Annotated in this window: 101 protein-coding genes and 2 tRNA genes (1 of these 103 running past the window's edge); 56 read left to right on the top strand and 47 right to left on the bottom strand. The window is 67.8% G+C overall.

Annotated elements, in window-relative coordinates:
* Positions 1-51 precede the first annotated feature (51 nt).
* Entirely contained in the window at positions 52-1,200 is a 1,149-nt protein-coding gene (locus tag BMX37_RS10020) for a hypothetical protein (RefSeq protein ID WP_093665581.1), read from the bottom strand.
* Positions 1,197-2,336: a hypothetical protein gene (locus BMX37_RS10015; RefSeq protein WP_093665580.1), complete on the bottom strand. Its 1,140-nt coding sequence runs from the start codon at positions 2,334-2,336 to the stop codon at positions 1,197-1,199. Before BMX37_RS10015 ends, BMX37_RS10020 begins: the two co-directional genes overlap by 4 nt.
* A 42-nt stretch (positions 2,337-2,378) precedes the next feature.
* On the opposite strand from BMX37_RS10015, the gene BMX37_RS10010 reads away from it, so the two are divergent.
* On the top strand, positions 2,379-3,710 hold the full coding sequence (locus BMX37_RS10010) for a lipopolysaccharide biosynthesis protein (protein WP_093665579.1): 1,332 nt from the start codon (positions 2,379-2,381) through the stop codon (positions 3,708-3,710).
* Positions 3,711-3,725: 15 nt separating this feature from the next.
* Here BMX37_RS10010 and BMX37_RS10005 read toward each other — a convergent pair whose 3' ends face one another.
* Positions 3,726-4,964 carry a multidrug effflux MFS transporter gene (locus BMX37_RS10005; protein WP_093665578.1) on the bottom strand — a complete coding sequence of 413 codons (1,239 nt, stop codon included), beginning with the start codon at positions 4,962-4,964 and terminating at the stop codon, positions 3,726-3,728.
* Between the two features lie 97 nt (positions 4,965-5,061).
* Here BMX37_RS10005 and BMX37_RS10000 point away from each other — a divergent pair, with 97 nt between their 5' ends.
* From BMX37_RS10000 to BMX37_RS09990, 3 genes are read left to right on the top strand one after another with little or no spacing between them, the layout of a single operon-like run.
* Entirely contained in the window at positions 5,062-5,637 is a 576-nt protein-coding gene (locus tag BMX37_RS10000; RefSeq protein WP_093665577.1) for an alpha-ketoglutarate-dependent dioxygenase AlkB, read from the top strand.
* A complete protein-coding gene (locus BMX37_RS09995; RefSeq protein WP_093665576.1) occupies positions 5,634-6,116 on the top strand; it encodes a metallophosphoesterase family protein in 483 nt (160 codons plus the stop codon). The genes BMX37_RS10000 and BMX37_RS09995 overlap by 4 nt, the downstream gene beginning before the upstream one ends.
* A 9-nt stretch (positions 6,117-6,125) precedes the next feature.
* Positions 6,126-7,103, top strand: coding sequence for an MBL fold metallo-hydrolase (locus BMX37_RS09990; RefSeq protein WP_093665575.1), 978 nt, complete (start codon positions 6,126-6,128; stop codon positions 7,101-7,103).
* A gap of 15 nt (positions 7,104-7,118) precedes the next feature.
* Here BMX37_RS09990 and BMX37_RS09985 read toward each other — a convergent pair whose 3' ends face one another.
* Positions 7,119-9,350 (bottom strand): beta-glucosidase, encoded by a 2,232-nt coding sequence (locus BMX37_RS09985; protein ID WP_093665574.1) that lies wholly within the window; start codon positions 9,348-9,350, stop codon positions 7,119-7,121.
* Positions 9,351-9,474: 124 nt separating this feature from the next.
* Positions 9,475-10,497, bottom strand: a complete 1,023-nt coding sequence (locus BMX37_RS09980) for an SMP-30/gluconolactonase/LRE family protein (RefSeq protein WP_093665573.1) — start codon at positions 10,495-10,497, stop codon at positions 9,475-9,477.
* Between the two features lie 164 nt (positions 10,498-10,661).
* On the opposite strand from BMX37_RS09980, the gene BMX37_RS09975 reads away from it, so the two are divergent.
* A complete protein-coding gene (locus BMX37_RS09975) occupies positions 10,662-12,062 on the top strand; it encodes a sugar porter family MFS transporter (protein WP_093665572.1) in 1,401 nt (466 codons plus the stop codon).
* A gap of 624 nt (positions 12,063-12,686) precedes the next feature.
* Here BMX37_RS09975 and BMX37_RS09970 read toward each other — a convergent pair.
* Complete coding sequence (locus BMX37_RS09970) at positions 12,687-14,993, bottom strand: EAL domain-containing protein (RefSeq protein WP_093665571.1); 2,307 nt, start codon at positions 14,991-14,993, stop codon at positions 12,687-12,689.
* Between the two features lie 178 nt (positions 14,994-15,171).
* On the opposite strand from BMX37_RS09970, the gene BMX37_RS09965 reads away from it, so the two are divergent.
* Positions 15,172-17,037, top strand: a complete 1,866-nt coding sequence (locus tag BMX37_RS09965) for an ABC-F family ATP-binding cassette domain-containing protein (protein WP_093665570.1) — start codon at positions 15,172-15,174, stop codon at positions 17,035-17,037.
* A gap of 44 nt (positions 17,038-17,081) precedes the next feature.
* Here the strand turns inward: BMX37_RS09965 and BMX37_RS09960 are convergent, their stop codons facing one another.
* The 4 genes from BMX37_RS09960 to BMX37_RS09945 all read right to left on the bottom strand — a co-directional run bounded on the left by BMX37_RS09960 (position 17,082) and on the right by BMX37_RS09945 (position 20,152).
* Positions 17,082-17,459, bottom strand: coding sequence for a hypothetical protein (locus BMX37_RS09960; protein ID WP_093665678.1), 378 nt, complete (start codon positions 17,457-17,459; stop codon positions 17,082-17,084).
* 86 nt (positions 17,460-17,545) lie between these two features.
* On the bottom strand, positions 17,546-18,163 hold the full coding sequence (locus BMX37_RS09955) for a TetR/AcrR family transcriptional regulator (RefSeq protein ID WP_093665569.1): 618 nt from the start codon (positions 18,161-18,163) through the stop codon (positions 17,546-17,548).
* A gap of 243 nt (positions 18,164-18,406) precedes the next feature.
* Positions 18,407-18,694: a hypothetical protein gene (locus BMX37_RS09950; RefSeq protein WP_093665568.1), complete on the bottom strand. Its 288-nt coding sequence runs from the start codon at positions 18,692-18,694 to the stop codon at positions 18,407-18,409.
* 84 nt (positions 18,695-18,778) lie between these two features.
* A complete protein-coding gene (locus BMX37_RS09945) occupies positions 18,779-20,152 on the bottom strand; it encodes a cation:proton antiporter (RefSeq protein WP_093665567.1) in 1,374 nt (457 codons plus the stop codon).
* Positions 20,153-20,429: 277 nt separating this feature from the next.
* Between BMX37_RS09945 and BMX37_RS09940 the strand changes: the two genes are divergently transcribed.
* From BMX37_RS09940 to BMX37_RS09915, 6 genes are all read left to right on the top strand, one after another.
* Positions 20,430-21,959, top strand: coding sequence for a PAS domain-containing sensor histidine kinase (locus BMX37_RS09940; RefSeq protein ID WP_093665566.1), 1,530 nt, complete (start codon positions 20,430-20,432; stop codon positions 21,957-21,959).
* Positions 21,952-22,632, top strand: a complete 681-nt coding sequence (locus tag BMX37_RS09935) for a response regulator transcription factor (RefSeq protein WP_093665565.1) — start codon at positions 21,952-21,954, stop codon at positions 22,630-22,632. Before BMX37_RS09940 ends, BMX37_RS09935 begins: the two co-directional genes overlap by 8 nt.
* 70 nt (positions 22,633-22,702) lie before the next feature.
* Positions 22,703-23,080 carry a response regulator gene (locus BMX37_RS09930; protein ID WP_244501515.1) on the top strand — a complete coding sequence of 126 codons (378 nt, stop codon included), beginning with the start codon at positions 22,703-22,705 and terminating at the stop codon, positions 23,078-23,080.
* A 168-nt stretch (positions 23,081-23,248) separates the two neighbouring features.
* Positions 23,249-25,447 carry a TonB-dependent receptor gene (locus tag BMX37_RS09925; RefSeq protein WP_244501514.1) on the top strand — a complete coding sequence of 733 codons (2,199 nt, stop codon included), beginning with the start codon at positions 23,249-23,251 and terminating at the stop codon, positions 25,445-25,447.
* 85 nt (positions 25,448-25,532) lie between these two features.
* Positions 25,533-26,000: a hypothetical protein gene (locus tag BMX37_RS09920; protein ID WP_093665676.1), complete on the top strand. Its 468-nt coding sequence runs from the start codon at positions 25,533-25,535 to the stop codon at positions 25,998-26,000.
* A gap of 94 nt (positions 26,001-26,094) precedes the next feature.
* Positions 26,095-28,155: a TonB-dependent receptor gene (locus BMX37_RS09915; protein ID WP_170841916.1), complete on the top strand. Its 2,061-nt coding sequence runs from the start codon at positions 26,095-26,097 to the stop codon at positions 28,153-28,155.
* Between the two features lie 20 nt (positions 28,156-28,175).
* Here the strand turns inward: BMX37_RS09915 and BMX37_RS09910 are convergent, their stop codons facing one another.
* Positions 28,176-28,412: a hypothetical protein gene (locus BMX37_RS09910; RefSeq protein ID WP_093665563.1), complete on the bottom strand. Its 237-nt coding sequence runs from the start codon at positions 28,410-28,412 to the stop codon at positions 28,176-28,178.
* 143 nt (positions 28,413-28,555) lie between these two features.
* Between BMX37_RS09910 and BMX37_RS09905 the strand changes: the two genes are divergently transcribed.
* The 21 genes from BMX37_RS09905 (at position 28,556) to glgX (ending at position 55,648) form a co-directional block, all read left to right on the top strand.
* On the top strand, positions 28,556-29,785 hold the full coding sequence (locus tag BMX37_RS09905) for an alginate export family protein (protein ID WP_425288452.1): 1,230 nt from the start codon (positions 28,556-28,558) through the stop codon (positions 29,783-29,785).
* A 103-nt stretch (positions 29,786-29,888) separates the two neighbouring features.
* A complete protein-coding gene (locus tag BMX37_RS09900; protein ID WP_425288451.1) occupies positions 29,889-31,766 on the top strand; it encodes a methyl-accepting chemotaxis protein in 1,878 nt (625 codons plus the stop codon).
* A gap of 51 nt (positions 31,767-31,817) precedes the next feature.
* Positions 31,818-32,117: an STAS domain-containing protein gene (locus tag BMX37_RS09895; RefSeq protein ID WP_093665562.1), complete on the top strand. Its 300-nt coding sequence runs from the start codon at positions 31,818-31,820 to the stop codon at positions 32,115-32,117.
* Positions 32,114-34,330 carry a chemotaxis protein CheA gene (locus BMX37_RS09890; protein ID WP_093665561.1) on the top strand — a complete coding sequence of 739 codons (2,217 nt, stop codon included), beginning with the start codon at positions 32,114-32,116 and terminating at the stop codon, positions 34,328-34,330. Before BMX37_RS09895 ends, BMX37_RS09890 begins: the two co-directional genes overlap by 4 nt.
* Positions 34,327-35,181 (top strand): CheR family methyltransferase, encoded by an 855-nt coding sequence (locus BMX37_RS09885; protein WP_093665560.1) that lies wholly within the window; start codon positions 34,327-34,329, stop codon positions 35,179-35,181. Before BMX37_RS09890 ends, BMX37_RS09885 begins: the two co-directional genes overlap by 4 nt.
* Complete coding sequence (locus BMX37_RS09880) at positions 35,178-36,194, top strand: protein-glutamate methylesterase/protein-glutamine glutaminase (protein WP_093665559.1); 1,017 nt, start codon at positions 35,178-35,180, stop codon at positions 36,192-36,194. Before BMX37_RS09885 ends, BMX37_RS09880 begins: the two co-directional genes overlap by 4 nt.
* Complete coding sequence (locus tag BMX37_RS09875; RefSeq protein WP_093665672.1) at positions 36,191-36,742, top strand: chemotaxis protein CheD; 552 nt, start codon at positions 36,191-36,193, stop codon at positions 36,740-36,742. Before BMX37_RS09880 ends, BMX37_RS09875 begins: the two co-directional genes overlap by 4 nt.
* Positions 36,743-36,786: 44 nt before the next feature.
* Positions 36,787-37,149, top strand: a complete 363-nt coding sequence (locus BMX37_RS09870) for a response regulator (protein WP_093665671.1) — start codon at positions 36,787-36,789, stop codon at positions 37,147-37,149.
* Between the two features lie 23 nt (positions 37,150-37,172).
* Positions 37,173-37,616 carry a chemotaxis protein CheW gene (locus BMX37_RS09865; protein ID WP_093665558.1) on the top strand — a complete coding sequence of 148 codons (444 nt, stop codon included), beginning with the start codon at positions 37,173-37,175 and terminating at the stop codon, positions 37,614-37,616.
* A 52-nt stretch (positions 37,617-37,668) separates the two neighbouring features.
* Complete coding sequence (locus BMX37_RS09860) at positions 37,669-38,673, top strand: chemotaxis protein CheB (protein ID WP_093665557.1); 1,005 nt, start codon at positions 37,669-37,671, stop codon at positions 38,671-38,673.
* Between the two features lie 31 nt (positions 38,674-38,704).
* Positions 38,705-38,980: a hypothetical protein gene (locus BMX37_RS09855; protein WP_139198066.1), complete on the top strand. Its 276-nt coding sequence runs from the start codon at positions 38,705-38,707 to the stop codon at positions 38,978-38,980.
* Positions 38,981-39,103: 123 nt separating this feature from the next.
* Positions 39,104-40,678, top strand: a complete 1,575-nt coding sequence (locus BMX37_RS09850) for a catalase (protein WP_093665555.1) — start codon at positions 39,104-39,106, stop codon at positions 40,676-40,678.
* 129 nt (positions 40,679-40,807) lie between these two features.
* Positions 40,808-42,133: a PQQ-dependent sugar dehydrogenase gene (locus tag BMX37_RS09845; protein WP_093665554.1), complete on the top strand. Its 1,326-nt coding sequence runs from the start codon at positions 40,808-40,810 to the stop codon at positions 42,131-42,133.
* 112 nt (positions 42,134-42,245) lie between these two features.
* Positions 42,246-43,517: a chloride channel protein gene (locus BMX37_RS09840; RefSeq protein ID WP_244501513.1), complete on the top strand. Its 1,272-nt coding sequence runs from the start codon at positions 42,246-42,248 to the stop codon at positions 43,515-43,517.
* 78 nt (positions 43,518-43,595) lie between these two features.
* Complete coding sequence (locus BMX37_RS09835) at positions 43,596-44,897, top strand: Nramp family divalent metal transporter (RefSeq protein WP_093665552.1); 1,302 nt, start codon at positions 43,596-43,598, stop codon at positions 44,895-44,897.
* A gap of 34 nt (positions 44,898-44,931) precedes the next feature.
* Positions 44,932-47,361 carry a glycogen/starch/alpha-glucan phosphorylase gene (locus BMX37_RS09830; protein WP_093665551.1) on the top strand — a complete coding sequence of 810 codons (2,430 nt, stop codon included), beginning with the start codon at positions 44,932-44,934 and terminating at the stop codon, positions 47,359-47,361.
* On the top strand, positions 47,358-49,541 hold the full coding sequence (gene glgB / locus BMX37_RS09825) for a 1,4-alpha-glucan branching protein GlgB (protein WP_093665550.1): 2,184 nt from the start codon (positions 47,358-47,360) through the stop codon (positions 49,539-49,541). Before BMX37_RS09830 ends, glgB begins: the two co-directional genes overlap by 4 nt.
* 23 nt (positions 49,542-49,564) lie before the next feature.
* Positions 49,565-50,836, top strand: coding sequence for a glucose-1-phosphate adenylyltransferase (gene glgC, locus BMX37_RS09820; protein WP_093665549.1), 1,272 nt, complete (start codon positions 49,565-49,567; stop codon positions 50,834-50,836).
* A complete protein-coding gene (gene glgA / locus BMX37_RS09815; RefSeq protein ID WP_093665548.1) occupies positions 50,833-52,275 on the top strand; it encodes a glycogen synthase GlgA in 1,443 nt (480 codons plus the stop codon). The genes glgC and glgA overlap by 4 nt, the downstream gene beginning before the upstream one ends.
* A complete protein-coding gene (locus BMX37_RS09810; RefSeq protein ID WP_093665547.1) occupies positions 52,272-53,891 on the top strand; it encodes an alpha-D-glucose phosphate-specific phosphoglucomutase in 1,620 nt (539 codons plus the stop codon). The genes glgA and BMX37_RS09810 overlap by 4 nt, the downstream gene beginning before the upstream one ends.
* Positions 53,888-55,648, top strand: coding sequence for a glycogen debranching protein GlgX (glgX, locus tag BMX37_RS09805; protein ID WP_170841915.1), 1,761 nt, complete (start codon positions 53,888-53,890; stop codon positions 55,646-55,648). The genes BMX37_RS09810 and glgX overlap by 4 nt, the downstream gene beginning before the upstream one ends.
* A 3-nt stretch (positions 55,649-55,651) precedes the next feature.
* On the opposite strand, the gene cyoD is transcribed toward glgX, so the two are convergent.
* Genes cyoD through cyoA form a run of 4 tightly spaced genes read right to left on the bottom strand, consistent with a single transcriptional unit; the run spans position 55,652 to position 59,599 of the window.
* On the bottom strand, positions 55,652-56,035 hold the full coding sequence (gene cyoD / locus BMX37_RS09800) for a cytochrome o ubiquinol oxidase subunit IV (RefSeq protein WP_093665545.1): 384 nt from the start codon (positions 56,033-56,035) through the stop codon (positions 55,652-55,654).
* Positions 56,032-56,688: a cytochrome (ubi)quinol oxidase subunit III gene (locus BMX37_RS09795; protein WP_093665544.1), complete on the bottom strand. Its 657-nt coding sequence runs from the start codon at positions 56,686-56,688 to the stop codon at positions 56,032-56,034. Before BMX37_RS09795 ends, cyoD begins: the two co-directional genes overlap by 4 nt.
* The gene (locus tag BMX37_RS09790; protein WP_093665543.1) at positions 56,685-58,691 is read right to left on the bottom strand and encodes a cbb3-type cytochrome c oxidase subunit I; all 2,007 of its coding nucleotides are present in this window, start codon (positions 58,689-58,691) and stop codon (positions 56,685-56,687) included. The genes BMX37_RS09795 and BMX37_RS09790 overlap by 4 nt, the downstream gene beginning before the upstream one ends.
* On the bottom strand, positions 58,691-59,599 hold the full coding sequence (gene cyoA / locus BMX37_RS09785) for a ubiquinol oxidase subunit II (RefSeq protein WP_093665542.1): 909 nt from the start codon (positions 59,597-59,599) through the stop codon (positions 58,691-58,693). The genes BMX37_RS09790 and cyoA overlap by 1 nt, the downstream gene beginning before the upstream one ends.
* A gap of 118 nt (positions 59,600-59,717) precedes the next feature.
* Between cyoA and BMX37_RS09780 the strand changes: the two genes are divergently transcribed.
* From BMX37_RS09780 to fghA, 4 genes are all read left to right on the top strand, one after another.
* The gene (locus BMX37_RS09780; RefSeq protein WP_093665541.1) at positions 59,718-60,623 is read left to right on the top strand and encodes a type 1 glutamine amidotransferase; all 906 of its coding nucleotides are present in this window, start codon (positions 59,718-59,720) and stop codon (positions 60,621-60,623) included.
* 173 nt (positions 60,624-60,796) lie between these two features.
* Positions 60,797-61,909: an S-(hydroxymethyl)glutathione dehydrogenase/class III alcohol dehydrogenase gene (locus BMX37_RS09775; protein WP_093665540.1), complete on the top strand. Its 1,113-nt coding sequence runs from the start codon at positions 60,797-60,799 to the stop codon at positions 61,907-61,909.
* A gap of 13 nt (positions 61,910-61,922) precedes the next feature.
* On the top strand, positions 61,923-62,309 hold the full coding sequence (locus tag BMX37_RS09770; RefSeq protein ID WP_093665539.1) for a VOC family protein: 387 nt from the start codon (positions 61,923-61,925) through the stop codon (positions 62,307-62,309).
* A gap of 5 nt (positions 62,310-62,314) precedes the next feature.
* Positions 62,315-63,154: an S-formylglutathione hydrolase gene (gene fghA / locus BMX37_RS09765; RefSeq protein WP_093665670.1), complete on the top strand. Its 840-nt coding sequence runs from the start codon at positions 62,315-62,317 to the stop codon at positions 63,152-63,154.
* A 6-nt stretch (positions 63,155-63,160) separates the two neighbouring features.
* Here the strand turns inward: fghA and BMX37_RS09760 are convergent, their stop codons facing one another.
* Complete coding sequence (locus tag BMX37_RS09760; RefSeq protein ID WP_093665538.1) at positions 63,161-63,568, bottom strand: winged helix-turn-helix transcriptional regulator; 408 nt, start codon at positions 63,566-63,568, stop codon at positions 63,161-63,163.
* A 104-nt stretch (positions 63,569-63,672) separates the two neighbouring features.
* Between BMX37_RS09760 and BMX37_RS09755 the strand changes: the two genes are divergently transcribed.
* The 4 genes from BMX37_RS09755 to BMX37_RS09740 all read left to right on the top strand — a co-directional run bounded on the left by BMX37_RS09755 (position 63,673) and on the right by BMX37_RS09740 (position 69,882).
* Positions 63,673-64,443 carry an SDR family oxidoreductase gene (locus BMX37_RS09755; RefSeq protein ID WP_093665537.1) on the top strand — a complete coding sequence of 257 codons (771 nt, stop codon included), beginning with the start codon at positions 63,673-63,675 and terminating at the stop codon, positions 64,441-64,443.
* Positions 64,444-64,533: 90 nt separating this feature from the next.
* Positions 64,534-66,564: a TonB-dependent receptor gene (locus BMX37_RS09750; protein WP_093665536.1), complete on the top strand. Its 2,031-nt coding sequence runs from the start codon at positions 64,534-64,536 to the stop codon at positions 66,562-66,564.
* Positions 66,565-66,662: 98 nt separating this feature from the next.
* Positions 66,663-69,155 carry a DegT/DnrJ/EryC1/StrS family aminotransferase gene (locus BMX37_RS09745; protein WP_093665535.1) on the top strand — a complete coding sequence of 831 codons (2,493 nt, stop codon included), beginning with the start codon at positions 66,663-66,665 and terminating at the stop codon, positions 69,153-69,155.
* Positions 69,156-69,216: 61 nt separating this feature from the next.
* Entirely contained in the window at positions 69,217-69,882 is a 666-nt protein-coding gene (locus tag BMX37_RS09740; protein WP_093665534.1) for a nucleoside/nucleotide kinase family protein, read from the top strand.
* A gap of 210 nt (positions 69,883-70,092) precedes the next feature.
* Here the strand turns inward: BMX37_RS09740 and BMX37_RS09735 are convergent, their stop codons facing one another.
* Entirely contained in the window at positions 70,093-71,097 is a 1,005-nt protein-coding gene (locus BMX37_RS09735) for an inorganic phosphate transporter (protein WP_093665533.1), read from the bottom strand.
* A 29-nt stretch (positions 71,098-71,126) separates the two neighbouring features.
* On the bottom strand, positions 71,127-72,245 hold the full coding sequence (locus tag BMX37_RS09730) for a DUF47 family protein (RefSeq protein WP_093665669.1): 1,119 nt from the start codon (positions 72,243-72,245) through the stop codon (positions 71,127-71,129).
* Positions 72,246-72,368: 123 nt separating this feature from the next.
* Here BMX37_RS09730 and BMX37_RS09725 point away from each other — a divergent pair, with 123 nt between their 5' ends.
* Entirely contained in the window at positions 72,369-74,549 is a 2,181-nt protein-coding gene (locus tag BMX37_RS09725; protein ID WP_093665532.1) for a histidine kinase dimerization/phosphoacceptor domain -containing protein, read from the top strand.
* Positions 74,550-74,601: 52 nt separating this feature from the next.
* On the opposite strand, the gene BMX37_RS09720 is transcribed toward BMX37_RS09725, so the two are convergent.
* Positions 74,602-75,069 (bottom strand): MarR family winged helix-turn-helix transcriptional regulator, encoded by a 468-nt coding sequence (locus tag BMX37_RS09720; RefSeq protein WP_093665531.1) that lies wholly within the window; start codon positions 75,067-75,069, stop codon positions 74,602-74,604.
* A 109-nt stretch (positions 75,070-75,178) separates the two neighbouring features.
* Between BMX37_RS09720 and BMX37_RS09715 the strand changes: the two genes are divergently transcribed.
* On the top strand, positions 75,179-76,063 hold the full coding sequence (locus BMX37_RS09715) for a pirin family protein (protein ID WP_244501512.1): 885 nt from the start codon (positions 75,179-75,181) through the stop codon (positions 76,061-76,063).
* On the opposite strand, the gene BMX37_RS09710 is transcribed toward BMX37_RS09715, so the two are convergent.
* The 3 genes from BMX37_RS09710 to BMX37_RS09700 are packed head-to-tail and all read right to left on the bottom strand — an operon-like array spanning position 76,043 to position 79,105.
* On the bottom strand, positions 76,043-76,471 hold the full coding sequence (locus tag BMX37_RS09710) for an acyl-CoA thioesterase (protein WP_093665667.1): 429 nt from the start codon (positions 76,469-76,471) through the stop codon (positions 76,043-76,045). The two genes, BMX37_RS09715 and BMX37_RS09710, sit on opposite strands and share 21 nt — an antisense overlap.
* Positions 76,471-77,037, bottom strand: a complete 567-nt coding sequence (locus BMX37_RS09705) for a DedA family protein (RefSeq protein ID WP_093665530.1) — start codon at positions 77,035-77,037, stop codon at positions 76,471-76,473. The genes BMX37_RS09710 and BMX37_RS09705 overlap by 1 nt, the downstream gene beginning before the upstream one ends.
* A 7-nt stretch (positions 77,038-77,044) precedes the next feature.
* Positions 77,045-79,105 (bottom strand): S9 family peptidase, encoded by a 2,061-nt coding sequence (locus BMX37_RS09700; RefSeq protein ID WP_093665529.1) that lies wholly within the window; start codon positions 79,103-79,105, stop codon positions 77,045-77,047.
* 313 nt (positions 79,106-79,418) lie between these two features.
* Here BMX37_RS09700 and BMX37_RS09695 point away from each other — a divergent pair, with 313 nt between their 5' ends.
* Positions 79,419-81,221 (top strand): aminopeptidase P family protein, encoded by a 1,803-nt coding sequence (locus BMX37_RS09695; RefSeq protein ID WP_093665528.1) that lies wholly within the window; start codon positions 79,419-79,421, stop codon positions 81,219-81,221.
* 7 nt (positions 81,222-81,228) lie between these two features.
* Here the strand turns inward: BMX37_RS09695 and BMX37_RS18790 are convergent, their stop codons facing one another.
* On the bottom strand, positions 81,229-81,378 hold the full coding sequence (locus BMX37_RS18790; RefSeq protein ID WP_170841914.1) for a hypothetical protein: 150 nt from the start codon (positions 81,376-81,378) through the stop codon (positions 81,229-81,231).
* Positions 81,379-81,462: 84 nt separating this feature from the next.
* Between BMX37_RS18790 and BMX37_RS09690 the strand changes: the two genes are divergently transcribed.
* Positions 81,463-81,537 (top strand) — tRNA-Thr (locus BMX37_RS09690).
* A 254-nt stretch (positions 81,538-81,791) separates the two neighbouring features.
* Here BMX37_RS09690 and BMX37_RS09685 read toward each other — a convergent pair.
* From BMX37_RS09685 to BMX37_RS09640, 10 genes are all read right to left on the bottom strand, one after another.
* A complete protein-coding gene (locus BMX37_RS09685; protein WP_093665527.1) occupies positions 81,792-84,206 on the bottom strand; it encodes a membrane-bound PQQ-dependent dehydrogenase, glucose/quinate/shikimate family in 2,415 nt (804 codons plus the stop codon).
* Positions 84,199-84,393 carry a hypothetical protein gene (locus tag BMX37_RS09680; protein WP_093665526.1) on the bottom strand — a complete coding sequence of 65 codons (195 nt, stop codon included), beginning with the start codon at positions 84,391-84,393 and terminating at the stop codon, positions 84,199-84,201. Before BMX37_RS09680 ends, BMX37_RS09685 begins: the two co-directional genes overlap by 8 nt.
* A gap of 165 nt (positions 84,394-84,558) precedes the next feature.
* The gene (locus BMX37_RS09675) at positions 84,559-85,314 is read right to left on the bottom strand and encodes an SDR family oxidoreductase (protein WP_212611426.1); all 756 of its coding nucleotides are present in this window, start codon (positions 85,312-85,314) and stop codon (positions 84,559-84,561) included.
* Positions 85,311-85,706, bottom strand: a complete 396-nt coding sequence (locus BMX37_RS09670) for an HIRAN domain-containing protein (RefSeq protein ID WP_093665524.1) — start codon at positions 85,704-85,706, stop codon at positions 85,311-85,313. The genes BMX37_RS09675 and BMX37_RS09670 overlap by 4 nt, the downstream gene beginning before the upstream one ends.
* A gap of 23 nt (positions 85,707-85,729) precedes the next feature.
* Positions 85,730-85,805, bottom strand: a tRNA-Val gene (locus tag BMX37_RS09665).
* A 37-nt stretch (positions 85,806-85,842) separates the two neighbouring features.
* Complete coding sequence (locus tag BMX37_RS09660; RefSeq protein WP_093665523.1) at positions 85,843-86,793, bottom strand: MarR family winged helix-turn-helix transcriptional regulator; 951 nt, start codon at positions 86,791-86,793, stop codon at positions 85,843-85,845.
* Between the two features lie 126 nt (positions 86,794-86,919).
* Positions 86,920-88,419 (bottom strand): NAD(P)(+) transhydrogenase (Re/Si-specific) subunit beta, encoded by a 1,500-nt coding sequence (locus BMX37_RS09655; RefSeq protein ID WP_093665666.1) that lies wholly within the window; start codon positions 88,417-88,419, stop codon positions 86,920-86,922.
* A 100-nt stretch (positions 88,420-88,519) separates the two neighbouring features.
* Positions 88,520-88,825: an NAD(P) transhydrogenase subunit alpha part 2 gene (locus tag BMX37_RS09650; protein WP_093665522.1), complete on the bottom strand. Its 306-nt coding sequence runs from the start codon at positions 88,823-88,825 to the stop codon at positions 88,520-88,522.
* Between the two features lie 128 nt (positions 88,826-88,953).
* Positions 88,954-90,075, bottom strand: coding sequence for an NAD(P) transhydrogenase subunit alpha (locus BMX37_RS09645; RefSeq protein WP_093665521.1), 1,122 nt, complete (start codon positions 90,073-90,075; stop codon positions 88,954-88,956).
* Between the two features lie 10 nt (positions 90,076-90,085).
* Complete coding sequence (locus BMX37_RS09640) at positions 90,086-90,208, bottom strand: aa3-type cytochrome c oxidase subunit IV (RefSeq protein ID WP_093665520.1); 123 nt, start codon at positions 90,206-90,208, stop codon at positions 90,086-90,088.
* Between the two features lie 157 nt (positions 90,209-90,365).
* On the opposite strand from BMX37_RS09640, the gene BMX37_RS09635 reads away from it, so the two are divergent.
* Positions 90,366-91,778, top strand: a complete 1,413-nt coding sequence (locus tag BMX37_RS09635; protein ID WP_093665519.1) for a sigma-54-dependent transcriptional regulator — start codon at positions 90,366-90,368, stop codon at positions 91,776-91,778.
* 27 nt (positions 91,779-91,805) lie between these two features.
* Here the strand turns inward: BMX37_RS09635 and BMX37_RS09630 are convergent, their stop codons facing one another.
* The 6 genes from BMX37_RS09630 to thiD form a co-directional block, all read right to left on the bottom strand.
* Positions 91,806-92,687 (bottom strand): bestrophin family protein, encoded by an 882-nt coding sequence (locus BMX37_RS09630; protein ID WP_093665518.1) that lies wholly within the window; start codon positions 92,685-92,687, stop codon positions 91,806-91,808.
* A 79-nt stretch (positions 92,688-92,766) separates the two neighbouring features.
* The gene (locus BMX37_RS09625) at positions 92,767-92,961 is read right to left on the bottom strand and encodes a hypothetical protein (protein WP_093665517.1); all 195 of its coding nucleotides are present in this window, start codon (positions 92,959-92,961) and stop codon (positions 92,767-92,769) included.
* Positions 92,962-93,103: 142 nt separating this feature from the next.
* Positions 93,104-94,150: a dihydropteroate synthase gene (gene folP / locus BMX37_RS09620; protein WP_093665516.1), complete on the bottom strand. Its 1,047-nt coding sequence runs from the start codon at positions 94,148-94,150 to the stop codon at positions 93,104-93,106.
* Between the two features lie 16 nt (positions 94,151-94,166).
* Positions 94,167-95,306 (bottom strand): site-specific DNA-methyltransferase, encoded by a 1,140-nt coding sequence (locus BMX37_RS09615; protein WP_093665515.1) that lies wholly within the window; start codon positions 95,304-95,306, stop codon positions 94,167-94,169.
* A 237-nt stretch (positions 95,307-95,543) separates the two neighbouring features.
* Positions 95,544-96,200, bottom strand: coding sequence for a ribonuclease HII (locus tag BMX37_RS09610; RefSeq protein WP_093665665.1), 657 nt, complete (start codon positions 96,198-96,200; stop codon positions 95,544-95,546).
* The gene (gene thiD, locus BMX37_RS09605; protein WP_093665514.1) at positions 96,197-97,327 is read right to left on the bottom strand and encodes a bifunctional hydroxymethylpyrimidine kinase/phosphomethylpyrimidine kinase; all 1,131 of its coding nucleotides are present in this window, start codon (positions 97,325-97,327) and stop codon (positions 96,197-96,199) included. The genes BMX37_RS09610 and thiD overlap by 4 nt, the downstream gene beginning before the upstream one ends.
* A gap of 276 nt (positions 97,328-97,603) precedes the next feature.
* Between thiD and BMX37_RS09600 the strand changes: the two genes are divergently transcribed.
* Entirely contained in the window at positions 97,604-98,701 is a 1,098-nt protein-coding gene (locus BMX37_RS09600) for a DUF5694 domain-containing protein (protein ID WP_244501511.1), read from the top strand.
* A 138-nt stretch (positions 98,702-98,839) separates the two neighbouring features.
* Here the strand turns inward: BMX37_RS09600 and BMX37_RS09595 are convergent, their stop codons facing one another.
* Together BMX37_RS09595 and glmM are read right to left on the bottom strand one after the other, a co-directional pair.
* Positions 98,840-99,043 carry a DUF1272 domain-containing protein gene (locus tag BMX37_RS09595; RefSeq protein ID WP_093665513.1) on the bottom strand — a complete coding sequence of 68 codons (204 nt, stop codon included), beginning with the start codon at positions 99,041-99,043 and terminating at the stop codon, positions 98,840-98,842.
* A complete protein-coding gene (gene glmM / locus BMX37_RS09590) occupies positions 99,043-100,395 on the bottom strand; it encodes a phosphoglucosamine mutase (protein ID WP_093665512.1) in 1,353 nt (450 codons plus the stop codon). Before glmM ends, BMX37_RS09595 begins: the two co-directional genes overlap by 1 nt.
* A gap of 70 nt (positions 100,396-100,465) precedes the next feature.
* Here glmM and BMX37_RS09585 point away from each other — a divergent pair, with 70 nt between their 5' ends.
* Positions 100,466-101,728 (top strand): dicarboxylate/amino acid:cation symporter, encoded by a 1,263-nt coding sequence (locus BMX37_RS09585; RefSeq protein WP_093665511.1) that lies wholly within the window; start codon positions 100,466-100,468, stop codon positions 101,726-101,728.
* 83 nt (positions 101,729-101,811) lie between these two features.
* Here the strand turns inward: BMX37_RS09585 and BMX37_RS09580 are convergent, their stop codons facing one another.
* Both BMX37_RS09580 and BMX37_RS09575 read right to left on the bottom strand, forming a co-directional pair.
* Positions 101,812-102,159, bottom strand: coding sequence for an energy transducer TonB (locus BMX37_RS09580; protein ID WP_139198065.1), 348 nt, complete (start codon positions 102,157-102,159; stop codon positions 101,812-101,814).
* A 111-nt stretch (positions 102,160-102,270) separates the two neighbouring features.
* The gene (locus BMX37_RS09575) at positions 102,271-104,088 is read right to left on the bottom strand and encodes a peptide MFS transporter (protein WP_093665509.1); all 1,818 of its coding nucleotides are present in this window, start codon (positions 104,086-104,088) and stop codon (positions 102,271-102,273) included.
* 179 nt (positions 104,089-104,267) lie between these two features.
* On the opposite strand from BMX37_RS09575, the gene BMX37_RS09570 reads away from it, so the two are divergent.
* From BMX37_RS09570 to BMX37_RS09555, 4 genes are all read left to right on the top strand, one after another.
* A complete protein-coding gene (locus tag BMX37_RS09570; protein WP_093665508.1) occupies positions 104,268-104,732 on the top strand; it encodes a DUF4126 family protein in 465 nt (154 codons plus the stop codon).
* Between the two features lie 66 nt (positions 104,733-104,798).
* Positions 104,799-105,377: a nitroreductase family protein gene (locus BMX37_RS09565; RefSeq protein ID WP_093665507.1), complete on the top strand. Its 579-nt coding sequence runs from the start codon at positions 104,799-104,801 to the stop codon at positions 105,375-105,377.
* A gap of 35 nt (positions 105,378-105,412) precedes the next feature.
* Complete coding sequence (locus tag BMX37_RS09560; RefSeq protein WP_093665663.1) at positions 105,413-105,778, top strand: GntR family transcriptional regulator; 366 nt, start codon at positions 105,413-105,415, stop codon at positions 105,776-105,778.
* The gene (locus tag BMX37_RS09555; RefSeq protein WP_093665506.1) at positions 105,775-106,263 is read left to right on the top strand and encodes a hypothetical protein; all 489 of its coding nucleotides are present in this window, start codon (positions 105,775-105,777) and stop codon (positions 106,261-106,263) included. The genes BMX37_RS09560 and BMX37_RS09555 overlap by 4 nt, the downstream gene beginning before the upstream one ends.
* 88 nt (positions 106,264-106,351) lie before the next feature.
* Here the strand turns inward: BMX37_RS09555 and BMX37_RS09550 are convergent, their stop codons facing one another.
* On the bottom strand, positions 106,352-107,212 hold the full coding sequence (locus BMX37_RS09550; RefSeq protein WP_244501510.1) for an arylamine N-acetyltransferase family protein: 861 nt from the start codon (positions 107,210-107,212) through the stop codon (positions 106,352-106,354).
* A gap of 93 nt (positions 107,213-107,305) precedes the next feature.
* Here BMX37_RS09550 and BMX37_RS09545 point away from each other — a divergent pair, with 93 nt between their 5' ends.
* Positions 107,306-108,277, top strand: coding sequence for an L-threonylcarbamoyladenylate synthase (locus BMX37_RS09545; protein ID WP_093665505.1), 972 nt, complete (start codon positions 107,306-107,308; stop codon positions 108,275-108,277).
* 4 nt (positions 108,278-108,281) lie between these two features.
* Here the strand turns inward: BMX37_RS09545 and msrA are convergent, their stop codons facing one another.
* A complete protein-coding gene (msrA, locus tag BMX37_RS09540) occupies positions 108,282-108,833 on the bottom strand; it encodes a peptide-methionine (S)-S-oxide reductase MsrA (RefSeq protein ID WP_093665504.1) in 552 nt (183 codons plus the stop codon).
* Positions 108,834-108,900: 67 nt separating this feature from the next.
* Between msrA and galE the strand changes: the two genes are divergently transcribed.
* Positions 108,901-109,899 (top strand): UDP-glucose 4-epimerase GalE, encoded by a 999-nt coding sequence (gene galE / locus BMX37_RS09535; RefSeq protein WP_093665503.1) that lies wholly within the window; start codon positions 108,901-108,903, stop codon positions 109,897-109,899.
* A 5-nt stretch (positions 109,900-109,904) separates the two neighbouring features.
* Here the strand turns inward: galE and BMX37_RS09530 are convergent, their stop codons facing one another.
* On the bottom strand, positions 109,905-110,621 hold the full coding sequence (locus BMX37_RS09530; RefSeq protein ID WP_244501509.1) for a phosphatase PAP2 family protein: 717 nt from the start codon (positions 110,619-110,621) through the stop codon (positions 109,905-109,907).
* A gap of 174 nt (positions 110,622-110,795) precedes the next feature.
* Between BMX37_RS09530 and BMX37_RS09525 the strand changes: the two genes are divergently transcribed.
* Both BMX37_RS09525 and BMX37_RS09520 read left to right on the top strand, forming a co-directional pair.
* Entirely contained in the window at positions 110,796-112,283 is a 1,488-nt protein-coding gene (locus BMX37_RS09525) for an ATPase domain-containing protein (protein WP_093665661.1), read from the top strand.
* A 35-nt stretch (positions 112,284-112,318) separates the two neighbouring features.
* Complete coding sequence (locus BMX37_RS09520; protein WP_212611425.1) at positions 112,319-114,355, top strand: PAS domain-containing sensor histidine kinase; 2,037 nt, start codon at positions 112,319-112,321, stop codon at positions 114,353-114,355.
* Positions 114,356-114,463: 108 nt separating this feature from the next.
* Here BMX37_RS09520 and BMX37_RS09515 read toward each other — a convergent pair whose 3' ends face one another.
* Positions 114,464-115,343, bottom strand: the 3' end of a protein-coding gene (locus BMX37_RS09515; RefSeq protein WP_244501507.1) for a TonB-dependent siderophore receptor. 1,289 nt of this gene lie beyond the right edge of the window; only the last 880 of its 2,169 coding nucleotides appear in the window; its start codon lies off the right edge, out of view — the gene reads right to left on this strand; its stop codon occupies positions 114,464-114,466.

Below are 115,343 nucleotides of genomic sequence, written 5' to 3'. Positions count from 1 at the left end.
TTTGGCGCCCCTCACCTTAACCGTTGCTGATGCCGGACGATCGATGGGACGTTAGGCGGCGAAGTGATCGACGATGGCATCGGCAGCGCGCCGCGCGGCGGACACGCCGGTCCGCGAGAACGTGCCCGCGAACGCCGCGTCCTGTTGCACCCGGTGACGGGCCGGTTCCGCCACAGCCCGGTCGAGCGCCCCCGGCAGCGCGTCGACCGAGTCGATCACCTGCCCCAGTTCCCAATGCGCGAAATCCGGATCGTCCCGCCATGACAGGCCGCCGGCGTTCAGGAAGATGGCGGGCCGGGGGCGCGCGATCCATTCGTAGATCTGGCTGCTGACATCGCCCAGATAGATGTCGGCCGCGCGGGTGTAGCTCATGTCGCTCAACCGATCGCTCCCCGTGTCGACCAGCATGTGGGGCAGGCCACGCACGCCCGAAGGCACATCCGCGCGCCACCGGACGCCACGATGCTCCATGGAGGCATGGAAGCGGCGCTGGAACAGCATGACGTGCGGGGCGAAGATCAGGTTGAACGCTCGCTGGTCGGCGAACCAGCGCAACAGCTGCGGACCCATGCGGTACCAGGACGACAGGCGCGGGTCGAAATGCGGGTTGTACAACACGGTCGGGCGATCGTTGGCGAAGGGTGAGGGCAGCGCCTGTGCCGGATCCACCGTGTCGAACTTCGGGTAGCCGACCACCGCGCTGCTCTCAGGCGTCACCAGGCCCATTGCGATCATCCGGTCACGCACCTTGTCCCCCGCAAGCAGCACCAGGTCGAAGGAGCGGGCGACGGGAAGGAAGCCGACCGATCGATCGCCGGCCCCGTGCGGTATCCAAACGAACCGCAGCCGATCCAGCCCGAACCGCTCTCGCAGCAGGATGGATGTGGTTTCGGGAACGACCAGCACGTCCAGATCGGCAAAGGCGGACAGGTTGCGCCGCAGAACCGCCAGCCGCCGGAACGGCGACACGAAACGCAGCGCCCGGTCGAGCGCGCCCGCCAGCGCGCCCGGCTCCAGCGCGACGAAGCGCACCCGCGCCGCCGCCGGACCGATCAGCGCGCGCACCTCCCGCTCCTGATCGGGCGTGGAGGACAGGACCACGACCTCCACCCCCGCCTGCCCGGCCAGCGCGGCCGCGACCGGCGCGGTATGGCGCACCTGATGCACCGCGTCGTGATTGTAGAGGAACCCGACCCTCACGCCGTCCGCCCCTGCCCGGCGTCCTTTTCCCGCGCCATGAACGCGACGACCGCCTCGGCCGCACGGTCGGCGGCACCCGGGGACCGGTCGCCCAGCGAGGCGGCGGCGAGCGCCTCCTGACGGGCGCGATACAGATGGTGCCGGGCCGGTGCGGCGCGGATCGCGGCCATGACCTGCGCGGGATCGTCCACCACGTCGCCCAAATGCCAATGCGCGAAGCTGGGATCGTCGCGCCAGTCGATGCCATGGGCGTTCAGGAACACACAGGGACGCGGCTCCACCAGGAACTCGTAAACCTGCGCGCTGACATCGCCGACATAGATGTCCGCCGCCGCGGTGTAGCTCATGTCCACCGACCGGTCGGAACCTGGGTCGACCAGGACGTTGGCGGTACTCCGCGCACGCCAGCGATCGCGCACTGCCTGCGATCGACGGCGGAACATCTTCACATGCGGCGCCACCAGCAGGTTCATGTCCGGCGCGCTCGCGAAGCCGTCGAGCAAAGCCTCCACGAAGCGCGGCCAGGAGGTCAGCTTCGGCTCCTTGTGCGCGTTGTACAGCACCACGGGGCCGGGTCCGAACGGCAACGGCGTCGAGGCGGCGAGGCGCCCGGCGGTTTCCAGCTTCACCATGCCGGTCAGGGCGTAATGGCCAGGACGGATCAGCCCGGCATCCAGCATCCGCTCCGCCTGCTTGAGCCCGGACAACAGCACCAGGTCGAACGTCGCGATGCGGGGGATATAGCCGCGCGCCCGGTCACCCGCGCCGTGCGGCGAGAAGATCAGGCGCGGATGCGCGACGCCCAGGCGACGGAGCGAGGCGGCGCTGTTCTCCACCGCGAAGATCGCGTCGAACTCGTTCAGCTCTGCGCGATTGTCGCGTAGGACCATGTCCTTGAACATGCCCAGCCGCTTCAGCCGCTGCAACCCGGCGGTCAAAGGCGATCGGCGCAGGCGCCGACACTCGGCAACCGGCGCGCGACAGGCCCGACGCACACGTTCCAGATGGTGGGGCGTTTCGGGATCGTTGTAATAGTTCACGACCTGCCAGCCAAAGCGTTCGGCCAGCGCGATGGCGATGGCCGCGCCATGGTAGCATTGATAGGCTTCGGCGATGTAGACAAAGGCGATACGCATTGCCGCCGGTTCTAGTCGGCCCGTCGGGCTGAAGGAAAGCTTTTGACCCTCCTCCCGTCCACCAGCGTGCCGCACAGTCCCTTTGTCCGCGCGCTGCGCAACGTCGGCTGGCTGCTCACCGGCAAGGGTTTCGGCGCGGTGCTGAGCCTGATCTATCTGGCGCTGGCGACCCGCTCGCTGGGCGTGAAGGGGTTCGGCGAGTTCTCGCTGATCCTCGGCACGGGCCAGACGGTGTCGGTGCTGGTGGGATTCCAGACGTGGCAACTGGTGGTGCGGTTCGGCATGAGCCACCTGCAAAATGCCGACGAGCCGGCGCTGGCGCGCCTGATCCGGGCGTGCCTGCTGCTCGATGCGGGGGCGGCCCTGGTCGGATGCGTGCTGGCGGCCCCCACCATCCTGTTGATGCAATGGCGGTTCCAATGGTCCGCCGGCGTGGCGTGGGAGGCGCTGGTCTTCTGCCTCGTGCTGCTGTTGTCGATCCGGTCCACCATGGTCGGCGTGCTGCGCCTGCACGACCGGTTCGCGGCCGGTGCGGTGGCGGATGCGGTGACGCCGCTGGTGCGCTTCGTCGGCGCGCTGGTCGCGGTCTGGGCAGGCGCCGACGTTACCGGGTTCCTGGTCGCATGGGCGGTGGGTGAGGTGCTGACCGCGATCGGGTACTGGTGGAGCGCCCGTCGTTATCTGACGCCCACTCCCGGCCGGTGGAATATGCACCGCGCCATGGCGGAGAATGCCGGATGGTGGCGTTTCGCATGGCAGTCGAACCTGAATTCCACGCTCAACGCGTCCAGCAAGCAGTTGCTGGTGGTCCTGGTCGGCTTCGTCGTCGGCGCGGCGGCGGCCGGCGGGTACCGGCTGGCCAATCAGCTGGCGCAGGCGCTGGTCCGCGTGTCGGAAATGTTCGCGCGCGGCGTGTTTCCGGAGGTCACGCGCGCGCATGGTAGCTCCAATGAGGACCTGTCATCGCTGCGCCGCCTGTCGGTGCGGCTCGCCTTGGGTGCGGGGCTGGTCACCTGCCTGCTGGTGCCCGCGCTGGGGTCGCCCGCGCTGCGCCTGATCGCGGGGCACCGTTATCTCGACGCCTATCCCCTGCTGGTGCTGCTCGGCATGGGCGCGGGGCTAGACATCATGGCAACCGGGTTCGAACCGATCCTGCTGGGGATGGGCCATGCCGACGTGGTGCTGCGCATCCGCGTCCTGGCGGCGGTGCTGATGTTTGCGGCCATCGTGCCACTGATGGCGTGGGCGGGCACGATCGGCGCCGGGGTGGCCGTGCTACTGTCCTCGCTGATCGCGCTGGTGATGCTGGCGCGCGCATCCGGCGGCCGCACCGGCGCCGCCGCCCTGCCGGGGGAACGGGCGCCGGTGCGCTGAGACCGCTCGTGCACCCTATCCCATGCGTGCGGTGAACAGGCGGCCGCCCTCGATCCACAACACCAGCAACAATCCGCCCGCACCGATCGCCAGATAGCCGAACGCCAGCGGAAGGGTCGTGCCGTCATAGGCCTGGCCGATGAAGGAGCCGACCGCCACCGCGCCGATGCTGGTGACGAAACCCTGCACCGACGACGCGGTGCCGGCGATATGGCCGACGGGCTCCATCGCCATGGCTCCGAAATTGGACCCGCACAGGCCGATGCACGTCATGCTGAGCGCCTGGAACAGCATATACGTCCAGAGCGACTCGATGCCCGCCCATTCGACGCCCAGATGCGCGAGGGAGAGCGCGATCAGCGCGATCAGGCCGGTCTGCGAGATGGCGCGGGTACCCAGCCGCTCCACGAGCCGGCTGTTGGCGAAGGACGCGACCCCCATCGAAAAGGCGCACGCCGCGAACAACAGGGTGAACCGCCCGCCCGCGTGGAACGTGTCGGTAAACACCTGCTGCGCCGACGAGACGAAGGCGATGATCCCGCCGAACGTCAGCGACGCCGCGACCGCATAGCCGATCGAGAAACGATTGGTGATCGTCAGGCGATATGCCTCACTCAGCGATGCCAGCGAGATCGGCCGGCGTCGCTCCGGCGCCAGCGTCTCCGGCAGCCGCCACAGCGCCCAGGCGAACACGAACGCCGCAAAGCCGCCCAACGCGTAGAAGACGAACCGCCACGGCCCGATCGTCAGCAGCCCCTGCCCGATGCTGGGCGCCAGGATCGGCACCAGGAAGAAGATCATTTGAGCGACCGACGACACCCGCGCCATCTGGCGTCCCGAATAGCTGTCGCGGATAATCGCCACCGAAAGAACGCGGGTCGATGCGGACATCACCCCCTGCAACACCCGCGCGACGAGCAGCGCCGGAAAGGTCGCGGAGCCCGCGGCGAACACGCTGGCCGCGACGAAGCCGGCAAGCGTGACCAGCAGCACCGGCTTGCGCCCGTAGCGGTCAGCGAGCGGGCCATAGACCAGTTGCCCCAGTCCGAATCCGAATACATAGGCAGTGACGATCCACTGCCGGGCATTGGCGCTCTCGATGCTCAGGTCGCGGCCGATCGCCGGCAGGGCGGGCAGCATCAGGTCGACGCCCAGCGCATTCACCGCCATGATGGACGCGACAAAGGCGACGAACTCGCGGCGGTGGAGCCCCGGCCGGGCCAGTGCCGGGGTATGCGGATGGTGCGACGTCATGCCCCAAGCGCCTAGAGCGCATCGGCCGCGACCGCCAGCGCAAGGATATGGGCGGGCGGCGATGTGGAGGGGCGGCATCGTTCCTATCTTTGCCTGGATGATCCAGCACGACCTCTTTGCCGCACCCGCCGCCGCTCTGCCGCCCGGCCTGATGCGCAGCGACCTGCTGATCGGCGCGGAGGAGCAGCGGATACTGGCGAGCCGTATCGACGCGGAGGCGCTGACACCCTTCCGCTTCCAGGGGTGGCTGGGCAAACGGCTGACCCGCTCCTTCGGCTGGAGCTACGATTTCGATCGCGGGCGGCTGTTGCCGGGCGATCCCCTGCCCGACTGGTTGGTCGCTGTGCGCGATGCGGTCGCCCGCTTCGCCGGCATGGATCCGACGCGGCTGGAGCAGGCGATGCTGATCCGCTACGATCCGGGCGCTGGCATCGGCTGGCACAAGGATCGGCCCGCGTTCGACCATGTCATCGGCCTGTCGCTGGGCGCGGCCTGCGAACTGAGGTTGCGTCGGCGTCGGCCGGGTGGGTTCGATCGCGCGTCCATCCCGCTGACGCCGGGTCATGCCTATCTTCTGAGCGGCGAGGTCCGGCACGGCTGGGAACACAGCATCGCGCCGGTGACGGACACGCGCTGGTCGATCACATTTCGCAGCATGGCGTCCGACAAGTGACCGTCTTCTTCACCGCCGACACGCATTTCGGGGATCATCGCACGCTGAACATCCATCGCCGGCCCTTCAAATCCGTCGCGGACATGGACGCGGCGCTGATTGCCAACTGGAACGCCGTGGTCGGCCATGACGATGAGGTCTGGCATCTGGGCGACGTGGCCCGGCGTGCGGCCGACGTCCCCACCCTGTTGTCCCGGCTGAACGGCCGCAAGCACCTGTTGCGTGGCAACAACGATCCGGACGAGACGCTAGCGGCACCCGGATGGGCCAGCGTCGGGGACTATGCGGAGATCGCGGTCGACGAGCGCCGGCTGGTGCTGTGCCATTACGCCTTTCGCGCGTGGAACGGGCAGCATCGCGGCGCGCTCAACCTGCACGGACACAGCCACGGACGCCTGAAGCCGATGCCCCGCCAGTTCGATGTCGGCGTCGATCCGCGCGCCTTTGCCCCCGTGACGCTGTCCCAACTGATCGGCTAAAGCACCATCATGCCCCGCAATCCCTATTATGCCGGCCCGCCCAGCGACCATTTCGACGGCACGCGGTTCTTCAACACCGGTGCCGACAGCACAGACGCAGGCCTGTTACAGGTGCTGCGCTGGAAGATGGCGGGCGGCGCGGCGCGCTGGCCACGATCCGTTCCCGTCACCCAGGCGAAGCCGGAGGCGCGGGTGGCCGGGATGCGCGTCACCGCGATCGGGCACGCGTCCATGCTGATCCAGATCGCGGGGATGAACATCCTGACCGATCCGGTCTGGTCCGATCGAGCCAGCCCCCTGTCCTTTGCCGGGCCACGCCGCGTGACCGCGCCCGGTGTCGCCTTTGCTGACCTCCCGCCGATCGATGTCGTGCTGTTGAGCCATAATCATTACGATCACCTGGACGTGGCGACGCTGCGGCGGCTTCGGGCCGACCACGACCCGATCATGGCCATGCCGCTCGGCAATGATGCGATCGTGGCGCGGGCGGTTCCTGGCGCGCGGATCGTGGCGGGCGATTGGAACGACCGCCTTGCGCTGGTTGGGGATTGCACGACCACGCTGACCCGGGCGAACCATTGGTCCGCGCGCGGCACACGCGACCGGCGCATGGCGCTATGGTGCGGGCATTACCTGCACACACCGGCGGGCAGCCTGTGGTTCGCCGGCGACAGCGGGTATGGCGATGGCCGCATCTTCACCGACATCGGCCAGCGTCTGGGGCCGCCCGACATGGCGCTCATCCCGATCGGCGCCTATGAGCCACGCTGGTTCATGCGGTCGCAGCACGCCAACCCCGCCGATGCGGTGGCGATCCTGACAGACGTGGGTGCCAGGCGCGCGCTGGGCATCCATTGGGGCACGTTCCAGCTGACCGCCGAGGCGCGCGAGGCGCCGGTCGAGGACCTGGCCGCGGCCTTGGCAGCGGCGGGGATCGCCCCCGAACGCTTCCAGGCGGCGGTGCCGGGCGTCAGCTACGACGGCTGACGCTCCGGCTCACGGTCAATTGGCGGCGGTGGGACGCCAGCCGACCGGCAGGGTGCGTGCGGGCACGCGCACCGTTACCGTCTGCTGAATGTCGGTGGCGGAGGCGGCCAGCATGACGCGATAGGTGCCGCCAGCGATCCGCCATTCGCGTCGCGCCTCGTTCCAGGTCGCGAGCAGGCGCGGGTCCACCGTCACTTCGCCATAGGCGGAGGCGCCGGGTGCCAGCGGCAGCTTCTTCCACCCGCCCAGCCGCTTTGGCGCTTCCCATGCGCTGCCGGCAACCGGCGCGACATAGATCTGCGGCACGGCCTGACCCGCCACCGGGCCGACATTGCTGACGCGGAAGCGGGCGACCACCGTGCCGTTCGCGGCCTGCGCGGTCAAGCCGTCATAGCCGAAGCGGGTGTAGCTGAGCCCGTGGCCGAAGGGGAACAGCGGCCGCGCGCCCTGCGCATCGAACCACTTGTACCCGATCGTCGCCCCTTCGGTATAACGCACGTCGCCGTTGTGCGGCGTTTCGGGATGGGGCAGCTGGTCGAGGCTGGCCGGGAAGGTCGCCGGCAGATGGCCCGATGGATTGACCCGCCCGAACAGTAGGTTGGCGATCGCCTCCCCGCCCGAGGTGCCGGGATACCACGCCTCCAGAATGGCGCCGACCCGGTTTGCCCATGGCATCAGCACGGGACCACCGGTTTCCAGCACCACGGCGGTGCGAGGGTTTGCTGCCGCCACCGCGTCGATCAGCGCGTCCTGATTGGCGTCCAGGCGGAGCGCGGGATCGAAGGACTCGCCCGCCCATTGTGTCGCGAACAGCACGACCACGTCGCTGTCCGCCGCCAGCCGTGCCGCCGCCGCCGGATCGCTGCCGTCGGCAAAACGCACCGTCGCGCCGGGCGCGAGCCGGCGGATGGCGTCCAGCGGCGCGCTGGGGTGATACATGACAGGTCCCGGCCACTCCTTCGGCATCAGCCCAGGCACGCCGTTGCCGCCGACCGGATAGACGAGTGAAGACCCGCCGCCCGCCAGCACGCCCTTGTCGGCATGACCGCCGATCACCGCGATGTGCCGGGTCCCGGATGCGATCGGCAGCAGCGCGTTTTCGTTGCGCAGCAGCACGGCCCCCGCCTCCGCATCGGCGCGGGTCACGTCGGCATGCGCTGCCATGTCGATCCGCTGCTCGGCGACGGGATGATCGAACAGGCCGTGCGCGAACATCGACCGCAGGATGCGCGACGCCATCTCCGTCAGCCGCGTCTCCGGAACGGCGCCGCTCTGCACCGCTGCCCTCAATGGGGCGCCGAAATAGGGTTGATCGTCGAACGGGTTGCCCGATTCCTGCTCCAGCCCCGCATTAGCCGCGCCGACGGTGGAATGCGTCGCGCCCCAGTCGCTCATGACATAGCCCGGCCACTTCCAGTCGCGGCGCAGGACGTCGTTCATTAGGAAACGGTTCTCGCAGGCATAGGTGCCGTTCACCTTGTTGTACGAGCACATCACCGATCCGGGATCGGACCGCTCGATCCCGAACTGAAAGGCGAGCAGGTCCGACACCCGCGCCGCCGCCGGGTCGATCACCGAATTGCCGGCGTTGCGGTCGGTTTCCTGATCGTTGATCGCGTAATGCTTGATCGTGGAAATGATGTGGTTCGACTGGATGCCGCGGATCTGCGCGCCGACCATGGTCCCGGCCAGCAGAGGGTCCTCCCCGGCATATTCGAAATTGCGGCCGTTGCGCGGTTCGCGCAGCAGGTTGACGCCGCCGGCCAGCATGACGTTGAAGCCGGACCGCCGCGCCTCGTCACCGATCATCGCACCGCCACGATAGGCATTGTCCGGGTCCCAGCTGGCCGCGGTGGCGATGCCGGACGGGAGCGAGGTCCGCTCGCGCTTCTTCGGCGCGCCGCCCTGCGTCGCGACGCCGACGCCCGCATCCGTCTGCCATTGTGCCGGGATGCCCAGGCGCGGGATCGGCGGGACATAGCCGGCCGATCCAGGCAAGGCGCCCGCCGGCGCCTTGAACTGTTTGGCCGGGAAGTCGGTCCCGAACCAGCCGAACACCAGCGTCAGCTTCTCGTCGCGCGTCATCTCGCGCACCACCATCGCGGCGCGGGCATCCGGCGACAGCGCGGCGTTCATCCAGGGGTGGGCCGGTCCACTACGCTGGCGAGCACCATGCTGGGCGACGACGGGCCCTGCGGCGGCGGTGGCGAGCAGCAGCGCGGACGCAAGGCTGGCGCGGAACTTCATCGGTCTGGCATCCCCTGGAAAGCGCCCATTTAGAGTTGGATGGGCCGTATATGTCGCCCGAGCCTAGCGGCGGCGCAGGCGGATGGAAAGGCATGCCGCCGACCGCTCCGCCCGCATTTTCGCCTTAGGAGCGGCGACCATAGTCGCGCGCAAGCGGCAGCCGCAGCACGCGGTCGTTGGCCGTCATGAACAGCGTGCGCCCCCCTTCCCCGAACGCGCAGTTGGCGATCGGGCCGCCCGATCGGATCAACCCCAGCGGCTCCGCCTCCGCCGTCAGGATCATCATGCCGCCGGGCACCGAACAGAAATGCGTACCGTCCGGCCCGATCTTCATCCCGTCGGGCAGGCCCGGCGCGCCGTCCCGCTGCATCGGTCGCGCATCCAGCCAGACGCGAAACCGGATCGGCATGCCGCGCGCGTCCAGGTCGTACGCCATGATGTGTGGGTTCTTTTCGTCCGACACGGACACGAACAGGCGCCGCTCATTTGGCGACAGGGCAATGCCATTGGGCCGGGTCAGCGTGCCGTCCAGCAACGTCACGGTGCCGTTGACCGCGCGGCGATAGACGCCGTTGACCGGCTGCTCCTTCAGCGTCGACGCGTCCCCGTCCGCCAGGCCATAGGGCGGATCGGTGAAGAGGATCGCGCCGTCACGCGCGACATGCATGTCGTTGGGGCTGTTGAAGCGGCGACCCTGATACCGGTCGGCAAGCATGGTGCGCCGCCGGGTGCGAAGGTCCAGTCGGTCGATGCTGCGCCCCCCGCTATTGGCGAGCAGCAGGGCGCCGTCGCGGGAAAGCGCCAGGCCGTTCGCCCCCGCCTCCCGCACCAGCTTGGGATCGAACCGCGCCGCGCCGGAAGGGTTGAGAAACGTCACCGCACCCTTTTGCCGCGTCCAGCGCCGGACGATGTTGGCCGGAGGGTCGGAGAACAACAGGCCCGTGCCCGGAACCCACACGGGTCCCTCGGCCCAGCGAATACCCATCGCGATCGTCTCGATGCGGGTGCCGGGTGCGACGATCCGGTCGAGTGCGGGCGACAACCGGTCCAAGACGGGGGCGACCGTCTCGGCCATGGCCAGCGCCGGCGAGGCGGCCAGCGTCATTCCGCCCGCCAGGAAGGATCGTCGATCGATTTGCTGCATCATGTTCAACCCTGGCCCGTGATGGTGGTGCTGTGGCACGCTAGCGCCGGTTCGTTCCGGGACAATCCCGCAAACATCGGACCCGCAAAGGTTTCAACGCCAGCAGCCACCTTGCAGGGGGGACGAAAACCGGGTGATAGCGGACGAATCAGATAAGGAGAGTGTGCGTGGAGAAAGCGGGAAGCGGAGCCAATATCGGCTTCATCTCCGCCATCGTCGCTGTGGCGACGATCGGTGGCCTGTTGTTCGGGTACGATAGCGGCGCGGTGAACGGAACGCAGGACGGGTTGAAGGCCGCGTTCCAGCTCAGCGAGGGTGGCCTGGGCTTCACGGTCGGCTCGCTGTTGATCGGGTGCTTCGTCGGCGCCTTCTTCGCCGGCACGCTGGCCGACAGGATGGGACGGCGCAACGTCATGCGGCTCGCGGCGCTGTTGTTCCTGATGGGTGCGCTGGTCCAGGGCTTCGCGCACATCCAGCCGCTGTTCGTGATCGCGCGGATCGTCGGCGGCATGGCGGTCGGCGCGGCCAGCGTCCTGTCGCCGGCCTATATCTCCGAGGTCGCACCCGCCAACATCCGCGGACGCATGACCACCATCCAGCAGATCATGGTGATCAGCGGGCTAACCGCCGCCTTCGTCGTGAACTATTTCCTCGCACAGGCCGCGGGCGCATCCACCAACCCGTTCTGGCTGGGTCTGGAGGCGTGGCGCTGGATGTACCTGATGCAGGCGATCCCGGCGGCGGTGTTCCTGCTGGCGCTGTTCTTCATCCCCGAAAGCCCGCGCTTCCTGGTGGCGCGCGGTCGTCACGCGGAGGCCGGCGACGTGCTGTCGAAGCTGTTCGGAGCCGATGTGGCGCGCACGAAGCTGGACGAGATCCGCGCCAGCTTCTCGACCGACCATCGCCCGCGCCTGTCGGACGTGACCGCCCCCGGCACCGGGCTCAGGCCGATCGTATGGGCGGGCCTGGTGCTGGCGGTGTTCCAGCAGCTCGTCGGCATCAACGTGATCTTCTACTACGGCGCGACGCTGTGGCAGGCGGCGGGCTTTTCCGAGTCGCAGGCGCTGGCCACCAACATCATTTCCGGCAGCATTTCCATCCTGGCCTGCCTGGTCACGGTGGTGCTGGTCGACCGAATCGGCCGCAAGCCGCTGCTGCTGATGGGATCGGCGGGCATGGCGATCACGCTGTTCACGATGGTGTACGCATTCTCGACCGGTGCGATGAACGGCACGCAGCTGGTGCTGCCGGGCAGCATGGGTCAGGTCGCGGTCGTGGCCGCACTGGCGTACTCGGCATTCTTCAACATCAGCTGGGGCCCCGTCATGTGGGTCATGCTGGGCGAAATGTTCCCCAACCAGTTGCGCGGATCGGCGCTTGCGGTGTGCGGCTTCGCGCAATGGTTCTCGAACTATCTGATCGCGCAGAGCTTTCCGATCATGCTCGGCAGCATCGGCCTGGCGGCAAGCTACACCTTCTACGGCGTATGTGCGGCTATCAGCTTCTTCCTGGTCCAGCGGTTCATCCACGAGACCAAAGGCAAGGAACTGGAGGCGATGCAGGGCTGATCCACTGGACTGCCTTAGGTCTGCCGCCGGGACCCGTCAGCGGTTCCGGCGGCGGCCTGGGTCGTACTGGTAAGCGGGTTCGGCCGACAGCGGGCCACCTGTAGGACCAGCGACGAGGGGATCGCAACCGTTAGGCCGGGTAAGTGCCTAGCCCGTTAGCTCGATCACCGGCGCTGTTGAGCCCCTTGCCAAACAATGCCGAGGTGAACGCTCGAGGACATTTGAAGGGGTAAGTCGTACCGCAAGACCATCGCAAGCCAGTCGGCGGCAGATGCGTAAAGAATGGCGCTCACGACTTACTTGGCGGTGGCGTGCTCTATCCAGTAGCAGCCAAGCACGCACAAGCCTTCGCAAAGCATAACTAAGGCTGCATTGCGCCCGGCCGTCTCGGGCCTAGCCGGCACCGCGAATCCAACCACCGAATCAAAAGGCGCGAGACGAACGATCGTCCCGCGCCCGCATGATCAACGCTCGCCTGCGCCAGCCCAGCCACCAGGAGTGAGCCAGTCCCAGAAGCCACGAACGGGCTTAACCTTCTTCGCCATGGTAAACATCCCCGTTGAACAAGCGGACTGCTTGCACGGGCCCATATGCCATTAACGACTGCCGTTAGCAATTTGTTAACTATCCGGCTCGTCGCAACTTGGTGGCGGCAACGAACCGCTCCAGCGCCGCGAACGGCATGGGTTTCGCGATCAAATAGCCCTGCGCGACGTCGCACCCCATGTCGCTCAACGCTGCCAGGGTACCGGCCTCCTCCACCCCCTCGGCCACCACCTGCATGCCGAGCGAGTGCGCCAGTTCCACGGTCGATCGCGCCATGATGCTGGCACTTCGGTCTCGGTGAACGGAGCCGATGAAGCGCTGGTCGATCTTGATCTCAGAGGCAGGAAGCATTCGGACATAGTCGAGCGTGGAGAACTTCGTGCCGTAATCGTCGATCGACACATGGATACCCATCGAGCGCAGCTGCCGCAGCACCGCGAGGTGCGGCCCGTCCGGGTCGATCTCGGAGCTTTCGGTGATTTCCAGCGTAAGTCGCTCCGGCGGCAGGCCGTTCGATGCTAGCAAGGCACCGATCTCTTCGGGCAGATTGGGGTGGACCAGCATGCGAACCGACAGGTTGACCGCGATGGTGAAATCGCTGTCCAGCCCGTCAAGCCGTCGCGCATCCCGGATTGCCGTGCCCAGCACGAAGAAGGTCAACCCGGCGATACGGTTGGCCTGTTCCGCGGCCGGAATAAAGCGGTCGGGTGGGATCATCCCGCGATCAGGGTGCGTCCAGCGGACCAAGGCCTCTGCACCGGTCAGGCGATTTCGCCTCAAATCCAGCTTCGGCTGATACGCCACCCAAATTTCGCCGTTGACTAACGCCAGGTCGAGACGGCTGAGCAGCGACTGCCGGAATTCAGCATCCTCCAGCAAGCGTGGGTCGTGCAGGCGCCACTTCACGCTTGCCGCCACTGCCTCCCCGGCGCTGACCTGCAAGCTGCCGACACGCTGGGTCATGGGGCGATCACGACCGTCCTCGATCCCGAAGCCGACCGTCAGGTCGACCAGCCGTTCACCGACACTCACCGGCGACGATAGCAGCGCATGCAGGCCCTCGACGTGGTCGAACAGGGCCGTTCCCACGCACAGCGGGCTTTTCCAGACGAAGATCTCGTCGCGCTGCATCAGGTCGGATAATTCGCCTGACACCCTCAGGCGGCGGATCACCTCCGCCAGCAGGACGCGTTCCTCGACGTCATTCAAGGTGGCACGCAGGTCGGCATAGTTGCCGATCTTCATTCCCACCAACGTCACCGCACAGGTGCTGCCGTCGCGCAAAATGCTGTCGAACGTCGGCAGACCCGTGAGGCCATTAGTGGCGGCACGATTGAGGATACGCGCCCGAACCGAGACCAATCCCCATAGCAGCAACGCAGGGCACACCTGCGACCCGATCTGCCGCCCATCAAGCAGCACGGGTCCGAACATAAGCAGCAAAGGTACCGCCGCCATAGTGGCGTAACGGACCTGGCGCCGACGCGAATGCAGTATGATCAGGCATGCGGCAAATGTGATCAGGAGAGCCGGGAGCCATCCGATGTTGACTGGTACGGCGTCGCGCAACGTCTCGGCGCCGAGTATAAGGACAAAAATGCCAGGTGCCAGACCCTGACCTGGAAGACTATGAGTGTCCGTGAATGAGTCCGATGTACGGGCAATCGTGACATCTTTGCCAGCAATACTTCCTGCTGGAACCCTCCCACCAAGAAGGTCAGCCAAGTTTACCGTCGGGACGGTTTTATATTGGATCGCGTAATCCGGCGTAAAGAGATCAGTGCGGCGCGAATATACGCCGGATAGGATTGAGGAGAATGAAGGATAGAGTTTGTCGCCGACCCGGGTGGAGAACGGCACACCTGACGTGAACCCAAGCCAATCACGCCAAGTCACGACCGAACCTAACGATGCGGCCGACGTGAGGAGGGCAATCGGCTGCAAGACCTCGACTTCCCGAGACGACCCCGACACATCGAACCGTGTCGCCAGGAACACCCGTCCTCTGTGTCGCGCCAACGCAGCAGCGAAAACCGCGTCGTCACCGGCCGGACTCGGATCGGCATACACCTTGTCGAACAACACCTTGCGTGCGCCCAGTGCGAACAACGCGTCAACGGTTCGTGCGTCCAGGCTGCGGCGTACTCCCCAGCCCGGCACCTCGCGCAGGGTGCGATTGTTGATCTCAACCACCACCGTGCGGCCGTCCGATGGATGGGCGCGGATCGCGTCGCGGATGGTGTGGAGCGACCGTTCCAGCGGCGCGCCCAATTCGAACACGCCGCAGAAGAGCGCGATCAGCGTGGACCAGAACAGGATACGCGCCCTGGTGGACGCCGCGAAGGTTCGCCGTACCGCCATCAGGTTGCTGCGGATCGATTCCACGCGACTCGCCACTCCATGGCCGCGCCGCTCGCGTGCAGGCTCGGCATCCGAGATCAGGCCTTTGGCCCAACAAGGCTAAGAAGCGGTTAAGCGCTCGCCCGCGTCGGTTGAGTCGGCGACAGCCGCCTGCCCGTTGTGATCGCTCGCGCGCGGTAGAGGACGCTGTTATGGGCCCGCCATGCTTTCGCTTCGTGACATCACCGTTCGGCTGGGCGGCCGTACGATCATCGACCATGCCGGCGCGGCGCTGCCGCCGGGAAGCCGGGTGGGCCTGATAGGGCGCAACGGCGCGGGCAAGTCGACGCTGGTCCGCGTGATCGCGGGCATGCTCGAACCCGACACGGGCAGCGCGGACATGCCGCGCGGTACGCGCATGGGCTATGTCGCGCAGGAGGCGCCCGCCGGGAAGACCACGCCGTTCGAGACCGTGCTGGCGGCCGACACGGAACGCGCCGCGCTGATGGAGGAGGCGGAGACCAGCACCGACCCCGATCGGCTTGGCGAACTGCACGAGCGGCTGAATGCGATCGACGCGCATGCCGCGCCGGCGCGGGCGGCACGCATCCTGGTCGGCCTCGGCTTCGACGAAGAGGCGCAGCATCGATCGCTCGACAGCTTTTCCGGCGGATGGCGGATGCGCGTGGCGTTGGCTGCGCTGCTGTTCTCTCAGCCCGACCTGCTGCTGCTCGACGAGCCGTCCAACCACCTGGACCTGGAAGCGGTGCTGTGGCTGGAGGACTTCCTGAAATCCTACCCCGCGACGATCGTGCTGGTCAGCCACGAACGCGACTTCCTCAACAATGTCGTCGACCACATCCTGCACCTGGATCGCGGCAAGCTGGCACTGTACCCCGGCGGCTACGACGCGTTCGAGCGGCAGCGCGCCGCCGCGCAGGCGCAACAGGCCGCCGCCCGCGACAAGCAGATGGCGGAGCGTGCCAAGCTGCAGGATTACATCGCACGCAACTCGGCCCGTGCCTCCACCGCGAAACAGGCGCAAAGCCGTGCCAAGGCGCTCGCGCGCATGCAGCCGATCGCGGAGGTTCTGGACGACCCCAGCCTGAGCTTCGACTTTCCCGACCCCAGCGAGTTGCGCCCGCCGCTGATCACGCTGGACATGGCGAGCGTCGGCTATGCCGACACGCCGATCCTGAAGCGGCTGAACCTGCGCATCGATCCGGACGATCGCGTGGCGCTGCTCGGGCGCAACGGCAACGGCAAGACCACGCTGGCCCGCCTGCTCGCCGCGCAGTTGACGCCGATGGAGGGCGGCATGACCGCATCGGGCAAGATGCGCGTCGGATATTTCACCCAGTATCAGGTGGAGGAGTTGAGCCACGACGACACCGCCGTCCAGCATATGAGCCGCCTGATGCCGGGCGCGACACCGACCGCCGTGCGCACGCAGCTTGGCCGGTTCGGCTTTCAGGGCGACAAGGCGACGACGCAGGTCGGCAAGCTGTCGGGCGGCGAGCGCGCGCGGCTGGCGCTGGCGCTGATCACCCGCGACGCGCCGCACCTGCTGATTCTCGACGAGCCGACCAACCACCTGGACGTCGACGCGCGCGAGGCGCTGATCCAGGCGCTGAACGGCTATTCGGGTGCGGTGCTGATCGTCAGCCACGACCGCCACATGCTGGAAATGACCGCCGATCGGCTGGTGTTGGTGGATGAAGGCACCGCGAGCGAGTTCGACGGCACGCTGGACGACTACATCGCCCGCATCCTGTCACGGGACCCGACGACGCAGAAAGCCGACAAGGTCGACCGGAAGGAGACCCGACGTCAGGCGGCCGAGGCGCGCGAAAAGAGCCAAACGCTGCGCAAGCGCGCCAAGGTCGCCGAAAGCGAACTCGCCCGGCTGAGCGAAACCCGCAGCGGCATCGACCGCGCGATGTTCGATCCCGGCTCCGCCGAGCCTGCGCTGGCGAAGCTGACCATGACCGAGTTGATGAAGCGCCGCGCCGAGCTGGAAAAGGCGATCGAGGCGGCGGAGGCGACGTGGATGGAGGTAAGCGAGGAACTGGAAACCCTGGCGGTCTGACCCGACCGCCAATGACGACCGGCGCGATGCCGGTCGCACCCTTGTCAGCGCCGGCGACGCGGGCGGCGGGCGGCGCCGATGCTGTCGACGAGCAGCTCGTACTGCTCCGGCGAATAGCCGGCGGCCAGGAATTCCTTCACCTCGCCCGACGGCACGGTGTAGCCGTTGTGCCAGGTCAGCACCGCCATGCGCCGGAGCGCCTCCAGACGGGGATCGGCGAGGCGCGGATTATGCCCCTCCCCGAACAGCCGGCCCATCGCCACGGCAATGCGGCCAGGCAGGCGCAGGGTCGACAAACGGTCGCGTTCCGCGATCGCGACAACCGACCATTCCAGCGACGACAACACCGCGTCCTTGACCGGCGCGATAACGGAGGCGGCTGGCGCCGCGCCCCCGATCTCGGCGAATTCACTATAGGCCATCATTCTGCTCCGACCCTGCAATCTATACCGGCCGATATACAAGTCGATTCGCGGGCGTCAATCACTTTCTGTACCGCGCGGTATAATCAGTTCGGACGAACGGGCCACATGCGCATCGCCGTGTCGACCAAGCGCACCAGTGCTTCGCGGCCGGCACCCGACCCGGCCTGGATCGCCATGCCTTGCAACAGCGCGATCAGGTAGGAGGTCAGGCCCGCAGGATCGATGTCTGCCGGCAAATCGCCGTCGGTACGGGCGCGCTCGAACCGCTGGATCAACGCCGTCTGCGACGCCGCCCGCCGGGCGATGACCTCCGCCTTGATCCCTTCCGCCTCCGCACCGCAAGCGACCGAGTGGATCACGCCCAGGCATCCGCGCGGCTCGTTGCCAGTCTGCGCCTCGAGAGCCCCGCCAAGCAGCCGTTCGGCCACGCCACGTGCGGTCGGCGCGGAAAGAGCGGCGTTCATGTACGCCATCTTTTCCGATTCGTAGAGGTCGAGCGCCTTGCGGAACAACGACTCCTTGTTGCCGAACGCCGCGTACAGGCTGGGTCGGGTAATGCCCATCGCCTCGGTCAGGTCGGTCAGCGAGGCACCCTCATAGCCCTTGCTCCAGAACACGCGGAGCGCGGCAGCCAAGGCGGCATCGACGCAGAACTCGCGCGGGCGACCCTTTGCGGCATGGCAGGCGACTGTTTCTTCCATAACGACCGGTACATAAGTGGCGGCACGGGCAAAGTCCAGCCGCCTGCCTAGCCGGGCCCCGCGTCATGCGGTATGAGCAGGTCCGGGTAGCTGCTCCGCACATGGCGGGTGGGCAGCATCGCAGTTCCGGGGGAGAGCACGCGATCCGCTACCGGCGGGCCAACCCTGTCGCTTTCAGCCATGATCGGGCGCTGCGGCGATCACATGCAGGTCGTCATCCCCGCGCAGTCACCGCACAGGCCCTCAGCGTGGACGAAGCCGCGCGTGCTTGCCGCCGTAGCGCTGGCCCAGATAGCTGTTCATCCGCTGCATGTCCGCCATGGCCGCGCTGGCCGCCTCCGCGTTGCAGGTCAGCGGGCCCGAGACCTGACCCGTCGCGCGGCGCTCCACCTTGGCGCACAATTCCTCTATGTCCGCCCGGTTGAGGAGGTTCTTCTCCCGCATCAGGCACAACAGGCTTTGCAGGATCAACAGGCTCTCCTCGCCCGGATCGACCGGCTGGTCGACGGCGGGATGCGGAACGGTGGCCATGGTACCTCTCCTTTGTTCTGAGCGAGAGGCTACGCCTTTTCCGCCGCTTGGCAATAACCCCGGACAAGGGCTGCGCTCGACCGGTCAGGCCGTCCGCGCCATCTCCGCCTGCGCTATGGCGCCAAGCTCGCCACGCTTGCGCGCATGGCGGCCATAGACCAGTTCGAACAACGGCCCGGCCATCATCGTGGTGACGATCGCCATCAGCACCAGCATCGCGAACAGCGCCGGGCCAATGATGCCCTTTTGCAGCCCGATGTTGATGATGATCAGTTCCATCAGCCCGCGGGAGTTCATCAGGGCGCCGATGCCGAGCGCGGTGCGATTGTCCTCACCCGCCAACCTGGCGGCCAGGTAGCAGGCCCCGCCCTTTGCCAGCACGGACGCGGCCAGGATCCCCAGCGCGACCAGCAGCAAGGCGGGCGAGTTCACCATGTCCATGCGGGTATTCAGCCCCGAATAGGTGAAGAACATCGGCAGCAGCAGGGCGACTGTCAGCGGCTCCACCTTGCGCCGGATCTCGTCCGAGAACAGGCCGCGCGGCATCACCGCGCCAAGGATGAACCCGCCGAAGATCGCATGGATGCCGACCGCGTCCATGAAAAAGGCGGACAGGCAGAACAGCGCCAGCACGATGGCCAGCATCTCGGTCCCCATCTCCCCTTGCCGCTCCACGCGCCGTGCCAGCGGGGCCAGCACGCGGGGGCCCGCGAACACGACGATGGCGGCCCACACCGCGCCGCCGGCGATCGCGATCACCGCCACGCCGGGGCCGCCCCCGAACGTCGCCAGCACGATCGCCAGCACGCACCAGGAACACGCATCGTCAAAGGCGCCGGCCGTCAGCGACAGCGTACCCAGCGCGCTGTTCGCCAACCCACGTTCGTTGATGATCCGCGCGAGCATCGGAAAGGCGGTCAGGGCGATGCACGCGCCCAGGAACAGGGTCGCGTTGAGTTGCGAAATGCCGGCTGCGAACAGGCCAGGCACCCCCATCAGCCACGGCGCGATCAGCACGGCCATCGCAAAGGGCGCGGCGATGCCGGCGACCGACACGCCGGCCGCGCTCTTCACCTTTGTCCGGACATGGTCGATGCGCAGCGTCGTGCCGACAAGGAACATGTACAATCCCACGCCAAGCTGCGCGCCGGCGTACAGGACGTTACGTGTCTCCTTGGGAAAGATCGCCACCTGCGCGTCCGGCCAGATCAGCCCCAGCAGGGACGGTCCCAACACGACCCCCGCGATCATCTCCCCCACCACCTGCGGCTGACCCAGCAGCCTGCGTCCGAGCCAGCCGACGATCCGGCACGTCACCAGGATCACCGCCAGCTGCAAAAGGAAGTGAATGGAGAAGTCACCCGGTGCGTAGCTGACCGCGGCGCCGGGAACTGCCGGCCCATGCGGATGCAACAATCCGGATGCCGTCTTTTGCACGCTGTCCCACAGGTCGCTCACGTTTCCCACTCCCCGCCGTTCGCCCCGCCTTTCATCGACGGCACTTGCACGACCCCTTGCGCGCGTTACCGCAGGACCATGGCCGCCATCAACATCCCGAAATGATCCGACGGCAACACGGATCACCGATGCTTGCGCGCGAGCCGAGGTCGGGGCCGGCGCCGGGATCGGGGCCGGTACGGGATTTCCCGGATGGGGAATGTGCGATGCCGGGCCTAGGTCGACGCGGCATGGGGTGGCCACCGCCCCTGTTGGTCAGCCGGTTCGAGGTGACGCGATGAAGACGCTGCAGGACCTGATCCCGCCGGGCGGGCTGGCCGACGAGCTGCGGCTGTTCCTGGAAAGCACCACCGACCTCGCGCTGTTTCTCAGCGACCGGGACGGCGTCGTGACCAGCTGGTCGCGCGGCGCCGAGCTGGTCACCGGCTGGCATGCGGAGGAGATCATCGGCCGGTCCGGCGACCTGCTCTACACCGAACAGGACCGGACATCGGGCGTACCCGACCGCGACCGGGCGAACGCGCTCGACACGCCACCCTTTCGCGCCGAGGAGTGGCGGGTGCGCAAGGACGGGTCGGAGTTCGTCGCGGACGTGACGCTGGTGGCGCTGAAGGGCGCCGACGGCAATTTGCGCGGCTTCGGCCACGGCATGGCGGACATCACCACGCGCAAGGCCGCCGAGCAGGCGATGCGCCAAAGCGAACTGCATTACCGCTCCATTCTTGCGACCGTACCGGACGCGATGGTGGTGATCGACGAGCGCGGCATCATCCTGTCGTTCAGCGCCGCAGCCGAGCGCCTGTTCGGCTACACCGAGGCGGAGGTCGCCGGCCGGAACGTCAGCATGTTGATGCCCAGTCCCGACCGCGACCGCCACGACGAGTATATCGGCCGCTATCTCGACACCGGCGAACGGCGCATCGTAGGGATCGGGCGAGTCGTCACCGGTCAGCGCCGCGACGGCGGGCAGTTTCCCATGGAATTGTCGGTCGGCGAGGCGCGGGCAGAGGGTCACCGGATCTTCACCGGCTTCATCCGCGATCTCACCTCGCAACAGCTGGCCGAAATGCGGCTGAAGGAATTGCAGGGGGAGCTGATCCACGTGTCCCGTGTCAGCGCGATGGGCACGATGGCATCCACCCTGGCACATGAGCTGAACCAGCCGCTGACCGCGATCGCCAATTATCTGGAGGCAGGGCGCGACCTGATCGACGATGGCGACAACCCCGACACCCGCGCCCTGCTGCGCGAAGCGATGGCGGAGGCCGCGGCAGAGGCGCTGCGTGCCGGGCAGATCGTGCGCCGCCTGCGCGATTTCGTCGCACGCGGCGAGACGGAGCGGCGCGTCCATGCCCTCCCCGCGCTGATCGCCGAATCGGCCCGGCTCGGCCTGCTGGGCGCGACGGAGCACAGCATCCGGCTGTTCACGCACTATGATCCGGACGCCGAACGGGTGGTGGTCGACCGGGTCCAGATCCAGCAGGTGCTGGTCAACCTGTTGCGCAATGCCGCCGAAGCGGTCGCCGATCGCGATCGCCGCGACATACGGGTGGAGACGCGGCGGGACGGTGCGATGGTGCGCGTGTCGGTGTCAGACACCGGTGCGGGCATCGACCCCGCCATCGCCCCGCGCCTGTTCCAAGCCTTTGCCAGCGGAAAGGAACACGGCATGGGACTGGGTCTGTCCATCTGCCGCACCATCGTCGAGGCGCATGGCGGCCGCATCACCGCGGAACCGAACCCGGATGGGGGCACGACCTTTCATTTCACGATCCTGAGCGCGGACACGGGAGGCAGCGATGGGTGACAAGAGACTGGTCCATATCGTCGATGACGAGGAGGCGATCCGTCGCTCTGCCGGCTTCATGCTGCGCACGTCCGGCTTTGCCGTCGCCAGCTGGGAGTCGGGCGTGGCGTTCCTTCGCAAGGCACGGTCTGCGGAAGCGGGCTGCGTCCTGCTGGACGTGCGCATGCCCGAGATGGACGGCCTCCAGGTCCAGCGCGAACTCGCCGCGATCGGTGTCGCGATGCCGGTGATCGTGCTGACCGGTCATGGCGACATCGGCACCGCGGTGGAGGCGATGAAGAACGGCGCCGTGGATTTCCTGGAGAAGCCGTTCGAAAAAGCGCATCTGCTCCGCGCGCTCGACATCGGATTCCACCGCCTGGAACATCGGCAGGAGGAACTGGAGTCGGAGCGTGAGGCCGGCATCCGTGTCGCTGCGCTGACCCCGCGCGAACGCGACGTGCTGCTGGGCCTAGTACGCGGCCATCCCAACAAGACCATCGCCTACGACCTGGGCATCTCGCCCCGCACGGTCGAGGTCCACCGGGCGAACGTGATGAGCAAACTGAACGTCAACAGCCTGTCCGACGCGCTCCGCATCGCGTTCGCGGCGGGGCTGAAGGATCAGGCGGCCGTCGCTGTGCATCAGCCCCCGCGGCCCGGTGCAACAGACCCCATGGGGAAACACACGTAGAGACAAACGCTTGCCGATCGCGTCTGATATGCCTGCCGCCAAAGGGGTGTGCACGCGCAAGGGCCTTTTCGTGACCAGCACTCACTCTCGTTCCCGCCCTGCCCCGCGCCGCGCGCTTCTCGTGGAGGATGACGAGGGCGTGCGCCGCTCGCTCCAGCTCCTGCTCCATGGGCGGGGGTTCGAGGTGCGCTCCTACGCCTCCGCCGTGCCCCTGCTGCAAAGCGATCAGGAGCGGGACGCGGATGTGCTGGTCGCGGACTATCAGTTGCCCGACAAGAACGGCATCGCGGTATTGCGCGACCTGCGCGCACGCGGCTGGCAAGGGCGGTCCGTGCTGATCACCGCCTTCCCCTCCCAAGCGCTGATTCAAGAGGCGCAGGGGATCGGGTTTCACGCGGTGCTGGAAAAGCCGTTGCAGCATCACCTGCTGATGGCGGCGCTGGCCTGAGGATCGGCGACGGAGGCTCGGCCGCCCACCCTGCCCGACCACGAAAAGCGACAGCCTGCCGCGCCGCCGCTTCGGCCCGGCGCCGGCGTGCGTCGGCACCGCACAAAACGCTTGATATAATATATCGTTCTTCTTAGGGGCGCCGCGGACGTTCAGGGAAGATCGATAATGAAGAAGTTGCTCGCCGGCGCCAGTATGCTCTGCCTTTTCGCGGCGCCTGCCGCCTTTGCCCAAGCCGCCGGCACGTCACGGCCGACCGCAGACGACTCGGACGCGCAGGCTGAGAGTGCCGTCCCCACATCCTCGCGCCAGGCAGCGACCAGCCCGGAAGTGATCGTCACCGGCGTCCTGCAACAAAGCGAGCGCGATGTCCTTCAGGGCACGTCCGTTCTGTCGGGTGAGGCACTGACGCGAAACCTGCGGCCGACCATCGGCGAGACGCTGGCCCGGCTGCCGGGCGTGTCGGCGACCTCGTTCGGTCCGACCGCCTCGCGACCCATCCTGCGCGGCTTCCAGGGTGAGCGGATCCGGGTGCTGACGGACGGCATCGGCTCCATCGACGTGTCCAACACCAGTGTCGACCACGCCGTCGTGATCGATCCCCTTCTTGCCGAGCGGATCGAGGTCCTGCGCGGGCCGTCCGCGCTGTTGTTCGGATCGTCGGCGGTGGGCGGCGTGGTCAACGTGGTCGACACCCGCATCCCGCGCACCGTGCCGGAAAACGGGTATCGCCTTGCCGGCATCGCCAATTACGGCTCCGCCGCGAACGAACGATCGGTGGAGGGCGCGGGCGATGTCGCGGTCGGCCAGCATCTGGTGCTGCATGCCGACGGATCGTACCTGAAGACCGACAATTTGCGCATCGGCGGCTATGCCCTGTCGCCCGCCGCGCGGGCCGCGGCGCTGAGCCAGGTCGGCCTGCCGCAGACCGTGGATGACGGCGAGGAGCCGATCGACTTCGCCGCGTCGGCCGCGATCCGCAACAAGCTGCCCAACTCCTTCTCCGAGACATGGACGGCAGGCGCGGGCGCGTCGATCATCACCGACACCGGATCGCTGGGCGTGTCGTACAGCCACTATGACAGCTTCTACGGCATCCCGATCCGCTATGCGACGGAGGTCGGGCAGGAACAGGAGGCGCCGCGTCTGGACGTTGTGCAGAACCGGTACGACCTGCGCGGCGAGGTGGAAACCGGCGGCGGCTTCCTTGACCGCATCCGCATCCGCATGGGCCACGCCAACTACCGCCATTTGGAGCTGGAAGAGGACGGATCAGTCGGCACCGCCTTCTACAACAACGGCACCGAGGGTCGGCTGGAACTGGTCCAGGCGCGCAAGGGCGCGTGGAGCGGCGCGTCCGGCGTCCAGTATTTCAACCGGCTGTTCAACGTCGTCGGCGACGAGGCATTCCTGCCGCGCAACGAGACCAACCAGACCGGCCTGTTCACCGTTCAGCAGCTGGATTTCGGCGCCCTGAAGGCAGAGGGCGGCGTTCGATACGAGTGGACCGATCTGGCGGCGAAGACGGACGTCGACAACCGCTTCTTCGTCGGTCAGCGCAGCTTCCACGCCCTGTCCGCGTCGCTCGGCGCATCGTACGGCATCGGTGATGCGATCCGCATCGGCATCAACGGATCGCACACCGAACGCGCGCCGTCCGCCGAGGAGCTGTTCGCCAATGGCGGCCATGCCGGCACCCAGGCCTATGAATTGGGCAGCCCCGATTTCCGCCTGGAGAAGAGCTGGGGGCTGGAGGCGACGTTCCACGCCCATACGGACCGCGTGAACTTCGACGCGTCGGCCTACTACAACTGGTTCTCCAACTACATCTCCGAAAACCAGGTCGCGCAGTCGGTTTGCGAGGTGGGGGCGGTGCGATACGGCCGCGCCGACGCGGACGTCGACCTGCCGTGCTTCCAGTATCAGCAGGCGGATGCGCGCTATTACGGGTTCGAGGCGGATCTGTCGGCGAAGCTGTTCACGGTCGGCACTACGCGCTTCAACGCCGATGTGCTGGGCGATTACGTTCACGCCAACATCAAGGATGTCGGCCCCGTGCCGCGCATCCCGCCGCTGCGCGTGCTGGGCGGGCTGGAAGCGCAGGGCGATGCCTTCACGGCGCGCGCCGAAGTCGAGCATGTCTTCGATCAGAACCGCGTCGCCGATTTCGAGACGCCGACGAGCGACTACACCATGGTCAACGCCAGCCTCAGCCTGTCGCCCTTCGGCCGGGACAGCAAGACGCAACTGGTGCTGAGCGCGAACAACCTGTTCGATGTGACCGCCCGGCGGCATGCCAGCTTCCTGAAGGATTTCGCCCCGCTCGCCGGCCGGGATCTGCGCGCCACGCTGCGTTTCGGACTGTGACGTAATGGCCGGTGCGGACGATCGCACCGGCGGTTACGTAAAAACCCCACTGACTGAACGCGACGACGGGTCTAGGGCGGCGGCGGTGCAACGCCTCCGCCGCCTTGCCACGATCCATCGTTCCGCCGCCGTGTGGCTGGTGGTGCTGACGCTCGCCGCCCGCATGCTGGTGCCGGGCGGCTACATGCCGATGCCGACGAGCGAGGGACTACGTATCCTGCCCTGCGATGGCTGGGCCGGCGCGAGCATGACGATGGCCGGTATGGCACAGGACGCCGCACGTGCGGACCATGCCGGCATGCCGGGTCATGCCATGACCTCTCCGGCATCCCCGGCGAAGCAGCCGGGCAAGGCGGACGCACCCACCAGGAGCGAGGTGCCCTGCCCATTTGCCGGGCTGGCGATGCCGTCGCTCGGCGGTGCCGATCCGGTGCTGCTGGTGCTGGCGATCGGCTTCATCGTCGCCGCGGCACTGCGCATCGTCGAGCATTCTCCCCGCGCCGCCGCCATCCGGCCGCGGCCGCCCTCACAGGCTCCACCGCACACCGCCTGATCCGTCACCCACCGGCCGGGCCATCATGTCCGCAGCCGGCCCGCATCATGCTCGAGCGGCACGAGGACCCTTCGTGCCCGATCAGGACGTTTTCATGCCCATCATCCCACTTCACGCCGGCATCACGCTGGCCGCCCTGCTTGGCGCGACCGCCGCAGGCGCTCAGACCGTCACCCCCAACCCCATGGAGAACGCGGCCGATCACCCGCCCTCGCGCGCCGGCACCGAGATCGGCATCGGCGACATCGTCGTCACCGCGCATTCCATGGCGCGATCCACCCAGAACGTCCTCAGTTCCGTCGACCTGCTCGGCGGCGACATCGCCCAGCGGCAGAATGTCGACAACAGCTGGGAGTTGTTCGCGCGCCTGCCCGGCGTGGTGCTGACGGACTTCAACCAGGGCACCACGTCCGGCCGCTTCTCCATCCGCGGCTTCAACGGAGAGGGGGAGATCAACGCGGTCAAGCTGTTGATCGATGGCGTGCCATCCAACGACAATGCCGGGGGCATGCCGTTCATCGACATGGTGCCGCCGCTAGACATCGACCGGGTGGAACTGGTGCGCGGCACCTCCGACCCACGATGGGGACTGCACGCGATCGCCGGCAGCGCGGACATCCGTACGCGGATCGGCGGCACCTATCTGGATGCCAAGGCGCTGTCCGGCGCCTTCGGAACCGTGGACGCGCAGTTGTCGGCGGGTGTGGAGACGGGTGCGCTCAGCCAGAACTATCTGGTGTCGTATCGTCGCACCGATGGATATCGCGATCATGCCGACCTCGACCGGCTGAACCTGGCGGGCAAGTGGTTCGTGGACATGGGCGCGGCGCGGGTCGGCGTGATCGCGCGCTATTCGACGGCGGACGCGGAGGAGCCCGGTTATTTGACGGACGCGGATGCCTACACCGCGCGCCGGCGCTCCTATTCCGTCTCGCAGACGGACGGCGGCACGCGAGAGATGGCGCAGTACAGCCTGCACCTCGATGCCGATCTGGCGGATACGCTGGCGCTGACCGCGATCGGCTATGCCAACACGCTGAGGGACGACCGGTTCGTCCGCTTCTCCGCCAATGTCGCGCAACAGCGCCGCTACACCGACGAGCGCCAGTATGGCACGGTCGCGGCCCTGCACTGGCACCCGGTCGTGCCGTTCCTGCACGACCTGATGATCGAGGGCGGCGGCGACGTGCAGTGGCAGCACAATGTCAGCCAGCGCTGGACCGCCGACCGCCGGGTGCTTGTTGCGCGCACGCGGGATCAGCAGTTCGACCTGACGGTCGGCGGTGGCTATCTTCAGGCCATTATACGCCCGACGCGCTGGTTGACGCTGACCCCCGCCTGGCGCCTGGACGGCGTGAGCGGCGACTTCCACAACCGGGCGAGCGGCACGTCGGCGCCCATCAACCGCTATGGCACGATCAGCCAGCCCAAGATGTCGGCCGCGATCACACCGCTGGGGGGGGTGACCCTGTACGGCAATTACGGCCGCACGTTCCAGATCGGGGCCGGATCGGGCGCCTATCTGGTGGCGCCGCGCGTGCGCGATGTGGACCCGTCGATCAACACCGGCTGGGAAGGCGGACTGAAGCTGAGCCGGGGACGATGGCTGACCGCGCGGATCGCCGCGTGGCAGCAGACCGCGAGCGGCGAGTTGCGGCGGCGGCTCAACGATCCCGGCGGCGACTTCGACAATCTCGGTCGCACGCGCCGGCGCGGCATCGACGTGGAGGCGAACGTGACGCCTCTGCCGGGCCTGTCCGGTTGGGCGAGCTGGTCCCACCAGCGCGCGCGCATCCTGGTGCCCGATCCGGCCAGTCCCGGGCAGGCGGGCAATGCCATCGACCACGTCCCCGCCAACGTCTACACGGCGGGTATCGAGTGGACACCCGGCGCCAGCCCGTTGCGCCTGTCGCTGTGGGGCAATGGCCAGTCCGCGTATGAACTGACCCCAGCGAACGACCAGGGCCGCTTCGGCAGCTATGTACAGGTCACGGCGGAGGCCGGATGGCGGCTGACCCGGCAGGTCGAGCTGTCGCTACAACTGCGCAACATGCTGAACGATCTGTACGAATATGTCTGGTTCGACGGCACGCAGCGGCTGCACGCCCCCGCCGATCCGCGCAGCCTGTACGGTGCGCTGCGCCTGAGGCTGTGAAGTCGCCGCCGCCGACCGCCTCAACCCCGGTCGGCGGTGACCAGCGGATGGTCCAACCGGACCGTGTCCAGCAGATGCTCCGCCGCATCCACTTCGCCCGCTGTGCCGGTTGGCGAGATCGACCAGTTGCACAGGGGATGCGTCGCCCTGTCGTGCAGTCGCACCGGCCCCAGCACGATCCGCCAGCGCCGCCGATTGCCGCCGATCCGGCGCACCAGCATGGCGATGAGCAGGTCCTGAAGTTCGCTGACGGTCATCGCGGCGCCATGGCGCGACGGGGGGCCGTTCGCAACCCGGTCAGCAAGGACCGGCTGTGAAAAGCACCGGCTCAAGGGCATGGTGCGGCCCTGTGCGAACAGGCTTAACGCGTCTTCAACCGACTTTTGGCACATGCGCCGGGATGACCGATATGCGACTCCCGCGCCTCGCCGCGTTATGCCCACTCGCGCTCACGCTGATCGTCGCAAACCCGGCCGGCGCGCAATCCCTGGTGCTGAAGCCGCTTGCCGACGCCAGGCTACGCTACGAACGGGTGGAGCAGGATGGAATCGCGAAGGACGCGGACGCCGTCACGATCCGCGTCCGCACCGGCGTCAGCGCGACGCGCGGGCATCTGTCGGCGCTGGTCGAGGCGCAGGGCAATCTCGCGATCGTCAATCATTATGACGACACGGTCAGCGGCCCATCGCGCCGCGCGGCCGTCGGTGACCCGGAGAATATTGCCCTCTACCGCGCGCAATTGCAATACAAGGCGGACGCGGTCACCGCGACGGCCGGGCGGCAAAAGATCACGCTGGACGATGAGCGGTTCGTGGGTGCCGCCAACTGGCGACAGAACGGCCGGACCTATGACGCGGCGCGCTTCGAATGGGCCGTGTTGCCGCAGCTGAAGGCAGACCTGATCTATTCCTGGAGCGTGCGTGGCACCAGCGGCATCAACGGCACGGGGGCGAAGCCGCCGGCAATCGATGGCGTCAACGTGTTCGTCAATCTGGCCGCAAAGACGCCGATCGGCACTCTGACCGGCTTCGCCTATCTGATCGATCAGGACGAGCAGGCTGTGCAGGGCTTCCGCTTGTCCAGCCAGACCTATGGCGCGCGGCTCGCCGGCAATCGCGCATTGGCCCCGTCGGTGAAGCTGAACTGGGCACTCAGCTATGCCCGCCAGTCGGACTATCATCGCAACCCCAATGATTACCGCGCCAGCTATTACCTCGCCGATGCCGGGCTGGAGGTGTCGGCCGCGCGTCTGGGCGCCGGGTACGAGGTGCTGGGCGCCGATCGCGGCACCGCGCTGACCTCGTTCCAGACGCCGCTCGCCTCCATCTTCAAGTTCCAGGGTTGGGCCGACAAGTTCACCACCACGCCCGCCAACGGCGTCCGCGACCTGTACGGCAGCGCGGGTTGGACCTGGAAGCGTGTCGGTCCGCTGACCGGCATACTGATCCAGGGCGTGTACCACCGCTTCGACAGCGATCGCCTGTCGATGGATTATGGTGACGAGGTCGACCTGCTCGCCAGTGCGAAGTGGCGCCGGTACACCGTTTCCGCGCGCTACGCCGACTATCATGCGGACAGCTTCGCCACCAATACCCGCAAGTTCTGGCTGGAACTGGATTACGTTCTGTGAGCGGCCAAAAGCGTCCCGCCTTTCAGCACCTTGTGACCGAAAGGCCGTCGACTTCGCCGGTTCTTTAAAGCCGCCTTAACTCTGGCCGTGCCAGATGCGACGCATGCCATCGGGGGGTTCGTTTCACGTGTTCCAGAATATCGCCATACCCCGCAAGTTCGCGATCTCCTTCGCCACGCTGATCGCCATGTTCCTGCTGGTCAGCGGCATCATCCTGTTCAACGTCAGCCAGCTGCGCCAGGTCGCGCACGATCGCGACAACGCCCGTTACGTCGCGGAGCGCGCGGACGACATGATGACGGGTGTGGTGGAAGCGCAGAGCGCAGTGCGCGGCTATGTTCTGCTCGGCAAGCCAGAGTTCCTGCGCACGTACGAGGAGAACCGTGCCGCGATCGCGGAGGCCGCCGCCGATGCCCGCACCCGCGTCACGTCGCCCGAACAAAAGGCGCGCTTCGACGACTTCGCGCGCGAAGCCAAGCAGTGGCAGGATACCAAGATCGCGCAGACGCTGGCACTGTACCACGACCCCGCGACCCGCAGCCAGGCCGTGCAGCTTGCCGGCACCAAGCAGCTAGGCGCGATGCGCAAGATCAAGAAGGCGATCGACGACGAACAGGACGGCCAGACGGCGGTGTTCGACGAGGGCCAGGCCCGCGCGGAACGCTCCGTCACCTGGGTGCTGGTGATCGGCGCGCTGGTCGCCGTCGCCATCGCGGGTCTGCTCGGCTGGCTGCTCTCCAACGCGATCGCGCGTCCGGCCGGGCGCCTGTCGACCCTGATGGAGACGCTGGCCAAGGGCCGCACGGACATCGAGGTACCCTTTACCGAGCGGCGTGACGAGATCGGCAGCATGGCCAAGGCGCTGCTCGTGTTCCGCGAGGCGGCGGTGGTGAAGGGCCAGGCCGATCGCGAACAGCAGCAGGTGATGGACGAGGTCGGCGCCGGGCTGTCGCGCGTGGCCGATGCGGATCTGCAGGTTCGCTTCAGCGACTTTCCCGCTTCCTATCGCCGGCTACAAGACGACTTCAATCGCGCGATGAACGCGATGGAGGGCGTGATGACCCATGTCGCCGACGCGACGCGCGGGATCAACGCCGGCGCGGCGGATATCCGTCAGGCGTCCGACGACCTGTCGCAGCGCACAGAGCAGCAGGCCGCGAGCCTGGAGGAAACCGCCGCCGCGATGGATGAGATCACCGGCACGGTGCGCGAAACCGCATCCAATGCCGATCGCGCCAACCAGGTCGTGCGCGACACGCGCGTCGAGGCGGAACAGTCCGGCGACATCGTCCGCCGCGCGGTGGAGGCGATGGGCGGGATCGAGCGCGGCTCCGGCGAGATTTCCGAGATCATCACGGTCATCGACGCGATCGCGTTCCAGACCAACCTGCTCGCCCTGAACGCGGGGGTCGAGGCAGCGCGCGCCGGCGACGCGGGCAAGGGCTTTGCCGTCGTCGCGTCCGAAGTGCGCGCGCTGGCGCAGCGGTCCGCCGATGCCGCCAAGGACGTCAAGACGCGGATCACCGCCTCATCGGACCAGGTGCAGTCCGGCGTGGCGCTGGTCGGCGAGACGGGCGATGCCCTGCGCCGCATCATCGGTCGGATCGAAGAGATCAGCGACCTGGTGTCCAGCATCGCCGGTTCCGCCCAGCAACAGGCGAACGGCCTGCAACAGGTGAACACCGCCGTGGCCGAAATGGACGGCGTGACCCAGCAGAACGCGGCCATGGTGGAACAGTCGACCGCCGCCGCGCGCAGCCTGCTTGCCGAAGCCGACGAGCTGGCCCGCCAGATCGCGCGGTTCAAGGTGGGCGGCGACACAGCAGCGACCACGTCGCGTACCGCCAACCCCGTTCATCGGATGCAGGACCGGGCCGCCGACGCCGCCCGGCGCATCGCCCGGCCCGCCCCCCGGTCCGGCCCCCGATCGCACGGCAACGCCGCGCTGGCCGTATCGACCGACGACTGGTCGGAACTCTGACGCGAACCGACTGCCCTTCGCTCCACCAGGATCAAACACGAGTAGCCGTCCATGCCCCATCTGCTTGCCCCCGTTCTGGACACCGTCGCCGCGGAACCGCTGCGCCAGGCACTGCTGGCGTACACGGAGGCGGGTGAAGCCGTGCTGATGGACGGTTCCGCCGTGGACCGCGCCGGCCTGGCCTGCCTGCAAGTGATGGCCAGCGCGCGCGAAAGTGCGGCGGCGTCGGGGCTGGCATTCGACATCCGGTCCAGCAGCGAGGGGCTGACCGCGATGGTGGTTCTGGCGGGCATGGAATCGCTGCTGGCGCCGCTTGAGGCGAATGGCACCGCACGGAGGATCGCGGCATGACGCTTGACGAAATCCAGCAGATCTTCTTCCAGGAATGCGACGAGGGCCTCGCCGCGCTGGAGGCGAGCTTCGCGGACCTGAAGGGCGGCAGTGCGGACAGCGAGACGATCAACACGATCTTCCGGTCCGTACACTCCATCAAGGGCGGCGCGGGCGCGTTCGGCCATGAACGGCTGCAAGGCTTTTCGCATCAATATGAGACGGTGCTGGACAAGGTCCGCAACGGCGAACTGGCGCTGGACGACGACCTGCTGACACTCGTGGTGGCGGCGTTCGATACGCTGACCGACCATGTCGGCGCTGCGCGCGGCGAACTGGACACACCGAACGACGCGGCGATGCTGGATCGACTGGTGAAGGCGGCGGAAGGGCAGCTTTCCGCGTCGGCCGCCGCACCGGCGCCGGCACCCGTCGCCTCGGCCGAGCCAGCACCGGCTGCGGTCGCTGCGGCAGCCGCTGTGGCCGACGACTTCGACGCGCTGTTCGCGCTGCTGGAGGACTCCGCGCCCACCGTCACGCCGGCATGGCTGGTGACGGTTCAGCCGGGTCCGGCGGCGCTGGACCATGGCGCGGAACCGCTGCTCGCCCTGCGCGAACTGTCGATGCTGGGCGGCGCGGTGGTGTCGGTCGAGGCCGGCACGCTTCCGCTGCTGGAGGTACTGGATGCGGAGCGGTCCTATCTGGGCTGGACCTTGCGGGTGCCGGGCGAAGTCGAAGAAGCGGACATCCGCGCCGTGTTCGACTTCGCGGACCCGGATTGCGCGCTGACCGTCCGGCGCGAAGGTCCGGAGGCGCAGGAGCATGCGCCGCTGATCGACCTGCTCGCGGAACCGGTGACGTTGATCGCGGAGCCGATCGTTCCCGCCGTTCCGCTTCCCGTGTCGGCGGCAGCGCCGGTGGCGCCTGTCCCCGCCCCGGCGCCCGTCGCCATCGTGCCGGTCGCTGCCCCGGCGCAACCGGCCGCAGCGCCCGCCGCGCCCCCGCCGGCCGCCGATGCGGCACCGCGTGCAGTGTCCTCCGCCACGCAGCAGACGATCCGCGTCGACCTCGACAAGCTGGACCGGCTGGTCAACCTGGTCGGAGAGCTGGTCATCACCCAGGCGATGCTGGCGCAGCGGCTATCAGAACACGAACTCGGCTCGATCGCGGAGCTGACCGATCTCGATCACCTGACGCGCGAGTTGCAGGATTCGACCATGGCGATCCGCGCCCAGCCGATGAAGACGGTGTTCAGCCGCGTGCCCCGCATCATCCGCGAACTGGAAATGGAGACGGGCAAGAAGGTCCGGCTGGAGGTCGAGGGCGAGATGACCGAGGTCGACAAGACCGTGGTCGAGCGTATCGGCGAGCCCCTCACCCACCTGATCCGCAACGCGGTCGATCATGGCCTGGAGGATCCGGCCGGGCGACTGGCGGCGGGCAAGGCGGAGGAGGGCGTGGTACGTCTGTCCGCCGCGCACCAGTCGGGCCGCATCGTCATCACCGTCGCCGACGACGGGCGCGGCATCGACCGCACGCGCGTTCGTGCCAAGGCGGTGGAACGCGGCATCATCGCCGCCGACGCACAGCTGAACGAGGAGGAGATCGACAACCTGATCTTCGCACCCGGCTTCTCGACCGCCGCCACCGTCTCCAACATCTCGGGCCGGGGTGTCGGCATGGATGTGGTGCGCAAGAACGTGCAGGCGCTGGGCGGCCGGATCGGCATCGCGTCCAATCTGGGCCGGGGATCGTCCTTCTCCATGTCGCTGCCGCTGACGCTGGCGGTGCTGGACGGGATGATCGTCACCGTCGGCGACCAGACCTTCGTGATACCGCTCAGCCATATCGTCGAGAGCCTGCGGCCGGGCATCGACGAGGTGAAGACGGTCGGTCCCGACGCATCGCTGCTCGACGTGCGCGGCGCCTATGTGCCGGTGCACCGGGTGGGCAGCCAGCTCGGCATTCGTGGCGCGGCCAGCGATCCCAGCGGCGCGGTGCTGATCGTGGTGGAAAGCGATCAGGGCCAGGCGGTGCTGATGGTCGACACCATCCAGGACCAGCGCCAGGTCGTCGTGAAGAGCCTGGAGGCGAACTACCAGCAGATCCACGGGCTGGCCGGCGCGACCATCCTGGGCGACGGACGCGTGGCGCTGATCCTGGACGTGGACGCGCTGATCGGCCGCTGGCGCAAGGAAACGCGCACCGCGCAGCCGCTGGAGCTCGCCGCGTGAGCGCGGTCGCCGTCCAGCGCCAGACGGAGTTCACCTTCGGTCCCAAGGATCACGAGGCGGTTGCCGAGTTGATCTATGCCGAGGCGGGGATCGTGCTGTCGCCCGCCAAGTCGCAGCTGGTCTATGGTCGCCTCGCCCGGCGTCTGCGGGCGTGCAACCTGTCCGATTTCGGCGAGTATCTGCGCCTGGTCGATACGGATGACGCGGAACGCCGCGCGATGGTCGACGCGCTGACCACCAACCACACCAGCTTCTTTCGCGAAAGCCACCATTTCGATCATGTCCGGACCGACCTGTGGCCGGGCCTGTCGCGCAAGCTGGACAAGGGGGAGCGGGTGCGCCTCTGGTCGGCGGCGTGTTCCAGCGGCGAGGAGCCGTATACGCTGCTGATGACAATCCTGGGCAACGAGACGGCCGCGGCCGGCCGGCTGGCGCGGCAGGATTTCCGCCTGCTCGCCACCGACCTGTCGCCCAGCGTGATCGCCGCCGCCCGTGCGGGCCGGTACGCGCCCGACACGGCGGACTCGATCCCGTCATCGACCCGCAACGCATGGACCCGGCGCGTCGGCAACGAGGTGGAGATCGCCCCGGCGATGCGCCAGCTGGCCAGCTTTCGCGAACTCAACCTGCTGAAGCCGTGGCCGATGCGGGGGCGGTTCGACGCGATCTTCTGCCGCAACGTCATGATCTATTTCGACGAACCGACCAAGGCGCAGCTGCTCAACCGCTTCGCCGACGTGCTGGTCCCCGACGGCATCATCTATATCGGCCATTCGGAACGCATCCCGGGCCCCGCCGCCGGACGCTTCCAGTGCATCGGCCGCACCATCTACAAGAAAGTTGGCGCATGACGGTCCGCACCCTTATCGTCGACGACAGCGCATCGATGCGCGCCCTGATCGCCCGCACCTTGTCCAACGATCCCGCCATTGAAGTCGTGGGCGCCGCCGAGGACCCGTTCCAGGCGCGTGAGATGATCAAGACGCTGGACCCGGACGTCATTACGCTGGACGTGGAGATGCCGGGCATGAACGGCCTCGACTTCCTCGACCGGATCATGCGCCTGCGCCCGATGCCGGTGGTGATGCTGTCGACCCTGACCCAGGCGGGCGCGGCGGCGACGATCGAGGCGCTGGAGATCGGCGCGTTCGATTGCTGCGCGAAGCCTGCGCACGGACAGCTCGACCCGGCGCTGGTCGAGACGGTGAAGGCCGCCGGCACCAGCCGCCGACGCCAGCCGCGTCGCACCGCGAACAGCCCGACCGGCACGCCGCCGGCCGACTATACCCCCCGCCCCGACACGCTGATCGCGCTGGGCGCGTCTACGGGTGGGGTCGAGGCGCTGATCGAGCTGTTGTCCGGCTTTCCGGCGAATTGTCCGCCGACGGTTGTCGTGCAGCACATGCCCGGCACCTTCACCGGCAGCTTTGCCGCGCGGCTCGACCGGCTTACGCCGCCGCACGTATCCGAGGCCCGCTCGGGAGAGCGGTTGCAGGCGGGCCATGTCTATCTGGCGCCGGGCGGCACGCATCACCTGGAGGTGCGCGGTAGCAACCACTGGTATTGCCGGCTGGTGCCCGACGACCCGGTCAGCGGGCATCGCCCCTCCGTCGACCGCCTGTTCGCCTCGGTTGCGCAGACCTGCGGGTCCAAGGCGGTGGGCGCGATCCTGACCGGCATGGGCCGCGACGGCGCCACCGGGCTGAAGGCGATGCGCAACGCGGGCAGCTTCACGGTCGGTCAGGATCAGGCGACCAGTACCGTGTACGGCATGCCATGCGTCGCGTTCGAGATCGGCGCAGTGGAGCAGCAGCTTCCCCTGTCCCGCATCGCCCGTCCCCTGCTCGACCGGTGCCGCGCATGACCGGCCTTCCGGCGTCCCCCGACAGGCTCAGGCGCGTCACCGTGATGCAGGGCGAAACGCGCGTGTCCGGCGAGGATGTGGTGCTGACCACCGTGCTGGGCAGCTGCATCGCCGCGTGCCTGTTCGATCCGCATGCAAAGGTGGGCGGGCTGAACCATTTCCTGCTCGCGGAACCGGGATCGGGCGAAACCGACCCCAAGCAGATGCAGCGGTACGGCGTGTACGCGATGGAGGTGCTGATCAACGGCATGCTCCAGATCGGCGCCACACGGTCGGCACTACGCGCCAAGCTGTATGGCGGCGCCAGCATGCGGGACGGGTTCCGCGACATCGGCGCGACCAACGCGGCCTTTGCCCGGCGTTTCCTGGCTGACGAGCGTATCCAGCTGGTCGGGGAGGATGTCGGCGGCTTCTCGGCGCGACGGGTCGAGTTCCGGCCCGCGCACGGGCTGGCCCGATGCCGCGCCGTGAACGACCGCATCGCCGCGCCACCGCGTCCGGTGATGCCCCCGCCGAACATCCGTTCCGGCGAAGTGGAACTGTTCTGATGATCCCCGCCAACGAGACACTTCAAGCGACAAAGGCCCCTTCCATGCCCCAGACCATCATGACCGTGGACGATTCGCCCAGCATGCGGATGCTGCTGCGCGCGGCGCTGACCGACATGGGCTATTCCGTGGTGGAGGCCGAGGACGGCGTCCACGCGCTGGAAAAGCTGTCGGGCCTGCAACCCGACCTGCTGATCACCGACATCAACATGCCGCGCATGGACGGGTTCGGCCTGATCGAACAGGTCCGTGGCCAGGGCCGCCGCGCGCTGCCGATCCTGGTGCTAACCACCGAGAGTTCGGACGAAAAGAAGCAGCGCGCCCGTGCGGCCGGGGCAACTGGCTGGATTGTTAAGCCTTTTCATCCAGAAAAGCTGGCGGCGGCGATACGCCGCGTGTTGCACTGATTCGTTCCTTGGAGCCGCAAAGCATGTCCCGTCAGCTCATCACCTTTCAGCTCGGCGACCAGGTCCTGGGCGTCGACATCATGGCCATCCGCGAAATCCGCGCCTGGTCGCCCGCGACGCCGCTGCCCAACGTTCCCGCCCATGTGCGCGGCGTGGTGAACCTGCGCGGCGTGGTGCTGCCCGTGCTGGATCTGCGTCACCGGCTGGGCTGGGGCGTCACCGACCCGTCCGCCCGCCACGTCATCATCGTGGTGCGCATCGGTGAGCAGTTGCAGGGCCTGATCGTCGACGCGGTGAACGACATCGTCTCCGTCGCGCCCGACGCGATGCAGCCGTTGCCCGATATGGGCGAGACCACGGCGGCTCAGTTCCTGGAAGGGCTGGCGACGATCGACCAGCGGCTGATCCTGGTGCTGTCGCTCGACCGCCTGGTCGACGCGTCCGCCGCCCTGCCCGAAGCCGCCTGACTGACACAGCCGGCCGCGTATCGGGCCGGTTCGGAACCCAAGGACTTTACCCATGGCCAAGACCAAGGTGCTGGTTGTTGACGATTCGCTGACCATGCGGGTCCTGATCTCCGGTGCGCTCGAACGCATTCCGGGGGTCGAGGTCGTCGGCGCCGCCGATGGTGCCGAGGAAGCGCGCGAAATGGTCGCGGAGCATCACCCGCACGTCATGACGCTGGACGTCGAGATGCCGGGGATGAGCGGCCTGGAATATCTGGCGGAGATCATGGACACACGACCGATGCCGGTGATCATGTTCTCCACCCGTACCGAGGCTGGCGCGGAAGCGTCGATCGAGGCGCTGCGACTGGGCGCGATCGATTGTTTCCCGAAGCCCAAGGTTGCCGTGCAGTCAGAACTGGACGCGATCATCGGCAAGCTGGGCAAGCGTATCAAGGCCGCGCGCAACGCCGACCTGAAGAAGACCAGTGCGAAGCCGGCGGCAACGCCGGTGGCGGCCAATATCGACTGGAACGGCCGCCTGCTGGCGATCGGCGCGGACGCGGCCAACACCCAGGGATTGTTCGACCTGTTCGCCACCTTCCCCGCCAACTGCCCGCCGACCGTGGTCGTGCAGCACATGGGCCCCGGCCTGCTCGCTCCGATGGTGGAGCAATTGGCCGGACAGGTCGCGCCCAAGGTGGTGATCGCCACCGACGGCATGGCCGCCGAACAGGGCACCATCTATTTCGCGCCGCAGGGCGACAACCATCTGGCACTCGACACCTGGCCCAACGGGCACCTGCGCCTGCTGCCGCGCGAGCCGGTATCGGGGGAGCGTCCGTCGATCTCCCTGCTGTTCGCGGCCGTGTCGAAGGCGTGTGGCGCGAACGGCGTCGCGGTGCTGCTGGCGCTGGACGACGAGGATGGCGCGGCGGGCATCCGCGCGGTGCTGGCGGGCGGCAGCTATGCCGTGGCACGCGCCGAACAGGGCTTCACCCTGGCCAAGGGCGCGGTGTCGCAGCCGCTGGACGGATCGGCCATGTCCGCGACCGTGCTGAAGCTTTGCAGCAAGTGATCGGCGGCAATTGATGGGACGCGCCACCAACATGTCACCTGCATTCGCAAAGGCCGTGGCGGGCGAGCTGGTGCGTCTGAACGGATCGCTGGACCGGCTGCTCGTGGCGCTGGCCGGTGATCCGGAGGTGCTGCGCCGGCACATGACCGATCTGCAGGCGATCGACGACATGTCGCAGGTTCAGTGCGCGCTGGCCGACCTGCTGCTGTCTGACGAGCCGATGGGGGCCGGAATCGACGCCGTGCCGCTGGAGGCAATGGCCGCGCGGCTGCGCGACGGCATCCAGGCGACGCACGGGGAGATCTGATCGTCGCGTGGGTCGACGCCCGACGTACTTGATCGGTTTGACCGATCAATGAATGCGGATCAATGAACTTCATCGATCCTCCGTGCTGTGGCAACACATGCCCAGCATCACAAGGAGGATCCCATGGCAGACGATCAGCCGAAATCGGGCGAGCGCCCGCGGCTCACCACCTCGGCCGGCGCGCCCGTGGCCGACAACCAGCATTCGATCACCGTCGGCCCGCGCGGCCCCCTGCTGTTGCAGGATTACCAGCTGATCGAGAAGCTGACCCATCAGAACCGTGAGCGCATTCCGGAGCGGGTCGTCCATGCCAAGGGCTGGGGCGCGTTCGGCACGCTGACGATCACCTCCACCGAGGTGATGAAGTACACCAACGCCAAGCTGTTCAACGAGGTCGGCAAGAAAACCGACCTGCTGCTGCGCTTCTCCACCGTTGCCGGCGAACAGGGCGCGGCGGACGCCGAGCGCGACGTGCGCGGCTTTGCGCTGAAGTTCTACACCGAGGACGGCAACTGGGACTTGGTGGGCAACAACACCCCCGTGTTCTTCGTGCGCGACCCGTACAAGTTCCCCGACTTCATCCGCACGCAAAAGCGGCATCCGCGTACCAACCTGCGCTCGCCGACCGCGATGTGGGACTTCTGGTCGCTGTCGCCGGAGTCGATCCACCAGATCACGATCCTGATGTCGGATCGCGGCCTGCCCGTCGGCCCGCAGTATATGAACGGTTATGGCAGCCACACCTTCTCGTTCTGGAACGACAAGGGTGAGCGCTATTACACCAAGTTCCACTTCAAGACGCAGCAGGGCCACAAGTTCTACACGAACGAAGAGGCCGGGGAGATCATCGCGAAGAGCCGCGAGTCCTATCAGGAGGAACTGTACGGCGCGATCCACGACGGCAACTTCCCAAAATGGACGATGTACGTCCAGATCATGACACCCGAACAGGCCGATGCCGAAGAGCTGAACCCGTTCGATGTCACCAAGGTGTGGCCGCACGGCAAGTACCCGCTGATCGAGGTGGGCGAGATGGAGCTGAACAAGAACCCGGAAAACTATTTCGCCCAAGTGGAACAGGCTGCGTTCTCCCCGTCCAACGTGGTGAAGGGTATCAGCTTCTCGCCGGACAAGATGTTGCAGGGCCGCATCTTCTCCTATGCGGACGCGCACCGGTATCGGTTGGGCACGCATTACGAGGCGCTGCCGGTCAATCAGCCCAAGTCGCCGGTGGCCCATTACCACAAGGACGGCCTGTTGCGGTTCTTCGCGGACAACAACAATCCGGACGCCTATTACGAGCCGAACAGCTTCGATGGTCCGGCGCAGGATCCCAGCTATGCCGAGCCGCCGCTGCCGGTGAACGGTGTCGCGAAGCGGTATGAGGTCGAGGTCACGGACGCCGACTTCATCCAGCCGCGCGCGCTGTTCAACCTGTTCGACGATGGCGAGAAGCAGCGCCTGTTCAAGAACCTGGCGGCGGCGATGCACGGCATTCCGCAGTTCATCATCGACCGCCAGATGACCGTCTTCGAACGGGTCGACCCGGCCTATGCGGAGGGCGTGCGCCAGGCGCTGTCGCACCTCGACAAGTCGCAAGAGGATCGTGAGACCCAGAAGGACGTGGATCGCATGGCCTTGGACGAGCCGCACAAGAATGTCGAAAAGGAAGCGCCCGCCTTCGACACGGTGAAATGATCGGTTCGCCAGCCAAGGCGTGACCCTGGGGCCGTCGGCAACGATGCCGGCGGCCCTTTTTCCTGACCACCCTTCTGCCAACGCCCGCGCGCCATTGCCGGTTCGGCGCCAGCCGCGTAACTTGGCCCCATGCTCAAGCACATCCTGCGCGTCGCGGCGCTGCTCCTGGTCGTCGGCGGTGCGCTGTTCGCCTATCTCGCATGGCCCGACACGGCCAAGATCGACATCGCCCGCGTCGAGGGTGCGCGGCCCGAGATCACCCAGCCGCGCGAGCAATGGTTGCCGACCGTGAAGATCGCAAAGGTCGTCGGCTGGCCAGCCGGAGCGACACCCGCCGCCGCGTCCGGGCTGGCGGTGAAGCCGTTCGCGACCGGGCTGGACCATCCCCGCTGGCTGTATCGCCTGCCCAATGGCGACGTGCTGGTGGCAGAAACCAATTCCCCGCCACGCCCGGCGAGCGGCATCACGTCCAGGGTGATGAACTTCTTCCTGGGACGCGCCGGTGCCGGCGCGCCTTCCCCCAACCGCATTACGCTGCTGCGTGACGCGGACGGGGATGGGGTCGCGGAAACGCGGTCGGTGTTCATGACCGGTCTGAACTCGCCCTTCGGCATGACGCTGTTCCAGGGGCAGCTCTACATCGCCGACACGGACGCGCTGGTCCGCGTACCTTATCAGGATGGCGAAACGCGGATCACGGCCCGGCCGGAGACGGTGGTGAAACTGCCCGGCGGCGGCAATCACTGGGCACGCAACGTCGTCCCCGCGCCCGATGGCCGGACGCTGTACGTGTCGGTCGGCTCCTCCTCCAACATCGCCGAAAACGGCATCGATCAGGAAAAGTACCGCGCCAACATCCTGCAGGTCTGGCCCAAGGAAAAGACGTTCCGCGTCTTCGCCGCCGGCCTGCGCAATCCCAACGGCATGGCGTTCAACCCGAAGTCGGGCCAGCTGTGGACGGTCGTCAACGAGCGCGACATGCTCGGCTCCGACCTCGCGCCCGATTACCTGACGCAGGTGGAGTTCGGCGATCATTTCGGCTGGCCCTGGTATTATTGGGGCGGCTACCCCGACAATCGGGTCGAGCCGAAGAACCCGCAGTTGCAGGAATATGCCAAGCGCCCCGACTATGCGCTGGGACCCCATGTCGCGGCGCTCGGCCTGACGTTCGCGGCGGATGCGAGGCTGGGCGATCGTTGGGCGAACGGCGCGTTCGTGGCCGAGCATGGATCTTGGAATCGCAAGCCGGTGTCCGGTTACAAGGTCGTGTTCGTGCCCTTCGGCGCCAATGGCTTCCCGGCCAAGGGGGCGAAGCCGGTCGACGTGCTGACCGGGTTCCTCGACGCCGATGGACAGGCCAAGGGACGGCCGGTCGGCCTCGTCACTGATCGCAGCGGCGGCCTGCTCGTCGCGGACGATGTCGGCAACGTGATCTGGCGGGTGGCCGCGCGCTAGGGTCGAGGCGAGCCATGGGGGCCCGCGCCGCGACACCGGATGAGCGCCGATGACGACGCTTCGCGGCGGTTCAGGCCGTAGACCGTGGACGATGCGCCGCGTCCGTGCCTTAATGCGCAGCCGCGGCCCGACCTCCACCATGTTCCGCCGCCGCATCGCGCTGATCACCGGCGCGATCGCGGTGGGCGTGATCGCGGTGCTGTTCGCCGGGGCGTCGGATCAGGCGGGCAGCGCCTTCGATCGGTTTCGACGTGCCTGGCCCTGGTTGCCGCTGCTGGTGACACCCCTCGCCTTCGTGGGACTGACGTGGACGACGCGCCGCTGCGCGCCGCTGGCGAGGGGGTCCGGCATTCCGCAGGTGATGGCGGCCAGCGACGATCCGGAGGCCGCGCGCGCCGGACTGATCTCCGTTCGCACCGTCGTCGCGAAGGCGGCGCTAACCATCGGCGCCGTGCTGGCCGGGGCAAGCGTGGGGCGCGAGGGGCCAACGGTACAGCTCGCCGCCGCGACCATGGGCATCAGCCACCGCATGCTGAGCGTGCCGCTGCGGCGGTCGGCGGTGATCGCGGGCGGCGCGGCCGGCGTGGCCGCCGCGTTCAACACCCCGTTGGCGGGCGTACTGTTCGCGATCGAGGAACTGGCCGCCGCCTACGAACAGCGCGTCACCCTGCTTGTGCTGTCCGCCATGGTGATCGCCGGCATGGTCGCGCAGTCGCTGTCGGGAGATTACGTCTATTTCGGCGCGGTCGGTGCGCACATGTCGCTGGGCGCGGCATTGATGGTGGTGCCGGTCGCGGGGCTGTTCGGCGGCCTGGCCGGGGGTGGCTTTGCCCGCATGATGCTGGCGATGAGCGCCGGCCGCGTCCCGCTGTCGCGCTGGAGCCGGGCGAACCCGCTGCTGTTCGCGGGGGCGTGCGGGTTGCTGGTGGCGGGGCTGGGTGTCGCCACCGGGCTGACCTGGGGCACCGGCTATTCGGCGGCGCGCGCGATGATCCTGGGTGTCGACGCGCCCTGGTGGTTCGGGCCGGCCAAGATGGCGGCGACGCTGGCGACGGCGGTGGCGGGCCTGCCCGGCGGCATCTTTGCCCCCAGCCTGGCGGTCGGCGCCGGCGTCGGAAACCTGCTGCGTCCGCTCTACCCGTCCGATCCGGCGGGGGCGGTCGTGATCCTGGGCATGGTCGCCTATTTCGCGGGCGTGGTGCGCGCGCCGCTGACCGCCGTCATCATCCTGGCGGAGACGACGGCCAGCCGCGGCCTGATGCTGCCAATGTTCGCTACCGCCTTTCTCGCTGACTTCGCCAGCCAGGCGATCTGCCGCGAAAAGCTGTACCACGGCCTGTCCGCCGCCTTCGCCCTGCCCCCGCGAGCGACCGGAAACGCCTGAGACGTTGCCGGGACTGTCTCAAGTCGCGGATCATACAGGCGCTTGTGGCGTTCGTCGTTCGTCTGCCAAGGGGGATCAGTGTCGACAACCGCTTCTTCGCTCGGGCGCTCGCTCGCCGAGAGCCACCGCAGCGTGGCCGTGCCGAGCGGGGGGTCGTGGTGGAAACGGTTCCTGGCATTCGCCGGGCCAGGCTACCTGGTCGCGGTCGGGTACATGGACCCTGGCAACTGGGCGACGGACATCGCCGGCGGTTCGGCATTCGGCTACACGCTGCTGTCGGTCGTGCTGTTGTCCAACATCATGGCCATCGTGCTGCAGGCGCTGTCAGCACGCCTTGGCATCGCGGCGGGCATGGACCTGGCCCAGGCATGCCGCGCCAGCTATTCGCGGCCGGTCACCCTGGCGCTTTGGGCCTTGTGCGAAGTGGCGATCATCGCATGTGACCTGGCGGAGGTGCTGGGCACCGCCATCGCGCTGAAGCTGTTGTTCAACCTGCCGCTGGTATGGGGAGTGGCGCTTACCGCGCTGGACGTGTTCCTTATCCTGGCGCTGCAGCGCTTCGGCTTCCGCAAGCTGGAAGCGTTCATCATCGCCCTGCTGGTCATCATCGCCGGCTGTTTCCTGTTCGAACTCGCGCTGGCCCGTCCGGCATGGGGCACGGTCGCGGCGGGACTGGTGCCCAGCCCGTCCATCGTCACCGACCCGGCGAAGCTGTACCTGGCGATCGGCATCCTCGGCGCGACCGTCATGCCGCACAACCTGTATCTCCATTCCTCGCTGGTCCAGACGCGCGCCTACCGCGTGGAGGACAAGGCCGACGCGGTGAAACTGGCCACGCTGGACGGCACGGTCGCGCTGGTCCTCGCATTCTTCATCAACGCCGCGATCCTGATCCTGGCCGCCGCGACGTTCCACGCCGCCGGCCGCACGGACGTCGCCGATATCGATCAGGCGCATCAGCTGTTGTCACCCATGCTGGGCGCCGGCGCCGCGAGCGCGGTATTCGCGATCGCCCTGCTCGCGTCGGGACAGAATTCCACGGTCACGGGGACGCTGGCCGGACAGATCGTGATGGAGGGGTTCCTCGACCTGAAGCTGCCGTCATGGATCAGGCGGCTGGTCACCCGGTTGCTGGCCGTGGTCCCGGCCGTGATCGTGGTCGGCGCGAGCGGCGACCGGGGCGCGACGCAGTTGCTGGTGCTCAGCCAGGTGATCCTCAGCCTGCAACTGCCCTTCGCCGTGGTGCCCCTGGTCCGCTTCACCAGTGACAAGGGCCTGATGGGCCGTTTCGCCAGCCCCGTTTGGTTGAAGGTGCTTGCATGGATCATCGCCGCCGTCATCATCGGCCTGAACGTCAAACTCCTGCTCGGCATGATCTAAGCCGGCCAACCAACGGACCACCGCCATCGCCACCCTGCCCGCTCCATCCGCCACGCCCGGCCGCGGCACCGTTCCGCTCGCCGACGCGATCCTCGACACGCTGGTCCATCGCATCGGCAAGGACGCGCAGGCCGCTCGCCCGCACGATTGGCTGGCGGCGACGATCCTGACGGTGCGCAACCGCATCATCGAACGGTGGATGGAATCGACAAAGGCGGCGCACGCGGCGGGTGCGAAGCGGGTTTATTATCTAAGCCTGGAATTCCTGATCGGCCGCCTGCTGCGCGATGCGCTGTCCAATCTGGCGGTGATGGAGGATGTGTGCGGCGCGCTCGACAGCCTGGGCGTGGACCTGTCTTCGCTGGAGGACATCGAACCCGATGCCGCACTGGGCAATGGCGGCCTGGGGCGACTGGCGGCATGCTTCATGGAAAGCCTGGCAAGCCTGGACCTGCCCGCCTATGGCTACGGCATCCGCTACGTGAACGGCATGTTCCGCCAGCGCATCGATCAGGGATGGCAGATCGAGCTGCCCGAGACCTGGCTCGCTTACGGCAATCCGTGGGAGTTCGAGCGGCGTGAAAGCGCCTATTTTGTCGGCTTCGGCGGAGACGTGGAGCCGCTGGAGGATGGCCGCGTACACTGGAGCCCGGCAGAGGCGGTGGAGGCCGTCGCGGTCGACACGCCCGTCGTCGGTTGGCGCGGTAAGCGGGTCAACACGCTGCGCCTGTGGACCGCGCGCGCGCTGGACCCGATCCGCCTGGATGCGTTCAACGCCGGCGATCACGAGGGCGCGCTGGCCGGGCAGGTCCGTGCCGAGACGCTGGTCCGCGTCCTCTACCCCGCCGACTCCACGCCCGCCGGTCAGGAACTTCGGTTGCGGCAGGAGTTCTTCTTCTCCTCCGCATCCATCCAGGACATCGTCCGGCGCCACCTGCAATATTTCGGCAATATCCGCACCCTGCCCGACAAGGCGGCGATCCAGCTGAACGACACTCACCCCGCCGTATCCGTCGCCGAACTGATGCGGCTGTTGATCGATCATCACGAATTGCCGTTCGACGAAGCGTGGGACCTGACCCGCCGCACCTTTGGCTACACCAATCACACGCTGCTGCCAGAGGCGCTGGAAAGCTGGCCCCTGGCGCTGTTCGAGCGGCTGCTGCCCCGGCACATGCAGCTGGTGTACGCCATCAACGCCCGTTTGCTCCGCGAGGCGCGAGAGAAGCCGGATGTCGATGACCGCGCCATCGCCGCGATCAGCCTGATCGATGAGGGAGGCGGCCGCCGCGTGCGCATGGCGAACCTGGCGTTCGCCGGCGCGCACAGCGTCAACGGCGTCGCGGCGCTGCATACCGAATTGATGAAGTCGACGGTATTCGCGGATCTCCACCGCCTGTATCCGGATCGGATCAACAACAAGACCAACGGCATCACGCCGCGTCGCTGGTTGCAGCAATGCAATCCCGGCCTGACCGCGCTGATCCGCGACGCGATCGGCGACGCGTTCCTGGACGATGCCTCCGCCCTGACGGCACTGGTCCCGCATGCCGACGATCAAGCGTTTCGGGAGCGTTTCGGCGCCGCCAAGCGTTCGAACAAGGTGATGCTGGCGGATTACATCAAGGGTAGCATGGGGCTGTCGGTCGATCCCGACGCGCTGTTCGACGTGCAGATCAAGCGCATCCACGAATATAAGCGTCAGTTGCTCAACATCGTAGAGACGGTCGCGCTGTACGATCAGATCCGCAGCCATCCGGAAAAGGCCTGGACGCCGCGCGCCAAGATCTTCGGCGGCAAGGCTGCATCGAGCTACCACAACGCCAAGCTCATCATAAAGCTGGCCAACGATGTCGCGCGGCGGGTCAATGCCGATCCGGCGGTCGGCGACCTGTTGAAGGTGGCGTTCCTGCCGAACTACAATGTCAGCCTGGCGGAAAAGATCATTCCTGCCGCCGACCTGTCCGAACAGATCTCCACCGCCGGCATGGAGGCATCGGGCACCGGCAACATGAAGTTCGCGCTGAACGGTGCGCTGACGATCGGCACGTTGGACGGTGCCAATGTCGAGATGCGCGATCATATCGGTGAGGACGACATCGTGATCTTCGGCCTGACCGCCGACGAGGTGGCGGAGCGGCGTGCCGGCGAGTACGACCCCCGCGCGGCCATCGAGGCTTCACCCGAATTGCGCCAGGCGCTGGAGGCGATCGCGTCCGGCGTGTTTTCCCCCGACGATCCCGACCGGTACAAGGGGCTGATCGCCGGACTGTACGAGGGCGACTGGTTCATGGTCGCGGCCGACTTCGATGCCTATCACACCGCCCAACGCGGCATCGATGCTCGGTGGAACGATCGCGCAGGGTGGCAGGCGTCGGCGATCCGCAACGTCGCCAATATGGGCTGGTTCTCCTCCGACCGCACGATCGGCGAGTATGCCCGCGACATCTGGGGCGTGATGTGAAACCGCCTCTCACCGCCATCTCCGCGCTGCTGGAGGGTCGGCACGACGACCCCTTCTCCATGCTGGGTACGCATGCCGGCCCGCACGGGACTTTCGCTCGCGTCTGGTTGCCCGGTTCGGAAGTCGCGCAGGCGTTCAGCCTGGATGATGAGGACCTTGGCCCGCTGACGCTGGTCGACGATCGCGGCTTGTTCGAGGGGGTGATCGCCGGCGATCCGCAACCGGTGAAGTACCGGGCGGGCGCAAAGGGTGCGGAATGGTGGGTCACAGATCCGTACAGCTTCGGCCCCGTGCTCGGCCCGGTGGACGACTTCCTGATGGCGGAGGGCACGCACCAGCGCCTGTTCGACAAGATGGGCGCGCATTGCATCGAGCATCAGGGCGCGCGCGGCGTCCATTTCGCAGTGTGGGCGCCCAATGCGCGTCGAGTCTCCGTGGTCGGCGACTTCAACGACTGGGATGGCCGCCGCCACACGATGCGCCACCGATCGGACGTCGGGGTGTGGGAGATCTTCGTACCCGACATCGGCGCGGGCCGATCATACAAGTTCGAGATCGTCGGCCCGGACGGAGCGCTTCAGCCGCTAAAGGCCGACCCGTTCGCCTTTGCCGCGCAACTTCGTCCCGAGACCGCCTCCATCGTCACCGGCCCGCCGCACCACGCGTTCGAGGATACGGCGCACCGCGCGCACTGGGCCTCGATCGATCCGCGCCGCGTTCCGGTCAGCATCTACGAGGTTCATGCCGGCAGCTGGGATCGCGACGAGAATGGCTGGTTCCTGACCTGGGACGCGCTGGCCGATCGGCTGATCCCCTATGTGGTCGAGATGGGGTTCACCCATATCGAGTTCCTGCCGATCACGGAGCATCCCTACGATCCGTCATGGGGATACCAGACGACCGGCCTGTACGCCCCGTCCGCGCGCTTCGGCGACCATGAGGGCTTTGCCCGCTTCGTCGATGGCGCGCACAAGGCGGGCGTGGGCGTCATCCTGGACTGGGTGCCCGCGCACTTCCCGACGGACGCGCACGGCCTGTCCCGCTTCGACGGGACGGCGCTGTACGAGCATGAGGACCCGCGGCTGGGTTTCCACCCGGACTGGAACACGGCCATCTACAATTTCGGGCGGCGCGAAGTGGCGGCGTTCCTGACCAACAACGCGCTGTTCTGGACCGAGCGTTATCATGTCGACGCGCTCAGGGTCGATGCGGTGGCGTCGATGCTGTACCGCGATTACTCGCGCAAATCCGGCGAATGGATCCCCAACGCGGAGGGCGGACGCGAGAATTGGGAAGCCGTGGACTTCCTGCGCGACACCAACCGCGCCGTTTATGGCAGCCGTCCGGGCGTGTTCACCGTGGCGGAGGAATCGACCTCATGGCCGGGGGTGTCGGCTCCCGCCCTGGCGGAGGCACCGCGTACCAGCCTGGGCTTCGGATTCAAATGGAACATGGGCTGGATGCACGACACGCTCCAGTACATGGCACGCGAGGGTGTGCACCGCCGGTACCATCACAATGACGTGACGTTCGGGCTGCATTACGCATTCCATGAGAATTTCGTGTTGCCGCTCAGCCATGACGAGGTGGTGCACGGCAAGGGCTCGCTGCTGACCAAGATGGCGGGCAACGACTGGGACAAGTTCGCCAATCTGCGCGCATTCTACGCGATGATGTGGGGCTATCCTGGCAAGAAGCTGCTTTTCATGGGGCAGGAGTTCGCCCAGCGCGGCGAGTGGTCGGAGGATCGCGCCCTGGACTGGCACCTGCGTGGGTCGGCCGCGCATGAGGGCGTGCGCACGCTGGTCCGCGACCTGAACCGGGTCTATCGCGACACGCCCGCGCTGCACGCCCGCGATTGCGAGCCGGACGGATTCGAGTGGCTGGTGTCGGACGATGCGGAGAACTCCGTCTTCGCCTGGCTGCGCAAGGCGCCGGGCGAGGCGCCGGTCGCGGTGATCGCGAACATGACCACCGTCGCGCGGGCGCCGTACCGAGTGCCGCTGGCCAGCGGGCGGTGGCGCGAGATCATGAATTCGGACGCGCATTGCTATTGGGGATCGGGCCTGGGCAACATGGGTGCCGTCGTCGCGGAGAACGATTCCGCCTGGGTGACGTTACCCCCATTGGCGACCATCATGCTGCAACTGGACATCGAGACGCCTGCTCAGGGCGCGTGACGGAACGGAGGGAAGGAACCACCATGAATCTTCATCATCACCGCAGGGGACAACCATTGGCGCGCGACGCGATGGCCTATGTCCTGGCGGGCGGGCGCGGCAGCCGCCTGCACGAGATGACGGACACGCGCGCCAAGCCGGCGGTGTATTTCGGCGGAAAAAGCCGGATCATCGACTTCGCCCTGTCCAACGCGCTCAACTCGGGCATCCGCCGGATCGGGGTCGCGACGCAGTACAAGGCGCACTCGCTGATCCGGCACCTGCAGCACGGCTGGAACTTCTTCCGGCCGGAGCGCAACGAAAGCTTCGACATCCTTCCGGCCAGCCAGCGCGTCTCAGAAACGCAATGGTATGAGGGCACGGCGGACGCGGTGTACCAGAACATCGACATCATCGAGAGCCATGATCCCGAATACATGGTCATCCTGGCGGGCGACCACATCTACAAGATGGATTACGAGATCATGTTGCAGCAGCACTGCGAAAGCGGTGCTGACGTGACCGTCGCGTGCATGGAAGTGCCGCGCATGGAGGCGGTGGCGTTCGGCGTGATGCACGTCGACGGGACGGACAAGATCATCGACTTCGTCGAAAAGCCCGCCGACCCGCCGTCCATCCCCGGCGACCCCGATGTGGCGCTGGCGAGTCTGGGCATCTACGTCTTCTCCACCCGCTTCCTGATCGAGGAGTTGAAGCGCGATGCGGCGACGCCCGGATCATCCCGCGATTTCGGCAAGGACATCATTCCCTATCTGGTGAAGCACGGCCGCGCCCAGGCGCACCGTTTCTCCGCCAGCTGTGTGCGATCGGACGAGGAGCCCAAGGCCTATTGGCGCGATGTCGGCACGGTGGACGCCTATTGGGAGGCGAACGTCGACCTGACCGACGTCATTCCGGAACTCGACCTGTACGACCGCGAATGGCCCCTGTGGACCTATTCGGAGATCACGCCGCCCGCCAAGTTCGTCCATGACATCGATGGTCGACGCGGTTCGGCGGTGGCCAGCCTGGTGTCGGGCAACTGCATCGTATCGGGATCGTCGATTCACCGGTCGCTGTTGTCGACCGGCGTGCGCACGCACAGCTTCGCGATGCTCGATGAGGCGGTGGTGCTGCCCTATTGCCATGTCGGGCGAGGCGCGCGGCTGCGGAAGGTGGTGATCGACCGCGGCGTCCGCATTCCGGACGGGCTGGTGGTCGGTGACGACCCGGAGCTGGACGCCCGTCGGTTCCGCCGCACCGACAAGGGTGTGGTACTGATCACCCAGCCGATGATCGACCGGCTGGACCTGTGAAGGTCCTTTCGGTCGCGTCCGAGGCGTTCCCGCTGGTCAAGACCGGCGGGCTGGCGGATGTGGTGGGCGCCCTACCCGCCGCGCTGGCGCCGCACGGGATAGCGACCACGACGCTGCTGCCCGGCTATCCCGCGCTGGGCAAGGTGGCGAAGGGGGCAAAGGTCGTGCACCGCTGGGCCGACCTGCTGGGCGTGGAGGCGCGGTTGTTGGCGACGCGCCTGCCGGGCGGCGAGGGTGCGGACCACCCGCTTCTGATCCTAGACGCGCCGCGCCTGTTCGCGCGGGAGGGCGGGCTGTACGACCATCCCGACGACTGGCAGCGTTTCGGCGCCTTTTCGCGCGCGGCGGCCGATCTGGCGTCGGGCGTCGTGAAGGGGTTCGCCTTCGATGTCCTGCATGCCCATGACTGGCAGGCAGCGATGGCGCCAGCCTATCTCCGCTTTGCGCCCGGTCCGGGACCGGTGGCGCGGAGTGTGATGACGGTCCACAACATCGCGTTTCAGGGACGATTTCCCGCCACCGTCTTCGACGACCTCGCGCTGCCGGACGATGCGTTCGCGGTCGACGGCGTCGAGTATTATGGTGGCGTCGGGTACCTGAAGGCAGGGTTGGAAGCGGCCGATGCGATCACCACCGTCAGCCCGACCTATGCGCGAGAAATCCGGGAGGGTCGGTTCGGCATGGGGCTGGAGGGGCTGATCGCCGCACGGGCTGACCGGGTCAGCGGCATCGTCAACGGCATCGATCCCGCGATCTGGAACCCGGACGCGGACGCCGCCCTGCCCGCCCCCTATTCCGCCCGCGCGATCGGCCGTCGCGCCCGCAACAAACGCGCGGTGGAAAAGATGTTCGACCTGGAGCCGGGCGACGGACCATTGTTCACCGTCATCAGCCGACTGACCTGGCAGAAGGGCATGGACGTGCTCGCCTGGGTGCTGGACGATCTGGTCGCGATGGGCGGGCGCCTGGCGCTGCTCGGCTCCGGCGATGCCGCGCTGGAACAGGCGTTCGTGGCGGCGGCGGCACGCCATCCCGGCCGGATCGGCGTGCGGATCGGCTATGACGAACCCCTGTCGCACCTGTTGCAGGGGGGTGCCGACGCGATCCTGATCCCGTCGCGGTTCGAGCCTTGTGGGCTGACCCAGCTTTACGGCCTCGCCTATGGCTGCGTGCCGGTGGTGGCGCGGACCGGCGGCCTGGCCGACACGGTGATCGACGCCAACGAAGCGGCACTGGCGGCGGGCGTCGCGACCGGTTTCCAGCATGGCGACGTATCCGCCGATACGCTGACGGAGACGCTGCGCCGCGTCGTTGCCATTCATGCGCGGCCCGACCAATGGTGCCAGATCCAGAAGAACGGCATGCGCGCCGACTTCTCCTGGAACACCAGCGGGCGTCGCTACGCCGAACTCTATCGATCGATCGCGGGGGAACAATGATCGTCACGCAAACGACCACGCCGTTCACCGACCAGAAGCCGGGCACGTCGGGCCTGCGCAAGAAGGTGCGGGTGTTCCAACAGCCGAACTATGCGGAGAACTTCATCCAGTCGGTGTTCGACGTGGTGGAGGGCAAGGAGGGTGCGACGCTGGTGATCGGCGGCGACGGTCGCTTCCTGAACCGCGAGGTGATCGGCAAGGCGATCCGCATGGCCGCGGCGGCCGGCTTCGGCCGGGTGGTGGTCGGCCAAGGCGGATTGTTGTCCACGCCCGCCGCCAGCAACCTGATCCGCCAGCGCGGCGCGATCGGCGGCCTGGTGCTGTCGGCCAGCCACAATCCGGGCGGTCCGGATGAAGACTTCGGCATCAAGTACAACATCGCCAATGGCGGCCCCGCGCCCGAGGGCGTGACGGAGGCGATCTTCGCGCGCACCGGCACGATCGATCGCTGGCAGGCGAGCGATGCGGCGGTGCCCGATCTCGACACGCTCGGTGAAAGCCGTGTCGAGGACATGGTGGTCGAGGTGGTCGACTCCGTCGCCGACTATGCCGCGCTGATGGAGCAGTTGTTCGATTTCGACGCGATCCGGGGCGCCGGGCTGACCATGTCATTCGACGCGATGAGCGCGGTGACCGGGCCGTATGCGACGGAAATCCTGGAAAAACGTCTGGGCTTTGCGTCCGGCACGGTGCGCAACGGTACGCCGCTGGAGGATTTCGGCGGGTATCATCCCGACCCCAATCTGGTCCACGCGCACGAATTGTACGATCGGATGATGGGCGACGACGCGCCGGATTTCGGCGCGGCCTCCGATGGCGACGGCGACCGCAACCTCATCATCGGGCGCGGACGTTTCGTCACCCCGTCCGACAGCCTGGCAATGCTGGCGGCCAACGCGCATCTGGCGCCGGGCTATGCGTCCGGTCTGAAGGGTATTGCCCGCTCCATGCCGACCAGCGCCGCCGCCGACCGGGTGGCCGATGCTCTGGGCATCCCGGCCTATGAGACGCCGACGGGGTGGAAGTTCTTCGGCAACCTGCTCGACGCCGGCATGGCGACGATCTGCGGCGAGGAAAGCGCGGGGACCGGGTCGGACCACGTCCGCGAAAAGGATGGTTTGTGGGCGGTGCTGCTGTGGCTCAACATTCTGGCGGCGACCGGCAAGAGCGTGGATGCGATCGCGCGGGAGCATTGGGCGCGCTTCGGCCGCAACTATTACGCGCGCCACGATTATGAGGGCGTCGAGAGCGAACGCGCCGATACGTTGATGGCCGAATTGCGCGCGGGCCTTTACGCACTGCCCGGCCGCACCGTCGCGGGGCTGACCGTCCAGGCGGCGGACGACTTCGCCTATTCCGATCCGACCGATGGTTCGGTTAGCCGCAACCAGGGCGTGCGCATCCTGTTCGCCGGCGGCAGCCGCGTCGTGTTCCGCCTGTCCGGCACCGGCACCAGTGGCGCGACGCTGCGCGTCTATCTGGAACGCTACGAGCCAGTCGACGGCAATCTCGACCGCGATACGGGAGAGGCGCTGGCGGACATTGTCGCCGCCGCCGACGAACTGGCCGGCATCGTCCGCCACACGGGACGCGAACGACCCGACGTCATCACGTGACAGCGCAATTGGGGGCGCATCCGTACGGCGGCGGCACGCGCTTCGCCGTACGGTCGCGGCCGGCGAGCGCGGCGTGGCTGTGCCTCTTCGACGGGGATCGCGAAACGCGGATCGCGATGGAGCGAAACGGCGACATCTGGTCGGTGGAGGTACCGGGTCGCGGGATTGGCACAGGTTACGGTTACCGGGTCGAGGGCCCGGGGCTGGACCCGGCAAAGCTGCTGGTCGATCCCTATGCCGTGGTCCTGGACCGCCGGTTTGCTCACGATCCACGTCTCGCGGCGGCAGGCCTCGACACAGCGGCGCTTGTGCCGAAGGCGGTCGTGCAGGCGCCCCTCGTCGCCGCTCCGCCACCACCGCTGTTCCAGCCGGGCGGCCTGATCTACGAGATCAACGTCCCCGGCTTTTCGATGCTGCACCCTGACGTGCCGGAGCTGCAGCGCGGCACGCTGGCGGCGCTCGCCCATCCGGCGGTGATCGCCCATCTGCAACGGATCGGGGTCGCGGCGGTGGAGCTGATGCCGATCGTCGCCTGGATCGACGAACGCCACCTGGCCCCGCTCGGACTGCGCAACGCCTGGGGGTATAATCCGGTCGTGCCGATGGCGCTCGATCCTGGGCTGGTGCCCGGCGGGCTGGCCGAGCTGACCGAGACGGTGGCGGCGCTGCGGGCGGCAGGCATCGGCACCATCCTCGACCTGGTCTTCAATCACACGGGCGAAAGCGACGTGGAGGGCCCCACCCTGTCGCTCAGGGGCTTGGACCCCGACCTGTACTATACACACTCGCCGGACGGGGCGCTGGTGAACGACGCCGGCACCGGCAACGTCCTTGACGCAAGCCGGGTGGAGGTGCGCGACCTGATCCTCGCCAGCCTGCGCCATTTCGCGCGTGCGGGTGTTGACGGATTCCGCTTCGACCTCGCCACGATCCTGGCGCGCGGACCCGGCTTCGACGCCGACGCGCCGATCTTCGCGGAGATCGCGGCCGACCCCATCCTCTCGGACCGGGTCATGATCGCGGAGCCGTGGGATGTCGGACCCGGCGGTTACCAGCTCGGTCGCTTCCCCGAGGGGTGGCTGGAATGGAACGACCGCTACCGCGACGATGTCCGGCGGTTCTGGCGCGGCGACGGCGATGCGGGTACGCTGGCGACACGCCTGTCGGGATCATCGGACCTGTTCGGTGGGCCTGCGACACGCACGGTGAACTTCGTCGCGGCGCATGACGGCTTCACGCTCGCCGACACCGTAGCCTACGCCGCGAAGCACAACATCGCCAATGGTGAGGACAACCGCGACGGTACGGACCACAACGCTTCCTGGAACAACGGCGTGGAGGGAGCGAGCGACGATGCGGCGGTGCTGGGACTTCGCGCCACGGATCGACGCGCGTTGCTGGCGACGCTGTTCGCCTCTCGCGGCACGATCATGCTGACGGCGGGCGATGAGTTCGGGCGCAGTCAGGGCGGCAACAACAACGCCTATGCGCAGGATAACGCGATCGGATGGATTGACTGGAACACGCGCGACCGCGATCTGGAAGCGTTCGTGGCGGAACTGGCGGCAAGGCGTGCCGGTGGCGCAATGGAAGGTGACGCGTGGCTGGGCGAGGACGCCGTCTGGCTGGACGTGGATGGCCGCCCGATGACCCCGGCCAGCTGGGCGGGAGCGGAGGGGTTCGAACTACGCCTGCCCGGCGCATGCACGATCCGGGTCGACCGTCGCGCGCGTGAGGTCACCCTGACACGCGACTGAGGATCACCGCATCATCCGCGCCATGTCGCCCGGCGTCATCAACTGGTGGTTGAGGTGGGTCATGATCCACACCGATCCCAGCACCACCAGCAGCACGACCAGCACGCCAAAGGCCAGCGCGATGACGTTGTTCGTGTTGTCCGGGCCGGTGGAGATATGGAGAAAGAAGACCAGATGCACGCCCATCTGCGCGACCGCCAGCACCACCAGCGCCGCCGGTACCGCCGGCCCCCACACCAGGCCGCTGCCCGGCAGCAGGAAGGATGCGGCGGTCAGCAGCGTCGCGAGCGCCAGGCCCACGACATAGCCGCCGACGCCCCGTGCCTCCGTTCGCTTGGACTCCCGCGTCTCGCCGGGCGCGGCATCGTCGCGCGCGTCCTCGCTCATAGGCCCGACCCCAACAGATAGACGAGGGTGAAGATGCCCACCCAAACGATGTCCAGCGCGTGCCAGAACAGGTTGAAACAGGACAAGCGGCGCAGGATGTCGTCGCGAAACCCCTTTACCCACAGCTGCGCCATCATCGTGCCGAGCCACAACAGCCCCACCCCGACATGCAGCCCGTGGCATCCGACCAGCGCGAAGAAGGACGACAGGAACGCGCTGCGCCCCGGCCCCGCGCCATGCTCGATCATGGTGGTGAACTCAGCCACCTCCAGCATCAGGAACGCGAAGCCGAGCAGGCCGGTGACCAACAGCCACCCCTGCGCCCACGCCATCGACCGCCGCTCCGTCGCGACCGCGCCCAGCGCGCAGGTGAAGCTGGACATCAGCAGCAGCGCGGTTTCCTGCACCACGCGCGGCATCTCGAACAATTCGCGCCCGGATGGGCCACCCGCCGTCTCTCCGGCCAGCACCGCATGCGCGGCGAAGAAGCCGGAGAACATGACGATGTCGCTGAGCAGGAAGATCCAGAAACCGTAGCTGGTGACGATCCGCTGTGGCGCAGGCCCGCCCTCGCCCCGGCCGGGCGCATCGTCGTCCTTCATGTTCCCGCCATGATGGCCCAGATGGTGCGGGTCCGTCGCCGAGGCGCTCATGCCGCGCCCTCCTGCCGGTCGAGCCATGCCTGCCGTGCGGTACGTCGTGCGCGATCGGCGGCGGCGACCGTGTCGGCGGCGATCTCCACCTCTCCCTCGTCACGCCAGGCGAAGGCGACGAAGGTGGCGTAGGCGCCGACCAGGCTGACCGCGACTAGCCACCAGATATGCCACACAAGCGCAAAGCCGGTCAGCGTCGCGAAGAACGCGGTGACGAACCCGGTCGCGCTGTTCCTGGGCATGTGAACGGCCTCGTATTGCGGCGCATCGCCCAGCGATTGTTCCTTTCGCGCGCGTTCCTTGACCGTCCAGTACGCCTCCTCGCCATGCACGTCGGGCAGGACGGCGAAGTTGAAGGACGGCGGCGGCGACGCGGTGGACCATTCCAGGCTGCGCCCGTCCCACGGGTCGCCGGTCTCGTCACGCAGCGCGTCGCGGTTGCGGATCGACACCACCAGCTGCGTCACCTGCGCCACGACGCCCAGCAGCATGAACACCATGCCGCCGCCCGCGACGTAGATGCCCGGCGCCCATTCGACGTTGTCGATATGCTGCAACCGGCGCGTCATCCCCTCCAGTCCCAGCACGTACATCGCGCCGAAAACGATCACGAAGCCGGTGATCGACAGCCAGAACGCGATCTGTCCCCACCGTTCGTCCAGGCGAAACCCGAACGCCTTCGGGAACCAGTAGGTCAGCCCCGCGAAGGCGCCGAACACCACCCCGCCGACGATGACGTTGTGGAAATGTGCCACCAGGAACATGGAGTTGTGCAGCAGGAAATCGGCCGGCGGCACCGCCAGCAGGACGCCGGTCATGCCACCGACGACGAACACCAGCATAAAGGCGATAGACCACAGCATCGGCGTCGCGAAACGCACCCGGCCGCCGTACATGGTGAACAGCCAGTTGAAGACCTTCACGCCCGTGCCCACCGCGATCACGCTGGTGGCGATGCCGAACGCGGCGTTGACGTCGCCGCCCGCCCCCATGGTGAAGAAATGGTGCAGCCATACCGTGAAGCTGACCACCACGATGAACAGCGTCGCCAACACCATGGAACGATATCCGAACAATGGCTTGCTGGAGAAAGTGGAGAAGGTTTCGGAGAAGATGCCGAACGCGGGCAGTACCAGAATGTACACCTCCGGATGGCCCCAGGCCCAGATGAGGTTCATGAACATCATCGGGTTGCCGCCAGCTTCGTTGGTGAAGAAGTGGAAGCCGAGATACCGGTCCAGCGTCAGCATCGCGAGCGTGGCGGTCAGGATGGGAAAGGCCGCGACGATCAACATGTTGGAGCCGAGCGCGGTCCAGCAGAACATCGGCATGCGCAGATAGCTCATGCCCGGTGCGCGCAGTTTCAGGATCGTCGTGACCAGATTGACCCCGCTCATCAGCGTGCCGACGCCGGAGATCTGGATCGCCCACAAATAGTAATCGACGCCGACGCCGGGCGAATAGCCGGTCTCGCTGAGCGGCGCGTAGGGCAGCCAGCCGGTGCGCGCGAACTCCCCGATGACCAGGCTGGCGTTGACCAGCAGCGCACCCGCCGCCGTCAGCCAGAAACTGACCGAGTTCAGCGTCGGGAACGCCACGTCGCGCACGCCCAGTTGCAGCGGCACGACGAAGTTCATCAATCCGATGATGAACGGCATCGCGCCGAAGAAGATCATGATCGTGCCGTGAGCGGAGAACAGCTGGTCATAATGCTCCGGCGGCAGATAGCCCTGCGCCCCACCGATGGCCGCCGCCTGTTGGGTGCGCATCATGATCGCATCGACAAAGCCGCGGATCAGCATCACCAGCCCGAGCAGGACGTACATCACCCCGATCCGCTTGTGATCGACCGAGGTGATCCATTCCCGCCACAGATACGGCCAGTGCCCGGCCCGCGTGATCCAGGCGAGCACGCCCGCTAGGATCAGGCCGATCGCGCCGGCCGCGATCAGCGGGATCGGCTGGTCGATCGGAATCGCGCCCCAATTGAGCTTACCCAGCATCAGCCTGCATCCCCCGGCGATACGCCTGTCCCGCCGCGTCCACGCTCCGGCCCGGGTGCGGGCGGCAGGCGCCGTGCGACGACGGCATCGAACAATCCCGGCTCGACCGCGCGGAAGGTGAAGGGCGCAACTTCCTGACTTTGCCGGGCGAACTGGCGATAGGTGGCTGCATCCAGCACCGGCCCCCGCCCCGCAGCGGCCGCCGTCCACTGACCGAATTGCGCCACCGGCACCGCGAAAGCCCGGAAGTTCATGTCGGAAAAACCATCACCACTATAATGCGCCGACTGCCCCCAATACGTGCCCGGCTTGTCCGCCTGAAGGTTCAGCTGCGACCGCATGCCGTTCATGGCGTAGATCTGGCTCCCCAGCCTCGGCACGAAAAAGGTGTTGAGGACGCTGGCCGATGAGATGGTGAAATGCACCGGCACCCCGACCGGGATGACCAGCCGGTTGACGGACGCGATGCGTTGTTCCGGGTAGATGAACAGCCACTTCCAATCGAGCGCCACCACCTGAACCTCCAGCGGGCGAGCGCGCGACGTCAGCGGGCGTGCGGGATCGAGTTCATGGCTGCCGGTCCAGATCACGCCGCCCAGGAACAGGATCGTCAGCAGCGGCACCGACCAGACCAGCAGCTCGATCTGTCCCGAATAGACGAAGTCGGGACGATAGCGGGCGCGCGTGTTCCCGGCGCGAAACCACCAAGCAAAGGCGATCGTGGCGATCATGGTCGGTATGACGATGGCCAGCATGATCGCCAGCGCGTTGAACAGGATGGTGCGCTCGCCATGTCCGACAGGCCCGACGGGATCGAGGACCCCCGCCGCGCAACCCGCGAGCGGTGCGAGCAGCGCCGCGACGGTCGCGGCCCGCATGGCCGTGGCAGTGATGGCGCGCGCCTGCATGGCGGCGTCCTACGCCCCCCACGCGCCCGGCGCCAGCAACCTGAAGCAACATCTGCATCGATGACGGTCAACATCGACCCAGCACGGACCCCGGCCCGCCGCAATGCGTTGGCGAGCAATGATTTCCATTCCCGTACGAACGTCCGAGCCGCTCCGCTTCCTGGTAGCCGAAAGCGAGAACCACGAGCAGCGGGAGGCTCGCCGGGCACGAGTCGGGCGCAGTTCAGGCGAGAGTTATTGCGAGACGTTGCGACAGATCGCCCCCGACGCCGAGTGCCGGCGGGTGGCGCCGGCCGACGCCGATGCGGACCTTCCCGACAGGGAGGCGATCCGCGCTTACGATGCCGTGTTCGTCACCGGGTCGCCCCTGCACGTTTATAACGACATGCCGGAGACGCGGCGGCAGATCGCGTTCATGCGCGATGTGTTCGAGTCGGGCGTACCCAGCTTCGGATCGTGCGCCGGCCTGCAACTCGCGGTGGCGGCGGCGGGTGGCACGGTGCGGTCGATGGATCGGCAGGAGGCGGGGATCGCGCGCCGCATCTCCCCCACCGTCGCCGGCCGCGATCACCCGCTGCTGGCGGGGCGCGGACCCGCATGGGACGCGCCGGCGATCCATGGTGACGAGGTGGTGGACCTGCCGCCGGGCGCCACCCTGCTCGCCACCAATGCCGTGACCCGCGTGCAGGCGGCGGAGATCCGCCATGCGGGCGGCATCTTCTGGGGCGTGCAATATCACCCGGAACTGTCGCTGGCGGAGATCGCCGCCGCCCTGCGCCGTGAGGCAGGCGATCTGGTCGAGGCCGGGCTGGCGCTGACCGAGGACGCGGTGACGCATCAGGCGGAGATGCTCGACGCCCTCGACCTGCGTCCCGACCGCATCGACCTGCGCTGGCGATTGGGCGTCGATGCCGAACTGGCGGAGACCGACCGGCGCCGAACCGAGCTGAACAACTTCATCCGCCACCTCGTCATCCCGTCGCGGGACCATGCTGACGCGGCGCTCGCCATCGTCGCGGCATGAGGCGGCGACAGTCTCCCATGCCAGCACGGCTCAGCCCTGCAAGGGTCAGCATCGAAGCGGCGGGAACGGCGTCGATACGTGCCTCTCGCGGCACCACATCGCCCGTTTAGACCCTTTCCTTGAGCGCCCGGCAAAGGCATTCGCCCGGCGACGCGTTTGTTGAAGGATACGCCATGAAGACCCGTGCCGCCGTCGCTTTCGAGGCGAAGAAGCCGCTGGAGATCGTCGAACTCGACCTGGAAGGGCCCAAGGCCGGCGAGGTGCTGGTGGAGATCATGGCGACCGGCATCTGCCACACCGACGCCTATACGCTGGACGGGCTAGATTCCGAGGGCCTGTTCCCCAGCGTGCTGGGTCACGAAGGCGCCGGCATCGTGCGCGAGGTGGGCGCGGGCGTGACATCGGTGGCGCCGGGCGACCACGTCATCCCGCTCTACACCCCCGAATGCCGCCAGTGTAAGTCGTGCCTGTCGGGCAAGACCAACCTGTGCACCGCGATCCGCGCGACGCAGGGCAAGGGGCTGATGCCGGACGGCACCACGCGCTTCAGCTACAAGGGCCAGCCGATCTTTCACTATATGGGCTGTTCCACCTTCTCCAACTTCACCGTGTTGCCGGAGATCGCGGTGGCGAAGATCCGTGAGGACGCGCCGTTCCAGACCAGCTGCTATATCGGTTGCGGCGTCACCACCGGTGTCGGTGCTGTGGTCAACACGGCAAAGGTGCAGGTGGGTGAGAATATCGTCGTCTTCGGGCTGGGCGGCATCGGCCTGAACGTCATCCAGGGCGCGAAGCTGGCGGGTGCGGCGAGGATCATCGGCGTCGACATCAATCCGGAGCGCGAGGAATGGGGCCGCCGGTTCGGCATGACCCACTTCCTGAACAGCAAGGGGCTGAGCCGGGAGGACACCGTCGCCCGCGTCGTGGAACTGACCGACGGCGGCGCGGACTACACGTTCGATGCGACCGGCAATACGGAGGTGATGCGCACCGCGCTGGAGGCATGCCACCGCGGCTGGGGCACCAGCATCATCATCGGCGTGGCCGAGGCGGGCAAGGAGATCGCGACGCGTCCGTTCCAGCTCGTCACCGGACGCAACTGGCGCGGCACCGCGTTCGGCGGCGCGAAGGGTCGGACGGATGTGCCGAAGATCGTAGACTGGTACATGAACGGCAAGATCGAGATCGACCCGATGATCACACACCTGCTGTCGCTGGAGGAGATCAACAAGGGTTTCGACCTGATGCATGCGGGCGAAAGCATCCGCAGCGTCGTGATCTACTGAAGAGGACACGAACATGTTCAGTCACATGGCCGTCGGCACGAACGACATGGCGCGGTCGCGCCGATTTTACGACGCGCTGTTCGCCGCTATAGGCGGCCGGCCCGGCAAGGAGGACGCCAAGGGCCGGCTGGTCTACCTGCACGATGGCGCCTTGTTCATCGTGACTCCGCCGATCGACGGACAACCGGCGACGCACGGCAATGGCGCCACGATCGGCTTCACCATGTCCGGGCCGGATCAGGCGGACGCATGGCACCGGGCCGGGGTCGCGCATGGCGGCACCGCGATCGAGGACGCGCCGGGGATCCGCCAGGGGTCGGTGGGACCGCTTTACCTGGCGTATCTGCGCGATCCCGACGGCAACAAGCTGTGCGCCGTGCACCGGATGCCGAGGAATTGAGCGCGATGGAGACCCTATCGACCAGCCGCGCCTATGGCGGCACCCAGGGCGTGTACCGGCACGCGTCCGAGGCGACCGGCACCGACATGATCTTCTCCGTGTTCGTGCCCCCGCATGAGAAGGGCCAGACCCTGCCGGTGCTGTGGTATCTGTCGGGCCTGACCTGCACCCATGCCAACGTCACGGACAAGGGCGAGTATCGCCGCTCCTGTGCGGAGGCGGGGATCGTATTCGTGGCTCCCGACACGTCGCCGCGCGGCGAGGGCGTGCCGGACGATCCGGCGGGTGCGTACGACTTCGGACAGGGCGCAGGCTTCTACCTCGATGCAACGGAGGCGCCGTTCGCGACGAACTACCGCATGTGGCGTTACGTCACCGAGGAACTGCCCATGTCGGTCGGGGCCGCATTCCCGGTCGACATGGCGCGCCAGGGCATCACCGGCCATTCCATGGGCGGGCACGGCGCGCTGACCATCGGCCTGACCCTGCCCGATCGCTTCCGCTCCATCTCCGCCTTCGCGCCGATCGTCGCGCCATCGCAGGTGCCCTGGGGGCAAAAGGCGCTGGGCGGCTATCTGGGTGAAGACCGGGCGGCGTGGCGCCGGCATGATGCGGTGGCGCTGATCGAGGACGGCGCACGCGTCGCGGAGCTGCTGGTCGATCAGGGTGATGCCGATCAGTTCCTGGCGGAACAGCTGCGCCCCGAACTGCTGCAGGACGCCTGCGCGGAGGCGGCCATCGACCTGACGCTTCGCATCCAGCCGGGGTACGATCACAGCTACCACTTCATCTCGACCTTCATGGCCGATCATGTGCGGTGGCATGCGGAGCGTCTGCGGCGATAACGCGGGCTAGTCGCTTTTCGCGTCGAACCGGGCGCGCGCGTCGTGGATGACCGTCAGATTGGCCTCCGCCCATTGCCATACGCCGCAGAACGCCGCGCCAAGGCTCAGGCCCAGCGAGGTCAGACGATAATCGACGTGCGGCGGGATAACGGGATGCACCGTGCGAACCAGCAACCCGTCGCGCTCCATCTGCCGCAGGGTCTGGGTGAGCATCTTCTGGCTGATGCCGCCGACCAGCCGACCGATGCGTGTGAAGCGCAACTCGCCATGATCCGCGAGCGCTTCGAGGATCAGCATGGTCCATTTGTTCGCCACGCGCCCGATCAGTTCCGTCACCAGCGCGTCCACCGCGGGATCGGTGTCGGGCCATGGCTTGGCATCGGGCTTCGCGGAAAGCGCGGCTTTCGCGGGCACGGCGTCACTCTCCGGCGGGTAAGTAGGAATATTGCGGGTGCCTTCTTCCGATCGGACAACGGGCGAATAAATGGTGTGACGACATCCTCACAAGGAGATTTCCCATGAAGCAGAGCGGCAATACGATCCTGATGACCGGCGGCGGGTCCGGCATCGGCGCGGCCATCGCGCAACGTCTGCATGACCAGGGCAACACCGTGATCGTCGCCGGGCGCAGGCTTGACGCGCTGGACGAGACGATCGCCGAGCGCGAGGGGATGTTCGCGGTCCAGCTGGACGTGGAGGACGCCGAGGGCACGGCCGCGTTCGCGCGGCAGGTGCTGGCCGATCATCCGGACCTGAACGTGCTGGTCAACAATGCCGGCATCATGCGTTTCGAGTCGCTCGACGCCGCACGCGACCTCGGCGATGCGGAGACGACGATCGCCACCAACCTGCTCGGCCCGATCCGCCTGATCGACGCGTTCGTCGATCATCTCGTGCAGCAGCCAGGCGCCGCGATCGTCAACGTCACATCCGGCCTGGCCTTTGTCCCCCTGGTCGCCGCACCAACCTATTCGGCGACAAAGGCAGCGTTGCATTCCTATACCCTGTCGCTGCGTTCGGCGTTGAAGGACAAGGTTGAGGTGATCGAACTCGCGCCCCCCGGCGTGCAGACGGAACTGACACCGGGTCAGGAAGACCGGCCAGGATACCAGCCGCTTGCCGAGTTCGTCGACGAGGTCATGGCCCTGTTCGCCGAACAGCCGACACCGGAGGAAATCCTGGTACAGCGCGTCCGCCCGCTGCGCTTCGCGGAGGCCAGTGGCGATTATCAGCACACGCTGGAACAGCTGAATGCCTCCGCAAAGGCGGCGCGGGAGGCGCAGCGCTGATCGGGTGACGGCGGGCGGGCGATTCCGCTCGCCCGCGCCGGCACCTGCGGCTAACGCCACGGCACCGCTCGCTTTTCTCGAAAGTTCCGCATGCCGTTCCGCCGTTTGATCCTGGCCAGCGGCCTGTTGTGTTCGCCGGTGCTGGCGCAGGACGCGACGTCGACCGCCGATTGGGAACCGGTGCCGGACGTGGTGGTGATCGGCCGAGGCCTGGCACTGCCGCCGGGGACGCCGGCCTATGGCTCGTCCACGATCGAGCGGGATCGGCTGACCGGCGATGCGTCGGGCCGGGTCGAAGACGTTCTGGCCGATGTCGCGGGCGTGCAACAGTTCCGCCGCTCGGATAGTCGCTCCGCCAACCCCTCGGCGCAAGGGCTGACGCTGCGCGCGCTGGGCGGCAACGCGTCCAGCCGCGCGCTGGTCCTGCTAGACGGCGTGCCGATCGCCGACCCGTTCTTCGGCTACATCCCCTTCACCGCGCTCAGCCCGGAGCGTCTGGGCGCGGTCCGCATCACGCGCGGCGGCGGCTCCGGACCCTTCGGCGCCGGCGCGGTGGCGGGAACGGTGGAACTGGTCAGCGCCAGCCGTGCCGAACTGCCCCCCGTCTCCGCGCGCGCGAGCCTGGGCAGTTTCGACAGCGCGCAGATATCGGCCGCCGTGTCGCCGAACCTGGGGTCCGGCTATGTCACCCTGTTCGGCCGGGCGGAGCGATCGGACGGCTTCTTCACCACGCCTGAGAACCAGCGCGTCGCCGCCACGGCCCGCGCCCGGTTCCGCGACTGGTCGACCGGACTTCGCGCCGTCGCGCCGATCGATGCGCAGACCGAGTTGCAGATGGCCGGACTGGTGTTCGACGATCACCGCACGTTGCGCTTCCAGGGCGCCGACTCGCGGTCGCAGGGGCAGGACGCCAGCCTGCGCCTGATCCATCGCGGCGAGTGGCAGGTGGATGCGCTGGCCTATCTCCAGGCCCGCAACTTCGCGAACAAGGTCATCAGCGCGACCAGTTTCCGCCTCACGCTGGACCAGCGCAACACGCCGTCCACCGGCTATGGCGGCAAGGTGGAGGTGCGGCCGCCGGTCGGGCCCGACCATGTGCTGCGCATCGGTGTCGATACGCGGATCAGCGACGGGCGGCTGTATGAAACCGCCTATAGCGGCGCCACCGGCCTGCCGACCACGTTGCGGACCGCCGGCGGTCACGAGACCACGAGCGGGGCATTCGTGGAGGATGACTGGACGATCGGGCGGTTGGTCCTGACCGGCGGCGGGCGGGTCGATCGCTGGACGATCGATGACGGCTTCCTCCGCGAAACCACCCCCATCGGACGGATCACGAGCGACAACCGCTATGCCGACCGTGCCGGCACGATCGCGACCGCCCGGGCCGGTGCGCTGTGGCACTTGGCCGCGCCGATCGACCTGCGCGCCGCCGGCTATACCGGGTTCCGCGTGCCCACGCTGAACGAGCTGTATCGCCCATTCGTGGTGTTCCCGGTCACGACGCAGGCGAACGCCGCGCTGGGGCTGGAGCGGCTGAAGGGGGTGGAGGGCGGCGTCGACCTGCACCCGGCATCGGGCCTGACGGTCGGCCTGACCGGCTTCTACAACCGGCTGAACGGCGCGATCGCCAATGTCACGATCGGCCCCAACCTGCGTCAGCGGCGCAACGTCGATGCCATCGTGGCCAAGGGTGTGGAGGCGACGCTGGATTGGCGACACGGCGCCATGCTGTTCGACGCGTCCTATGCCCTGAACGATTCCGAGGTTCGGGCACCGGGTCAGGCCTTCGACGGGCTAGTCCCGGCGCAAAGTCCACGTCATGCCGCCAGCGCCACGCTGGGCTGGGCGCCGCATCAGGGGATCGCAAAGGACGCTCTGCTGTCGGCCACGCTGCGCCATGTCGGCCGCCAGTTCGAGGATGACCTGCAGACCGACGCACTAAAGGCGGCGACGACGGTCGACGCCCTCGCCTGCATGCCGGTGCTGCGGGGAGTTGCGGTCGAGATGCGCGCGGAGAACCTGTTCGATGTGGCGGTCCAGACCCGCAATCAGGCCGGCTCGATCGACCTTGGCACGCCGCGCACACTATGGATCGGACTTGTAGTCGGCGGGCATTGAGCAAGTTGTGCGAAGTCGTGGCGAGTAGAGACGCAGGCGTAACGGCTTTTTAGGAACGTTCCGCCATAGCGGTGCCTTCATCAACCGCGCGAGCATCCATGCACCCCCTGCCCCTGATCGCTCCCAACCCGCCAAGGCTCAGCGAGCATGCGGACGCCCTGCGACGGCTGGAGGCATCCGGCGTGTTCAGCAACAACGGGCCCGAGGTACAGGCGTTCGAGTCCGAGGTGACCGACGCGCTGTTCGACGGCATGGGCGCGACCTTGGCGGTGGCCAATGCGACATTGGGCCTGATGATCGCGCTGCGGGAAGCGGTCGGCCCCGCTACGCCGCCGCCCGGCACGCTTGCGCTGATGCCAGCGCTGACCTTTGCCGCGACGGCACAGGCGGCCATCTGGGCGGGCCTGACGCCGCTGATCTGCGACATCGATCCGGACGACTGGTCCGCCAGTGCGGCGGCGGAGGACGCACTGTTGTCGCGGTACGGCGACCGCATCGGCGCGATCGTGCCCTATGCCACGTTCGGCAACGCGATCGACCTCGACCGGTACATCGCGCTCAATCAGCGTCGCGGCGTCGGGGTGGTGGTGGACGCGGCCTCCTCGCTCGGCACGCGCGACGACGCGGGCGTCGGCTTCGGAGCCGCGAGTCCGTTCGCCACCGTCTATTCGATGCACGCGACCAAGACCTTTGCCGTGGCGGAGGGTGGCCTGATCCATTGCGGCAATCCGGACCGGATCGCGCGGTTGCGCGCGATGGCCAGTTTCGGCTTCGAACAATGCCGGATCGCGTCGCTGCCGGGATTGAACGCCAAGCTGCCGGAGGTGCTCGCGCTGATGGCCCGGCTCAAGCTGGCGGAGATCGGCACGGTGTGCGAACGGCGCGCGGCGTTGGAAAGCGCGTATCGCGGGGCGCTCGACGGGTTCCAGCTGCAACGGGTCGCGGGCCGCTCTCGCGCCAGCCAGTTCATGCCGGTGGTCCTGCCCCCGCACCTTGCCCTGCATCGGGACGCGATCGCCGCGATGCTCGCGGATCGCCAGATCGGCTGCGGCCGGTATTTCAGCCCGCATCTCGGCCAGCAGCCCTTGTTCCAGCAGACCGCGCTGATCGAGCCGACACCGGTCGCCGACCGGATCGCCGATGCCATGCTGTCGCTGCCGCTGACCGACACGATGTCGGTGGACGATGTCGCGCGGGTGACGGACGCGTTGAACCATGCCTGCCGCGCGGTCGACGCACGCAGCGTTCCGGTCGCTCCCGTCGCTACGTCCCGTGCCATCGCCAATGTGGTGGTGATCGGCGGAGGCCCTGCCGGATCGGCGATACTGCTCGCCGCCGGTACCAAGGGATTGCTGCCGAGCCTAGCGTCGGGGCTGGTGATGGTGGAGCGGGACGAGGCGATCGGCGGCGGGCAACTCGGCCGCTATGCGATCACGTCCGACACGACGGCCGACACCTTCCTGTCGGCGGTGCGCGGCTCCACCCATCCTCAGATCGTGGCGCTGGCCGACCATCCGGCCGCGCGCGCGGTGGCGCAGCATAGCGGAGCATTGGGCGTGCCCCTGACCGAAGTCGGGCCGCTGCTGCGCGAAACGGGTCGCCGCCTGACGACGCTGATCCGGGATCATGGCGGCACCGTGCTGACCGGGCACGAGGCGCTGGGCGCGACCCGCCGCGCCGACGGACTGTGGAGCGTCCGCCTGCGCCGTCTGTCGGATGGTGCGGAGGTGGAGCAGATCGCGCGCAATCTGGTGATCGCGGCGGGCGGGCATCAGCCGCTCGATCGCCTGTCGACGCAGGTCGTCGCCGGTGGGCGGTTGATCGACATGGCCGGTGGCCGCCTGCTGCAATCCGACGAAGTGTTGAGCGTCGGCGGCTTCGAAAAGGTCGCGGACCTGCTGGCCGGGCGCCGCGCGCCTCGGGTCGCCGTGATCGGCGGATCGACCAGCGCCGCCGCGACGCTGTTCTCGCTGCTGAAGGGGCGACCTGCCATCCCGTTCGGCGCGGGCGCCCTGACGTTGCTTCACCGCGAACCGCTGCGTCCGTTCTTCCCGTCCGTGGCTGCCGCTGCGGCGGACGGGTTCAGCGACTTCGGCCCGGACGACATCTGTCCCGTGTCCGGCTTCGTGTACCGCCTGGCCGGCTTCCGGCTGGAGGCGCGCGAGCTGATGCTGCGGATGCTGGGCGTCGATGGACGTCAGCCCGATCCGCGCGTCACGCTGCACCGTATTCGTGGCGATGACGACGCCGACGCGCGCGAGATCATGGAGCGCGCGGACCTAGTCATTGCCGCGCTGGGCTACCGGCCGGTCGGCCTGCCGCTCTCCGACGCCGCCGGGAACGCCATCGCGCTGGCAGCGCACGGCGGCGCGCCGATGGTGGATCGACATTGCCGCGTGATGGGCGACGACGGAGAACCGGTTCCCGGACTCTACGGCATCGGGCTGGCCGCCGGCTTCGTCCCGTGGGGCCACCTTGGCGGGGAAAAGAGCTTTCGGGGTCAGGCCAACGGGCTGTGGCTGTGGCAGAACGATGTCGGGCTGATGATCGTCCAGCAACTGCTGGGCGAAGCGCAGCAGGTCGCCGCCTGAGGGTGCGCGTGCCGATCGGCCGTTGACGCCTGCGAGACGCAGCCTAACGAAGCTATCGATCATGGCTTATCATCTGGCGATCGAGGGCGCGGACGGCGCCGGCAAGGGCACGGTGTCCGCCGCGCTGGTGGAGGCATTGCGCGCGCAGGGTCGCCGCGCGGCGCTGGTGTCGTTCCCGCGCTACGCGGAGACGGTCGGCGGCTATGCCATCGGTGAGGTGCTTGCCGGCCGCATGCCACGGACTACGTCGCCGGAAGCAGCGGCGGTGCTTTATGCGCTCGATCGGCTGGAATCGCGGGACCATGTCCGTGCGCTCGCCGACGATCACGACGTGCTGGTGTTCGACCGCCACGTCGCGTCCAACATGGCCTACCAGGCGGCGCGCACGTCCTCCATCGAGGAGGCCGGGCGGCTGATGCGCTGGATCTGGCAGCTCGAGACCGAACAGTTCGGGCTGATCCCGCCGGATCGCGCGATCTACCTCGATACGCCGGCAGAGGTCGCGCGTGGCTTTATCCGGTTGAAGCAGCAGCGCAGCTACACCGCGCGCACCTTCGACGAATATGAGGCGGACGACGCGCTGCAGAACCGCGTCCGCGACAATTACCGCGGGCTTGCCGCCGCCGACCCGGAGCGCTGGCGGATCGTCGCCACGGTGGCGGGCGAAGGTCCGCGTGCGCCCGCCGAGATCGCTCAGGAGATTGTCGCTGGCCTGCCGTTGACCTGATCGATCGGCGGACGGGTTCTTAGGGCCTGACGCCTGGATTGGCTGGAGAACGCCTGAGGCTACAAAGCCGATGTGGCTCGGGCGGAGAGTTCGAGAGCGGCCGACGCCTTCAGGTGCAGGGGGCGTCCCGATTAAGGCCGCGCCAACCCCGCCTTCGACGAACAGGGCCGGCAGGCGGCGTCCGACTGGCAACGCCGCCCGCCCCGTGGCTTATCCCAACCGCTCCGCCAAGGCGGTCAGGCCGTACACTGCGGCGCCGATCACGCCCGCCGCGGGCAGGGTAAGGAACCACGCCACGACGATGTTGCTCGCGACGTTCCACCGCACCGCCGACAGCCGCCGTGCCGAACCGACACCGACAATCGCGCCCGTGATGGTGTGGGTGGAGGAAATCGGGATGCCGCCGATGTTCGCCATGAACAGCGTGATCGCGCCGCCGGTTTCGGCGCAGAACCCCTGCGCCGGCGTCAGGCGCGTGATCTTCGACCCCATGGTGTGGACGATGCGCCAGCCGCCAGACATCGTGCCCAGCGCGATCGCCGCCTGGCAAGAGATGACGACCCAGAACGGTACGTGGAACTCGCCGCCGAGCATCCCCTGCGAATAGAGCAGCACCGCGATGATCCCCATCGTCTTTTGCGCGTCGTTGCCGCCGTGCCCCAAGCTGTAGAGCGCGGCGGAGATCAGCTGAAGCTTGCGGAAGCGCTTGTCGACGCCCATCGGCGTCAGTTTCAGGCTGGTCCACGCGACGAACAGCACCAGCATCAGCGCAAAGAACAGCCCCGTCATCGGCGCCACGAAGATGCCGGCCACCGTCTTGAAAATGCCGCTCCACACGATGCCGCTGATCCCCGCCTTGGCCAGGCCCGCGCCCAGCAGGCCGCCGATCAGCGCGTGGCTGGACGAGGACGGGATGCCCAGCACCCAGGTTACCACGTTCCAGATGATCGCGCCCATCAGCGCGCCGAAGATGACGCCAGCGTCGATCACCTGCGCATCGACGATGCCCTTGCCCACCGTCTGCGCGACGTGAAGCCCGAACACGGCAAAGGCGATGAAGTTGAAAAACGCCGCCCACAGCACCGCATGATGCGGTTTCAGCACGCGCGTCGAAACCACCGTGGCGATGGAATTAGCCGCGTCATGCAGGCCATTGAGGAAGTCGAACAGCAGGGCGACGCCGATCAGCGCCACCAGCAACGGAAAGGATATCATGATGCGCGCGCCCTAACTAGCGGTGAGGGTCAGGCGTGGTCGATCACGAGACCCTGGATCTCGTTGGCTACATCCTCGAAACGATCGACCACCTTTTCCAGGTGGCTGTAGATTTCCCGGCCGACGACAAAGGCCATGGGATCGTTGGCTTCGGTCGCGATCTTGTACAGCGCGCGGATGCCGTCGTCGTGGATATCGTCGGCATGCCCCTCGATCTGGATCAGCCGGGCGGTCAGTTCGTGCAGCCGCCCCGCATTGGCGGACAGGTTGCGCAGCAGCGGGATAGCCTCCGCCGTGATGCGCGCGGCCTCCACGATGATGCCGCTCATGTCGCGCATCTGCGGTGCGAAATCGCTCAGGCCGAACAGCTGGATCGACGTGGCCGTGCCGTTCATCTGGTCGATCGCGTCGTCCATGACCCCGATCAGGTCGGTGATGGCGCTGCGGTCGAACGGCGTGACGAACACGCGGCGCACGTCCTGCAACACGTCGCGCGTGATATCGTCCGCCTCATGCTCGTGCGCGTGGATCTCCGTGATCCGCTCGTCGATCGGGCCATCATTGTGCAGCAGCCGGGCCAAGGCCCCCGCCCCCGCCACCAGCGTCGCGGCATGCGCCTCGAACAGCTCGAAAAACCTGCCCTGTTTGGGCATCAGCGACTGGAACCAGGCCAGCATCGGAAATCGCTCCCTTGTCGTGCGTCGGATCGCTGGCAGGATGTTGCCGGCTATGCCCCTCGTGACGTCCGGCCCTCTAAACGCCGCGATGATCCGCTGCAATTCAGGTTCTTCGACACTCCGGGCCGCCAGCGCGGGCGAGAACCAGCGCGTCTGGCGCTCGCTGCGTTCGGGCCAATCCTCCAGCTGCTCCACCACCGCCAGCGGAAACACCTGCACGGTCAAACGCCGCACCGCCCCGGAACGACGCCTTTTCAGGTAGTTGAACTGCCCGATCGCAGCTGCGCAGGGGACGCCGCGCAACCCCGCCTCCTCCCATGCCTCCTGCGCCGCAGCCTCATGGCCCGCCAGTCCCACCATGGGATTGCCCTTCGGCACGATCCAGCGCCGCCGTTCGCGCGAAGTGATCAACATCACCTCCACTCGCCCGGATGCGTCGATTCGGTATGGAAGGGCAGCGATCTGGTCGATGGCGGGCTTTCCCGGAGCGTTTAGGCCATCATCGTGCCCGCGTTCGACCAAGGTGGCAACAAACTGTGTAACCTCAAGAAAAGCTGCGTTGCCCTGTACATAGCCAGGCCCTAGTGAGTTCGGGTGTCAGGAGAGTTCCCCAACCGACCCGCCCCATCGGTCGCGGCCGAGGCCGTGCCGATCGCCACCGACATCACGGATTGCGACAGGGAGCCCATTCACATCCCCGGCTCGGTCCAGCCGCACGGCCTGCTGCTGATCGCGGAGCGTGCCAGCCTGACCGTGGTCGCCGGCGCGGGGAAGCTGGAGAAGGCGTTTGGCGCCGACTGGCTCGGCCGTTCGCTGGACGACCTGCTCGGGCAGGATGTTGCCGCGCTGCTGGACGGAGTCGCGGCGGGTCCAGGCGCGACGATCACGGGCGAACCTGTCACCACGGGTGAGACCCTGTGGTCGGTGGCGCTTCACCGTTCGGGCGACCGCATCCTGGTCGAGCTGGAACCGGAACAGGCCGACCGCATGCCGACGGGCTCGATGCTGGCCTGGCTCAACAATGCATCAGCCGGGTTCGAGCGCGCGGCCGACCTGTCGGCGCTGTGCGGCTACGCGGCCGCGATTTTCCGGCAGTTGACCGGGTTCGACCGGGTGATGATCTATCGCTTCCTGGACGAGGATGCCGGGCGGGTGGTGGGCGAGGATCGCGACCCGGCGCTGGGCACGTTCATGCACCATCACTTCCCGGCCAGCGACATCCCGCGCCAGGCCCGCGCGCTGTATGTCCGCAACCGGACCCGCTCGATCGCCACGATCGATTACCAGCCCGCGCCGATCCGGCCGGCCAGCTTCGCCGACACCGACCTGTCCGACGTCGGCATCCGCAGCGTGTCGCCCATCCATCTGCAATATCTGCGCAACATGGGGGTGGAGGCGTCCGCGTCGATCTCCATCGTCAAGGACGGCCTGCTCTGGGGCCTGATCGCGTGCCATCACCAAACCCCGCGCCTGCTGCCCCGTGTGCTGCGGGAGGCGTCGGCCGTGCTGGCCAGCAGCCTGGCCCGACAAATCCGCGCCAAGGAGGAATCGGAGGCGTATCGTGAGCGCCTGAGGTTGCGCACCGCGGAAGGAGATGTGGTGCCGAAGATCAACCTGGACGGCACGTTGTTCCAGGTCGTCGAGAACGCGATGCCGGAACTGCGCGAGATGCTCGACGGGGACGGTTTCGCTTATGTCGTGGGTCGCCGGGTCACCGCGTTCGGCGTGACGCCGCATGAGGAGGAGATCGTCGACCTGGCGCGCTGGGCACGTGGCCGGGGGCCCGATCCCTTCGCGACGCGGGAACTCGCCGCACTGCTGCCGGAGGCGGATGCATATCGGCGCCAGGCGAGCGGGTTGCTCGCCATCCCTTTGCAGGAGGACAAGGGCTGCCTGCTCTGGTTCCGCGCCGAACAGGTCGAGGAAGTGGAATGGGCGGGCAATCCGCACAAGGCGGTCACGGCACAGCCGGGCGCGGCCCTGGCGCTGACCCCGCGCGCCTCGTTCGACAGCTGGACCCAACAGGTGCGTGGCCGCTCGCGCAGCTGGACGCTGGAGGAGGTGCAGGCCGCGCATCGGCTGCGCCGTGCCTTTGACGAATCCGCACGCACCCGCGCGATGCGGAAGCTGAATGGCGAACTGCAACGGACGCTGGCCGACAAGGATGCCCTGATCGCGCAGAAGGACGTCCTGATGAAGGAGGTCAACCATCGGGTCCAGAACAGCCTGCAACTGGTGTCGGCGTTCCTATCCCTGGAGGCGAAGGCGTCGGGGGATGCCAAGGTGGCCGAGCACCTGAAGGAGGCGCAGGCGCGACTGTCGGCCGTGGCGCTGGTCCATCGCCGGCTTTACCGCGACGAACAGGTCCAGTCGGTGGATCTGGCCCGATATCTCGACGAGCTGCTCGGCGATCTGAAGACGTCGCTGGGCGCCCCCTGGGCCAGGCAGATGGTGCTGGACCTGACCCCGGTGCTTATGCCGACCGACCGCGCGGTCAATGTGGGGCTGATCCTGACCGAACTGGTCATCAACGCCACCAAATACGCCTATTCCGGCGCGGCCGGGCCGGTGGCGGTGACGCTGGAACAATATCGCAACCGCATCCGCCTGATCGTCGCCGACCAGGGTGTCGGCAAGAGCGGCGACCGCGAGGGGTTCGGCAGCCGGATGATGACCGCCATGGTGGCACGCCTGTCCGGAGAGATCGACTATACGGACAATCAACCGGGGTTGCGGGTGATCCTGTCCGCGCCGATCGAGGATGCGCCGCGCTGAATCGGCGCAGTCAGCCGTCGCCGTCTTGAGGTCCGCCTGAGGAGCGCGTGGCTCACCGACGCGTACCGGCGCCGTCCTCTTCCAGCACCCGTGCCGCCGCCTCGATGCGACGCAACATTGCCGTGAACGCCGCGACCTCCTCCGTGTCGAAGGGGGCGAACAGCCTGCGTTCCAGTTCCAGCGCCTTTGGCGCGACCGCCGCATACAGGTCGCTTCCCGCATCGGTCAGTACCAGCAGGTGGGACCGGCGGTCGTCCGGATTGGCGTCGCGAGCCATCAAACCGCGGCCGACCAGCGCGATCGCCGCGCGGCTGACCGTCACCTTGTCCATCCGCGTGCGCTGCCCGATCGCCTGTTGGGTGATGCCCTTTTCCTCCGCCACCACCGCGACCAGCCGCCATTCCGGAATGGTGAGCCCGAACAGCGCCTCATAGGTCCGCGCGATGGCATCGCTGACGCTGTTGGACGCGACCGACAGGCGGTACGGGATGAAGCGGTCGAGTACGAGGCGGTCGCTCATCGCACGCACGCTACCGCCACGTCTTCACGCAGCCAAGTCCAACCTAGTCCCGCGGAACGCAGCGTTTCCGTGGCAACGCCTTGTCCCCGCGCCCGCACACCCGCACATCATGGCCATGACCAGCCGCAGCATCACCGCCATCCACCGCGCCCACCGCGACGATATCGCCGATCTGGTGACCCGCCGCCCCGTGCCGGCGCCCGGGCTGGAACAGGTCGACCCGTTCCTGTTCCTCAACCATCACGGGCCGCAGGTGTACCGGCCCGGCAACAACGGCCTGCCCTTCGGCCCCCATCCCCATCGTGGGTTCGAGACCGTGACCTTCATCCTGTCGGGCACGTTGGCGCACCACGATACCGGCGGGCACCAGAGCGTGATCGCGGCGGGCGGCGTGCAGTGGATGACGGCCGGGTCCGGCCTGATCCACGCGGAGGTGTCCCCGTCCGAGTTCAAGCGCGACGGCGGTCCGCTGGAAATCCTTCAGCTTTGGGTGAACCTGCCGTCCCGGTTGAAGATGACGCCGCCCCGCTACACCGGCGTCCAGGCGGACGGGATCCCCGCCATTGCGATCGGCGACGGCTTGGGAACGCTGAACCTCGTCTCGGGCGAGCATGACGGGCAGGCCGGCCCGATACCCTCGCTGACCGGTGTGTTCATGGCGACCGTGCAGCTGGCACCCGGCGCGAAAGTCGACCTCCCCGCGCCAGCCGGCCGCGCCGTGCTGCTCTATGTGGTCAGCGGCCGCATCACGATCGGGGCCCGGGAAGTGCCCGAATGGCACTTGGCGACGCTGGACGATGGCGCCGACACCGTATCGGTTTCAGCCGCGGAGGACACCGTGCTGTTGTTCGGCCATGCGGACCCGATCGGGGAGCCGGTGGTGGCCCATGGCCCCTTCGTGATGAACACGCGTGAGGAGATCGGCCAGGCGATCCGCGACTATCAGGCCGGGCTGTTCAACGGCACGGGGCCGCTACTCGACGTCGGGACCTGACGTGCCGCTCGGCCGGCCTTCCAAGAACGGGGCGGCGACATCCGGCCGGATGCGGGAAAGCCGGCCCGTCGCCCGGTCGATCATCGCCCAGGTCGTCACCGCCTCCACCAGCACGCGCCCGTCATCGCCGGTGAAGCGGACATTGCGGTCGAAACGGGCGCCGCGCGGTGCGTCTGCCACCCAGGTTTCAGCCGTCACCCCCTGCCCCGCGGTCAGGTTGCCGCGATAATCGATCTCGTGCCGGGTCACGACCCAGAACCAGGTGGCCCTGTGATCGGCAGGAGCGACAGCATCCCAATGCGCGACCGCGACATCCTGAATCCAGCGCACCCAGACCGCATTGTTGACATGGCCGAGTTCGTCGATGTCGTCAGACGCCGCGACGAAGCGCCGGTTGAACCGCATCATCATGCCTCCCGCGTCCGCCACCAATGGATCGCCGCGACGATCAGCCCGGCGATAACCAGCGCGGCCACGACCCACCACAGCTTTTCGCCATGTGGCCGCAGCCGCCCGACCAGACGCTCGAACGCGTTGCCGAACAGGTATCCGACCAGGCTGAACACCACGCCCCACACCGCCGCAGCCATCGCGTTGACCAGCAGGAATGTGCGCGCCGGCACCGCCGTGGTGCCGATCGCGATCGGGCTGACCGTGCGGAACCCGTAGATGAAGCGAAAGGCGAAGATGAAGCCGATCGGATGCCGCTCCAGCGCGGTCAGCGCGCGGGCGAACGCTGCCTTGCCCTTGGCGCGCCGGACCAGCCGGTGCTCGCGAAATCGGCGTCCGACCGCAAACCACGCCTGATCCGCCAGGAACGATCCCGCCGCCGCGGCGATGCATGCGCCCGCCAGCGGAAACACGCCCTGATGCGCGAGCAGCCCGCCCGCGACCACCACCGCCTCGCCCTCGATGCCCGCACCGAGGAACAGCGCGGCGAGGCCGTATCGTGCGATCAGCGCCTCTATGGCCATAAGGCGGCTATTCCGCCACGCCCAACTGCCACAGCACGAAAGCACGCTCCTCCGCCGTCTCGCGCAGGCTGTCGAAGCGGCCCGATTTGCCGCCATGGCCGGCGCCCATGTTCGTCTTGAGCAGCAGCACGTTGGAATCGGTCTTGGTCGCGCGCAGCCTGGCCGCCCATTTCGCCGGTTCCCAATAGGTTACGCGCGGATCGTTCAACCCGCCGGAAATGAAGATCGGCGGATAATCCTGCGCCCGGACATTGTCGTACGGGCTGTACGAGCGGATCAGCTCGAACGCCGCCTTGTCCTCGATCGGATTGCCCCATTCCGGCCACTCGCCCGGTGTCAGCGGCAGTTCCGCGTCCATCATGGTGTTGAGCACGTCCACGAACGGGACCGCCGCGATCACGGCACCCCACAGATGCGGGTCGGAATTGACCACCGCGCCCATCAGTTCGCCGCCCGCCGATCCGCCCTCGATCGCGATGCGGCCGGCGCTAGTCCAGCCGCCGTCGATCAACCCCTTCGCGACATCGACGAAATCGTTGAAGGTGTTCGTCCGCTTGGTCAGCTTGCCGTCGTGATACCATTGCTGGCCCAGATCGTCGCCGCCCCGGATGTGCGCGATGGCAAAGGCGAAGCCGCGTTCCAGCAGGCTGAGCCGCCCGGTTGAGAAGCCCGGCGGGATGGCGTGACCATAGGCGCCGTACGCATACATGTAGAGCGGCCGCGAGCCGTCCTTCGGGAAATCGGCCGGGTAGACGATCGAAACGGGAATCGGCGTGCCGTCGCGCGCGGCGATCTTCAGCCGCTCCGTGCGGTACTTGCTGCCGTCATAGCCGGACGGAATCTCCTGCACCTTCAACGTGGTGAGCGCGCCACTTACCACGTCATAGTCGTACACGGTGCCGGGCGTGACCATCGATTCATAGCCGAGCCGCAGCACGTCCATGTCATATTCGGGATTGTCGCCCAGCCCGGCGGCGTAGCTGTCCTCCGGAAAGACGATGCGCTGCGGCACGGCGGGATCGTCGTAGCGGTGGATCGCGATCCGGTCCAAGCCGTCCTCACGCCCCTCCACGACGAAGAACTTCTGGAAGCACTCGACGCCGGTCATGTAGAAATGCGGGTTCGGCCCGATCAACTCATGCCAGTCGCCCGCCGCATCGATGCTGGTGGTGCACAGGCGGAATTGCGGATCGACATCGTTGGTGTGGATGAACAGCGTGCCGTCATGCTCGTCCACGTCATACTCGCGCCCTTCCTTGCGCGGGGCGATCAGGATCGCCTCGGCGGTCGGGTCGGCGGCGGGGACCAGCCGCAGTTCCGACGTGTTGTGGTCGCCGGTGCCGATCACGATCCACTTGCGCGAGCTGGTCTCTGATACGGAGACGCGGTAGCCCTCGTCCGCCTCGCGATAGAGTTCGATATCCTCCGACACCGGCGTGCCGAGCCGGTGCAGGCGCGCATTGTCGGTACGCCATTGATCGTTCGCCAGCCCGTACAGGAAAGCATCGTCGCCGCTGGTCCAGACGATATCGGACAACATGCCCTCGATCACCTCCGGCAACTGCTCGCCCGTTTGCAGATCCTTGACGCGAACGGTGAACCGCTCCGACCCGTCATCGTCGATCGCATAGGCCAGATAGCGGCCGTTGTTAGACACGCTGAACGCGCCCAGCCGGAAGTACTCCTTGCCCTCCGCCAGAGTGGGTTCGTCCAGCAACAGCTCGTCGGGCCCGCCAGCAACCGGACGACGCCACCATTTACGATACTGGCCGCCGGTCTCGAAGCCGGTCCAGTACAGCCAGTTGCCGTCCTTTTGCGGAACGGTCGACTCGTCCTCCTTCAGTCGTGCCTTCATTTCCTGGTACAGGGTTTCGACCAGCGGCTGGTGCGGCTTCATCACCGCGTCCAGATACGCGTTCTCCGCATCCAGATAGCCGATCACGTCCGCATCGGTGACGGTCGGATAGCCGGGGTCCCGCAACCATGCCCAGGGATCCTCCACCGTGATACCATGCGCGGAAAAGCTGTGCGGACGGGTCGCGGCGACGGGCGGGGTGAATTCGGTCATCCCCGCCGACATAGTGACCGCGCGGCACTTGTCGACCGCAGGTTTTGCGGCCGCGGGGTGAAGGCGTGGCCTAGGCGCCTCGGCGGCCTGGCGGACCCTTCTCGCCCAGCACGACGCCCACACCGTCATGTCGCCCGGCTGGCCCTCCGGGCGCGCCATCGCACCGCCAGCGGCCGGCGCTGTAACATTCGGGCGCGGTCTGGCATGATCGCGACGCGACGCCCCGACCCTATCGGGCACGGCCCCTCTCCCGAGCGGTCAGGCTGGAAGGATCAGGCGCATGTTTGTCTCGGAATCAGTGAAGGCCCGTTGCATGTCCCCTTTCCATGATCGCCTCACCGCGCTGCGTGCGGAACTTGCCCGGCGCGGGCTCGACGGGTTCGTCGTACCGCTGACAGACGAGCATATGAGCGAATATGTCGGCGCCTATGCGCAGCGGCTAAGCTGGCTGACCGGTTTCGGTGGATCCGCCGGCAGCGCAGTGGTGCTGGCGGACAGCGCGGCGATCTTCACCGACGGCCGCTACACCCTGCAGGTCCGCGAGCAGGTCTCGTCCGACGACTGGAGCTACGTTCCCGTACCGCAGGAGAGCGTCGCCGGCTGGCTCGCGGTCCATGCCCCGAACGGCGGGCGCATCGGCTATGATCCGTGGCTGCATACCCGTGCCTGGGTGGCCGACACCGTACAGGCGCTGGCAGAGCGCGATGCGACGCTGGCCCCTGTCGCCGACAACCCCATCGACGCCATCTGGACCGACCGCCCCCGCCCCTCCGATGCACCACTGGCCGTCCACACGAACGAGCATGCCGGCGCCTCGTCCGCCGAGAAGCGCGCGGCGATCGCGGATTGGCTGGCGGAGAAGCGCGCCGACGCCGTGGTGCTGTCGGCGCTCGACTCGATCGCCTGGGCGCTGAACATCCGCGGGGCGGACGTCGCGCGCACGCCCGTGGCTCTGTCGTTCGCGGTCGTCGGGGCGGACGGGACCACCGACCTGTTCGTGGAGCCGGAAAAGGTCGACGATGCCGTGCGCCAGCATCTGGGCAACGCGGTACGCCTGCACCCCAAGGGCGCGCTGGTCGATCATCTCGCCACCCTGTCGGGCAAGCGGGTCGTCGCCGATCCGGAACGTGCAGTGGCCGCGATCTTCGACGCGATCGAGGCGGGCGGCGGCACCGTGCTGACCCTGCGTGATCCCGTCGTGCTGGCCAAGGCGATCAAGAACCCGGCGGAAGTGGCCGGCCATCGCGCCGCGTCGCTCCGCGATGGTGCGGCGCTGACCCGCTTCCTGCGCTGGGTCGAGATGGAGTGTCCGAAGGGCGGCCAGACGGAATTGTCGGCGGCCGCGAAGCTGCTGGAGTTCCGGGAACAGACCGGGCTGCTGCGCGACACCAGCTTCGACACCATCTCCGCCACCGGCGCGCACGGCGCCAGCCCGCATTACCACGTCACCGAGGAATCGAGCGCGTCGATCGAGCCGGGCCAGCTGTTCCTGATCGATTCGGGGGGCCAGTATCTGGACGGCACCACCGACGTCACACGCGTCATACCGATCGGGGCGCCGACGTCGGAAATGCGCGACCGTTTCACCCGCGTGCTAAAGGGTCACATCGCCATCGATACCGCCATATTCCCGGACGGCACGATGGGCGCACAGATCGACGCCTTCGCCCGCCGTCCGCTATGGGAAGCGGGACTGGATTTTGCGCACGGCACCGGCCACGGGATCGGCAGTTTCCTGTCGGTGCACGAGGGGCCGCAACGGATCGCCGCGCCCAATTATCCCGGCGGCGCCAGCCTGGAACCGCTGCGTGCCGGCATGATGCTGTCCAACGAGCCGGGTTATTACAAGGCCGGCGAGTATGGCATCCGGATCGAGAACCTGGTCCTCATCGAACCGCGCGAGATTGCGGGCGGCGACCCGGATCGCGCGATGCTGGGGTTCGCGACGCTCACCTTCGCACCGATCGAACGCACGCTGGTCGACGCCGATCTGCTCACGCAGGCGGAGCGGGCATGGCTCGACGCCTATCATGCCCGCGTGCTGGAACTGATCGGGCCGGAACTGGACGAGGCTGATCGCGAATGGCTGCGGGCGAAATGCGCACCGATCGGTTGAAGACTCGCTAGCCCTCGCGTGCCGGCGGTGCCTCCGTCGCCGGCCCGTTGCCCTCCGCCAACGGTTCGGGTGCCTCGTCGGCGACCACCTTGCGCCGGCGCAGGTTCGCCCTGAGCGCCGACTTCAGCCGCTGATCCCGTTCGTCCTTGTTCGCCATGCAATCCGCCTAGATCGTCCGGCAATGCCTTGACAACCGCGCCGCGTTCGTCTCTAGGCGCGCTTCCCCGCCGTTTCGGCGTGTGCTGCCGTAGCTCAGTGGTAGAGCGCATCCTTGGTAAGGCTGAGGTCGTGAGTTCAATCCTCACCGGCAGCACCATTTTCTGACCTTCCCGCGAGCCGAAGGCTTGTGGATCGAAGCGTCGGATCAGGCGGGGTTTTCTTCGATCGCTGCCGCGAATGCCGCCTTTCTGCGCAAGACGGCTGGCCAGGTCCGAGACCTCTCCCGGCAACGCATCTACGCCGCCGCCCTCACCCAACAGCATGATCGCCAGGCACTCCCCTGAACCGATCAGGCCGGCGAAGAGCGCGGCCGATCCCACCTCCCCACGGCCGGCCTATCGACGCCCGCCGTTACGCCCCGCGTGGGAGCGCAAAGGCCAGGGTATAGTCGCCGTAGCGCGTGCCCAGCGCGCCGTGCCCGCCGGCGGTGATGACGACATATTGCCGCCCGTCCTTGCCCCGGTACGTCATCGGCGTCGCCTGAGCGCCGGCCGGCAACCTCGCCTTCCACAGCTCCGCACCGGTGCGCAGGTCGAACGCGCGCAGATACTGGTCGGTGGTCGCCCCGATGAACACGACCCCGCCCGCGGTGATGATCGAGCTGCCCAGGTTCGGCACGCCGGTTTTGATCGGCACGCCCAGCCGCGATCCGAACAGGCCGGTGTCGCGCGCGGTGCCCAGGATCTTGCTCCACACCACGCGCCGGGTCTTCAGGTCGACCGCAGACAGCTTGCCCCAGGGCGGCGCGATGCACGGCGCGCCGAGCGGGCCGATCCATGCTTGGACGACCGCGACGTACGGCGTTCCGAACTGCTGGTAATAGATCGGCGCCTTGGCATTCTCGCCGCCCTTCGCGGCCGCCTGGATCATCTTGCGCCCCTCGTCGCTGTCGGACCGGACCAGCCGGATGCGGAACGGCATCTGCATCGTGTTGACCGTCATGACCCCGCGCACCGGATCGACGGCGGCACCGCCCCAGTCGGTCACGCCGTCGAAGGCGGGATGGCCGATGATGTCGGTCGTCCCGATCGGCGCATAGATGCCGGCCGCATGCGCGCGACGAAACTCGATGCGGCAGACGAGCTGGTCGATCGGCGTGGCGCCCCAGGTCGCCTTTTCGGTCGGCGTCGGGGGCGTGAAGGACGGCATCCCGACCGAGAAGGGCTGGGTCGGGGAGAAGCGCTCGTCCGTCATGCCGCCCTTGGTAGACACCGGCCGCTCCTCAATCGCGGCAAGCGGCGCACCGGTCAGCCGGTTGAGCAGGTACAGCTGGCCCATCTTCGTCGTCTGGAGCAGCGCGGGCACCGTCCCACCACCCGGCAGCGGCAGGTCGATCAGCGACGGGCCGACCGCCAGATCCATGTCCCACATGTCGCGGTGGACGAGTTGCCGGTGCCAGCGCATCCGCCCGGTCGCGATGTCGAGCGCGACGATCGACGTTCCGTACTTGTCGTCGAACGGGCGGCGGCGGCCGATCCAGTAATCGGGCGTGGCGTTGCCGGTCGGCAGGTAGACGATGCCATTGGCCGCATCCGCCGTCATCGCGCCCCACACGTTGGGCGTGCCGCGCGTGTAGGTCTCGGTCCCGGTCAGCGGCTTGATCGCATCGTCGCCGCGCCCGACATCCCACGCCCAGATGGGCGCGCCCGACACGGGATCATAGGCGCGGACCACGCCGGCCGGCTCGTTCACGCCGACATTGTCGATGATCCGCTCCCCGACGATCAGGCGGCCATTGGCGACGACCGGCGGGGATGTGCTGATCTGAAAGGCGGCGGGCGACGTTCCCATGTGATCGCGCAGGTCGATCGCGCCATTCGTGCCGAAGCCGGGGCATGGACGCCCGGTATCCGCATCCAGCGCGTACATCTTCGCATCGAAGGACGGGGCGAAGATGCGGCGTGGGCATGGCGTACCGGCCGGGGCCTCGAAATAGCTGACGCCGCGACACACCAGATAGCTGTTCCCGCGCACGTCGGCGCTGGTGTGCCACGTCCATTTGGTACGCCCGGTGGTGGCGTCGATCGCCTGGACATAGCTGTGCGGAGTGCAGGTGTAGAGCGTGTCGCCGATCTGGATCGGCGTCGCCTCCGAATGATATTCGCGCAGATGGGTCACCGCCTCGTCGTGCTGGACCACATCACCGGTGCGCTGCGTCCAGGCCAGCTGCAGCCGCGCGACATTGGCCGGCGTGATCTGCGCCAGCGAGGAATAGCGGTCGCCGGCGAGAGTCGCTCCATAATGCGCCCATCCGTCGGCACCGTCCGCAGAGCTCGCGAGAGGCATCGCCGGAGCGTCCTGCGCCCGTACCGCACCGGACACGATCAACAGATGCGAACCCACGCCTGCCGCCATCACGACCGCCGCCGCAACCGCCCCGCGCGCCAGCGTTGCCCGGCCCGGGGCACGGCGCACGAACGCCAGCCCGATCAGGACCAGCAACACGGTCGGCGCGACCACGCGCGGGATCAGTTGAAGCGCATCCAGCCCGACTTCCCACATGGCCCAGATCAGCGTCGCGATCCAGATGGCGAGGAACAGCAGGGCGCCGCGTCGGTCGCCCCGTCCGACCAACGCACCACTCGCCACCATCGCGATGCCGGTGATGAGGTAATAAGGCGAGCCGCCCAGCGCGACGAGCACCGCGCCCGCCGTTGCGAAGAAACCGCCCAGGATCGCGACCACCCAGCCGAGGATCGTTGCGTACAGGCCTACCGAGCGCACGGGCACCGCGCGGCGGGTGTGGGGGGCGTCAACATCATGCATCGACTGAACCGATCTGCTGGGGACGGAGGGTGGCGACGACGATCATGGGCAACATGTCCGGACAGGCCCGTGCCCGAAGCATGCCACGACGTTGCCGCGACAGCCTTGCGCCATGTTGCTTTCGCTTCTGCTCGCAAGGGATGATGGCACGGCCGCGCGGCGTTTTGCTGTCGAAGTCGCTGGCCATGTCCGCTTTGCCTCGATGAACAGGATCATCCGCAGGCACTTTACCGCAGAAGCCGGTTCCACGCTATCGCTCGAAAACGCGCGTCGGGCACTGAACCAGACGGCATCACGAACAGGAGCGAGCACACCCGCGAGCGCCAATGGCCCTGCTCCCGTCGGGCGGCGCTCAGAAATGTGCGGTGTAGCCGCCGTCCACCGCCAGCACCTGACCCGTGATGTAGGACGCCGCGGGAGAGGCCAAGAAAAGCACCGCGCCGACGATCTCCTCGGGCTTTCCCCAGCGACCAAGCGCCGTTCGCGATCGCAGATGCTGCGCCACCGCCGCATCGGCGACCATCCCTGCATTGGCATCGGTCGCGAAAAAGCCGGGGGCGACGGCGTTGACGGTGGTGCCGCGGGGGCCGAGCTCTGCCGCCAGCGCGCGGGTGAGCGCCTCCAGCGCTCCCTTCGACGCCGTATAGGCCGCGTCGCCCGCCCGCGCGATCGGCCCGGCGATGGACGTGACGTTGACCACGCGGCCACCGGCACGCATGCCCGGCGCCAGCAGCCGGACGAGGTCGAACGGCGCGACCAGATTGACCTCCAGCATTCGCCGCACATCGGCACGCGTCAGGTCGGCCAGCGGGCGTCGATCGCGGCGTCCGGCATTGTTGACGAGGATGTCGAGCGGCCCGATGGTGGCCACCGTATCCGTCAGCGCCTGCTCATCCTCCAGATCGGCGATCATCGCCGTCGCCCGGCCGCCCTCGGCCACGATGCGCGCCACCGCCTCTGCCGTGCGGATCGGGTCACGGCCATGGACGCGGACATCGGCACCGGCCAGCGCGAGCCCGCGCGCTATCGCGAAGCCCAGCCCGCCAGAGGCGCCTGTGACCACGGCCGAACGGCCCTTCAGGTCGAAACCGGCGGCTAACGTGGTCATGCTCCCCATTCCGGGCCGTCCGGGTCGGCATATTCGGCGACCGCGATCTGTGACCGGGGGGCAGCGGGCGGCAGCGTCGGTGCATCGCCGCCGAAGCGAATGCGGACAAAGGCTGCGTTCCCACCCATGCCCTGGAACAGGGCGACGGCCGCCTCCCCCGCCCGGATCCGTGCGCCGATCCACGGCGCCCGCTCGGCGGTCAGGTATCCGATCTGCACGCCCCGCGCACCGAATACGGCCACCGCGTGCGGGTCATGCGGATTGTCCGGCTCCGGCCGCAGCTCGACCGGCTCACCCGGCACGCACAGCAGCGCATCATACCGGCGGTTGCTGCGCGCCTTGTCGGAGTTGGGATGGTCCAGCCCGACCACGGCCAGCGTCATTTCGTCCATACGACGGCCCGCCAGAACAAGGATGGTGGGCGCTGACGGGTTCGAACCGCCGACCTACTCGGTGTAAACGAGCCGCTCTACCAGCTGAGCTAAGCGCCCCCGATCACGGGATGTGTATCGCCCATGCCCGCGAACATCATGCGATGGCAAGCCCCGCGCGTCGGGTTGCGGCCATATAGGCGCGCATTCCACGCGATGCGCGATCGGATAGCGCCATGAAGGCGCGTCGCCGATCGAAGGGATCGGGCTCCCGCACGAACAGGCCGGCATCGACCATCTTGTTGATCCAGCGAAGCGCGGTGGTCGGCGCCACCGCCGCCGCGATGCACAGGCTGGATACCGATACCTGCACACCCTCCAGTTCTGCGGCGAACAGGTCCAGGATCATGTCCCAGGCCGGGTCCTCGAACAGGCCCTGAGACAGGAACTGGTCGCGCAGACGCCGCGCCCGGATCGCGCGGCGGACCTCCGCCGGATCGATCGGCTGTTCGTCCGTCGCGGGGCCGGGATCGAAGGCGTCCCGCTTGTCCTCGACATCGGCGGCCAGCATTCCGCTGGGCGGCAACCCCTCTCGCCGCGTCAGGCGCGACAGCACCTCCGCAATCCGGGCGACTTCCTGGTTCAGGCGTTGCAGCCGGGCCGCCTCCCCCTCCCGCCAGGTGTCGTGGATCGGCGCGGCGCCGCTGGTTTCCGCGGCCACGGCCAGCGCCGCGACGCGGTCGGCCAGCGTGGGTTCGCACAGCAGCTGGACGGACGGGCCGAACAGCGTGGCGGTCACCGTGTCGATCGCGTCCGCGTCGATCACCGCCACCACCTCCAGGTCGAGGGTGGAGGCAATGGCGTCGATGCGCGGCAGCATGGCGGACAGCACCGGTTCCGCCACCCCTTCCGCTTCCACCAGGATGACCGGCCGCCCCGCCTGCCGGCCCAGCCGGGTCGGAACCGCGCTCCAGTCGAGTTGCGAGATCAGCCGCCCCCCGGCCAGTCGCATCGACTCCATGGCGGGCGCCGCCATGTTCGGATCGGTCACCAGAACGGCGGTAAACGGCTCTCGCGCGGAAGGATCAGCAGCTGGTTCGAACATCATCGCCCCTATCGAAGACCAGCTAAGCTTATGCAATGCCACCGTTTCGGTTCAACGCAGAACGGTCCGGAATGGCGTGACATTCCCTCTGGACCGGACATTCCCTCCGGAACGGAGGTTGTCAGCCGATCACGCCATCGCCTTGACGATCTCTTCGACCATCTTCTTGGCGTCGGCGAGCAGCATCATCGTGTTGTCGCGGTAGAAGACGTCATTGTCGACGCCGGCATAGCCGACCCCGCCCATCGACCGTTTCACGAACAACACCGTTTTCGCCTTTTCCGCATCCAGCACAGGCATGCCGTAGATCGGTGACGACTTGTCCGTCTTGGCGGCAGGATTGGTGACGTCGTTGGCGCCGATCACGAAGGCGACGTCCGTCTGCGCGAATTCGGCGTTGATGTCGTCCAGCTCGAACACCTCGTCATACGGCACGTTCGCTTCTGCGAGCAGGACGTTCATGTGGCCGGGCATGCGGCCCGCGACCGGATGGATCGCATATTTCACGCGCACGCCCTGCGCCTTCAGCCGGTCGGCCATTTCGCGTAGCGCATGCTGGGCCTGCGCGACCGCCATGCCGTATCCGGGCACGATGATGACCTGTTCCGCCTGGCTCATCAGGAACGCGGCATCCTCCGCCGATCCGCGCTTCCACGGCCGGTCGATCGCCGCCGCCCCCGCGCCGCCGGCCGTGTCGGAGGCGCCGAAGCCGCCCGCGATGACCGACAGGAAGCTGCGGTTCATCGCCCGGCACATGATGTAGGACAGGATCGCGCCCGACGATCCGACCAGCGCGCCGGTGATGATCATCGCGCTGTTGTGCAGCGTGAAGCCCATCGCCGCCGCCGCCCAGCCGGAATAGCTGTTCAGCATCGACACCACGACCGGCATGTCCGCGCCGCCGATCGGCACGATGAGCAGGAAGCCGATCAGGAACGACAAGGCGATCAGCGCCCAGAACGTCCAACCGTCCTGCGTATGCGCGAACTGCGCCACCAGCAGCAGGATCGCGGCCAGAACGCCCAGATTCACGACATGGCGCATCGGCAGCAGGATCGGCTTTCCACCCATGGTGCCGTTCAATTTCAGGAACGCGATGACCGAGCCGGAAAAGGTGATCGCGCCGATCGCGACGCCCAGACCCATCTCCACCTTGCTGGAGGGATGGATGACGGCAAAGGGCTGGCCGATCATCGGCACCACCAGGTCGGCGATCCCGAACGCCTGCGGGTTCAGATACGCCGCCACCCCGACCAGCACCGCGGCGAGGCCGACCAGCGAATGGAACGCGGCGACCAGCTGCGGCATCGCGGTCATCGCGATGCGTCGCGCGGTGACGATGCCGATCGCGGCGCCTAGGGCGATGGCCGCGACGATCTCAGCGGTCGTGAGCCAGTCGATGCCGGCGGTGAACGGCGACTCCGCACCGCGCGCACCGATCAAGGCCATGCGCGGCACGTGCGTGACCAGCGTCGTGACCACCGCGATCGCCATGCCGATCATGCCCATCCGGTTGCCGCGTCGGCTGCTCTCCGGGTTCGACAGTCCCCGCAGCGCCAGGATGAAGCACACGCCCGCGATCAGATAGGACAGCGCCACCCAGGGGTTCGTCGATGTCGCCTGTTGCACCCGTTCAACCCCCTTTTCGTAACCCCGGCGATTGTCGGAGCCCAACTGTCCACCGGCACGAACCGGCGCGGTGGAACCCGGCGCCTGCCGGAACGCGACCCTAGTGCCTGGCGACCGCGCCGGCCGGCCGCTCCTTCTTCTTGTACATGGCCAGCATCCGCTGCGTCACCGCGAAGCCGCCGAAGATATTGATACTCGCCAGCACCACCGCACCCAGGCCCAGCCATTTGGAGCCGGGCGATCCCGACGCGGCGCTCGCCACCAGCGCGCCGACGATGATGACGGACGAGATGGCGTTGGTCACCGCCATCAGCGGCGTGTGCAGCGCAGGGGTGACCGACCACACCACGTAATAGCCGACGAAACAGGCCAGCACGAAGATCGACAGGATCGCGATGAAGTCCATGTCAGCCCCCGAAGTTGTCGAAATTGTCGGCAACGCGCTTCATTCGCGCCCCACCGCCACCATGATGGAATGTGACGCGACGTATCACTGCCGAACGCCTGTAGGACAGCGCCGTGGCGACCGCGCGATCACGCCAGCAGCCTCTGGTTCACCACCTGTCCGCCCCGCGTCAGCCGGATCGCGTCGCCGATCTCCGCGTCCAGCACCGGTCGAGCGGCATCCTTGTCCCAGAAGGCGGAGAGGAAGTTGTACAGGTTGCGCGCGAACAGCGCCGATGCATCCGCCGCCAGCCGGCTGGGCACGTTGCGGTGACCGACGATGCGCACGCCGTGCCGCGTGACCACCTGTCCGGCGACCGCGCCCTCCACATTGCCGCCCTGCTCCACGGCCAGGTCGACGACGACGCTGCCCGGCCGCATGCTGGCGAGTTGCGCGTCGGAGATCAGCCGCGGTGCGGCGCGACCGGGGATCAGCGCGGTGGTGATCACCACATCCTGCTTGGCGAGATGGCCAGAGACCAGCTCCGCCTGCGCGGCGCGATATTCCGGGCTCATCTCGCCGGCATAGCCGCCGGACCCCTCTCCCTCGATCCCCGCGACATTCTCCACGAACACCGGCTTGGCACCCAGGCTCAGGATCTGTTCGCGCGTGGCGGATCGCACGTCGGTCGCCGACACCTGCGCGCCCAGCCGGCGCGCGGTGGCGATCGCCTGCAACCCGGCGACGCCGACACCCATCACGAACACGCGCGCGGCACTGACCGTGCCCGCCGCCGTCATCATCATCGGAAAGGCGCGGCCATATTCGGCCGCCGCGTCCAGCACCGCCTTGTACCCCGACAGGTTCGACTGCGACGACAGGATGTCCATCGACTGCGCCCGCGTGATGCGCGGCATCAGGTCCATCGCCAGTGCCTCCCACCCGGCGGCGGCATAGGCGTCCACGCGGTCGCGCGATCCGAACGGGTCCAGCCCGCCGACCAGCCAGGCGCCATCGGCCAGCCCGGCGAGCGACGCGGGATCGGGACCCTGGACCGCGAGCACGATCCCCGCCCCAGCCATGGTGTCCGCGCTAGATCCGACCACCGCACCCGCGCCGGCGTAATCGTCATCCGAGAAAGAGGCCGCCTCTCCCGCCCCGGCCTCCACGGCCAGCGTCGCGCCGAGCGCCACCAGCTTGCGGACCGTTTCGGGCGTGGCCGCAACCCGCCGTTCGCCGTCCGCTTGCTCCTTCAGGACGGCGATCTTCATCAGGCGGCGCTCAGGCGATCAGCCAGATGACGAAGGCGGCGATCAGGAAACAGGCCAACCCGCCCCATTTCAGCATGCCGATCAGTTGCGAATAGGTGGCCACGTGGCCCTGAAGGTTGGCATCATCGGCCATCGGCTGTTCCCGGCAAAGCGTTTCTGGCGAAAGCTTAGCCCCCACATCCGCCACCCTCAAGTCCCGTGTCGCGCAATCGGTCGTGCTGGCCACCACCCTTAAGCCGCCCTTTACCGCCGCCATCCTATGAAGCCCTGCGAACCGAACGGGACCTTTCATGACGCGCAACGGCCAGCGCCTGCTTCTGCTGATCGACGACGAGCCTGCCCAGCGCCGGCTGGTGTCGGCCATGGCGGCCCGTGCGGGATGGCGATCGATCTTCGCGCTGGACGGCGAGATGGCGATCGCGACGCTCGGCACCCAGGACGGCATGCAGCTGGACGCGATCCTGCTCGACCATCCGGCGCCCGATAGCGACGTGGCGGCGGTGATCGCCGAACTGCGCGCGCGCCGCCCAGCGCTGCCGATCCTGATGCTGACCGCCAACGGGTCCGTGGTGCACGCCGTTGCCGCGATGCGGTCGGGCGCGACTGATTTCCTGGTCAAGCCGCTGGCGCCCGAACGGCTGCTGTCGGCGCTGGACGCGGCGGTGGCGGACACGGCAGCTGGCGAATTGCGGCCATTGACCGAGAAGATTCCGGCGCTGCTCGGCTTCGACGAGATCGTCGGGTCGGCGCCCGGTTTCCGCGCCGCGCTGGCAATCGCGGCCAAGGCGGCCCGCGCTCGCGTCCCGGTTCTGATCGAGGGCGAAAGCGGCGTCGGCAAGGAAGTGGTGGCGGAGGCGATCCACGCTGCGTCGCCGCGATCCAAGAAGCCGATGGTGACGGTGAATTGCGGCGCCATTCCCGCCAACCTGGTCGAATCCGAACTGTTCGGGCACGAAAAGGGCGCGTTCACCGGCGCGTTCGAGCGCAAGATCGGAAAGTTCGTCGACGCCGACGGCGGCACCATCCTGCTCGACGAGATCGGCGAGATGCCGCTGGACGCGCAGGTCAAGCTGCTCCGCGTCCTGCAATCGGGTGAGGTGCAGCCGATCGGCGCTCGCCACCCGCGCGAGGTCGACGTGCGCGTCATCGCCGCCACCAACAAGCGACTGGTGGAGGAGGTGGAGGCCGGCCGCTTTCGCGAGGACCTGTTCTATCGCCTGAACGTGGTGCCGGTGACGATCCCGCCGCTGCGCGAACGCGCCGACGATATCCCGGCCCTGACCCGCCACCTGCTGGCGCGGATCGCCGCGCAACCGGGACTACGGCCGCTCGGCATCACGGACGAGGCGCTGCAACTGCTCGCCGGCTATGACTGGCCGGGCAATGTGCGCCAATTGCAGAACGCGCTGTTCCGCGCGGCGGTGCTGTGCGAGGGCGCGGCCCTGACCCGTGCCGACTTCCCCCAGATCGCCAGCATGGGCCAGCGTCGCAACGCCACCCATTCCGCCGCGATGGCGGGCGGGGTGACGCTGTTCCGGCCCGACGGCAATTTGCGCGCGCTGGAGGATATCGAGGCGGATGTGATCCGCCTCGCCATCGGTCATTATCGCGGTCGCATGACGGAGGTCGCGCGGCGGCTGGGGATCGGCCGGTCCACCCTGTATCGCAAGCTGGGCGAGTTGGGCATCGACCACGCCGCCTGACGCGGCCTCAACCCGCCGTTCCGGCCGTTACCACAGGATGCCGCGTTCGGGCTGCAACGGCGGCGGCGCCTCGTCGCCCAGCGCCTGGAGCAGATCGATCTCGATCGTGCGGCACATCGCCGACAGCGGCACGTCGTGTACCGTGTTGGCGAACGGATCGACCAGATCCTCACCAATCCGCAGCACGGCCAGGAACATCAGCCCGGCCACCGTCGAGCCGAGCGGCGTCGCGAAGCCCAACGTCTCGACCAGCCCGATCGGCAGCAGCACGCAGAACAGGTGCGCGAACAGGGTCGGGAAGAAACGATACTGTGCTGGCAGTGGCGTGTTCTTCAGCCGCTCCATGCCGCCTTGCGCGTTGGCGATGTCGACCAGCACCGCCTCCATCGCGGATTGCTGGATCGTGTCGAGCCAGCCGGTATGCACAGCATCGGCGATCCGTCGACCGGTGCCGTCGAGCAGACCGTTGGCGGCATTGGTCCGCGCCAGCGCCGGCTCTGCTTCCCCCTTGGACAGGAAGCGCAGCACCTCCTGGTCGTGCGGCTGGCGGCGCAACTGGCAGCGCAGCGTCTGCACATAGGCGATCTGGCGCAGGACGATGGTCCGCTTCAGGTCGAGCGCCTCCTCCGGCAGGAAGTTGCGGGCACTGCGCGCGATGCTGCGCGAGGCGTTGATCATCGCGCCCCACAACACGCGCCCCTCCCACCACCGCTGATAGGCAGAGTTGACGCGAAAGCCGAGGAACAGCGCGAGCGCCGACCCGAACAAGGTCAGCGGCAAGGAAGGCGCGCGAAACGGCAGGTAAATATAGGTCGCCGTGACGATACAGTCCCAGACGAACAGCGCCGCCAGCGGCCGCCAGACCTCTGCCGCGATCTGGCGCATACGGGGTGTGGATTCGATAATCATCGGCGGCCGAACGCCCGTCGCCCATTACGGCTCCCGCTGACCGCCACCGACCCGTGCGAGTGGCGGGACCGCGCCGCCGTCACGAACGATCCGGCGCCTGCCCTGCATAGGACATCGCGGCCGCGGTGCCCGTCGCGGGCTTCACGGTGAACCAGTGCGGGCGATCGATCGCGACCAGGAACGCCAGCACGAGCAGTCCGAACGTGAGCAGGATCAGCGACCCGCGCGCGGACGGAGCGGACGTATTGCGCGGCTTGTTGTCGATCGGGTTCATGGGACGGTTCTCGCTTGGTTGGCCTGTGCATGTAGCCACACAAACCTTCCGCCCCGCGTCGGTTTCGTAACGAAGTCTTGCTGCACCGCAAAAAGAGGATGTGGCGGGTGTATCGTGCCCGCTTCCGGGTGCCCGTCCGCCCTCAACCGACCAACGCGCGGTCGCGCAGGCCGCGCCACACGCGCACCGCCTGCACCGTTTCGGGTACGTCGTGAACGCGGAGCAATTGCACGCCCGCCTCCGCCCCCTTGAGCGCCAGCGCGACGCTGCCGCCCAGCCGCGCCGCCACCGGCGCCTCGTTCGACAGCGCCCCGATCAGCCGTTTGCGGCTCGCCCCCAGCATGATCGGACAGCCCAGGCCGTGAAACATGGCAAGGCCGTTAAGCAGGGCCAGATTGTCGGACAGTGACTTGCCGAAGCCGATGCCCGGATCGACCAGCACGCGCGACCGGGCGATACCCGCTGCGACCACCGCGGCGACCCGCGTCTCCAGCCAGTCGAACACGTCGAGCAGGACGTTGTCGTAACCGACACGGCCATGTCCCCCCGCCTTCGGATCAGGCGAATGCATCAGCACTACCGGACAACCGGCACGCGCCACCACCTCCAGCGCGCGGTCGTCCCACAACAAGGCCGAGACGTCGTTGACGATGTGCGCACCCGCCGCCAGCGCGGCCTCCATCACGGACGCCTTGCGCGTGTCCACGGAGACCGTCGCGCCGCCTTTCACCAGCCGCTCGACCACGGGCACGACGCGCGCCGCCTCGTCCCCCTCCCACACGGTCTTCGCGCCCGGTCGGGTCGATTCGCCACCGACATCGACCAGGCTGGCACCCGCCTCGCCCATCGCGAAGCCGGCCGTCGCCGCACCGGCGGGATCGTCGGCATGGGCGCTCCCGTCCGAAAAGCTGTCGGGCGTGACGTTCAGGATACCGGCGACCAGCGGCTGGTCGAGGCGCAGCACCCGCTCCCCCAGGGTCAGCGGGGCACGGGGCGCCGTGATCAGGCGATGCAGCGTCGCCGCCCGCTCCCCCAGCGCGTCCACCTGCGCCACCGGCACCACGCGCCGCCGGCCGGCCTCGATCACTTCATAGGCGGCGAACCACTGCATGCCGCCCGCGAGCCGCGCCACCGCGCCATCGTCATGCGTGACGGGCGTGTCGACGAACTGGACCGGGCGCAGGTGCATGGCAGGCCGGGCCGGGTCAGGGTTGCGTGGCGAGCAGGTAGGTCTGGCGCAACGTGTCGATCGGCTTCAGCACCCCGGCATCCTCGTAATGCCAGAACGTCCAGCCGTTGCACGCCGGCGCGTTCTGCAACGTCGCGCCCAGCTTGTGGATCGACCCGACCGTGCCGCATGGCGCGGCCAGCGATCCGTCAGCGCGGACGGTCGCCACGTGCCGCCGCTTTGCACACGTCAGGGTCGCGCCGGGCAGCAGATAGGCGTTCTCTACCAGCACGCCGAACGCGACCTTCGGCTGGGCGCGCGGGCTCTGCATTGTCGCCAGCGCCGATTCATCGAGGGGCAGCGCCGCCTCGATTCGCTCGATCGCCGCCGCGCAATATCCCGGTTCCCGCTCGATACCGATCCAGTGCCGCCCGAGCCGCTTCGCCACCGCGCCGGTCGTGCCGGTGCCGAAGAACGGATCGACCACCACGTCGCCCGGCTTGGTGGATGCGAGCAGGACGCGGTACAACAGCGCCTCCGGCTTCTGGGTCGGGTGGACCTTCTGCCCGTCCTTCTTCAAGCGCTCGCCACCGCCGCAGATCGGGAACTCCCAGTCCGAGCGCATCTGAAGCTCGTCGTTCAGGGTCTTCATGGCGCGGTAGTTGAAGGTGTACTTCGCCTTCTCCCCCTTCGACGCCCAGATCAGCGTCTCGTGCGCGTTGGTGAAGCGCGTGCCCTTGAAATTGGGCATCGGGTTCGCCTTGCGCCACACGATGTCGTTCAGGATCCAGAAGCCCTGATCCTGCAGGCTGGCGCCGACGCGAAAGATGTTGTGGTAGCTGCCGATCACCCAGATCGTGCCGTTCGGCTTCAGGATGCGGTGCGCCTCCGCCAGCCAGGCGCGGGTGAACGCGTCGTACGCGGCAAAGGTGTCGAACTTGTCCCAGTCGTCGGTGACCGCATCGACATGGCTGCCGTCCGGGCGGAACAGCTCGCCGCCCAGTTGCAGGTTATAGGGAGGATCGGCGAAAACCAGGTCCACGCTGGCATCGGGCAGCGCGCGCATCGCCGCGACGCAATCGGCCATGACGATCTGGTCCAGCGGCAGCGACACCGCCTCCGCCGGCTGCTCCGGCTTGCGCGTCCTTGCCCGCGCGACCAACTGAACTGCCCCCATCACGTCCCCCTTCGCGCCCGAGAAACCCCGACAGGGTTAACCGCGTCAAGAGTTCGGATGCAGGACGACGCGTCGGCCCGATCACCCGATCGGCGACGTCTGACCGCCGAAAGCCCATATCTTGAGTCCGCCACCCGCCACGCGACTCAACCGGTTGCGGTGTGACTCAAAAGACTCATCCACGCGCCGTGCGACGAACCGAGTCGTCGGACAGCGTCGCGCGACGCGGAGCCGGAGTCATTCCGCCGCGAGGAACGGCAACTCCGCCTGCGCGACGGGCGCGAAGCTGCGCCGGTGGAGCGGTGTCGGCCCATGTTCGCGCAGCGCGCGCAGATGCGCGGCACAGCCATAGCCCTTGTTCGAGTGCCAGCCATAATGCGGATAGGTTTCCGCCGCCGCGATCATGATGCGGTCGCGCGTGTGCTTCGCGACAATGGAGGCGGCGGCGATCGATTGCGACCGCGCGTCGCCACCTACGATCGCGGTCGCCGGCCAGGTCCAGCGCGGCAGGCGGTTGCCGTCGACCAGCACATGCGAGGGCGTGCACAGCCCGTCGGCGGCGAGCGCCTCCACCGCCAGCGTCATCGCCTTCATCGTCGCCCAATAGATGTTGAGCGCATCGATCTCCGCCGGCTCGACGATGCCGATGCCGACCCGCGCACAGGCGCGCAGCCGGTCGTGCAACCGCTCCCGCTCCTTCGCCGGCAGCTTCTTGGAATCGTCCAGCCCACGGGGCACGCCCTTGTCCGGCAGGATCACCGCGGCGGCGACCACCGGCCCGGCGAGCGGCCCGCGCCCCGCCTCGTCCACGCCGACCACAGGCGCGGGGTGCAGCCGTTCGAAGGAGCGGCCGGGCCGGGTGATGCGGATCGCCTTGCTCGTGACCTGGGTCATGACAACCGCCATGGCGGGAAGCGCCGGTTTTCGCCAGCCCGGTACAGGCACAGCGGATTGCCGGCCGGATCGCGCAGCCGCGCCTCCTGCCAGCCCCAGGGTTGCGCCACCGGATCATCGACACGGTGGCCGGCCGTACGCAGCCGCGCGACCGCCCCGTCCAGATCATCGACCTCCAGGAACACGACCGCGCGACCATCGACCTCGTCGGCCGCTTCGACCGACAGGGTGGCGCCGTTCTCGCCCTCGAAGCGAGCGTAGCGGCCCCCGCTGGCGACGATCTGGCGCAGGCCGAGCAGCCGATAGAACGCGACACTGGCGTCATGGTCGGCGGCCGGCAGCGTCACCTGGTTCGTCGCGGGACCGCCCAAGTCCAAGTCCAGCCGCACCCGCCCCTGCCCCATCGGACCATGCCCCGCGCCCAGACCCGGCGCCTCGTGCAGCGCGATCCGCACGAACAGCCGCGCCCGCGCCACCGCCTGTGACAGAGTCAGGCCGCGACCCAGCCCCTCCGCGATCGCACTGGCCAGCGTGCAACCGGTGCCATGGGTGGAGGAGGTGTCGATCCGCTCCCCGGCCCAGCGATGCTCGTTGCCATTCGCCTCGACCAGCCGGTCGATCACCTGCTCGCCCTCGCCATGGCCGCCCTTCGCCAGCAGCGCCGCGCCGGTCGCGCGCACCGCCGCCTCTCCGCCCAGCGCCGCCAGTTCGGGCAGGTTGGGCGTGACCAGCGTCGCCCGGCGCATCAGCCGGTCGAACGCCGCCACCGTGGCCGTGTCCGCCAAAACCGACCCGCTGGTCGCGACCATCACGGGGTCGAACACCACCGGCGCATCGATCCGCTCCAGCCGGGCCGCCACCGCATCGGCCACCTCTGCCGATCCGATCATGCCGATCTTCACCGCATCGACGCCGATGTCCGACACACAAGCATCGATCTGCGCCAGCACCATGTCGGCCGGCACCGGCATCACCGCCTGTACGCCCAAGGTGTTCTGCGCGGTCAGCGCGGTGATCGCGGTCATGGCATGGCCGCCCAGCATCGTGACCGTCTTGATGTCCGCCTGGATGCCCGCTCCGCCGCCGGAATCCGATCCCGCGATGACGAGGATACGCGCGGGTTTCACGCGCGTCCCGCCTGTGAAGTGGAGAAAGTGGAGAGCTGAAACGCAGTTCTCCACTTCGGCTGCAGGGAGTGGTCAGCGGGACGATTGACGGGGGCCATCGGGGTCATGGCGGCGCTATGCCATGGCACGCCGATGTAGGACAGAAGGGAGGCGGATTGCCGACATGCCGCGTTTAGACCGGGACGGCTGGGTCCACGGCGAAAGATCGGTCGAAGTGTATTGCCCTTCTGGTACACCTCTGCAATCCTTGCTGTCGTTGATCGGACGGGAGTGGTGATGATGATGAGGGGCAAGATCGCGGTTGGTATCGGCTTGGCTGTCGCCGCGCTCGCCGGTGCGGCCGCTACCGCCGCCGATTATCGGCCCAGCTTCCACCCGGACCGTCTGAAGGGGCCGCGGGCAGGACCTCCGAACGAAGTCCTGGTGCTGGGCACCACGCACCTGTCCGGACTGCCGAAAGGCTTCCGATCCGAGCTGCTCACGCCACTGATCGAGCGGCTCGCCGGGTGGCGTCCCGAGGCGATCGCGACGGAGGACATGTCCGGCCTGCAATGCGACATGCTGCGTCGCTATCCCTATCGATACGGCAAGGACACGCTCGATTACTGTCCCGATCCTACCGCCGCCAGCAAGGCGACGGGGCTGAATGTCCCTGCCGCGACCGCGGAGGCGGAGCGGCTGTTGCTGGCATGGCCCAAGGCACCGATCCCGGCGCAGCGCCGTCACCTGGCCGTGATATTCCTCGCTGCCGGTGAGCCGGGTTCGGCGCTTGTCCAGTGGCTGCGGCTGGCTCCATCGGAGCGACAAGCCGGAGACGGGCTGACCGCCGACCTTGTTGGCCAATTGGAGCGGAGACGCACGAGCCGCAACGAGACAAACCTGATCTCGGCACCGCTCGCCGCCATGCTCGGTCTGGAACGGCTTTGGAGTGTCGACGACCATTCCGCCGACGCGTCGACGCCGCCCGAACAGGAAAAGCCCTATGAGGCCGCCATCACGCGCGCATGGGACAACCCGGTGACGAAACAGCGCGCGGCCTGGGACGAGACGCTGACCGCCGGAGTGTCGGAGCCTGGCGGCTTACTGGCCCTGTACCGCGCGTATAACTCGCCGCGTGCCCAGGCCTGGGCATTCCAGTCTGACTTCGGCGCCACCATGAACGAGCCATCGCCGGAGCGGTTCGGGCGCGGGTACCTAGCCTATTGGGAGGTGCGCAATCTGCGCATGGTGGCCAACATCCGCGACGTGCTCGGCCGAAAGCCCGGAACGCGGCTCCTCGCGATCGTCGGGGCGTCACACAAGGGCTATTACGAAGCCTATCTGAACCAGATGCACGATGTACGTTTGGTGGATGCGGCGCGCATATTGCGATGATGAGGGCGCACCACTGCCCCCTGTGACGCATCACAAGAGGGCGGATCAGCGGTCGCCAACACCGAGTATCCGGATCGCGACCCACCTTCCCGCGCCGATCCTACGCGACTTCGGGCAGCCGCTACCCCGGCACCATCCTCACCCGACCGGATGCGCCTTCAGCGTCGCGCCGGTTCTGGTCGGGCGGTCGAGCAATTCGCCGCGGCAGTTGGGGCAGCGTTCGTCCAGTGCCTCGGCGCATTCCGCGCAGAATGTGCATTCCAGCGAACAGATGAACGCGCCGCCCGCATCCGGGGGCAGGTCGGTGCCGCAGCGTTCGCAGGCGGCGCGCATCTCCAGCATCAGGCAGCCGCCACGCGCACGGCGTCGCAGATGCGGTCGACGATACGTTCGACCTGGTCGGGATCGTCGCCCTCCGCCATGACGCGGATCACCGGTTCCGTACCGGACGGGCGGATCACGAGGCGGCCCTTGCCCTCCAATTCCGCCTCGGCCTGCGCGATCGTGTCGCGGACCGACTGCGCTTCCAGCGGCTTGCCACCGGCGAAGCGGACGTTCTTGAGCAACTGGGGCAACGGATCGAACCGGTGCAGCACCTCCGACGCGGCGGCGCCGGCACGCTTCACCTCGGCCAGCACCTGCAACGCCGCGACCAGGCCGTCGCCGGTGGTGGCGTAATCGGCCAGGATGATATGCCCCGACTGCTCGCCGCCGACATTGTAGCCACGCGTGCGCATCGCCTCCAGCACATGGCGGTCGCCGACCTTGGTGCGGATCAGGCCAAGGCCCTGCGCGGCGAGGTGCCGCTCCAGGCCCAGGTTCGACATGACCGTCGCAACCAGCCCGCCCCCGGCCAGCCGTCCGGCGCGTGCCCAGGCCGCGGCGATGGTGGCCATCAGCTGGTCGCCATCGACGACCCGGCCCCGCTCGTCCACCACGATCAGCCGGTCCGCGTCCCCGTCCAGCGCGATGCCGATGTCCGCGCCCGATGCGACCACGGTTTCCGACAGCGTTTCCGGGGCGGTGGAGCCCACCTTGTCGTTGATGTTGGTGCCGTTGGGCGTGACGCCGATCGCGATCACGTCCGCGCCCAGTTCCCACAGCGCCGCAGGCGCCACGCGGTAAGCGGCGCCGTTGGCGCAATCCACCACCACCCGCAGGCCGTCGAGGCGCAGATTCTCCGGAAAGGTGGATTTGGCGAAGTGGATGTAGCGGCCCTGCGCGTCGTCGATGCGCCGCGCGCGGCCGATCTGCGCGGAGGGCGCCAACGCCACCTCACCCCGTTCGGCGGCGTCGATCAGCGCCTCGATCGCCTCCTCCGCCTCGTCCGACAGCTTGTAGCCGTCCGGCCCGAACAGCTTGATCCCGTTATCGGCGAAGGGGTTGTGGCTGGCGGAGATCATCACGCCGATGTCGGCGCGCATCGAATGGGTCAGCATCGCCACCGCCGGGGTGGGCATCGGGCCGACCATGATGACGTCCATGCCGACGCTGGTGAAACCGGCGACCAGCGCGGATTCGAGCATGTAGCCCGACAGGCGCGTGTCCTTGCCGATCAGCACGCGGTGGCGGTGGTCGCCGCGCAGGAAATAGGTGCCGGCCGCCATGCCGACGCGCATCGCCATCTCCGCCGTCATCGGGCGCGCATTGGTTGCGCCACGAATGCCATCGGTGCCGAAATATTTCCTTGCCATGGGAGGAGCTTCCATCCGCTATGCAGCCTGTTTCGGCGCGCCATAGCGCTTTCGTTCAAGGATCGCGAGCGTGTCGCAGCCCACCCGTATTCTGTTGTCGCTTGTTCTGGGCCTGGCGCTCGGCATCCTGGCCGCGCGTGCGGAGCCCGGTGTCGCGGCGGCCTTGCTGCCGATCGCGGAGCCGGTCGGCACCGCGTGGCTGAACGCGTTGCAGATGACGATCATCCCCCTGGTCGTATCGCTGCTGGTCACCGGCATCGCGGCAACGGCGGAGGCGGTGAAGGCCGGGCGCACGGCGGCGCGCGCCATCGCGATGATCCTGGTGGTGATGCTGTCCAGTGCGGTGCTGGCGGCGCTGCTGACACCGCTGTTTCTCGATCTGGTGCCGCTGCCCGCAGGATCGGCGCAGGCGTTGCGCGCGGCGTTGAGCGACGTGCCGCCCCCCGCCGCCGCGCCGCCGATCGGTGCGTTCTTCGCCACGCTGGTGCCGACCAACATCGTCGCGGCGGCGGCGAACAGCGCGTTCCTGTCGCTCATCATCTTCACCTTGCTGTTCGCGTTCGCGCTGACCCGGATCGAGCCGGAGGGGCGCGCCACGCTGACCGCGTTCTTCCGCGCGATGCGCGACACGGTGCTGGTGATGATCAACTGGATCATCTGGGTCGCGCCGCTGGGCGTGTTCGCGCTCGCCTTTGCGGTGGGCGCCAAGGCCGGGAGCGCGGCGTTCGGGGCGCTGGTCCATTATGTCGCGATCGTGTCGGCGGTGGGGGTGGTGGTCAGCCTGTTCGCCTATCCCCTGGCGGCGCTGGTCGGGCGGGTGCCGCTGGGCCGGTTCGCGCGCGGCGCTCTGCCGGCGCAGGCGGTGGCGATCTCCACCCAATCGTCGCTCGCCAGCCTGCCGACCATGCTGAAGGGGGCGGAGGCGCTGGGCGTGCGGGCGGACACGTCGGGCGTGGTGCTGCCGCTGGCGGTGGTGATGATGCGCGCGACGGGGCCGGCAATGAACCTCGCGGTGGCGATCTATGTCGCCCACTGGTTCGGTGCGCCGATCGGGGCGGCGACCATGGCGGCGGCGGTGCTGATCGCGACGCTGACCTCGCTGGGGTCGGTCAGCCTGCCGGGCCAAGTCAGCTTCATCAGCGCCATCGCGCCGATCGTCGTCACCTTCGGCGCGCCGGTCGCGCCGCTGGGGCTGCTGGTGGCGGTGGAGACGGTGCCCGATATCTTCCGCACGCTGGGCAATGTGACGATGGACCTGGCGGTGACGCTGGCCGTGGCCGCGCGGGGCGGCCGGGGTCGTGAGGACGAGGCGGATCGGATCTTGGCGGACTAGCGAGGGTGAGCGAGGATCGACCGATCACCTCAGCGCCGGGGCGCCGGCGCGCCATCTTCGCCCGGCACTATCGAGCGGACATCCTAGTCGCGCGGCAGACGCCAGTGCATGGGAAAGCTGGTGTCGCCTTCGACAGTCACACCCGCGCCATCGCGAGCGGGATCGAACCGAACGCCGTGCGCAAAGGCGCAACTGGCGCGGTCCAGACTGGGTGATCCGCTGCTTGTCGCGACGAGACACCTGGTGACCCTGCCGTTCGCGTTCACATGAAGCGTGAGTGTCGTTGTTCCTTCCTGATGCAGGCGCAACGCCTCGCCGGGATAGGGCGATTGGCCGAGCATGCCGTCCTGACGCGGCAGTGGTTTGGGTGGGGAAATCGCCGCCTGGGTGCCACTCGCCTCCTGAACAGCTGCCATGGCGAGCGCCGCCAATTACATCGCGACAGTCATCGTCATCCTCCCCCGAAACCAGCACAAGCGCGGTGCACTGTCATCCTACCGCGGTCAGGGCCGGGTCCTCTCGAACCCGGCCCCGCGCTCCCCTCACTGTACCCCGTGCATCCACCGTTTGATGAAGGGCGACAGGGCCAGCAACCCGGCGCCGATGATCGCGGCGGCCAGGCCGATGGTCCAGAACACGCCGTTATAGGTGTCCAGGCTGACCTTCAGGTTGGTGACCTGTCCGCCGACCGTCTCGACGCTGGCGACCTGCGCCACCACGCCCGCGAAATATTGTGCGACGGAGATCGACAGGAACCACACGCCCATCATCAGCCCGACGATGCGCGCGATCGACAGTTTGGTCACCATCGACAGGCCGACGGGGGAGATGCACAGCTCCGCCAGCGAATGGATCAGGTACAGCCCGACCAGCCACCAGATCGCAACCTTGAAGTCCGCACCCGCGAACTGCCCGCCCCAGACCAGGAACAGGAAGCCGGCGCCGACGCCGATCAGCGCGATGCCGAACTTGACCGGGATCGACGGCTCCAGCCCGCGCCGGGCGAGCGCGGTCCACAGCGCGGCCATGACCGGCGCGAACAGCACGATGAACAGCGCGTTGAAGGTCTGCGTCTGCCCCGCGGTGATCGGATAGCCGAAGATGGTCAGGTCGGTGTTGCGGTCGGCGAACAGGATCAGGCTGGATCCCGCCTGTTCGAACAGGGTCCAGAACACGACGTTGAAGGTGATGAGCACCATCGCCGCCAGCATCATCTGGAACTCACGCCTGTCACCGACGCGCCACGACCAGATCAGGATGCCGGGCACCGCGACCAGGAAGGTTCCGAACAACAGCTTGCCCATCAGTGGCAGCGCCAGCAGATATCCGACGATGCCGCTCGACGCCGCCGTCGCCTCCGCATTGTTCATCAGGTTGACGAACAGCAGGTAGAACAAGGGGATGCCGATCAGCGCGGCGGCATAGATGCCGATCGCGCGGTTCGCCGGCTGTCCGGCCGGCTGTTCGCCGTACCCCGTCAGGCGACCGCCATCGAACTGTATCAGGCTCCACGACAGGAACATGCCGAACGCCGCCAGCGCGAACCCGGCCCACCAGCCCAGGCCCGCCCAGACGCCGGGAATACCCTGTGCCAAGAGCGGGCAGAGGAATTGCGACAACAGCGAGCCGAGGTTGATGCCCATGTAGAAGATGGTGAAACCGGCATCGCGTCGTCGGTCGCCCTGTTCGTACAGTTCGCCGACCATGGTCGAGATGTTCGGCTTGAAGAAGCCGTTGCCGACCGAGATCATCGACAGCGCGAGTAGCAGGATCGCGGTGTAGAAGGGGCTGCGTTCCCCGTCCGAGGCGAAGCCGCCCTTCGCGATCGTCCGCGCCGGTTGGCCGTTCGCGCCGAGCAGCGACACGGTGCCGTCGTCGTTACCCTTGATCGCCAGCCGCTGCCCGCCGTCCAGCACGTAGCGCGTCTCCGCGCCCGCCGCATTGCGCTCCACCGCCACCTCGTACCGCTGACCGTCGACGGTGGCATAGGGCTTTGCCGCCTGTCCACCGAACGCCAGCGTCAGATAGCCTAGGCTCATCAGGATCGCGCCGAACTTCACCGCACGCTTCGACCCCAGATACTGGTCGGCCAGATAGCCGCCGACCAGCGGCGTCAGATAGACCAGCGCGGTGTAGCCGCCGTACAGGCCGGTCGCCGCGCGATCGCCGAACAGGAAATGCTGGGTCAGATACAGCGTCAGCAGCGCCCGCATGCCGTAATAGCCGAACCGCTCCCACATCTCCGTGGTGAACAGCCGGGCGAGTTGGCGGGGGTGGCCGAACCAGGTCGCCTCTGCGGCCGGGTTGATGTGACTGATGTCCGGCTCGCGCGGGGTGTCCGCGGTCGGGGTGTCCACCATGGGTCTGGATACGCTCCTGAAAACACGGCCGTTGGTCGGCGGCCTGGTTGCAGCGGAACCTAGCGGCAAAGCGGCAGGTGTAAACATCGTTCGCCCAAGGCCGGACGGGCAAGGGCCAGGGAACCCGACCTACCCCGCCAGGCGTTGGGACCGCGGTTGCGAAAGCGGAGGATAATGACATGCTTGCGTCGTTCCTGATGGGGCTGGTGGGTGGACAGCGCGCGATGACGCCGCTGGCGACCGTGGCGGTAGCTTCCGCCCGCGGCGAACTGCCCAAGGACAACGGCGCGCCGGCGCTGCTGGCGCATCCGCTGGTCGCCGCAGGCGCGGTCGCCCTGGCGATCGGCGAAATGGCCGGCGACAAGCAGAAGACCGCGCCCGACCGCATCGTGCCGATCGGCCTGGCCGCGCGGTTCGTCACCTCCGCCGTCGCGGGCGCCGCACTGGCGCCGAAGCGGCAGCGCTGGCTGGGCGCGGCGATCGGCGGGGTGACGGCGGTCGTCGCCTCCTACCCCGGCTGGCGCGCGCGCATGGCGACCATGCCGCGATACGGCCAGACGCCGACCGGGTTCGTCGAGGATGCCGCCGTGCTGGCGGGCGCCGCCACGATCGTCCGCAAGGCCGATCGGCTCGCGCCCGCCTGATACCGCCTACCGGACCACGATCGCGCCGCCATCGCCAAACCCAGGGGCAGCCCCTACATCGCCGCCATGTTCAACGACCGCTCCACGCCCCTGTCGCTGCTCCTGACCCGCCGATCCGGCAAACCGCGCGACCTGGTGGCGCCGGGACCGGATGCGGATGAATTGGACACGATCCTGCGCGTGGCGGCGCGCACGCCCGATCATGGCAAGCTGGCGCCGTGGCGGTTCGTGATCGTTCAGCAGGACCGGCGCGACGCGCTCGCCCGCCTGATCGCCGACGCGTACCGGGAGGAGCGTCCCGCCGCGCCGGACAGCGAAGTCGCGGCGTTCTCGCAGTTCGCGCATCAGGCGCCGACGCTTGTGGTCACCCTGTCCTCCCCGCAACTCGCCAGCAGCATTCCGGTGTGGGAACAGGAACTGTCGGCGGGCGCCGCCGCGATGAACCTGAACCACGGCGCGCACGCCTTGGGCTATGCCGCCGGCTGGCTGACCGGCTGGCCCGCGTTCAGCGACCGCGTGCGCGACGCGTTCGGCCAGGCGCCGGAGCGGATCGTCGGCTTCACCTTCATCGGCACGCCGTCGCGCCCGCTGGACGAACGGCCGCGCCCAGACATGTCACGTATCGTTTCCCGCTGGGGCGGCTGACTCGACGCCAAGCACATTTGCTGTATTATGGCACCATGACAGTTCAGACAGGCCTGACGCGCGAGGATAGCCCGGTCTATCTTCGCCTGCGCGGCACGATCGTCGCAGGTATCCTGCGCGGCGATTTCCGGGCCGGCGACCAGCTTCCCTCCGTACGGGCCCTGGCGGCGGAGCACGGCGCCAACCCGCTGACCGTGGCAAAGGCATATCAAAGCTTTCAGGACAGCGGCTATGTGGAGGTGCGGCGCGGCGTCGGCATGTTCGTGCTGCCCGACGCGGCGGACCGGTTGCGCGTGGCGGAGCGGGAGAAGTTCCTGACCGACCACTGGCCCCGCATCCGGGAGCATATCGAACTGCTCGGCATGGACCCGGCCGAACTGATGGAGCGGCACGGCGCATGAAGGCGACACTTCCCCTGTTCACGCTGGCGTTGCTGCTCGCCGGTTGCGGATCCCCGACGCCGGACGCGGGCAACGCGACCAATGCGACCACGCCAGCGCCCGCGACACCGGCCCCGCCCCCTGCGGCCACACCGAGCGTCGACCTGTCCCGGTTCGAGAACAAATATCCGTCCGACAAGGTCGACGGTGTCGACTTCCTGCACGCGCCGGTCGTCACCGCCGCGATCGACGGATCGGGCGCGCCGGAGGATGTTCGCCGCTTCATCCGTGCCGGCGACGGACCGCAGATCCCGATCACGCGCAGTGGCGACACGCTGACCGCGCATGGGTGCGAGGCGCATAATTGCGACGCCCATGACTGGGCTGTGCTGATCCACCAGGACGGCAGCGGGGCGGAAGTGTGTCACCATGACCAGGACGCCGGCGGCGCACCGGAATGGTATGCGGGCGGCAAGCGCGAGAACAAATCCGAAGGGTGCGGCTGACGCGCCGGCCGCCGCGCGCCGCGTAGCGCCGGAGTGGGCTCCGTAGCGGAGGACCGGCCGCGACCGCCGATCCTGCGCCACCCCAGCCTCAATGCGTGGTGGCGAACAGCGGCAGCGCCGCCACCTCCTCCCGGGTGAGCGCGATGCCGAACATCAGGCCCAGGCGCATGCGGTACACGCGCGGGTCCTCGATCGTGCCGCTCGCCTCCTCCTGCCCGGCGCGCCGGCGATAGGCGCGGTCCGTCAGGCTGGCGAAGCCATGGGGCAGCACGATGCTGACGACATGATGGGTAGTGAAGCGCGTGCCCGGCGCCGTCGCCGCCCAATGCGCACCCATCGCCAAGTCGGCGGCGGCCACCACCTCCGCTGTCGCGAAGCTGTACTGCGCGCGCCACCCCTCTCCCGTCCCGCGACCGTCCGTGGTGGCAGCATCGCCCTGACGGAACAGCATCCAGCCGAGCGCAGCGTCTCTTTGCAGGCGAAAGCGGGCGCCGTCGGGCGCGGTCGCCTCCGCGCCATCGACCAGCGGCATGGGCGGCGTGTAGCTGCCGCCGAAGCCGGTGTCGGCGATCCACTCCTGTCCCTCGATCGTCACCAACGCCAGCGTGTGGGTCAGCGGCGGCACATCGGCCGCACCCAGCCACACCCGCGCGAGCAGCGGCCGCGCGACGAAGCCGAGCGCGGCGAGGGCATCGAGGAACAGCCGGCCATGTTCGAAACACACCCCGCCCCGCTCCGCCGCCACCAGCTTGGCGAACACGGCGTCGGTGTCGATGCCGATGCCACGCCCCATCATGATGTCGAGATTCTCGAACGGAATCGCCAGACGGTGCGAACGCTGCAACCGACCCAGCCCTTCCGCGTCGAGCGTGACGCGGGCCGGCAGACGCAGGCGACCGAGGTAGGCGTCGAGGTCGAAGCTCATGCGCGCACCGACGACAGCGGCCATGCCGACGCAGCGTCGTGTCCGGCCGGGCGGCCAAGGGCGGGAACGGGTGGCATATGTTTAACTCCTTGGTCGGCGCGGCTATAGCGGCCGCCGATGGTCGATCCAGCCCTTCCCGCCTCTACCGGCCCATCCTGTCCGGAGGCGCCGATCGTCCGCGCCTTTGATGCGGACGCGGTGGCAGAGGCGGCGGCGCTGATCCGCGGCGGCGATATCGTCGCGGTGCCGACCGAGACGGTGTACGGGCTGGCCGCCGATGCGGGTAATGCGGACGCGGTGGCGCGCATCTATGCGGCGAAGGGGCGGCCGAGCTTCAACCCGCTGATCGTCCATGTCGCTGATCTGGCCGCCGCCGAAGCACTGGCGGTGATCGACACCGACGCGCGCGATCTGGCGGAACGCTTCTGGCCAGGGCCGCTGACGCTGGTGCTGCCGCTGCGCCCCGATGCGCCGATCGCCCGGCTGGCCACGGCCGGGCTCGACACGGTGGCGATCCGCGTACCGGCGCACCGCGCGATGCAGGCGTTGCTCGCCGCGGCGGATCGCCCGCTGGCCGCGCCATCGGCCAACCGCTCCAACGGGATCAGCCCGACCCGCGCGGCGCATGTTGTGGCCAGCCTGGGCAGCCACGTGCCGTTCGTCATCGACGATGGGGCGTGCGAAGCGGGATTGGAATCGACCATCGTTCGGGGGCGGCAGGTGTTGCGGCCGGGACCGATCGCCACCGATGCGCTGTTTCCGGACGGCAGCGCCACGCGCGCAGGCGGCGAAGCCACCGCGCAGCCGGTTGCTCCGGGTCAACTCGCCACCCATTACGCGCCCGCCAAGCCGCTTCGCCTCCATGCGGTGACGGCGGCAGACGAGGAGTGCCTGATCGGTTTCGGCGCGGTCGCGGGCGACATCAACCTCTCCCCGTCGGGGAACGTGGTGGAAGCGGCGGCGCGGCTGTTCGATGCGCTCCACGCCGCGGACGCCGGCGCGAAGGCGAGCATCGCCGTCGCGCCGATCCCGGACAGCGGCATCGGCGAGGCGATCAACGACCGCCTCGCCCGCGCAGCCACCCGCTAGCCCCTCAGGCGACCGCCTGGCTCTGCCCACGCGACCGGGCGGCGAAGCTCTTGCGCAGTTTTTGCAGCTTGGGCGGGATCACCGCCATGCAATAGGGGTTCGAGCGGCCGGAGGTTTCCCAGTAATCCTGGTGATACCCTTCCGCCGGGTACCATGTCGCCATCGGTTCGATCGTGGTGACGATCGGCTTTTGGCTGTCGGCCTGCGCCCGCTCGATCGCGGCGCGCATCTCCCGCTCCTGCCCCTCGTCCGCAGGGAACATGGCGGACCGGTACTGCGTGCCGACGTCGTTGCCCTGACGGTTCAGCTGCGTCGGATCATGCGTCGCGAAGAAGATGTCGAGGATGTCGGACAGGTTGACCTGATCCGTGTCGAACGCGACCCGGATCGCCTCCGCATGGCCGGTGTCGCCACAGCACACCTGCTTGTAGGTCGGATTTTCGACCCGGCCGCCGATATAGCCGGACTCGACGCCCTGGACGCCGATCACATCCTTGAACACCGCCTCCGTGCACCAGAAACAGCCGCCTGCCAGCGTCACTTGTTCGATCGTCATACCTGAACTCCTTTGCCGCGAATGTAGGATGCCGCTAGGCCGGCGCAAACCCGCAAGGAGTGCGCGAATGTTGGACGGCAAGGTGATGGTGACCGGCGGCGCCGGCTATATCGGCAGCCATGCCGTGCTGGCCCTGCTGGACGCGGGGTACGAGGTGGTCGTGCTCGACAATCTGGTCACCGGATTCGACTGGGCGGTCGATCCGCGTGCGACGCTGGTGGTGGCCAACGTGTCCGACGAGGATGCGGTACGCGCCGCGATCCGCGATCACCACGTCCGCGCGATCATGCACTTCGCCGGATCGGTGGTGGTGCCGGAGAGCGTCACCGACCCGCTGAAATACTATCGCAACAACACCGCCGCGTCGCGCAGCCTGGTCGAGAGCGCGGTGGCGGAGGGCGTCGCGCACTTCATCTTCTCGTCCACCGCCGCCACGTACGGCACGCCCGAGCGCGTGCCGATCAAGGAGGGCGATCCCAAGCAGCCGATCAATCCGTACGGCATGTCCAAGCTGATGACGGAAATCATGCTGAAGGACGTCGCCGCCGCCCACCCGATCAACTATTGCGCTCTGCGGTACTTCAACGTCGCGGGCGCCGATCCGCAGGGACGATCGGGCCAGTCCACGATCGGGGCGACCCACCTGATCAAGATCGCGGTGGAGGCGGCGACCGGCAAGCGTCCGGCGGTCGGCGTGTACGGCACCGACTTCGCGACCCGCGACGGCACGGGCGTGCGCGATTATATCCATGTGTCCGATCTGGCCGACGCGCATGTCGCCGCGCTGACCCTGCTGATCGAGCAGCCCGGCGAGAGCCACACGCTGAACTGCGGCTATGGCCGCGGTTTCTCGGTGCTGGAGGTGCTGGATGCGGTGGACCGGGTCACCAACATGACGATCGAGCGCCGCATGGAAGGACGCCGCGCGGGCGATCCGGCCGAGCTGGTCGCGGACAATGGCGCGATCCTGGCCGCCCTGCCCTGGCGTCCGAAGCGCGACGACCTGACGACCATCGTCACCGACGCGCTGGCCTGGGAGCGGAAGCTGGCCGAACGGGGCCGCTGACCGGCTCAGCCGCCGGCGTTTGGCCGTTCCGTCTCCGGCAGCGCGCGGGCGAGTGACCTGCGCGCGCCGGCGGTCGCGATCCACCATCCGAGCGCCCACAGCGTGCCGAAGCACCAGCCGGCGAGCACGTCGGTCGGCCAGTGGACGCCCAGATACACGCGGCTGACCCCGATCGCGCCTACCAGCAGGACCGCGACCGCCAGGATGTAGCGCCGGGCCGCGCGGCCGCGCACCACCTCCGACGCCAGCGCCGCCATCGTCAGGTACACGGTGGCGCTGCCTGCGGCATGGCCGCTGGGGAAGCTGGTGTTGACGACGTCCACCCAATGCGGGACCAGATCGGGACGCGGGCGCGCGACATGCGACTTGACCAGCGTCACCGCCCAGCCGCCGCTCCAGCATGCCAGGATCGTCGTCAGCGCGGTGAGCCACAGGCGCTGAACGAACAGCAGGCCCGCCACGCCGACCACCACCAGCGTCAGCACGGCGACGCTGCCGAGCGACGTCAGATTCACCGCGGCACCGCGCAGCCCAGCCGGCCCGGCCCATTGCCGCAGCCCCTCGATGATCGTGCGGTCGATGGCGAACGGGTATCGGTCTACGATCGCGCCCACGACGCCAGCGAGCACAAGGGCGAGCAGGATCACGGCGATGCCACATGCGATCGGCGGCCATGGCGAGGTGGCTGGGTAGAGCGAGCGTCCGGCGGAAATGTCCTTCACGGGGGCACGAACCGCCGGCCCCGCCCCGCCGTTCCCCTGACCCGAGAGGTGACGGCTCGCACCCGTCATGCCGCCGCATCGAGCGCTGCCGCTTACTTCTGAGCCGCTCCGGCCATCTGTTCATCCCCCGACCATGTGGCTAGGGTCGCGCGAAGCAACGACGCGACGGGGACGATGACGGCAGCCAAGACCATCCCGACTGGAAATTCTGGCCTGGATCAAATCCTTCATGGAGGCATGCCAGCGCACCGGCTGTACCTGTTGGAGGGGGCGCCTGGGTCCGGCAAGACGACGCTGGCGCTGCAATTCCTGCGTCAGGCGGCCAGCAATGGCGAGCGGGCGCTGTACATCACCCTGTCCGAAACCAAGGAGGAACTGGCCGTGGTCGCCGCCTCCCACGGTTGGAGCATCGAGGATTTCGACGTGTTCGAACTCAGCTCTGCGGAGGACGTACTCGGGCAGGATCAGGAACAGTCGATCCTGCATTCATGGGAGGTGGAACTCACCGGCACGATCCGGCTGATCCAGCAGGAGGTGGAGCGCGTCCAGCCGACCCGCGTGGTGTTCGACAGCCTGTCGGAAATGCGACTGCTGGCGCAGGACCCGCTCCGCTACCGGCGGCAGGTGCTGGCGCTGAAGCAGTTCTTCGCCGGGCGCAGCACCACCGTGGTGCTGGTCGACGACCTGACCGCGTCGCGCGATCATGGCGGCGACACCCATCTGCACAGCCTGTGTCACGGCGTCATCACGCTGGAACGGCTGACGCTCGACTTCGGGGCGGCACGCCGCCGATTGCAGGTGCAGAAACTGCGCGGCGTGGATTTCGTCGCGGGTTTCCACGATTTCACGATCCGACGCGGCGGACTGGACGTCTATCCTCGCCTGATCGCGGCGGATCATCATGCCAGCTTCGTCGGGGACCCGGTGCCGAGCGGAGTCCCGGAACTCGACGCGCTGCTGAACGGCGGTCCCTTACGGGGCACCAGCACATTGGTCACGGGACCGGCGGGTACCGGCAAGACGACCTTGGTACTGCAATATATCTACGCCGCGTGCGAGCGGGGCGAAGCGACCACGATCTACGAATTCGACGAGCGTATCGGGACGCTGCTGGCGCGAGCCCGCGCGTTCGGCATGGACCTGCAACGCCACATCGACAGCGGGTGCCTGGTGATCCAGCAGATCGATCCCGCAGAGCTTGCACCGGGCGAGTTCGCCGCCCGCGTCCGGCGAGAGGTGGAGGAACGCAACGCGCGGATAATCGCGATCGACAGCCTGAACGGCTATCTTGCCGCCATGCCGCAGGAACAGCAGCTTATCCTGCAAATCCACGAGTTGCTGTCATACCTCAGTCAAAGGGGCGTGGTGACGTTCCTCATCAACCCTCAACAGGGTCTGCTCGGGACGATGGCGTCCAACCTCAACGTATCCTATGTCGCCGATACGGTTGTGATGTTGCGCTTCTTCGAGGCGGAAGGGCGGCTGCGCAAGGCAATTTCCGTACTGAAGAACCGGGCCGGATTGCACGAGGATACGATCCGCGAACTTCGGATCGATACGCAGGGTGTGCGTGTCGGCGCCCCGTTGGTCGCGTTCAAGGGTGTGCTGACGGGAACGCCGGAATATGTCGGCGACCGATTGCCACTGATGGAAGACCGCTGACCTTGGGCCATCGCCAAGCCGCCGAAGGATACAAGGTGCTGGTCGCGGCCCCGTTCGGGCGCGACGCCGACAGCGTCGTGGCACTGCTCAGCGATCAGGGATACCGGGCGCAGGTCTGCCCCGACCTGACCGCCGTCGTCTCGGCATTGGACGATCAGGCCGGCGTGGTGGTGATGACGGAGGAGGCGCTGGCCGGGGACCGCGCCGCACTGCGCGCCGCGCTGGATGCCCAGCCCGCCTGGTCGGACATACCCTTCGTCCTGCTCGCCGCACGACGGCCCGGCCAGTCGGAGGCGGTGGAACGGACGCGGGTGGCGCTGATCGCGTCCTTCACCAACGCCATCGTCCTGGAACGGCCGATCGGGTCCGCATCGCTGACCAGCACCATCGCATCCGCGATGCGGTCCCGGCAGAAACAGTTCGAGACGCGCGACCGCCTGATGGAGGTGGAGGCCGCACGTCGCGCGACCGCCGCCAGCGAGGCCGAGTTGCGGCTGATCGCGGATTCGCTGCCGGTGCTGATCGCCTTTGTCACGCCCGACCTGCACTACCGCTTCGCGAACAGGGCCTATGAGGACTGGATGTACAAGACGCCCGATCAGGTGATCGGCCGTCGCATCATCGACATCGTCGGCGCGGACGCCTTTGCCGAGCGGGAGGCTGCGATGCGTCGCGCGCTGGCCGGGGAAGAGGTGCGGCTGATCCTGCCCTGGCCGCACCGCGACGGCCGACGCCGCGACGCCGACATCCGCTACCTGCCCCGGCACACCGACGCGGGCGGGGTGGACGGGTTCTACATCTTCGCGATCGACATCACCGACCGGCGCGAGGTCGAGGAGGATCTGGAGCGGGCCGTGGCCGACCGCACGGCCGCGCTGGAAGATGAAATGGAACGCCGCGCGGATGTCGAGGCCGCGCTGCGCCAAAGCCAGAAGATGGAGGCGGTGGGCCAGCTGACCGGCGGTATCGCGCATGATTTCAATAACATGCTGACCGGCGTGATCGGCGCGATGGACATCATGAAGCGGCGGCTGGCGAACGGCCGGTTCGACGATCTGGAACGATTTATGGACGCGGCCAGCGTGTCCGCCCAGCGGGCGGCGGCGTTGACCGCGCGCCTGCTGGCCTTTTCGCGGCGCCAGTCGCTGGACATGCGCGCGACCGACGTGGATGCGGTGGTGGCGTCGCTGGAGGACCTGTTGCTGCGCTCGGTGCGCGAGAACATCAGGCTGACCATCGTGCCGCATCCGGGCCTGCCGCCGGCGACCACCGACGTCAACCAGCTGGAAAACGCGATCCTGAACCTGGCGATCAACGCGCGCGACGCCATGCCCGACGGCGGCACGCTGACGATCGAGACGACGGTGGTCGAACTGGACGCGCGCTACGCCGTCGCCCGGCCGGAGGTCGCGGCGGGCCGCTATGTCGTGGTGTCGGTGTCCGACACGGGCGTCGGCATGGAGCCCGAGGTCCTGGAGCGGGTGTTCGAGCCGTTCTTTTCCACCAAGCCGATGGGCGAGGGAACGGGCCTGGGCCTGTCGATGGTCTACGGCTTCGCCCGGCAGGCGGGTGGACAGGTGCGGGTGCATAGCCAGCCCGGCATGGGCACATCGGTCAAACTGTTCCTGCCGGTCGCGGCCGCGCCGGAACAGGATGCCGACGATGCGGAGGCGCGCCCGGCGGTCGAGGGCGATGGCCAGTCGGTGCTGCTGGTGGAGGACGACCCGTCCGTGCGCCTGCTGGTGCGGCAGGTGCTGGAAGACCTGCGCTATGTGATCGTCGAGGCCGGCAACGCGGATCAGGCGCTGCCGGTGCTGACGTCCGATCGGCACCTGGACCTGATGGTGTCCGATGTCGGACTGCCCGGCATGAACGGCCGCCAATTGGCGGAGATCGCCCGGCGGCATCGCCCCGACCTGCCCGTCCTGTTCGTCACGGGTTACGCGGAGAATGCGGCGATCCGGTCCGACTTCCTCGGCACGAACATGGACATGATCTCCAAGCCGTTCTCGATCGACGCGCTGGCCAACAAGATCGCGGGCATGATGGCGACGCATCCGTCCGACGCCTGACTACTGGTTGGCGTGGAAGGCAGCGTCGCTCTGTCGGGCGGCGTAGCGGCGGTGACCGGGGCTGGCAGGGGGCGACGGCACACGCCTCCCCCGTCCCGCCCCGTCGCGTCAGAAGCGGACGCCGATCGTGCCCTGCACCGTACGGCGATTGCCGTACCAGCACCAGCCATAATCCAGATAACAGGTGGTGATGTACTTCTTGTCGAACAGGTTGGTGGCGTTCACCGACAGCGTCACGCCCTGCATCCCCGAAAACGCCTTGCCCAGATCGTAGCGGGCCAGCGCGTCGAACAGCGTGTAGCTGGGCGTATGGTCGGGCGCGTTGGCGGAGGCATCGAAATAGGTGCCGGCATAGACACGGTCGACGTGACGCACCGCGCCGCCGATCGCGAAGCCGGACAGCGCACCAGACTGCGGCGCCCATTCCAGGTTCGCGGAGGTGCCGCCGCGACCAACGCCCAGAATGCCCTTGCCGATGTTGGCCGGGTTCTCGTCGGCAATCGTACGGACCTTTTGCCGGCTGAACGCCAGCCGGGCGTTGAAACCATAGGGCAGCGGCGCGACCGCCTCCACCTCGACGCCCTGCGAGCGCACCTTGCCGGTCTGGATGGCGAAGGGCGTGTTGGGGATCGGGGTCAGCAGGTTCGTCTGTTCGATGCGGAACCAGGCGCCGGTCAGCAGGATCGATGTGTTCGGCACCTGATACTTGATGCCGGCCTCGATCTGCTTGCCCTGCGACGGCTTGGGCACATCGGTGGTGCCGTTCGGATCGCTGACCGTCCCGGTCTGCGGCTCGAACGAGGTGGAATAGCTGACATAGGGCGCAATCCCGATCGACGTGGTGTACAGCGCGCCGGCGCGATAGGTGAACTTGCGCGAATGCTGCAGGTCTTGGCCGGCCGACCCGGTCTGCGCCCAGTCCTGACGCCCGCCGAGCAGGACGCGCAAGCCGCCGACGGAGATCTGGTCCTGCGCATACAGGCCCTGC

This window comes from Sphingomonas gellani, from assembly GCF_900110035.1.
Taxonomy (GTDB): Bacteria; Pseudomonadota; Alphaproteobacteria; order Sphingomonadales; family Sphingomonadaceae; genus Sphingomonas; species Sphingomonas gellani.
The sequence above is the reverse complement of the archived record's forward strand: the minus strand, read 5'-3'. Positions and strand labels throughout refer to the sequence as shown.

Excerpts from the sequence above, each read along its gene's own strand:
- BMX37_RS09950 (WP_093665568.1), bottom strand. The coding sequence starts at position 18,694 with ATGGCCACCGTTCCGCATCCCGCCGTCGACCAGCCGGTCGATCCGGGC.
- BMX37_RS09840 (WP_244501513.1), top strand. The coding sequence starts at position 42,246 with ATGCGCAGCCGCGGCCCGACCTCCACCATGTTCCGCCGCCGCATCGCG.
- galE (WP_093665503.1), top strand. The coding sequence starts at position 108,901 with ATGTTGGACGGCAAGGTGATGGTGACCGGCGGCGCCGGCTATATCGGC.
- fghA (WP_093665670.1), top strand. The coding sequence starts at position 62,315 with ATGGAGACCCTATCGACCAGCCGCGCCTATGGCGGCACCCAGGGCGTG.
- BMX37_RS09635 (WP_093665519.1), top strand. The coding sequence starts at position 90,366 with ATGACGCGCAACGGCCAGCGCCTGCTTCTGCTGATCGACGACGAGCCT.
- BMX37_RS09645 (WP_093665521.1), bottom strand. The coding sequence starts at position 90,075 with ATGAAGATCGCCGTCCTGAAGGAGCAAGCGGACGGCGAACGGCGGGTT.
- BMX37_RS09985 (WP_093665574.1), bottom strand. The coding sequence starts at position 9,350 with ATGAAGTTCCGCGCCAGCCTTGCGTCCGCGCTGCTGCTCGCCACCGCC.
- BMX37_RS10015 (WP_093665580.1), bottom strand. The coding sequence starts at position 2,336 with ATGCGTATCGCCTTTGTCTACATCGCCGAAGCCTATCAATGCTACCAT.
- BMX37_RS09715 (WP_244501512.1), top strand. The coding sequence starts at position 75,179 with ATGGCCATGACCAGCCGCAGCATCACCGCCATCCACCGCGCCCACCGC.
- BMX37_RS09560 (WP_093665663.1), top strand. The coding sequence starts at position 105,413 with ATGACAGTTCAGACAGGCCTGACGCGCGAGGATAGCCCGGTCTATCTT.
- BMX37_RS09855 (WP_139198066.1), top strand. The coding sequence starts at position 38,705 with ATGTCACCTGCATTCGCAAAGGCCGTGGCGGGCGAGCTGGTGCGTCTG.
- BMX37_RS09750 (WP_093665536.1), top strand. The coding sequence starts at position 64,534 with ATGCCGTTCCGCCGTTTGATCCTGGCCAGCGGCCTGTTGTGTTCGCCG.
- BMX37_RS09740 (WP_093665534.1), top strand. The coding sequence starts at position 69,217 with ATGGCTTATCATCTGGCGATCGAGGGCGCGGACGGCGCCGGCAAGGGC.
- BMX37_RS09850 (WP_093665555.1), top strand. The coding sequence starts at position 39,104 with ATGGCAGACGATCAGCCGAAATCGGGCGAGCGCCCGCGGCTCACCACC.
- BMX37_RS09600 (WP_244501511.1), top strand. The coding sequence starts at position 97,604 with ATGATGATGAGGGGCAAGATCGCGGTTGGTATCGGCTTGGCTGTCGCC.
- BMX37_RS09550 (WP_244501510.1), bottom strand. The coding sequence starts at position 107,212 with ATGGCCGCTGTCGTCGGTGCGCGCATGAGCTTCGACCTCGACGCCTAC.
- BMX37_RS09575 (WP_093665509.1), bottom strand. The coding sequence starts at position 104,088 with ATGGTGGACACCCCGACCGCGGACACCCCGCGCGAGCCGGACATCAGT.
- BMX37_RS09735 (WP_093665533.1), bottom strand. The coding sequence starts at position 71,097 with ATGATATCCTTTCCGTTGCTGGTGGCGCTGATCGGCGTCGCCCTGCTG.
- BMX37_RS09790 (WP_093665543.1), bottom strand. The coding sequence starts at position 58,691 with ATGCTGGGTAAGCTCAATTGGGGCGCGATTCCGATCGACCAGCCGATC.
- msrA (WP_093665504.1), bottom strand. The coding sequence starts at position 108,833 with ATGACGATCGAACAAGTGACGCTGGCAGGCGGCTGTTTCTGGTGCACG.
- BMX37_RS09775 (WP_093665540.1), top strand. The coding sequence starts at position 60,797 with ATGAAGACCCGTGCCGCCGTCGCTTTCGAGGCGAAGAAGCCGCTGGAG.
- BMX37_RS09990 (WP_093665575.1), top strand. The coding sequence starts at position 6,126 with ATGCCCCGCAATCCCTATTATGCCGGCCCGCCCAGCGACCATTTCGAC.
- BMX37_RS09845 (WP_093665554.1), top strand. The coding sequence starts at position 40,808 with ATGCTCAAGCACATCCTGCGCGTCGCGGCGCTGCTCCTGGTCGTCGGC.
- BMX37_RS09525 (WP_093665661.1), top strand. The coding sequence starts at position 110,796 with ATGACGGCAGCCAAGACCATCCCGACTGGAAATTCTGGCCTGGATCAA.
- BMX37_RS09745 (WP_093665535.1), top strand. The coding sequence starts at position 66,663 with ATGCACCCCCTGCCCCTGATCGCTCCCAACCCGCCAAGGCTCAGCGAG.
- glgC (WP_093665549.1), top strand. The coding sequence starts at position 49,565 with ATGAATCTTCATCATCACCGCAGGGGACAACCATTGGCGCGCGACGCG.
- BMX37_RS09615 (WP_093665515.1), bottom strand. The coding sequence starts at position 95,306 with ATGGGGGCAGTTCAGTTGGTCGCGCGGGCAAGGACGCGCAAGCCGGAG.
- BMX37_RS09640 (WP_093665520.1), bottom strand. The coding sequence starts at position 90,208 with ATGGCCGATGATGCCAACCTTCAGGGCCACGTGGCCACCTATTCGCAA.
- BMX37_RS09875 (WP_093665672.1), top strand. The coding sequence starts at position 36,191 with ATGACCGGCCTTCCGGCGTCCCCCGACAGGCTCAGGCGCGTCACCGTG.
- BMX37_RS09700 (WP_093665529.1), bottom strand. The coding sequence starts at position 79,105 with ATGACCGAATTCACCCCGCCCGTCGCCGCGACCCGTCCGCACAGCTTT.
- BMX37_RS09940 (WP_093665566.1), top strand. The coding sequence starts at position 20,430 with ATGAAGACGCTGCAGGACCTGATCCCGCCGGGCGGGCTGGCCGACGAG.
- BMX37_RS09910 (WP_093665563.1), bottom strand. The coding sequence starts at position 28,412 with ATGACCGTCAGCGAACTTCAGGACCTGCTCATCGCCATGCTGGTGCGC.
- BMX37_RS09860 (WP_093665557.1), top strand. The coding sequence starts at position 37,669 with ATGGCCAAGACCAAGGTGCTGGTTGTTGACGATTCGCTGACCATGCGG.
- BMX37_RS09710 (WP_093665667.1), bottom strand. The coding sequence starts at position 76,471 with ATGATGCGGTTCAACCGGCGCTTCGTCGCGGCGTCTGACGACATCGAC.
- BMX37_RS09890 (WP_093665561.1), top strand. The coding sequence starts at position 32,114 with ATGACGCTTGACGAAATCCAGCAGATCTTCTTCCAGGAATGCGACGAG.
- BMX37_RS09610 (WP_093665665.1), bottom strand. The coding sequence starts at position 96,200 with ATGACCCAGGTCACGAGCAAGGCGATCCGCATCACCCGGCCCGGCCGC.
- BMX37_RS10000 (WP_093665577.1), top strand. The coding sequence starts at position 5,062 with ATGATCCAGCACGACCTCTTTGCCGCACCCGCCGCCGCTCTGCCGCCC.
- cyoA (WP_093665542.1), bottom strand. The coding sequence starts at position 59,599 with ATGCAGGCGCGCGCCATCACTGCCACGGCCATGCGGGCCGCGACCGTC.
- BMX37_RS18790 (WP_170841914.1), bottom strand. The coding sequence starts at position 81,378 with ATGGCGAACAAGGACGAACGGGATCAGCGGCTGAAGTCGGCGCTCAGG.
- glmM (WP_093665512.1), bottom strand. The coding sequence starts at position 100,395 with ATGGCAAGGAAATATTTCGGCACCGATGGCATTCGTGGCGCAACCAAT.
- folP (WP_093665516.1), bottom strand. The coding sequence starts at position 94,150 with ATGCACCTGCGCCCGGTCCAGTTCGTCGACACGCCCGTCACGCATGAC.
- BMX37_RS09880 (WP_093665559.1), top strand. The coding sequence starts at position 35,178 with ATGACGGTCCGCACCCTTATCGTCGACGACAGCGCATCGATGCGCGCC.
- BMX37_RS09685 (WP_093665527.1), bottom strand. The coding sequence starts at position 84,206 with ATGCATGATGTTGACGCCCCCCACACCCGCCGCGCGGTGCCCGTGCGC.
- BMX37_RS09660 (WP_093665523.1), bottom strand. The coding sequence starts at position 86,793 with ATGATGTTCGAACCAGCTGCTGATCCTTCCGCGCGAGAGCCGTTTACC.
- BMX37_RS09595 (WP_093665513.1), bottom strand. The coding sequence starts at position 99,043 with ATGCTGGAGATGCGCGCCGCCTGCGAACGCTGCGGCACCGACCTGCCC.
- BMX37_RS09630 (WP_093665518.1), bottom strand. The coding sequence starts at position 92,687 with ATGATTATCGAATCCACACCCCGTATGCGCCAGATCGCGGCAGAGGTC.
- BMX37_RS09870 (WP_093665671.1), top strand. The coding sequence starts at position 36,787 with ATGCCCCAGACCATCATGACCGTGGACGATTCGCCCAGCATGCGGATG.
- BMX37_RS09565 (WP_093665507.1), top strand. The coding sequence starts at position 104,799 with ATGTTCAACGACCGCTCCACGCCCCTGTCGCTGCTCCTGACCCGCCGA.
- BMX37_RS09905 (WP_425288452.1), top strand. The coding sequence starts at position 28,556 with ATGACCGATATGCGACTCCCGCGCCTCGCCGCGTTATGCCCACTCGCG.
- BMX37_RS09570 (WP_093665508.1), top strand. The coding sequence starts at position 104,268 with ATGCTTGCGTCGTTCCTGATGGGGCTGGTGGGTGGACAGCGCGCGATG.
- BMX37_RS09915 (WP_170841916.1), top strand. The coding sequence starts at position 26,095 with ATGCCCATCATCCCACTTCACGCCGGCATCACGCTGGCCGCCCTGCTT.
- BMX37_RS10005 (WP_093665578.1), bottom strand. The coding sequence starts at position 4,964 with ATGACGTCGCACCATCCGCATACCCCGGCACTGGCCCGGCCGGGGCTC.
- BMX37_RS09865 (WP_093665558.1), top strand. The coding sequence starts at position 37,173 with ATGTCCCGTCAGCTCATCACCTTTCAGCTCGGCGACCAGGTCCTGGGC.
- BMX37_RS09780 (WP_093665541.1), top strand. The coding sequence starts at position 59,718 with ATGATTTCCATTCCCGTACGAACGTCCGAGCCGCTCCGCTTCCTGGTA.
- BMX37_RS09670 (WP_093665524.1), bottom strand. The coding sequence starts at position 85,706 with ATGGACGAAATGACGCTGGCCGTGGTCGGGCTGGACCATCCCAACTCC.
- BMX37_RS09795 (WP_093665544.1), bottom strand. The coding sequence starts at position 56,688 with ATGAGCGCCTCGGCGACGGACCCGCACCATCTGGGCCATCATGGCGGG.
- BMX37_RS09675 (WP_212611426.1), bottom strand. The coding sequence starts at position 85,314 with ATGACCACGTTAGCCGCCGGTTTCGACCTGAAGGGCCGTTCGGCCGTG.
- BMX37_RS09810 (WP_093665547.1), top strand. The coding sequence starts at position 52,272 with ATGATCGTCACGCAAACGACCACGCCGTTCACCGACCAGAAGCCGGGC.
- BMX37_RS09545 (WP_093665505.1), top strand. The coding sequence starts at position 107,306 with ATGGTCGATCCAGCCCTTCCCGCCTCTACCGGCCCATCCTGTCCGGAG.
- BMX37_RS09720 (WP_093665531.1), bottom strand. The coding sequence starts at position 75,069 with ATGAGCGACCGCCTCGTACTCGACCGCTTCATCCCGTACCGCCTGTCG.
- BMX37_RS09895 (WP_093665562.1), top strand. The coding sequence starts at position 31,818 with ATGCCCCATCTGCTTGCCCCCGTTCTGGACACCGTCGCCGCGGAACCG.
- BMX37_RS09680 (WP_093665526.1), bottom strand. The coding sequence starts at position 84,393 with ATGGCCAGCGACTTCGACAGCAAAACGCCGCGCGGCCGTGCCATCATC.
- BMX37_RS09555 (WP_093665506.1), top strand. The coding sequence starts at position 105,775 with ATGAAGGCGACACTTCCCCTGTTCACGCTGGCGTTGCTGCTCGCCGGT.
- BMX37_RS09625 (WP_093665517.1), bottom strand. The coding sequence starts at position 92,961 with ATGAACCCGATCGACAACAAGCCGCGCAATACGTCCGCTCCGTCCGCG.
- BMX37_RS09925 (WP_244501514.1), top strand. The coding sequence starts at position 23,249 with ATGAAGAAGTTGCTCGCCGGCGCCAGTATGCTCTGCCTTTTCGCGGCG.
- BMX37_RS09960 (WP_093665678.1), bottom strand. The coding sequence starts at position 17,459 with ATGGCCTATAGTGAATTCGCCGAGATCGGGGGCGCGGCGCCAGCCGCC.
- BMX37_RS09650 (WP_093665522.1), bottom strand. The coding sequence starts at position 88,825 with ATGGACTTCATCGCGATCCTGTCGATCTTCGTGCTGGCCTGTTTCGTC.
- BMX37_RS09755 (WP_093665537.1), top strand. The coding sequence starts at position 63,673 with ATGAAGCAGAGCGGCAATACGATCCTGATGACCGGCGGCGGGTCCGGC.
- BMX37_RS09935 (WP_093665565.1), top strand. The coding sequence starts at position 21,952 with ATGGGTGACAAGAGACTGGTCCATATCGTCGATGACGAGGAGGCGATC.
- BMX37_RS09900 (WP_425288451.1), top strand. The coding sequence starts at position 29,889 with ATGCCATCGGGGGGTTCGTTTCACGTGTTCCAGAATATCGCCATACCC.
- BMX37_RS09980 (WP_093665573.1), bottom strand. The coding sequence starts at position 10,497 with ATGATGCAGCAAATCGATCGACGATCCTTCCTGGCGGGCGGAATGACG.
- cyoD (WP_093665545.1), bottom strand. The coding sequence starts at position 56,035 with ATGAGCGAGGACGCGCGCGACGATGCCGCGCCCGGCGAGACGCGGGAG.
- BMX37_RS09695 (WP_093665528.1), top strand. The coding sequence starts at position 79,419 with ATGTCCCCTTTCCATGATCGCCTCACCGCGCTGCGTGCGGAACTTGCC.
- BMX37_RS09955 (WP_093665569.1), bottom strand. The coding sequence starts at position 18,163 with ATGGAAGAAACAGTCGCCTGCCATGCCGCAAAGGGTCGCCCGCGCGAG.
- BMX37_RS09965 (WP_093665570.1), top strand. The coding sequence starts at position 15,172 with ATGCTTTCGCTTCGTGACATCACCGTTCGGCTGGGCGGCCGTACGATC.
- BMX37_RS09770 (WP_093665539.1), top strand. The coding sequence starts at position 61,923 with ATGTTCAGTCACATGGCCGTCGGCACGAACGACATGGCGCGGTCGCGC.
- BMX37_RS09705 (WP_093665530.1), bottom strand. The coding sequence starts at position 77,037 with ATGGCCATAGAGGCGCTGATCGCACGATACGGCCTCGCCGCGCTGTTC.